We start from the raw sequence: 115,343 nt of genomic DNA on the forward strand, positions 1-115,343 counted from the left end.
TCTACACGGACGGCGAGAAGATGGCGAGCGACGCGACCATCCCGCGTGAGCGCACGGCGACGCCCGTCGAGGTCGATCAGCTGTATGCCAGCGTGACCGAGCTGTCCGAGGCGCTCGGCCCCAACGGCGCCGACAAGGACGGCGCGCTGTCGAATCTGGTGGACACTGCGGCCGCCAACCTGGACGGCAACGGCGACGCGCTGGGCAACACGTTCACGCAGCTGTCGGCGGCGGCGCGCACGCTCTCCGACTCGCGCACCGACATCTTCGACACCGTCAAGAACTTGCAGGTGTTCGTGAGTGCGCTCGCCGCCAACGACACCCAGGTCCGCCAGTTCAACACGCAACTCGCCGACTTCAGCGGGTACCTGGCGGGGGAGAAGGAGAACCTGGGACTCGCACTCAGCCAACTCTCGCTCGCCCTCGGCGATGTGGCGCGGTTCGTCGAGAACAACCGGGAACTGCTCCAGGGAAACGTCGCAAGTCTGACGACGGTCACCCAGACGATCTCCGACCAGCGGGATTCGCTCGCCGAGGCACTCGTGACGATCCCGCTCGCGGTCAGCAACCTCGTCAACACCCACGACGCCGAATCGGGCACGCTGCAGATGCGAGTCGACCTGCCCGATCTTCAGGACCCGTTCGGTTTGGGCTGCAAGCTGATCGACATCGCCAAGCTCAAGCCCGGCGACCCGGAATTCGAGGCATTGGGCCGTCAGATGAAGCCGCTGGCCGACAACTGCAAGGTGGTGACCGATCAGCTGACCGCGGGCGTCAAGACGCCGACGCTCAACCTGCCCCTCGGCATCCTGAGCGGCGACAACCTGCAGCGCGGTGCCGTGCCGGGAACGGTCCCGGGGACCCCGTCGCCGCGCCTCGGCGGTACGCAACCGCAGGGGGGAACACCGTGAGGCCGATACGGGTGAGGACGGCAGCGATCGCGGCCGGCGTGTGCGTCACCGCGTTGACGATCGGCGCGTGTGGTTCGGAGGGGATCTACGCGATCCCGCTGCCGGGCGGCGCCGACATCGGCAGCGATCCGATACACCTGAAGATCCAGTTCGACGACGTCCTGGACCTGGTGCCGCAGTCGACCGTCAAGGTCGACGGCGTGCCGGTCGGTCGGGTCGCGAACATCGCGGTCGTCGACGACGGCTGGACCGCACAGGTGGAAACGTTGATCAACAACTCGGTGGATCTGCCGGCCAACGCGGTCGCCGAGGTCCAGCAGTCCAACCTGCTCGGCGAGAAGTTCATCGCGATCTCGGCGCCACCGGAGAACCCGTCGACGGCACGACTGGCGAGCGGCGACACGATCCCGGTCGACCGCACCCGCCATGCCACCGACATCGAACAGGTCCTCGGCGCATTGTCGCTGCTCCTCAACGGTGGCGGTGTCGCCCAGTTGCAGCCCATCGTGTCCGAACTGGAGACGGCGCTCGACGGCCGCGAGACCAAGGTGCGCGGACTGCTCGAGCAGGCGAACACGCTGATCGCCGGTCTCGACGAGCAGCGTGACTCGATCACCCGGGCACTCGACGGTCTCGACACGTTGAGCGGGCGGGTGGCGGACCAGACGGGCAAGCTCGAGAAGATCCTCGACGAACTCCCCGAGGGCGTCGAGATCCTGTCCGAGCAGCGCCCGCAGTTGGTGCAGATGCTCGGCCAGGTCGATCGGCTCGGGCAGGTCGGGGCAGACGTCATCAACCGCTCCAAGGACGATCTCATCGCGGACCTGCGTGCGCTGAGGCCGACGCTGCAGGAACTCGGCGCGGCGACGCCCGACATCATCACGTCCGCACCGCTGGTGCCGACGTTCCCGTTCCCGGACTCGATCATCCCGTCCATCCACGGTGGCCAGGCGAATGTGTTCCTGTCGATCGACCTGCAGATCGGGGACACCCTGTCGAACCTGGGCGTGGGCAAGCCCGACCCGGTGTACTACCCGCCGAAGTACGGTCCGCCGGTTCCGGTGAACCCGGACAACCCTTACTACAACGGCAACGGTCCGCGGCCGGGTTGGCCGACAGTGTCGATCCTGCCGATCCCGCCGATCGTGCCCAATCCGGTCCCGGCGCCGGGAACCTCGCAGGTGTCGGCGCCGGCGAATGCTCCGGTCAACCCGTTCGATGCGTTCCTGAAGCAGCTGGGGGTGGGTGAGTAATGGTCTCGCGTCTGGCCAAGTGGCAGTTGGTGGCGTTCATCGTCGTCGCAGTACTGGGGATCGGATACGTCGGTGCCAAGTACGTCCGGCTCGACACGCTGCTGGGGTTCGGTGAGTACCAGGTGGACGCAAAGTTCGCGCACTCCGGTGGCATCTTCACCAACGCGGAGGTCACCTATCGCGGCGTGCCGGTCGGACGGGTCGGCGATCTCGCGCTGACCGAGGACGGCGTGTCCGTGGCGCTCATGATCGACGACGGCGCCCCCAAAATTCCGGCGTCGGCCAAGGCCGTGGTGGCTAACCGGTCCGCGATCGGTGAGCAGTACGTCGACCTGCAGCCCGACACCGACGAGGGGCCCTTCCTCACGGACGGGTCGGTGATCCTCGCGACGAACACGGCGACGCCGATTCCTGTCGAGGACCTCATCGGCAGCGTCGATCGTCTGGCGCGGTCGGTGCCCACGGATTCGCTGCACACGACCGTCGTGGAACTCGGCAAAGCGCTCAGCGGCAAGGGGGGCGACCTGCAGGTCCTCGTCGATTCGCTGGGGCGATTCACCGAGACCGCGAACGAGGCGCTGCCCGAGAAACTGGCGCTGATCAGCGACGGCCGAACGGTGCTCGACACTCAGGCCGAACAGTCGGGCGCGATCCGCACGTTCAGCGACGGACTCGACCAGATCACGGCCCAGTTGAAGGCGAGCGATCCGGACGTGCGACGGCTGATCGGCACCGGTAGGGAGGCGACGGACACCGTCGGCAAGCTTGTTGCGAACAGTGGTGACGACCTCACGACCAACCTGACCAACCTCACCACGACGCTGACGACGATCTCGCCCACGTTCATCGCGCTGCAGCCGTTCTTCCAGTTCCTGCCCGCGCTGTCCGCGGGCGCGTCGGCGGTGGCTCCGGGCGACGGCACGATCCATTTCGGTCTGGTCCTCGAGACCAACAATCCAGTGCCGTGTACGCAGGGTTACGAGGGCACACAGGAGATCCTCGCGCAGATGAAGGCGGAGAACCCGAACTTCGACGACACGGTCGACAACTTCCCGTTCAACACCAACGCGCGGTGCACCGTGGAGCAGGGCAATCCTTCGGGTGTGCGCAGCGCCGAACGCATCATCTACGCCGACCCGGAGACCCCGCAGCCGTGGGACAGCACGCCCAAGACCGACCCGGACAAGCTGAACCTGAACCCCATCGCGACCCAGATCGCAACGCTGATGGGCGTCGTGCCGGTCCGGTAGCGTTCGGCAAGCATTCGTTACCCGAGAGTAAGGTTGCCGTGTGACGGACACCACCAAGAACAACAACACGCTCGTTGCGGCCACGGTTGCGGTGTGTGTGGTCCTCGTCGGCGCGCTCGTGGCGGCGGTGTGGTTCGGCTACGGATGGGCGCACGCCGCTCTGTCGGAGAAGCCGGCGGCCGATGCTCGCGAGTCGGCGCTGGCTGACGCCCGCCAGGCCGCCATCAATCTCAACTCCTTCGACGCGGCGAATCTCGACAAGTCCTTTGCCGACATCGAGTCGTCCATCACCGGTGGTCTGGTCGAGGACCTGAACGCAACACGCGACCAGCTCGCGCAGCAGACTGAGCAGACCGGTGCCCGCAGTGAATCGGAGGTGCTGGGCGCGTCGTTGACCTCCCTCAACACCGATGACGGCAACGCCGACGCCATCGTCGTGCTTGCCACCACGACATCCTGGCCCAATCAGACGTCGCGCAAGGTGCGCGTCACGATGCGCCTCACGATGGAGGAGGGCGACGACGGCGTGTGGCGGGCGTCCAAGTCCGTGAACCTCGGCAACGCGTCGGTGCTCGAGGAGTCGCCCGCGCCCCAGGCGCCGAGCGCACCTGCCCCCGCTCCGGAAGCGCCGGCCGGCGATACCGGCGGCCGGTAGCCGTCCCAGTCTCTCTGCACATCCCGGGCGGTTCCGATTCCAGACCGCCCGCCGGAAGGAGTTCCGCGTCATGCCTCCCATTCGTCGCAGCACCAAGCCCGCCTCGTCCGGTCGGCGCCCCAAGATCGCCGGGGCCGGGACGTCGCAGCAGGGGAGTGACGTTCGGCCGCCCGCGAGCGATGTCCCGTTGCTGGACGCCGACGGTGCGGCGGCCGTCGCTGTCGTGACCGTCGACGAGGGCGGTCCTGCGAAGGGGGACACGCCGGTGCGGCTCGAGAAGGTGGACGAGCCGGCGCCGGTCACGGCGGGCGGCGAACCGGGCCGTAGCGGGGCCCGATTCGGGGGCCCGAACTGGAAGCTCGTGGCCGGCCTGGCCGTCGCGGCGATCGTTCTGGCGGCGTTCGCCGTCGTGGCGGCCTTCAAGCCTGGTGTCGACGTCTCGAACACCGCCTACGTCGACGCCGGCGGTACCGCCGAGGTGACCGAGGCGGCCCGCACGGCGTTGAACACGCTCTACAGCTACAGCCCCGACACGATCGACGAGTATCCCGGCAAGGCCCGCGCCGTGCTCACCGAGAACATGCGTGGGGAGTTCGACAAGACGATCGATCCCACCGTGGCCGCAGTGAAGCAGGGTGGGACGTCGACAACTGTCCAGGTGACCGACGTCGGCGTGAAGGTCCTGGACGGCGACCGTGCCGAATTGATCGCCAATGTGACGGTGAGCGCGGAGTCGAACGGGGCCGCGCAGGACAGCGCATCGGGCCCGTTGATCGTTCGGATGGAAAAAGTGGGCGACGTGTGGCTATTGTCTGATATCGCGGATCAGTAGCCCGGCGTCCCACAGATCGGTCAGCGCCTCCTGTGGCCGGCGATTCGCATGCAATGCCTCACGCGTGGTTCGGCATCGAATCGCCGGGACTCAGGCTTGACGCGGCGATGATCTCGCGTCACTCTATCCCTGAACATTCACGCGTCTCACACGCGCGCAGCACCCTGACGGGTGTCCTTTCTGCTGCCCGGCTCGACATCTACTGAGTTTGGGTGTACTTTTGGACGTTGCGCTGGCTGCCTCCTGTCCACCTCTCGACCTCACTGCGGCGAAGTGATCTGCTTCCTGCTCCTGTGGCGAGGATTCGTTCGGGTTGTGACCAGCGAATTCGCCCCACATAAAGAAGCAGATACAGCGGCGGTCGCACCAGCACGAGCGGCCCGCGTGAGGTGCTGGAAGGACGCATCTTGGCAGTCTCTAGCCAGACCAAGGCAGTTGCCGGAATCCCCGGAGCCCCCCGAAGGGTTTCGTTCGCGAAGATTCGCGAACCCCTCGAGGTCCCAGGGCTCCTCGATCTACAGACCGATTCGTTCGAATGGTTGGTGGGCTCGCCGAGTTGGCGCGAGCGCGCGGCCGCACGGCGCGACGGAGCGGTAACCGGTGGTCTCGAAGAGATCCTGGCCGAGCTTTCGCCCATTGAGGATTTCTCGGGGTCCATGTCCCTGTCCTTCTCGGACCCGCGCTTCGACGAGGTCAAGGCCTCGACCGATGAGTGCAAAGACAAGGACATGACCTACGCGGCGCCTCTCTTCGTCACCGCGGAGTTCATCAACAACAACACCGGTGAGATCAAGAGCCAGACGGTCTTCATGGGTGATTTCCCGATGATGACGCCGAAGGGCACGTTCATCATCAACGGCACCGAGCGTGTCGTCGTGTCGCAGCTGGTCCGTTCGCCGGGCGTGTACTTCGATGCATCCATCGACAAGAGCACCGAGAAGACCCTGCACAGCGTCAAGGTCATCCCGGGCCGTGGTGCATGGCTCGAGTTCGACGTCGACAAGCGCGACACCGTCGGTGTCCGTATCGATCGCAAGCGCCGCCAGCCGGTCACGACGCTGCTCAAGGCGCTCGGTATGACCGACGAGGAGATCCGCGAGCGGTTCGGTTTCTCGGAGATCATGATGGCCACCCTGGACAAGGATCCGGCCAAGAACACCGACGAGGCCCTGCTCGACATCTACCGCAAGCTGCGTCCGGGCGAGCCCCCGACGAAGGAGAGCGCGCAGACGCTCCTGGAGAACCTGTTCTTCAAGGACAAGCGCTACGACCTCGCTCGCGTGGGCCGCTACAAGGTCAACAAGAAGCTGGGCCTCAACAGCGGTCTGCCGATCGAGGCGTCGACCCTCACCGAGGACGACATCATCACCACGATCGAGTACCTCGTGCATCTGCACGCGGGTGACACCGTGATGACCGCCCCGGGTGGTGTCGAGGTTCCCGTCGAGGTCGACGACATCGACCACTTCGGTAACCGTCGTCTGCGCACCGTCGGTGAGCTCATCCAGAACCAGATCCGCGTGGGCCTGTCCCGCATGGAGCGCGTCGTGCGTGAGCGGATGACGACTCAGGACGTCGAGGCGATCACGCCGCAGACCCTGATCAACATCCGACCTGTCGTGGCCGCGATCAAGGAGTTCTTCGGAACCTCCCAGCTGTCGCAGTTCATGGACCAGAACAACCCGCTGTCGGGCCTGACCCACAAGCGTCGTCTGTCGGCGCTGGGCCCCGGTGGTCTGTCCCGTGAGCGCGCCGGCCTCGAGGTGCGCGACGTCCACCCGTCGCACTACGGCCGTATGTGCCCGATCGAGACCCCGGAAGGCCCGAACATCGGCCTGATCGGCTCGCTCTCGGTGTACGCGCGGGTCAACCCGTTCGGCTTCATCGAGACGCCGTACCGCAAGGTCGACAACGGCCAGGTCACCGACCATGTCGACTACCTGACCGCGGACGAGGAGGACCGCCACGTCGTGGCGCAGGCCAACTCGCCCGTCGACACGTCGGGTCGCTTCACCGACGAGCGTGTCCTCGTTCGTCGTAAGGGCGGAGAGGTCGAGTTCGTCTCGTCCTCCGATGTCGACTACATGGACGTTTCGCCGCGCCAGATGGTCTCCGTCGCGACCGCGATGATTCCGTTCCTCGAGCACGACGACGCCAACCGTGCCCTCATGGGCGCGAACATGCAGCGTCAGGCCGTGCCGCTGGTCCGCAGCGAGTCCCCGCTGGTCGGTACCGGCATGGAGCTGCGTGCTGCGGTCGACGCCGGCGACGTCATCATCACCGAGAAGACCGGTGTCGTCGAGGAGGTCTCCTCCGACTACGTCACCGTGATGGCCGACGACGGTAGCCGCACCACCTACCGCCTGCGCAAGTTCGCGCGCTCGAACCAGGGCACGTGTGCCAACCAGCGTCCGATCGTGGACGAGGGTCAGCGTGTCGAGTCGGGCCAGGTCCTGGCCGACGGTCCGTGCACCCAGAACGGTGAGATGGCGCTCGGCAAGAACCTGCTCGTCGCGATCATGCCGTGGGAGGGCCACAACTACGAGGACGCGATCATCCTGTCGCAGCGCCTCGTGGAGGAGGACGTCCTCACCTCGATCCACATCGAGGAGCACGAGATCGATGCTCGTGACACCAAGCTCGGTGCCGAGGAGATCACCCGGGATATCCCGAACGTCTCGGACGAGGTTCTCGCCGACCTCGACGAGCGCGGCATCATCCGTATCGGTGCCGAGGTTCGTGACGGCGATGTGCTGGTCGGCAAGGTCACACCCAAGGGTGAGACCGAGCTGACCCCGGAGGAGCGCCTGCTCCGTGCGATCTTCGGTGAGAAGGCGCGCGAGGTCCGCGACACGTCCCTCAAGGTGCCGCACGGTGAGTCCGGCAAGGTCATCGGCATCCGCGTGTTCTCGCGCGAGGACGACGACGATCTGCCTCCGGGCGTCAACGAGCTGGTTCGCGTCTACGTTGCCCAGAAGCGCAAGATCCAGGACGGCGACAAGCTCGCCGGCCGCCACGGCAACAAGGGCGTCATCGGCAAGATCCTCCCGCAGGAGGACATGCCGTTCCTGTCCGACGGCACCCCGGTCGACATCATCCTGAACACCCACGGTGTTCCGCGTCGTATGAACATCGGTCAGGTCCTCGAGACGCACCTCGGCTGGATCGGCAAGACCGGCTGGAACGTCCAGATCGCCGGCGACGGTTCTCGTCCGGACTGGGCGGAGACCCTGCCCGAGGAGATGCTGGCGGCTCCGGCCGACTCCAACATCGCCACCCCGGTGTTCGACGGTGCCAAGGAGGACGAGCTCACCGGTCTGCTCGCTTCGACGCTGCCCAACCGTGACGGTGAGCGGATGGTCGGACCGGACGGCAAGGCGACGCTGTTCGACGGTCGCTCCGGCGAGCCGTTCCCGTACCCGGTGTCGGTCGGCTACATGTACATCATCAAGCTGCACCACTTGGTCGACGACAAGATCCACGCGCGTTCGACCGGTCCGTACTCGATGATCACCCAGCAGCCGCTCGGCGGTAAGGCCCAGTTCGGTGGCCAGCGCTTCGGTGAGATGGAGTGCTGGGCGATGCAGGCGTACGGCGCTGCCTACACCCTGCAGGAGCTGCTCACCATCAAGTCGGACGACGTCGTCGGCCGCGTGAAGGTGTACGAGGCCATCGTCAAGGGCGAGAACATCCCCGAGCCGGGCATTCCCGAGTCCTTCAAGGTTCTCCTCAAGGAGCTCCAGTCGCTCTGCCTCAACGTGGAGGTGCTGTCCTCGGACGGCGCAGCCATCGCAATGGCCGACGGCGATGACGAGGACCTCGAGCGTGCCGCCGCGAACCTGGGCATCAACCTGTCCCGGAACGAGGCCGCGACCGTGGACGATCTCGCGAATTAGTTTTCGGTCCCCGGGCTGTGTGTGAGCGCAGCCCGGGGGCGCTAGAGCACATTTGAATTGGCAGTCAGGAAAAGCGGATCTCACCCGCTGATCCACAATCCCTCTGGGGAAAGGAAGTTACGTGCTCGACGTCAACTTCTTCGATGAACTCCGCATCGGTCTCGCGACCGCGGAGGACATCCGCAACTGGTCTTACGGCGAGGTCAAGAAGCCGGAGACCATCAACTACCGCACGCTCAAGCCCGAGAAGGACGGCCTCTTCTGCGAGAAGATCTTCGGCCCCACTCGGGACTGGGAGTGCTACTGCGGTAAGTACAAGCGCGTCCGCTTCAAGGGCATCATCTGTGAGCGCTGCGGCGTCGAGGTGACCCGTGCGAAGGTGCGTCGTGAGCGCATGGGCCACATTGAGCTCGCCGCTCCGGTCACCCACATCTGGTACTTCAAGGGTGTGCCGAGCCGCCTCGGTTACCTGCTGGACCTGGCTCCGAAGGATCTCGAGAAGATCATCTACTTCGCTGCCTACGTCATCGTCGGTGTCGACGAGGAGCTGCGTCACAACGAGCTCTCCACGCTCGAGGCCGAGATGCAGGTCGAGAAGAAGACCGTCGCCGATCAGCGTGACGCCGACCTCGAAGCCCGCGCCCAGAAGCTCGAAGCGGACATCGCCGAGCTCGAGGCGGAGGGCGCCAAGTCCGACGTCCGCCGCAAGGTCAAGGACGGCGGCGAGCGCGAGATGCGTCAGCTCCGTGACCGCGCGCAGCGCGAGCTGGACCGCCTCGACGAGATCTGGACCACGTTCACCAAGCTGAGCGTCAAGCAGCTCATCGTGGACGAGGGCCTGTACCGCGAGCTGGTCGACCGCTACGGCGAGTACTTCACCGGTGCGATGGGCGCAGAGTCCATTCAGATCCTGATGCGCAACTTCGACATCCAGGCCGAGGCGGAGTCTCTGCGCGAGACCATCCGCAGCGGCAAGGGCCAGAAGAAGCTGCGTGCGCTCAAGCGACTCAAGGTCGTGGCGGCGTTCCAGATGTCCGGCAACTCGCCGATGGGCATGGTGCTCGACGCTGTCCCGGTGATCCCGCCGGAGCTGCGTCCGATGGTTCAGCTCGACGGTGGCCGTTTCGCGACGTCCGACCTCAACGACCTGTACCGCCGCGTCATCAACCGCAACAACCGCCTCAAGCGACTGATCGACCTCGGTGCTCCCGAGATCATCGTCAACAACGAGAAGCGGATGCTGCAGGAGTCTGTGGACGCGCTGTTCGACAACGGTCGTCGTGGCCGGCCCGTCACGGGTCCGGGTAACCGTCCGCTGAAGTCGCTGTCCGATCTGCTCAAGGGCAAGCAGGGTCGCTTCCGTCAGAACCTGCTCGGCAAGCGCGTCGACTACTCGGGCCGTTCGGTCATCGTGGTCGGTCCGCAGCTCAAGCTGCACCAGTGCGGTCTGCCGAAGCTGATGGCGCTCGAGCTGTTCAAGCCGTTCGTCATGAAGCGTCTGGTGGATCTCAACCACGCGCAGAACATCAAGTCCGCGAAGCGCATGGTCGAGCGTCAGCGTCCGCAGGTGTGGGACGTCCTCGAAGAGGTCATCAACGAGCACCCCGTGCTGCTGAACCGTGCACCTACGCTGCACCGTCTCGGCATCCAGGCGTTCGAGCCGCAGCTCGTCGAGGGCAAGGCCATCCAGCTGCACCCGCTCGTCTGTGAGGCGTTCAACGCCGACTTCGACGGTGACCAGATGGCCGTGCACCTGCCGCTGTCGGCAGAGGCTCAGGCCGAGGCTCGCATCCTGATGCTGTCGTCGAACAACATCCTGTCGCCGGCGTCGGGTCGCCCCCTCGCCATGCCGCGTCTGGACATGGTTACGGGTCTGTTCCACCTGACCCGCGAGGTCGAGGATGCGATCGGCACTTACGCGCCGGCCACCGACGACCAGCCGGAGCAGGGCGTCTACAGCTCGCCCGCCGAGGCTCAGATGGCCGTCGACCGTGGCGTGCTGTCGGTGCAGGCGGGCATCAAGATGCGTCTGACGCATCAGCGTCCGCCGCGTGAGGTCGAGGCGGAGCTGTTCCCCGAGGGCTGGCGCTACGGCGATGCCTGGACCACGGAGACGACTCTCGGCCGTGTCATGTTCAATGACCTGCTCCCGGCGGACTACCCGTTCATCAACGAGCAGATGCCGAAGAAGCGTCAGGCGACGATCATCAATGATCTGGCCGAGCGTTACCCGATGATCGTGGTTGCGCAGACGGTCGACAAGCTGAAGGACACCGGCTTCTACTGGGCCACCCGGTCCGGCGTGACGGTCTCGATCTCCGACGTCCTCGTGCCGCCGGAGAAGCCGCAGATCATGGAGAAGTTCGAGGCGCAGGCCGATCAGATCGAGAAGAAGTACCAGCGCGGTGCTCTCAACCACACCGAGCGCAACAGCGCCCTGGTGAAGATCTGGTCCGAGGCCACCGACGAGGTCGGTAAGGCCATGGAGGCCCACTTCCCCGACGACAACCCGATCCCGATGATCGTGAAGTCCGGCGCAGCCGGCAACATGACTCAGGTTCGCTCGCTCGCCGGTATGAAGGGCCTGGTGACGAACCCGAAGGGTGAGTTCATCCCGCGTCCGATCAAGTCCTCCTTCAAGGAGGGCCTGACGGTTCTCGAGTACTTCATCAACACGCACGGTGCTCGTAAGGGTCTGGCCGATACCGCTCTCCGCACCGCCGACTCGGGTTACCTGACCCGTCGTCTGGTGGACGTGTCGCAGGACGTCATCGTCCGCGAGGTCGACTGTGGCACCGAGCGCGGCATCCTCACCACGATCGCGGAGAAGGCAGCCGACGGCACGATGATCCGCGATGCGCACGTCGAGACCTCGACGTACGCACGCACCCTGGCTGCGGACGCGGTCGACGAGAACGGCAACGTCATCGTCGAGCGTGGACACGACCTGGGCGATCCCGCCATCGACGCGTTGCTCGCGGCCGGCGTCACGCAGGTCAAGGTCCGTTCGGTCCTCACCTGCACCACCGCCACGGGTGTCTGCGCAACCTGCTACGGCCGCTCGATGGCGACCGGCAAGCTCGTCGACATCGGCGAGGCCGTCGGTATCGTCGCCGCTCAGTCGATCGGTGAGCCCGGTACCCAGCTGACGATGCGTACCTTCCACCAGGGTGGTGCGGCCGGCGCGGCCGACATCACCGGTGGTCTGCCGCGTGTCCAGGAGCTGTTCGAGGCTCGTGTCCCCAAGGGCAAGGCCCCGATCACCGAGGTCTCCGGCCGGGTGCAGCTCGACGACGACGACCGCTTCTACAAGATCACGGTCGTCCCGGACGACGGTGGTGAGGAAATCGTCTACGACAAGCTGTCGAAGCGTCAGCGTCTGCGCGTGTTCAAGCATGACGACGGCTCCGAGCGACTGCTGTCGGACGGCGACCACGTGGATGTCGGTCAGCAGCTGCTCGAGGGCGCTGCTGACCCGCACGACGTGCTGCGTGTCATGGGCCCGCGTCAGGTGCAGATCCACCTCGTCAACGAGGTCCAGGAGGTGTACCGGAGCCAGGGTGTGTCGATCCACGACAAGCACATCGAGGTCATCGTGCGCCAGATGCTGCGTCGCGTCACGATCATCGATTCGGGTTCGACGGAGTTCCTGCCCGGTTCGCTGGTCGAGCGTGCGGAGTTCGAGGCGTCCAACCGTCGCGTCGTCGCCGAGGGTGGCGAGCCCGCGGCCGGACGTCCGGTGCTGATGGGTATCACGAAGGCGTCGCTGGCGACCGACTCGTGGCTGTCGGCGGCCTCGTTCCAGGAGACCACTCGCGTGTTGACCGATGCGGCCATCAACTGCCGCTCGGACAAGCTGATCGGTCTCAAGGAGAACGTGATCATCGGCAAGCTGATCCCGGCAGGCACCGGCATCAACCGGTACCGGAACATCCAGGTTCAGCCCACCGAGGAGGCGCGTGCCGCTGCGTACGCCGTCCCGTCGTACGACGACCAGTACTACAGCCCCGAGGGCTTCGGTACCGGTACCGGTGCTGCGGTTCCGCTGGACGACTACGGCTTCGGTAGCGACTACCGCTAACCCGTAGGAAAGTTCGATCCGAAAGTCCCGTCCCCACCAGGGGGCGGGACTTTCGGGCATTCTGGGGACAAGAAGAATGACGCTGGAACCGGACGATCGGACAATCCGGGCAAACGATCGGAGACCAGATGGCCGGCAAGAAGATCGATCGGGTGAAGGCAGAGTCGGCGCTCGAGGTGGTCAGGGAGAGTCCCGCAATCGCGATGATCGTCGCGGCGCCGGCCCTGGTCGTCTTCGGTGTGCTGTGGTGGCTCACCGGATTCGGAACTGCGCTGCTGGTGACGCTGCTGATCGCCGGCATCGCCCTGGTTGTGAAGAAGGTCCTCTAGCTACAGCCGACCGACCCGGGCAACTGCGCGGACCTCGCCTTCGACGAGGAACCACACGGAGAGCGACGAGTCGTCGGTCTCGGCGTGGAGGCGGACGTGGTCGCGCGCGAAGATCGGGCTCAGGTGTTCGACGACGGCCCGGTACGGCGCCGCGATCAGGTCGGGCCGATCCGCGAGGCATTCCTCGACTGCGTGCCAGTAGGTCGTGTTGTTGACGTGGTTGAACGGATCGATGTCGGTGGCCCTCAGATGGAACGCGCGTTCGCGATCCTCCCGATCGTCCGCATCGGGCGGGCCGGCCGGTAGCCACGGTTTCCATCGGAGACGATGTTCGTCGGTGCTGCGCCCCAGGCTCTCGAGGAGGCCGTCGCTGATCCGGGCGGGCATCCCGCTGTCGGCGCCGATGTTGATCCAGAAGCCCTCGGTTTCTATGAGGGCGTCCTCCTCGGTCGTCAATTGCACGCGCATTGCCGACCAGCGTGTGGAGTGGGCGGTGCACCAGCGGCGCAGGTGGATTCGATCGGGCCAGATCGCCGGGCGATGGACGTCGATCACCGTCCGTCGGACGATCCACAGTGGGTCGGTCTTGTCGAAGCCGTGCGCGGTGAGGTTGTCGGCTCCGATGTCCTGCAGGTAGCGGGCGATGCCGTCGAGGCGGAGCCGGTATTCGGCATCGACGTCTCCGGTCCGGATGGGCCGCGAGGACTCGAAATATCGCGTGGACGGCGGCGCGGGCGCGAGGACGTGTGTCGTGGAGACGGTCTGCGTTGCGGGGGCGATCTGCTCGGAAGCCACGGTGTTCCCTCGGTTCGGCGGTACTCGCCAGCGATTCTGACAGTTGGCGGCCCTGTAGTCAGCGGATTCGTTCGAGTGTGCTTGTTCGATCGTGCAGCGCCGCGTACAGTCCCGTAACTGTAACTCTTCGTCACATGAAGGCGGTCACACGAGTGGCGGCGGCGGGCGTGCATCACGTCTGGTGTGGCGCACAAGACGGGATATCGAACATGGCCTACGTCATCACCCAGGCGTGCTGCAACGATGCGAGTTGTGTCTCGGCCTGCCCGGTGAACTGCATTCATCCCACTCCCGAGGAAGCGGAGTTCGCGACCACGGAGATGCTCTACATCGAACCCGAGGCGTGCATCGACTGCGGCGCGTGTGTCGATGCGTGCCCGGTGAACGCGATCTTCCCGGAGGATCAACTGACCGAATCGCTGGAGCGGTACCGCGAGATCAACGCCGACTACTACACGCGGCACCCGCTGCAGCCGGACTGGATTCCGTTGACACCCGCGACGCTACCCGTCCGGGATCTCGGCACGCTGCGGGTCGCGATCGTCGGGGCGGGTCCTGCTGCCTGCTACGCGGCCGAAGAATTGCTCAAGCGTTCGGACGTCGAGGTCGAGATGTTCGAGAAGTTGCCGACGCCGTGGGGCCTCGTCCGCGCGGGTGTCGCACCCGACCATCCGGGCACCAAGGCCGTCACCGAGATGTTCGACTGGTCCCTCGACCGCGACGCGTTCCAGTTCCACCTCAACGTCGAGGTCGGCCGGCACGTCAGCCATGCCGACCTGCTGGCTCACCATCACGCGGTGATCTACGCGGTCGGCGCGTCGAGCGACCGCGCCCTCGGTGTTCCCGGCGAGGACCTGCCTGGCAGCCACGCCGCTACCGAGTTCGTGGCCTGGTACAACGGTCATCCCGACTACGCGGATCGCGCGTTCGACCTGTCGGGGGAGCGGGCGGTGATCGTCGGCAACGGAAATGTGGCGCTCGATGTCGCCCGGATCCTCACGATGAATCCGGACGATCTCGCCAAGACCGACATCGCCGATCACGCCCTCGAGGCTCTGCGGCGCAGCAACATTCGTGAGGTGGTGCTGCTGGGCCGACGTGGTCCCGCGCAGGCGGCGTACACCAACCCCGAGTTCCTCGCCCTCGGCGACCTGCCCGGCGTCGATGTCGTCATCGACCCGGCAGAGGTGATACTCGATCCCCGCTCGCAGGCACTGATCGACGGCGACGCCGCGGAGCCCACCATCGCGATGAAGGTGCGCCTCGCGCAGGAGTTCTCGCAGCGCACCCCGACGCCCGGCAACAAGCGGATCGTGTTTCGGTACCTGACGTCTCCCTCCGCGATCGTGGGCGACGGCCGAGCCGAGGGGGTGGCCGTTGTAGTGAACGAACTCGTCGAGGACGCCGCAGGAGGCCTGGCGGCGCATCCGACGCAGGTCACCGAGCGGATCGATGCCGCCCTGGTCCTGCGGTCGATCGGCTACCGGGGGCGTCCGCTGCCGGGTGTCCCGTTCGACGAACGACGTGGCGTGATTCCCAACGATCGTGGGCGCGTCGTCGTGGGTGCGGGGGAGACCGTCGACGGCGTGTACGTGACCGGGTGGATCAAGCGGGGCCCGAGCGGAGTGATCGGGACCAACAAGACCTGCGCAAAGGAGACGGTCGCCCGGATCGTGGAGGACTTCGAGGCCCGGCGCCTGGCCGATCCCACCGGTGGACGGAAGGAACTCGGAAAGCTCCTCGCACGTCGACAGCCCGAGCAGATCTCGCGGCGTGGCTGGGAAGCGATCGACCAGGCGGAGCGGAGTCGGGGTCTGCCCGGCGGACGGCCGCGGGTGAAGATGACCGACACCGGCGAGATGGTGGCGGTGGGGCACCGGCGTCGCGGACTGTTCGGCGGTTAGCTGCGGGGTAGCGTCACGGGCAGGGCGCAGCGTCCATCAGAGATGCCGGCCCGGGGGATTCGGAGGTGGAAAGTGCGCGCAGTCGTGATCACGGACCTGGCAGGGCCGTCGGCGATCGTGGTTCAGGACGTGGCCGAGCCGGACGCGTCGGGGCTCGTCCTCATCGACGTCAAGGCCAGCGGCGTGTGCTTCCCCGATCTGCTGATCAGCTACGGCAAGTATCAGATCCGGCCCGAGCCGCCGTTCGTGCCCGGAACCGAGGTCGCGGGTGTCGTGCTCAGCGCTCCGGAATCCAGTGGATTCGAGCCCGGACAGCGGGTGCTCGCGGTGTCGAGCCTCGGCGGCTATGCGGAGCGGGTCGCCGTCCACCCGAATCTGGTGTTGCCGATTCCGGACGAGTTGTCGTTCGAGGAGGCCGCCTCACTGATCATCAACTATCAGACGATGGAGTTCGCGCTGGCGCGGCGGGCCCGGCTGCAGCCGGGCGAGACCGTCGCGATCCTGGGTGCGGCCGGCGGGGTCGGGACGTCGGCGATCCAACTGGCCAAGGCGCACGGGGCGAGGGTGATCGCGGTGGTGCGCCGCGACGGGGCCGACGACTTCCTGCGCGAGATCGGCGCCGACGAGGTCGTCCGACTGGACGAGGGCTGGGACGGGCGAGTGCGTGAGCTCACCGGTGGCCGTGGCGTCGACGTCGTCGTCGATCCGGTCGGCGGCGATGCGTTCGACGACGCGGTGCGATCGCTTGCGCCCGAGGGGCGCCTGGTCGTCATCGGTTTCGCCGGCGGGGGTATTCCGTCGGTCAAGGTCAATCGCGTCCTGTTCCGCAACATCAGCATCGTGGGTGCGGCGTGGGGCGAGTTCCTGCGGCACGAGCCGTCGGCCCTCGCCGAAACGCATGCGGCGCTTGTGAAGCACGTCCGCGCGGGGCTGCGTCCGATCGTGAAGGCGCGGTATCCACTGGCGTCCGCGGCCGAGGCTCTCGTCGACCTCGAGGCCGGTCGAGTGCTCGGAAAGGCCGTCCTCGTCCAGGACTGATTGTGTTTCTGCTCACGTAGGGCCCGTGTCCAGCGAAAATCTGTTGCCGCTGGTAGGGGCGACGTGGTGTCGTGGATGGGTGCGGATCGGGGACTGCCGCCGGGAAGATTGCGTTTCCGCAATAGTTGCGACATCGCTACTATTCGACCCCGTGGCAGAAGTGACTCCAGACGAGGTCTACACGGTGCTCGAGGATTTCATCGTGCGCCTCATGGGCATGGGTGAGTCCGAGTCGATGGACACTCTCGTCGCGATGGACCTGTCGTTCTCGCAGGTTCGCGCGCTCTTCGTGCTGGCGCAGCACGGAGAGCCGATTGCGATCCACGAGGTCGCCGAGTGTCTTCGGATGTCGGTGGCGTCGACCGGTCGCAACATCGACCAGTTGGTGTGTCAGGAACTGGTGCTGCGCCGTGAGGACCCGGGTGATCGTCGGATCAAACGGGTCTCGCTGACGGAGTCCGGGCGAACGCTGGTCTCCCGTCATCTCGAGGACAAGCGTGACGAGCTCCGGGCGTTCGCAGGCCGGCTGGACCAGTCGGATCGCGAACGGTTGCTCGAGGCCCTTCAACCCATACTCGCGGGCGACGCCCTGCGGGCCCGAAGTCAGGAATTGTGTACATGACGACGCCCAACACGACGGCCGGACCCCCTTCCGGGGCGCCGAAGTCCGACAAGATCGACGGCGCGGTCCTCAAGATCGCCTCCGTGGTGGTGCTCGGCGCCATCATGTCCATTCTCGATGTCACCGTGGTCAGCGTCGCGCTGCCGACGTTCGCCAAGGACTTCGAGACCAGCTACGCAGTGGTCGCGTGGACCATGACGGCGTACACGCTGGCACTGGCCACGGTCATCCCGGTCACGGGTTGGGCGGCCGACCGGTTCGGCACCAAGCGGCTGTACATGTGGGCGCTGGTGCTGTTCGTCATCGGCTCGGTGGCCTGCGCCTTCGCGTGGGACATCACGTCGCTCATCGGTTTCCGCGTTCTGCAGGGACTGGGCGGCGGCATGCTGATGCCGCTCGGTATGACGATCATGACCCGGGCCGCGGGCCCCGAGCGCATCGGCCGCGTCATGGCAGTCCTCGGTATCCCGATGCTGCTCGGTCCGATCGCCGGCCCGATCCTCGGTGGCTGGCTGATCGACGCCGCGAGCTGGCACTGGATCTTCCTGATCAACCTGCCCGTCGGCATCGTCGCGCTCGTCGCGGCCGTCAAGCTGTTGCCGAAGGATGCGCCGAGCCCGTCGCAGACCTTCGACTTCGTCGGCATGCTGCTGCTCTCGCCCGGTCTCGCGCTGTTCCTGTTCGGTGTGTCCTCGATTCCCGAGACGGGCACCGTCGCGTCGGCGCGGGTTCTGGTCTCCTCCGGCGTCGGCCTGGCACTGATCATCGGCTTCGTGTTCCACGCACTGCGCAAGGATCACCCGCTGATCGATCTGTACCTGTTCAAGAACCGCCAGCTGACGTTCGCGGTGCTCACCACCACGCTGTTCATCGTCGCGTTCATGGGTGCGGGTCTGTTGTTCCCGAGCTACTTCATCCAGGTGCGGGGTGAGAGCACGCTCGCCGCGGGTCTGCTGCTTGCGCCGCAGGGTATCGGCGCCATGGTCACGATGCCGATCGCGGGCCGTCTGGTCGACAAGCTCGGTCCCGGCAAGATCGTGCTGACGGGTCTTCCGCTGATCGCGCTCGGCATGTTCACCTTCACCCAGCTGTCGGACACGACCTCGTACGGGTTGCTGCTCGGTTCGCTGTTCGTGATGGGTCTCGGCATGGGCTGCACCATGATGCCGCTGATGACCGCCGCGATGGTCACCCTCAAGCACGACATGATCGCGCGCGGTTCGACGCTGATGAACATCGTGCAGCAGACCGCCGGCTCGGTCGGAACCGCGATCATGTCGGTGGTGCTCACCAACCAGCTGTTGTCGCGGGACCTGAACAACGAGAAGGTCGCGATGGCGCATGTCCCCGAGCTCACGGGGCAGGACCCGTCGCTGGCCGAGAAGGTCCTTTCGGATGCCGCCGGCGCCTTCGGCAACACCTTCATGGTGGCGTTCGTCCTCGTGCTGCTCACGCTGATTCCGGCGTTCTTCCTGCCGCGTCGTCGTGTCGCCGCGACGACCGAGGATGTCCAGCCCGTCATGATGCACTGACATCTCGCACTCTGGAGAGCCCCCGAGCGACTACCTCGCTCGGGGGCTCTTCTGCGCGTTGTCCGAGTTCACGTCGGCGCGCCGCCCGGGACCTGTCGGGGGTCGGTTCTATCGTCACGACAGGAGCCTCGAGTAGGGAAGGGGCGCATCATGGCTGAAGAGCCTGGCGTCGCAGACAACCCGGACGGTACTTCGCACTGGCATTACTTCGCGGTGGTGGGCACCACCATCGGTGGCGGTCACACGCTTGCCGAGTTCGGCCCACACCGGACTGCGCTCGCGGCGCTGCAGACCGCCGTTCTCGCGGTCAATCACACCGCATTCTCACTTTTCGAGCAGGGTGTCAGAGGCAACATGCTCGCCGAGTCGGCGATGGTGGAGCGCCTGCCGATCACCAACTTCGCGGTCGAGCGGCACCATCCGGTGACGCGCTTGCCCGACGAGCGATGGTCCTTGCACGGCCGTCGGCGAGTCTGGGGCAGCGCGATCGATCTGACCGCCTGAACTGCAGCGACAGCCACTCCAGGGCGCGTCACCGGCCATAAACAATCATTCATGCTTGATTTTTAACTCTCCCGATGTGATGCTGATCTCAGCATCCGAGGAGGGTATGTGGCTGACCTGAACAAGATCGTCGACGACCTGTGTGCGGAGGGTGCGGCGCTCGATGCGCTCATTGCCGGCCTCCCCGACGACCGGTGGGCACGTCCCACGCCGGCTGCCGGGTGGACCGTCGCGCACCAGATCGGCCACCTCGCGTGGACCGACCGGGCGGCGCTCATGGCCGCCACCGACGAGAACGCCTTCGCAGCGCAACTCGCCGAGGCATGGAAGAACCCGTTCGGTTTCGTCGACGAGGGCGCGGCGGTCGAGGCACAGCGACCGCCCCGGGACCTGCTGGCCGACTGGCGGGACACCCGGGAGAAGCTCGCGGCGGTGCTGCGTGACGTTCCGGGCGGCACCAAACTGCCGTGGTACGGGCCGCCGATGAGTGCGGCCTCGATGGCCACCGCGCGACTGATGGAGACGTGGGCGCACGGTCGCGACGTCGCCGAGGCGCTCGACGTGGCGACGGAGACGACGGCGCGCCTCGAGCACATCGCGCGACTGGGAGTGCGGACCCGGGACTTCGCGTACAGCGTCAACGAGATCGCGCCCCCCGCCGACGAGTTCCGGGTGGAACTCGCGGCACCCGACGGCGGAATCTGGGCATGGGGTCCCGCGGACGCGACCCAGCGGGTGACGGGTCCGGCCGAGGACTTCTGCCTGCTCGTCACGCAGCGCGTGCACCGCCGCGACACCGCGCTGCGGGCGATCGGCATCGACGCCGAACGGTGGCTCGGGATCGCGCAGGCGTTCGCGGGTCCGCCCGGCGCGGGACGGGATTCGAATCAGACGGAGGCGGCCCGATGACCCACCTTCCGATCGCCCGCGAGCCGGTGCGCATCGGCAACTGTTCGGGCTTCTACGGCGACCGCATTTCGGCGATGCGAGAGATGCTCGAGGGTGGCGACCTCGACTACCTCACCGGCGACTATCTGGCCGAGTTGACGATGCTCATCCTCGGGCGGGATCGGATGAAGGATCCGTCGCGTGGATACGCCAAGACGTTTCTGCGCCAGGCCGAGGATTGTCTGGGTCTCGCGCTCGATCGTGGCGTGAGGATCGTGGCCAACGCCGGCGGCCTCAACCCGAGCGGACTCGCCGACGCCCTGCGTGAGGTGAACGACCGGCTGGGGTTGAACGCGACGATCGCGCACGTCGAGGGCGACGACCTGATCGCGCGGGCCGCCGAACTGGGGCTCGACAGCGAGACCGCACCGCTCACCGCGAACGCCTACCTCGGCGCCTGGGGCATCGTGGAGTGCCTGAACGCCGGTGCCGACGTCGTCGTCACCGGGCGCGTCACCGACGCATCGGTGATCGTCGGACCCGCCGCCGCGCACTTCGGCTGGGCGCGTGACGATTTCGACAAGCTCGCCGGTGCGGTGGTCGCCGGTCACGTGATCGAGTGTGGGACGCAGGCCACCGGCGGCAACTACTCGTGGTTCACCGAGATTCCCGACCTTTCCCGTCCGGGCTTCCCGATCGCCGAGATCGCGGGCGACGGGTCGTCGGTCATCACGAAGCACGCGGGCACCGGGGGAGCGGTGACCGTGGACACGGTCACCGCGCAGTTGCTGTACGAGATCACCGGCGGCCGGTACGCCAACCCCGACGTCACCGCGCGGATGGACTCGGTCGTACTGTCCGACGGCGGCCCCGATCGCGTCCGCATCTCCGGTGCCACGGGGGAGGCTCCGCCGCCGCAGTACAAGGTGTCGCTCAACGCGCTCGCCGGATTCCGGAACGAGGCGACGTTCGTGCTCACCGGCCTCGACATCGAAGCCAAGGCGAAACTGGTTCGGCAGCAACTGGAGTCGTGGTTGCAGGCCAAGCCTCAGGAGCTCGAGTGGACGCTCGCTCGCACCGATCACCCCGACGCCGACACCGAGGAGACTGCGAGTGCGCTGCTTCGGTGCACTGTGCGCGACACGGATCCGAACGTCGTCGGACGGGCGTTCTCGTCGGTGGCGGTCGAACTCGCACTCGCCAGCTATCCGGGCTTCACGCTCACGGCGCCGCCGTCGCACGGGCAACCGTACGCGGTGTTCACGCCCGCCTTCGTCGATGCCGGTCAGGTGCCGCACGTCGCGGTGCTGCCCGACGGTGTCCGCGTCGACATCGCGCCGAGCGCACAGACCCGGGCGCTCGAGGACGTTCCGGACCCTCCGCTGCCCGATCCGCGGGACTGGGACGACACGGTCACCGTGCCTCTCGGCGCGGTCGCGGCCGCACGTAGCGGCGACAAGGGCGGCAACGCGAACGTCGGGGTCTGGGTGCGCACCGACGAGCAGTGGCGCTGGCTCGTGCACGCGCTCACGGTCGACGAGCTCGAGCGGATGCTGCCGGAGGTGAAGGGGCTCAACGTCACTCGGCACGTGCTACCGCACCTGCGGGCCGTCAACTTTGTGATCGAGGGCATCCTCGGTCGCGGTGTCGCGTCGCAGGCCCGCTTCGATCCGCAGGCCAAAGGCCTCGGCGAGTGGCTACGTTCCCGCCATATCGAGATCCCGGTGGCACTCGTACCCAGGCAGCGTCCTCGGGTCGCTCCGCAGGCTCCGCTCTCGACCGACGAACTTCAGGAAGGGCACGCATGAGTGTGTGGGACACCCCCGAACGGCAGCAGCTGCGCAAGACCGTTCGCGGCTTCGTAGAGCAGGAGATCCTGCCGTATCTGGGCGATTGGGAGCGTGACGGCGAGATTCCGCGCGAGTTGCACCGTAAAGCCGCGGCGCTGGGACTGCTCGGCGCCGGGTTCCCGGAGGAGGTCGGCGGCGACGGCGGCGACCTGGTCGACGCGGTCGTTATCTGCGAGGAGATGCACCAGGCGGGTGCGTCCGGCGGGCTGTTCGCGTCGCTGTTCACGTGCGGGATCGCGTTGCCGCACCTCGTCGAGGCGGGTGATCCGAGCCAGATCGACCGCTGGGTCCGGCCCACTCTGGCGGGGGAGGCGATCGGCTCGCTCGCGATCACCGAGCCGGGCGGCGGCTCCGACGTCGGACATCTGCGTACGACCGCGGTGCGCGACGGTGACCACTACATCGTCAACGGTGCCAAGACGTTCATCACCTCCGCGGTCCGCGCAGACTTCGTCGTCACCGCGGTGCGCACCGGCGGCCCGGGTGCCGGCGGGGTGTCGCTGCTCGTGATCGAGCAGGGCACGCCGGGATTCGAGGTGGCTCGCAAGCTCGACAAGATGGGCTGGCGTGCGTCGGACACGGCAGAGTTGTCGTTCGTCGATGCCCGGGTCCCGGTGGAAAATTTGGTAGGTCGAGAGAATTCAGGCTTCGCGCAGATCGCGCGGGCTTTCCTCACCGAACGGATCGCGCTGGCCGCGCAGGCGTACGCGAGCGCACAGCGCTGCCTCGACCTGACGCTGCGGTGGTGCCGCGACCGCGAGACGTTCGGGCGCCCGCTGATCTCGCGTCAGGCCGTGCAGAACACGGTCACCGAGATGACGCGGCGCACCGACGTCGCCCGCGTCTACACCCGCACGCTCGTCGAGCGTTCGCTCACGTCGAGCGAGGACTTCGTCGCCGAGGTGTGCTTCGCGAAGAACACCGCTGTCGAGGCCGGTGAGTGGGTGGCGAATCAGGCCGTGCAGTTGTTCGGCGGCATGGGCTACATGGCGGAAAGCGAAGTGGAGAGGCAGTACCGGGACATGCGCATTCTGGGTATCGGGGGCGGGACCACGGAGATCCTGACCTCGTTGGCGGCCAAGCGATTGGGGTATCAGTCGTGACGATTCTGAAGTCGGTACTGGACACGAACTCGCCCGAGTACGCGTCGGCGTCCCAGTCGATGACGGCGAAGCTCGCCGAACTCGAGGTCGAGCACGCGAAGGCGCTCGCCGGGGGCGGCGAGAAGTACGTCGAGCGGCACCACAAGCGGGGCAAACTGCTGGCCCGTGAGCGCATCGAGTTGCTGCTCGACCCGGATTCGCCGTTCCTCGAACTGTCCCCGCTCGCGGCTTGGGGCACCGAGTTCCCGGTGGGCGCGTCGACGATCGTGGGCATCGGCGTGGTCAGCGGAGTCGAGTGCCTCATCGTCGCGAACGATCCGACGGTCCGCGGTGGCACCAGTAACCCGTGGACGTTGCGGAAGGGATTCCGCGCCAACGACATCGCGGTTCAGAACCGGCTTCCCGTCATCTCCCTGGTGGAGTCCGGCGGCGCCGACCTGCCCACGCAGAAGGAGGTCTTCATCCCGGGTGGACGGATGTTCCGCGACTTGACCAAGCTGTCGGCCTCCGGCATTCCGACGATCGCGCTGGTGTTCGGCAACTCCACCGCGGGCGGTGCCTACATTCCCGGCATGTCCGATCACGTCGTGATGATCAAGGAACGGTCCAAGGTGTTCCTGGCCGGCCCGCCGCTGGTGAAGATGGCGACCGGTGAGGAATCCGACGACGAGTCGCTGGGCGGTGCGGAGATGCATGCGCGGACCTCGGGTCTGGCCGACTACTTCGCCCTCGACGAGCAGGACGCGATCCGGATCGGACGGAGCATCGTCCGGCGGCTCAACTGGAAGAAGCAGGGGCCGGCGCCGCGGGCCGAGGTGATCGCACCGCTCGAGAATCCCGAGGAACTGGTCGGCATCGTGCCGGCGGATCTGAAGATCCCGTTCGATCCGCGCGAGGTGATCGCCCGGATCGTGGACGGCTCCGACTTCGACGAGTTCAAGCCGATGTACGGTTCGTCGCTCGTGACGGGCTGGGCCGAACTGCACGGGTACCCGATCGGGATCCTCGCGAATGCGCGCGGCGTCCTGTTCAGCGAGGAGTCCCAGAAGGCCACCCAGTTCATCCAGCTCGCGAATCGGTCGAACACACCACTTCTGTTCCTGCACAACACTACCGGTTACATGGTGGGCAGGGAGTACGAGGAGGGCGGCATGATCAAGCACGGATCGATGATGATCAACGCGGTCGCCAACTCGACGGTCCCGCACATCTCGATCCTGCTGGGGGCGTCGTACGGCGCCGGCCACTACGGCATGTGCGGACGAGCGTTCGATCCCCGATTCCTGTTCGCGTGGCCCAGTTCCAAGTCCGCGGTCATGGGCGGAGCCCAACTCGCCGGGGTCATCTCGATCGTCGGCCGTGCGGCGGCCGAAGCCCGCGGACAGGTGTTCGACGAGGAGGGCGACGCCGGGATGCGCGCCATGATCGAGAACCAGATCGAGGCCGAGTCGTTGCCGATGTTCCTGTCCGGACGCCTCTACGACGACGGCGTCATCGACCCCCGCGACACCCGCACGGTGGTGGGGATGTGCCTGTCGGCCATCGCCACCGCCCCGATCGAGGGCACCGACAACTTCGGTGTCTTCCGGATGTGAGGCCGACAGTGAGTACTTCCGACATCACGTCCGTGCTCGTCGCCAACCGCGGCGAGATCGCCCGTCGAGTGTTCGCGACCTGCCGCCGCGCGGGCGTCGGCACCGTCGCTGTCTTCTCGGATCCCGACGCCGCAAGCCCGCACGTCGCCGAGGCCGACGCTGCGGTGCGGTTGCCGGGCGCGACGCCGGCGGAGACGTACCTGCGCGCGGACGCGTTGATCGCCGCGGCGCGGGCCGCGGGCGCCGACGCGATCCACCCCGGTTACGGATTCCTTTCGGAGAACGCTGATTTCGCGCAGTCCGTCGAGGCTGCCGGGCTCACGTGGATCGGACCGCCCGCCAAGGCCATCGAGCTGATGGGCTCCAAGGTCGAGTCGAAGCGGATCATGGCCGAGGCCGGAGTCCCCGTACTCGCCGAACTGGATCCCGCCGCGGTCACCGAGGCCGATCTTCCGGTGCTCGTCAAGGCCTCCGCCGGTGGCGGTGGGCGCGGCATGCGCGTCGTGCGTGAGCTGTCGGCGCTGCCCCGCGAAATCGAGGCGGCTGCGCGCGAGGCGCAGTCGGCATTCGGTGATTCGACGGTGTTCTGCGAGCGCTACCTCGAGACCGGACGCCATATCGAGGTGCAGGTCATGGCGGACCGGCACGGCACCGTGTGGGCGGTGGGGGAACGTGAATGCTCGATCCAGCGCCGACACCAGAAGGTGGTGGAGGAGGCGCCGTCGCCGCTCGTCGAGCGCATTCCCCCCATGCGGGCCAGGCTGTTCGATGCTGCCCGGCTCGCGGCGAACGCGATCGGGTACGAGGGCGCGGGCACCGTCGAGTTCCTCGCCGACGAAGAGGGCGAGTTCTTCTTCCTCGAGATGAACACGCGTCTGCAGGTGGAGCACCCGGTCACCGAATGCACCACCGGACTCGACCTCGTCGAACTGCAGTTGCAGGTGGCATCCGGCGCGGAGCTGCCCGCCGAACCGCCGACCATCCGGGGCCACTCGATCGAGGTCCGGCTGTACGCCGAGGACCCCACGCACAACTGGCGGCCGCAGAGCGGCACCGTCGAGCGAATCGAGATTCCCGGAGCAACAGTCGAATTCGATCTCCTCGACCGGACCGGGGTCCGACTGGACTCGGGTGTCGTGGACGGTTCGGTGGTGAGCGTCTTCTACGATCCGATGCTCGCCAAGGTCATCTCCTTCGCACCCACCCGCGCGCAGGCCGCGCAGGTGCTCGCGTCGGCGCTGGCCCGCACCCGACTACACGGACTGCAGACGAACCGCGATCTCCTCGTGAACGTCCTGCGTCATCCCGCGTTCTCGGCGGGCGACACCGACACCGCGTTCTTCGACACGCACGGCCTCGACGTGCTGGCGCGACCGCTCGCCGACGAGAGGGTCGAGTCACTGTCCGCCTTGGCCGCAGCCCTCGCCGACGCCGCCGAGAACCGCGCCGCCGCATCCGTGGTCGGCGGACTGCCGAGCGGGTGGCGGAACCTGCCGTCGCAGCCGCAGTCCAAGCGGTACAGCGGGATACACGGGGAGTGCGATGTCCGCTATCTGCTCACCAGGTCGGGGTTGCGCGCCGAAGGCTTCGACGAGGTGTCGCTGGTGTCGTCGGCACCCGACCACGTCGTGCTCGACGTCGCCGGTCTGCAGCGCCGGTTCGACGTCGCCCGTTACGGCGATGCGGTGTGCATCGACTCGCCGCTCGGGCCGGTGACGCTCACGGTGGTCCCGCGTTTCGTCGATCCGTCGACGGTCGTCGCAGAGGGCTCGTTGCTCGCGCCGATGCCGGGCGCGGTCATCCGACTCGGGGCTGCCGAGGGCGATCACGTGGAGGCCGGCCAGCCGATCCTGTGGCTCGAGGCCATGAAGATGGAGCACACCGTCAAGGCGCCCATGTCCGGCGTGCTCACCGAACTTCCCGTCGTCGTCGGCCAGCAGGTCGATGTCGGATCCGTCCTGGCAATCGTGGAAGCACCGGCGTCGAACGAGGCTGGGGCAGAAGGAGAGAGCGCATGAGCAGCTTCATCGAGACGGACGAGCAGAAGGAGCTGCGGGCGGCGGTGTCCAAGCTCGCGAAGCGCTTCAACTACGTCGACTACGTGCTGCCGAAGGCGCGCAAGGGCGAACCTCTCACCGAGCTGTGGACCGAGGCGGGCAAGCTCGGTTTCCTCGGGGTGAACCTGCCGGAGGAATACGGCGGCGGGGGAGCGGGCATCTACGAACTCGCCCTCGTGCAGGAGGAACTCGCCGCGCAGGGTGCCGGGCTGCTGCTCGTCGTGGTCTCGCCCGCAATCTGCGGCACCATCATCGGCAAGTACGGCACCGACGCCCAGAAGCAGGAGTGGCTCACGGCGCTCGCCGACGGCTCCAAGATCATGGCGTTCGGCATCACCGAGCCCGACGCCGGTTCCAACTCGCACCAGATCACGACGACCGCTCGACGTGACGGTGAAGACTGGATCCTGCGCGGAAACAAGGTATATATCTCCGGCGTGGACCAGGCCGACGCGGTGCTCATCGTTGCGCGGACCGAGGACCACAAGACGGGCAAGCTCAAACCGGCGCTGTTCATCGTTCCCACCGACACCGAGAACTTCGTCGCGCAGCCGATAGAGATGGACATCATCGAGCCCGATCACCAATTCACTCTGTTCCTCGACGATGTCCGGCTTCCTGGGGACGCCCTCGTCGGCTCCGAGGACGCGGCGCTCATGCAGTTGTTCGCGGGGCTCAACCCCGAGCGCATCCTGGGTGCGGCGATGGCGATCGGGATGGGGCGCTGGGCACTCGAGGCGGGCGTGAAGTTCGCGAAGGAGCGCACGGTCTGGAAGACGCCGATCGGCGCGCACCAGGGCCTCGCCCATCCGTTGGCGCAGTGCAAGATCGAACTCGAACTGGCGAAGCTGATGATGCAGAAGGCCGCGGTGCTGTACGACGGTGGCGACGACTTCGGCGCGGCCGAGGCGGCCAACATGGCCAAGTACGCGGCGGCCGAGGCTGCGATCAAGACCCTCGACCAGGCGATCCAGACCCACGGCGGCGGCGGACTGACGAAGGAGTACGGACTGTCCGCGATGCTCGGCGCCGCTCGCATCGGACGGGTGGCCCCGGTGAGCCGCGAGATGATCCTCAACTTCGTCGCTCAGCACTCGCTGGGCCTGCCCAAGTCCTACTAGGGGTAGCGAAGATGACAGATCGTCAAGTTCGCCACGAAGTCGCTGATGGTGTCGCAACGCTGACGCTCGACTCGCCGCACAACCGCAACGCGATTTCGAGCAGGCTGGTCGCGCAGTTGCGGCAAGGATTGACCGACGCCGCAGCCGACAATCAGGTGCGCACTGTGGTTCTGGCCCATACCGGCGGGACGTTCTGTGCGGGCGCGGACCTGTCCGAGGCGAGCGCCGCGGGTGCCGACGTGAGCCCCTCGGAGCTCGCTGCGGAGCGGACTGGGCAGATGACCGCACTCCTTCAGGCAATCCTTCAGCTACCGAAGCCGGTGATTGCGCGCGTCGACGGGCACGTGCGTGCGGGTGGGATGGGGCTGGTGGGGGCGTGCGACATCGTGGTCGCCGGTCCCGACAGTACGTTCGCTCTCACGGAAGCGCGGCTGGGCTTGGCCGCGTCGATCATCTCGCTGACCGTGATCCCCAGGCTCACCTCGCGTGCCGCGAGCCGCTACTTCCTGACCGGCGAGAAGTTCGGTCCGCACGAGGCCGAGGCGATCGGGTTGATCAGCGAGGCCGTTCCGGACACGGAGGAGGCTGTGCGGGGTTTGATCGAGACGCTGCGGAAGTGTTCGCCGCAAGGACTGGCGGAGTCCAAGAAGCTCACCACCGCGAAGATGCTCGCCGACTTCGATGCCTGTGGGAAAACGCTTGCGGCGCAGTCCGCTCGACTGTTCGGCAGTCCGGAGGCGATCGAGGGGGTGACGGCGTTCCTGCAGAAGCGGCCGCCGTCGTGGGCGGCCGGGGGCTGACATGCAGACGGGGCCCGTTCCGTGGTCGGAACAGGCCCCGTCGTACGTCGGGCTGGGATCAGCCTCAGGCCGGGAGAATGCCCGAAACGGTCTCGAGCGAGCCCGCGAAGAAGCTCAGAGCGGCGAACAGGTCGCCCGCGGCGTCGGCGAAATCGGTCACGAACTCGAAGAAGCTGATGAACTCGGCAGATCCCATGAGGGCACTCCTGTGAATTGATGCGATGTGTAGGGAAGGTAACCCTTCCTTGCGAGAATTTGTAACGTGCCCGAGTCCATTTCGCAATGCGGATGTGATGAAGGTTACCCTAATTTGCGCAGTGTTTACTTGGAGGCCGCGATGAAGCCGCTCACGAGGCGGCCGACAGCGGTGGACAGCATGGACCGGAACACCGGAGAGGACGCCACGGGTATGGGCGCACCACAACAGGATCGAAGTCGCCTCACGCGGCACCGGCTACTGGAGGCCACGGTCGACTGCCTGGCAGAGTTCGGCTGGTCGGCCACCACGGTCGCGGTCGTAGCGCAACGCGCGGGGGTCTCGCGCGGAGCGGCGCAGCACCACTTCCCGACCCGGGAGGACCTCATCACCGCCGCTCTCGAGTTCATGTTCGACAGCCGGATGGAGCAGGCGCGCCGCGAGGTCACCGAGTTGCCGTCGCGGGAGGGCCGCACCGAGGCGGTGGTCTCCAGGCTCGTCGACTACTACACCGGCACGCTCTTCAAAGCCGCTCTCCAGGTGTGGACCGCGGCAGCCGCGGACCCGGAACTGAGGTCTCGGGTGCTGCCGCTCGAAGAGCGGTTCGGGCGCATCGCCCACCGCACGGCGGTCGAGAGTCTCGGCGTGGACGACTCCGACCCCGCCGTCCGTCGACTGGTGCAGGCGACCCTCGATCTCGCGCGCGGGCTCGGTCTGGCCGATGTGCTCACCGACGACTCGCGTCGGCGCGCCGACATCGTGCGCAGTTGGGCCGGCCAGCTCGATGCGGCGCTCGCACCTCTCGGGGCGGTCGATCCCGCGCTGTGAGATCCGTTCCGGGCGGGTTCGTGCCCGGTACAGTTCCGCGGCATGGCGGTGAGAAGGCGGGCACTCCCGATTGCGGCAGTCGTGGCGATCGCGCTGCTCGGCGCCGGCTGCGGCCGTGACGATTCCGGTGACCGCTCCGCTGCGCCGGAATCCGCTGCGGCAGAGGCGGGACCCTTCTTCGGTGAATGCGGTTCGGTGACCGACGCGGAGGTCGCCGAGGCGGTCGGGGTTCCGGGCTTCGCGGGCGTCGTCCGGAACTCGGTGGGCTGCGAGTGGCAGACGTCGCCGGTGCAGGACAAGAACGCGCCGCACTTCTCCTTCTCCTGGTACCGGGGCAGTCCGATCGGGCGCGAGCGGGCCGGCAGCGAACTGATCGGACGTCCCGCCGCCGACATCGAGATCGGTGGTCGTTCGGGGTTCGAGTCGGCGCTGTCGAGCCGACTGTGCGAGCTGGGGGTGCAGTTCGGTGACGACTTCGTGCACTGGTCGATCGCCTATGGCAAGTCCGACCCCACCGCGGACCCGTGCGCCGCGGCGCGGCATCTCGCCGAGTTGACCGTGGCAAGGGGGGAGTGAGATGTCGATGCGAGGGCGAGCCGCCCGGTTTTCCGGCGTCGGACTCGCTGCCGTACTCGTGCTGGGTGGATGCGGCACATCGGTGACCGGTACGGCTGTTCCGCAGGGATTCGGGGCGGGAGACACGGCGAACTACGCATCCCTGCTCACCGAGTGCGACGTCGTCGCTCCCGAGCGGATCGCCGAGATCGTCGGCGGGGATTCGATCGAACGCGGCTTTCTCGGCGCGATCTGCCGGTGGACCGTCGGCGGGGCTGCCGGTCCCGCCCGTGTCACCTTCAACTGGTTCGAGACCGGCGCCCTCGAGGTGGAGAGGTCGACGTCGGAGCGGCTCGGCTACGACGTCGAGGAGGTTGCTGTCGACGGCAGGCGTGCCGTGCTTTCGCGGCCCCCGGCTGATCCGGGCAGCTGCGGAGTCACGGCAGGGTTCCCGGCGGGGGGTGTCGTCGGTTGGTGGGTCCAGTACCGGGCCGGCAGTGGGGCCGATCCGTGCGCGGCGGCGTCGTCGCTGGTCGCGTCGACGCTGGACCTCGCGGCATAGCACGTTCGACCCGCTTTGACCTCTAACGGCGCCGCCGGGTATCGTTGGGGGTCGTGTCCGACATGATCGGGCCGATCTGTGTGCCTATGCGGGGCGTTGCCGTGCACGCACTTCTGCGGTTTCTGCAGGTGCGAGCATCCGGCTGCCTGTGTGGGGGTACGCGACACGCCCGACCTCGTGTGCACGAGGATGGGTGCGGGACAGTTGCTTTCTTGTCCCAACCGATGGATCCCTAATTTCAGAACAGCCAGGATTGCTCGACTGAGCAGACTGGAACCGAAGAAGAAAGCCGGTACATGCCAACCATCAACCAGCTGGTCCGCAAGGGCCGCCGCGACAAGACCGCGAAGGTCAAGACCGCGGCCCTGAAGGGCAGCCCGCAGCGCCGTGGCGTGTGCACTCGCGTGTACACCACCACCCCGAAGAAGCCGAACTCCGCGCTGCGAAAGGTCGCCCGCGTGCGCCTGACCAGCTCCGTCGAGGTCACCGCTTACATCCCGGGTGAGGGCCACAACCTGCAGGAGCACTCGATGGTGCTCGTCCGCGGCGGTCGTGTGAAGGACCTCCCGGGTGTGCGCTACAAGATCATCCGCGGCTCGCTCGACACCCAGGGTGTCAAGAACCGCAAGCAGGCCCGCAGCCGCTACGGCGCCAAGAAGGAGAAGAGCTAATGCCACGTAAGGGCCCCGCTCCCAAGCGTCCGCTTGTCGCCGATCCTGTCTACGGTTCGCCGCTCGTCACGCAGCTCGTCAACAAGATCCTGATGGACGGCAAGAAGTCCACCGCCGAGCGCATCGTCTACGGTGCCCTCGAGCAGGCTCGCGAGAAGACCGGCACCGATCCGGTCGTCACCCTCAAGCGCGCGCTCGACAACGTCAAGCCCGCCCTCGAGGTCCGCAGCCGTCGCGTCGGTGGCGCCACCTACCAGGTTCCGGTCGAGGTTCGTCCGGGTCGTTCCACCACGCTGGCCCTGCGCTGGCTGGTGACCTTCTCGCGTGCACGTCGTGAGAAGACGATGGTCGAGCGTCTCGCCAACGAGCTCATGGATGCGAGCAACGGCCTCGGTGCCGCTGTGAAGCGTCGCGAGGACACCCACAAGATGGCTGAAGCCAACAAGGCGTTCGCGCACTACCGCTGGTGATACCACGCCAGGCCGAGGGAGCCTTCGGGCACCGAATCCCTCGGCCTGGCGTTATCACTACTGTGTCGGCTCCGTCACCGGGCCGGCTGACAAGAAAAAGAGACGTGGCCCCAGAAGGGCCGACACGATCAACGAGCGGGGAAGAATCCTGTGGCACAGGAAGTGCTGACCGACCTGAACAAGGTCCGCAACATCGGCATCATGGCGCACATCGATGCCGGCAAGACCACCACCACCGAGCGCATCCTCTTCTACACCGGTGTGAACTACAAGATCGGTGAGACCCACGACGGTGCGTCGACGACCGACTGGATGGAGCAGGAGAAGGAGCGTGGTATCACCATCACCTCCGCTGCTGTCACCTGTTTCTGGAACAACAACCAGATCAACATCATCGACACCCCCGGCCACGTCGACTTCACGGTCGAGGTCGAGCGGTCGCTGCGCGTGCTCGATGGCGCCGTTGCCGTGTTCGACGGCAAGGAGGGCGTCGAGCCCCAGTCCGAGCAGGTCTGGCGTCAGGCTGCCAAGTACGACGTTCCGCGCATCTGCTTCGTCAACAAGATGGACAAGATGGGCGCGGATTTCTACTTCACCGTGCAGACCATCATCGACCGTCTCGGCGCGAAGCCGCTCGTCATCCAGCTGCCGATCGGCGCTGAGGACGACTTCGACGGTGTTGTCGACCTCGTCGAGATGAAGGCCATCACCTGGCGCGGCGTCGTGCCGACCGGTACCGAGCCGACCATCGAGGAGATCCCCGCGGATCTCGCCGACAAGGCTGCCGAGTACCGCGAGAAGCTGCTCGAGACCGTTGCCGAGTCCGACGAAGCTCTCATGGAGAAGTACTTCGGCGGCGAAGAGCTCACGGTCGAGGAGATCAAGGGCGCCATCCGCAAGATGACGGTCGCCTCCGAGCTGTACCCGGTGCTGTGTGGCTCCGCGTTCAAGAACAAGGGCGTTCAGCCCATGCTCGACGCGGTCATCGACTACCTCCCGAACCCGCTGGACATCGGTGAGGTCGAGGGCCACAAGCTGAACGACGAGGAGACCATCCTCACGCGTAAGCCGAGCAAGGAAGAGCCGTTCTCGGCTCTGGCCTTCAAGATCGCTGCGCACCCGTTCTTCGGCAAGCTCACCTTCGTGCGCGTCTACTCGGGTCGTATCGATCCGGGTGCCCAGGTCCTCAACGCGACCAAGGGTAAGAAGGAGCGCATCGGCAAGCTCTTCCAGATGCACGCCAACAAGGAGAACCCGGTCGACGAGGCCGTCGCGGGCCACATCTACGCGATGATCGGCCTGAAGGACACCACGACCGGTGACACCCTGTGCGCGCAGGACAACCCGATCGTCCTCGAGTCGATGACGTTCCCGGACCCGGTCATCCAGGTCTCGATCGAGCCCAAGACGAAGTCCGACCAGGAGAAGCTGGGCACCGCGATCCAGAAGCTCGCCGAAGAGGATCCGACCTTCTCGGTCGAGCTCGACGAGGAGACCGGCCAGACCGTCATCGGCGGCATGGGCGAGCTCCACCTCGACATCCTCGTCGACCGTATGCGTCGCGAGTTCAAGGTCGAGGCCAACGTCGGCAAGCCGCAGGTTGCGTACCGTGAGACCATCACCAAGAAGGTCGAGAAGCACGAGTTCACGCACAAGAAGCAGACCGGTGGCTCCGGCCAGTTCGCGAAGGTCATCATCGCCCTCGAGCCGTTCATCGGCGAGGACGGCGCGAGCTACCAGTTCGAGAACAAGGTCTCCGGCGGCCGCGTTCCGCGCGAGTACATCCCCTCCGTGGACCACGGCGCCCAGGACGCGATGCAGTACGGTGTTCTCGCCGGCTACCCGCTCGTGAACCTGAAGCTGACCCTGCTCGACGGCGCTTACCATGACGTCGACTCCTCGGAAATGGCCTTCAAGGTTGCCGGTTCGCAGGCGCTGAAGGAAGCCGCCCGCAAGGCCGGCCCGGTCATTCTCGAGCCCCTCATGGCTGTCGAGGTCACCACGCCCGAGGATTACATGGGTGAAGTGATCGGCGACCTCAACTCCCGCCGTGGCCAGATCCAGGCCATGGAGGAACGCAGTGGTGCCCGTGTCGTGAAGGCGCTGGTTCCGCTCTCGGAGATGTTCGGTTACATCGGTGACCTGCGGTCGAAGACCCAGGGTCGCGCGAACTTCTCCATGGTGTTCGATTCCTACGCAGAGGTTCCCTCGAACGTCTCGAAGGAAATCATCGCCAAGGCGACCGGCGAGTAACCTCGGTTTCGCCGGCCGAAGCACGACCAACGTAATAACCAACCGCACTGCTGCATACCGCAAGCACAATCAGTCCAGGAGGACATCCAGTGGCGAAGGCGAAGTTCGAGCGGACCAAGCCGCACGTGAACATCGGCACCATCGGTCACGTCGACCACGGCAAGACGACGACGACCGCGGCCATCACCAAGGTGCTCGCTGACAAGTACCCGACCCTCAACGAGAGCTTCGCGTTCGACCAGATCGACAAGGCTCCCGAAGAGAAGGCTCGTGGTATCACGATCAACATCTCGCATGTTGAGTACCAGACGGAGAAGCGTCACTACGCTCACGTCGATGCCCCCGGTCACGCCGACTACATCAAGAACATGATCACCGGCGCGGCTCAGATGGACGGCGCGATCCTGGTCGTGGCGGCCACCGACGGCCCGATGCCCCAGACGCGTGAGCACGTGCTGCTCGCTCGCCAGGTCGGCGTGCCCTACATCCTCGTCGCGCTGAACAAGGCCGACATGGTCGACGACGAGGAAATCCTCGAGCTCGTCGAGATGGAGGTCCGCGAACTGCTGGCCGGCCAGGAGTTCGACGAGGACGCACCGGTCATCCCGATCTCGGCGCTGAAGGCACTCGAGGGCGACGCCAAGTGGGTCAAGTCCATCGAGGACCTGATGGACGCTGTGGACGAGTCCATCCCGGAGCCGGTTCGTGAGACCGAGAAGCCCTTCCTCATGCCCGTCGAGGACGTCTTCACGATCACCGGTCGTGGCACCGTCGTCACCGGTCGTATCGAGCGTGGCGTGGTCAACGTGAACGAAGAGGTCGAGATCGTCGGCATCCGCCCGACCTCGACCAAGACCACGGTCACCGGCATCGAGATGTTCCGCAAGCTGCTCGACCAGGGCCAGGCCGGCGACAACGTCGGTCTGCTGGTTCGTGGCATCAAGCGCGAAGATGTCGAGCGCGGCCAGGTTGTCGTCAAGCCGGGCACCACGACTCCCCACACGGAGTTCGAGGGCCAGGCGTACATCCTGTCGAAGGACGAGGGCGGCCGCCACACCCCGTTCTTCAACAACTACCGCCCGCAGTTCTACTTCCGTACCACGGACGTTACGGGCGTCGTGACCCTTCCCGAGGGCACCGAGATGGTCATGCCCGGTGACAACACCGAGATGTCCGTCGTGCTGATCCAGCCGGTCGCCATGGACGAGGGCCTGCGCTTCGCGATCCGTGAGGGTGGCCGCACCGTCGGTGCCGGTCGCGTCACCAAGATCAACAAGTGAGCTAGCTCTCTCTGACGCCGATGGCGTCCACTCCTTCGGGAGTGGGCGCCATCGCGCGTTTTCGGGGCTGGAATTGGATGCGGGGTCGCCCCTAGGCTGGTTGGCACCCGGGACCGGAGACAAGCGCCGGCGTCCGCCGTCGGACCAGGAGCTGCGATGCCCTCTCGCGAATCCCTCACGGGACACGACACCGAGGTGCTGGTGGTCGGCGGAGGGCCGACCGGGATGACCGTCGCGGGCGATCTCGCTCGTGCCGGCCGTCAGGTCGTGGTTCTCGAACGCTGGCCGTCGATCAATCCGTCCAGCCGGGCTTTCGTCACCATGCCCCGCACCCTCGAGGTGCTGGACAGCCGCGGTCTGGCCGATGAGTTGCAGGCGGATGCCGGTACGGCGTCGCGAATCAATCTGTTCGCGGGCGCGGCACTCGATCTGCGCGGCCTGCCCTCGCGGTACCGATTCGTGTTGATCACTCCGCAGTACAACGTCGACCGAGCCCTCGAGCGCTACGCCGAAGCACAGGGGGCGATGGTGCTGCGCAACATGGAGGTGTCTGCTCTGGAGCAGGACCGGAGCGGCGTGACGGTCACCGCTCGTCCGAAAGACGGCGCCGACAGCGACGTGTGGAGAGCCGAGTACGTCGTGGGTGCGGACGGCGCGCACAGCACGGTCCGCCGACTCCTCGGGGTCGACTTTCCCGGAAAGACGGTGCTGTCGTCGGTTGCTCTGGCCGATGTCCGGCTGAGCGCGGGGCCCACCGGCGCAGGTCTCACACTCGGCACCACCCGCGATTGCTTCGGCTTCCTGGCGCCCTACGGCAACACACGCCCCGGATGGTTCAGGTCGATGACCTGGGACCGGGCGCGCGCTCTTCCCGACACCGACCCGGTGGAGCAGGACGAGGTGGTCACCGTTCTCGGCCGCGCGATGGGGCGGGACGTCGGGGTGGAGGAATTCTCGTGGTCGTCTCGCTTCCACTGCGACGAGCGGCAGGTGGCCGACTACCGGCACGGACGCGTGTTCCTGGCCGGCGACGCCGCGCACGTGCACTCTCCGATGGGCGGCCAGGGAATGAACACCGGCATCCAGGACGCCGCCAACCTGGGCTGGAAGCTCGATGCCGTGCTGTCGGGCGCGGAGCCCGGTGTCCTGAGTTCCTACCACCGGGAACGGCACCCGGTAGGGAAGCGGGTCCTCCTGCAGAGCGGCCTCATGATGCGAGCCGCCACCATGGGCGCCGCACCCGCGCGTGCCCTGCGTGACATCGTCGCGCCGATGATCTCGCGATTCGCGCCGGCGCGGGACATGATCGCGGGCAGCTTCTCCGGCGTGACACTCCGCTATCCCCGAGGCAGAGGTCAACACCGGCTGGTCGGCACGCGAGCTACCGAAGTACCCCTGCACGAGGGACGGCTGACCGCGGTCCAGAGGGAACACCCGGGCTTCGTCCTGGCCTGCGAGAACGACGCGGCCCCCGTGTCTTCCCATGGGTCCGGCCACCTCGTGCAGACCCGGCGCGCCGACAGTGGGCCGGCACTGCTCGTCCGGCCGGACGGATACATCGCGTGGGCCGGTCCGAGTGTGCAGGACCGGGGTCCGTCGGGCTGGGCTACCGCATACCGTGCCTGGACAGGGAGCCCGTGACGTCGAACCCTGCGGCGTCGGCGTCCAGGGGCGATGTCACGAGGGGACACCGTGCTCTCGGGGCCGGCCGACCGCGCCGAGCTGCTCCAGGAAGGAAAGTTCGTCCGCAAGTGCCCATACCTCGGTGATCCTGCCGTCGTGCACTCTCATGATCAGGACCTCGTCGAATTCGATCCTGCGGCCGGTTGCGGGAAGGCCGAGGAACTCGCCGGTGTGCGTGGCCACGAAGGTGGCTCGGGTGACCACGACTTCCCCCGCGGCAACCTGGGTGCCCACCACGAGCCTGAAGTCGGGGAAGGCCGCGTCCAGGATCGCTGCCATGTAGTCGAATCCGGTTTCGGACCCCTCCGGGACAGCGTCCGGGTCGCCTTCACCGGCTGCCAGCAAGTGCCGGACGGCTCCCTGAACGCCCATCCTGCGGATGGTCATCTCCGGATGGAACACGGTAGCCGCCAGATCGTGGCGCCGGTTGTTGACGATCTGCTCGAACTGGAAGTCGACCACGTCTTCGGGGTCCGCAGAAGCGGGGACGTCCGCCATGGATCTGCTCCTCACCAGGGGGTGCAAGCCACCCTCTCACGATACGGCGAGCGGGCGTCAGCGTGCCGGTGCTGCGCTGCGGTCCCCGAACGCGCGCCGGGTGTGCACCAGGAGTTCACGCAGCGCGGGCGAGGGTTGCTGCTTCCATACCAGTGCCAGCACGGCGTCGACGGTCACGTCGGAGACGACTATCGGGACCAGCCCGGGATATGCACCGGCCATCGACTCGCTCAGGACTGCAACGCCCAGTCCGCGCAGCGCGAGGTCGGCCACGGCGTCCGGTGCACTCGCCTGCAACGCGAGTTCCGGTGTGCAGTCGAGGGCGCGGCACGCCTGGTCGAGTACCGTCCTGATTCCCGTTCCGGGTGGCAACGAGACCAGTGGGTGTGCGCAGATGTCGGCCAGCGTGATCGGGCCCGACCGGGTCAGCGGATGGCCGTCGGGAACCGCCGCGACCAGGCGTTCGCGCACCACCGTGATCGATTCGAGGTCCGAGGGCGTGCCACCCGCGATCCCGACGAGAGCCAGGTCCAGCGTGCCACCGCGAACTCCGTCGACGAGACGGTCAGAATTCGCCTCGGTGAGGCTCGCCGCGACGCCGGGGTGCGCGCGATGGAAGGCGGAGAGCGCGTCGAACAGTGGCGTGACCGTGCACGCCGTCACCATGCCGACCTCGATGCGTCCGCGGACCACGCGGTTCACGGCGTCGACCGATTCGCGGACCGCCCGTGCCGAGGCCAAGGCATCCCGGGCGTGCACGAGGGCGGCCTCGCCCGCTGCGGTGAGCGTGGCGACGCGCGTGGAGCGATCGAAGAGCGGTGCGCCGAGTTCGTTCTCGAGCTGACGGATCTGTGCGCTGATCCCGGACTGGCTGACGTGGACACGGGCGGCGGCGCGGGTGAAGTTCGCTTCCTCGGCGACCGCGACGAAGTATTCGAGCTGACGCAGTTCCATAACTGAGAATTCTAGTTTTGATCAGAACTATCTGTTGGACTTCTGCTCTGTCGGGACGGACGCTGGGTCCTGTCGGTTTCCGCTCACGAGAGGACACATCAATGACGAAGGTTCAGCTCGAGAAGGCCATGACCCCGGAGGACCTCACCCGGCTGTTCGTCGAACGGTCGAACGCGGGCGATGCCGACGGTGTCGCTGCGCTGTACGAGGAGGAGGCGGTGATGGCCTACCCGCCGGGAGCGTTCACGGTGGGCCGCACTGCGATCCGGAACCTGTGGGCGCAGGTGCTCGAGCACTCCCCGCGGTTCGCACCGGAACCGCCGCTGCCGACGCTCGTCAGCGGCGATCTGGCGCTCACGTCGACCCCGCCACGCGACGGGGCCGGGGCGCGAGCCCAGGTGGTGCGCCGGCAAGCGGACGGTAGTTGGCTTCGAGTGCTCGATCAGCCGGAGTTCGTCCGGCCGACGTACAGCTAGTGTCCGGACACTCGTAGCCCCTGCGCCGCCGCGTAGCTCACGGCCTGGTGCATCTCGATGCGGGCGCCGGTGAGCCGCGCCGACGTCCACAGTGCGGCGTCCACGCGGGCGCCCTCGAGGTCGGCGTCGTCGAGGCGGAGGTCCCCGGTGCGCGCCCCGGTCAGGTCCGCGTCGCGCAGGATCGCCTTGCGGAGGTCGGCCTTGACGAGATTCGCTTCTCGAAGTCGGCAACCCGACAGGTCGACGCCGCGCAGATCGATCTCGCCGAGTGAGGCGAGCGTGAAGTCCACCTCCTCGAGCGTGAGCGGACGGATTCGCGAATCCCGGATGACCGATCCCAGGAAAGACGAGTGGCGGAATGTGCTGTCCCACATACGGGTGTACTCGAAGTGGCAGTTCCGGAACGCCGATCCGTTGTGTTCGGAGCCGGTGAGATCGGCGCCGGTGAAGTCGCAGTCGGTGAACGTCACCGACTCGGTGATCAGGCCCGACAGGTCGGCGTCGCGGAAAAGGCAACCGGTGTAGGAGCGTTCCCGCCAGGTCTCGCCGGCAAAGCATGCGTCGGAGAAATCGTCGCCCTCGAAGTCGGTGGTGGCGTTCGAGAGATCGGCATCCGTGTCGCGCATGTTGTCAGTCTCCTCCACCCTCGGGAGCGGGCTGCGATTGCGGTGCCGGTGCGGACGGTTGATCGGTGCGGTCGAGGTGGAGCAGGACGCGGACAGCGACGTCGGTGACCGACGTCCCGCCCAGTGCCGCGGTCGTCGTCGCGGCCACTCGCTCCGACGCGTGGGTCAGTGCCCCGATGTCGGTGTGCGGGTCGGCGTCGAGGGTGACCTGGACGGTGGCCAGGCCACGATCGGACAGTGCCCGCCCCCGCGCCCGCCGAACACCGGGCAGGCGGCTCATCTCCGCGGCGACGCCCTGCGCGATCGGCCCCAGATCGATCGATACGGCGGTGTCGGTGCTGGCTTCGAGCATGCCGGTGGGGGCGGTCCTGCGACGGCTGAGATCGACGGCCAGGACGACGACACCGAGCACGACGCAAACTCCGATGGTGGCGCCGAGAGCCCAGTGCCACCACGTCTGTTCGGGGACGGCGCTCACGCGATCACGGTCGAAGCGGCCGACCGCGTCGCGGACGGCCGGGACACCGCGGTCCCACGCGAGCGCCGTCGCACCGGCAGTGGCCAGAACGAGTCCGATCACGAGGACGAGGAGGCGGTTCAGCGCCGCTGGTCCGCGTTTCACGAACGCCGCCGTTCGCGACGGGTGCGGGCCTTCACTCGGAGTTTCAACGGGCGGTCGAGGAGCTCGAGACTCGGGCGGACGGAGTCGGTGACCGCTCGCTCGAGGTTTCGCAGGTCCTCCGGCCCGGTGATCGTATCGTCCGTGACCACGTGGACAGTCGCCCGTCGCCGATCCACCGTCGTGTGGGCGACGGACACCCGGGGGATCGTGCCGGCGCGGGCACTGCACATGCGTGCGATGTCGACCGGCCGCATCCAGGCGGTCGGGACGCCAGACGAGGTGCGGACGGCGACATGGGTGCGCGTGCGGGGCGCGAGCGCCAGTAGAACGCAGAGGACGCCCACCGCCAGGGCGGCGATCGCGGCCGGCACCAGCCACTCCTGCCAGTGCAGGCGGCCGACCCACTCGAACGTGTTCCGCAGCCATGGGGCGCCCGAGATCGTGCCACGCGAGATCAGCAGTTCCCGCGCCGCCACCGCGGCCAGTCCGAGCAGTCCGATCGAGATGACGACCGCGGCGGGGACCGCTGCGGGCGCGGCGGTGGGGGGACGTGGCGGTGTCACGGTGGCGGCGGGTGACGGCGTGGGGCAGGCGACGACGTCGGTCTCGTCCGGGCCGTGGGACCGGGTGCCGGCGACGAGGACCTCGAGCCTGTGCAGCGGCATGCCGGTCAGATTCTCGACCTGCTTGCCGACCTCGCTGTGGACCTGCCGGGTCAGTTCTGCGACGTCGCACGGCCACTGCACGCCGAGATAGAGGTTCACGGCGACAGCCCGGTCGCCGGTCGAGATGTCGGCGCGGGGGAGATCGCGCCCGGTGAATCGGGTGAGCCCGCCGCCCTGTGCGACGACGCCGGGCACCTGGAGCGCGGCGGTGGTCGCGATCTTCTCGTAAGCGCGGTCCTTGATGACGAGTCGTCCGCGCGTGCCGGGCTCGTCGGTGGTGCTCTCAGCCACGGCCGCGGGACCGGAGGATGGCGCCGAGGTCGAGATGTCCGTCGCGGTGTGCGCCGATCGCCATACCGACCGCGCCGAGCAGGACCGCGAACACGAATCCGCTGAATCCGCCGAGGATTCCGGCGAGGGCGAGGAGTAGTCCCGCGATCAGTCCCATGCTGGTGCTGCTCATGTTCGTGGTCCTGTCTCGTGGTGGGGGAGTTCGTCGGTGAGGTCCTCGATCGTCACGTCGACGGGGACGTCGACGACGGCGCGGACGGCGTCGCGTACGTGATCGGCGGTTGCGAGGAGGTCGGCCGGGTAGTGCAGGGTCACGTGGACCGCGCACGAGTCGTCGCGGAGGCTGACCCCGGTGACCCGCTTTCCGGGTAGGTACGTCGCGACGGTGCCGAATTCTCCGCCGTGCAGTCCGGACACCCCAGGCACCGAGAGCGCCGCCGCGGCGGCGAGTTCCGCAGTCGACGGCGGCTGTGCGGGGGCCTCGGTCACTGGACCCTCGGCTTGGCGTCTGCCTCGGTCCCGGGGTCGTTCTCGTCGAACAGGACGACGTCGAAGACGGTGATGTTGACCTCGGTGACCTCGAGTCCGGTCATGTTCTCGACGGCCGCGATGACGTTGCGGCGGATGCCGACGGCCAGTTCGTGCAGCGCGACGCCGTACTCGGCGACGATGCCGATGTCGATGGCCGCCTGCTTCTCGCCGACCTCGACGGCGACGCCCTGTCCGTGGTTGACCCGTGCGCCGGGGATGCGGTCGCGGAGCGCGCCGACGACCCGCGCGGTCCCGCCGCCGACGTCGTAGACACCGCTGATCTCGCGCGTCGCTATGCCCGCGATCTTCGCGACCACGGCGTCCGCGATGATCGTCCGCCCCTGCGAACTGATCAGGTCGGACGACGGCCCGGCCCCGAACTGCACCGGGGCACGGCCCGTACTCGAACTGCCTGAACCCGGATCAGTGGTCATCGTTGCTCCTCTTCCGGCGCCCTTTCCGAATCGGGGCCGGTTCGACGTCAACTCTAGTGACTGGAGGTGGGGCGCCGCCGAAGATGGCGACAGCCGGCGACGGGGTGTCGCACACCTCGGCAATTTGGTAGAACATGTTCTAGTTGAGTTCGAAGTGGCGAAGTGGCGAAGTGGCGAAGTGTCGGAGGGGATGGCAGGGATGAGCAGTACCGAGAACGTCGTCGGTCCTATCGTGATCGTCGGGGCCGGGCTGGCCGCTGTCCGCGCGGCAGAGGAACTGCGCCAGTCCGGGTACGACGGCGACCTGGTCGTCGTTGGCGACGAGGCGCACCTGCCGTACGACCGGCCTCCGCTGTCGAAGGACGTCGTCCGCGGTGAGAACGACGACACCACGCTGCGGCCGCAGGAGTTCTTCGACGAGCAGCGGATCGAATTGCGTCTCGGGTCCGCCGCGACCCGACTCGACCGTGAGGCGCGTCGGCTGAGCCTGGCCGACGGCAGTGAGATCGCGTACGGCGAGTTGATCGTCGCGACGGGCCTGACTCCGCGCCGCATCCCCGGGCTCCCGGATCTCGCGGGCGTGCACGTGCTGCGTTCGATCGACGAAAGCCGTGCTCTGCGAGCCGAACTCGGTGCGGGCAAGCGTGCGCTGGTGGTCGGGGCCGGGTTCATCGGCTGCGAGTTGGCGGCCAGCATGCGGGGGCTCGGACTCGAGGTGGTCCTGGTGGAGCCGCAGTCGGCGCCGCTCGCGTCGGTCCTCGGCGAACAGGTGGGCGCGCTCGTGGGCCGGATGCACGTCGAGGCAGGCGTCGACCTCCGCGCGGGTGTCGGGCTGGCGTCGCTCACCGGTGAGGGACGCGTGACCGGTGCCGTGCTGTCCGACGGCACCGAACTCGAGGTCGACGTCGTCGCGATCGGAATCGGCTCGGTGCCGGTCACCGAGTGGCTCGACGACTCCGGAATCGAACTGGACAACGGGGTGGTGTGCGACGAGGTGGGCCGTACCGGGGATCCGCACGTCTGGGCCATCGGCGACGTCGCGTCCTGGCGTCACGCGGCGGGCGGGCACAAGCGCGTCGAGCACTGGAGCAATGCCGGTGACCAGGCGAAGATCCTTGCCGGCGCGCTCACCGGTACGGGGGATTCGAACGCTCCCACTCAGGTCCCCTACTTCTGGAGCGACCAGTACGACCTCAAGATTCAGGCTCTCGGCACGGTGTCGGCCACCGACGACGTCCACGTGATCAAGGACGACGGCCGCAAGTTCGTCGTGTACTACTCGCGCGGCGGCGCGCTCACCGCCGTGGTCGGCGCGGGATCGGCCGGTGCGGTCATGAAGATGCGCGCCAAGATCGCGGCCGGTGCGCCCATCGGGGAACTGCTCGAGTCCGCCCCTGCCTGAGCGGGCTAGATTTGTCGGGTGATCGTTGCGCTCATCGACTCGGGTCTGGGACTGCTGCCGACGTCTGCCTGGCTGCGTCGCCTGCGTCCGGACCTCGATCTGATGCTGTCGCTCGATCCGGACGGCGCACCGTGGGGTCCGCGTGACGAACGGTGGGTGATCGACCGGGTCGTCGGCACCGCCCGCCGGGCGGTGGACCGTGGGGCCGAGGTCGTGGTGCTGCCGTGCAACACGGCGAGCGTCACGGCGCTCGACCACGTGCGTGCGGAACTCGGTGACGGGATCCCCGTGATCGGCACGGTGCCCGCGATCAAGCCGGCCGCGGCGGCGTGCGATTCGGTGGCCATCTGGGCCACGGCGGCGACCACGGCGAGCGACTACCAGGCCAATCTCGTCGAGCAGTTCGCGAACGGCAGTTCGGTGGTGGGCGTCGCGTGTCACGGACTGGCGGACGCGATCGACCTCGGCGACGTCGAAGCGGCACGGGCGGCGATCGCGGCAGCGGCCGCCCACACCCCGAGCGACGTCACCGGCGTCGTGCTCGGCTGTACGCACTACCCGCTCGTGGCCGACGAGATCGCTGCACATCTGCCGGAGGGTGTGGTGTTGTTCGACAGCGCGGAGGCCGTGGCAGCCCAGACCCTGCGGCGTATCGACGCGCTCGGACGCGACACGACCGGGCAGGGGACCGTCGAGGTCCTACTGAGTGGGACTCGCGGAAAACTGCCGATCAGTGCCGCGAGTTTCGACGCCGGACGACTGCTCCTCGCCGCGCCGTCACGCTGACGACCGACTACCGGGCGCGTCAGCCCAGTTGCACCATTCCCGCGGCAACGACCTCGGCCACGGGGTCGAGTTCGTCCCGGTGATGTCGGGGGATGTCGTCGAGGTCGCGCATCCGATCGTTGCTCGCCGCCGAGAACATCGCCGCGACCCATGCGTTCGCGCACGCACGCAGAGTTCCGGGACGTACCGGCGCTGCGGCGCTGGCCTCGAGGATCCGCACCGTCGCGTCGTGCAGGTACGACCGGAACCGGCGGAGCGAGTCGCGGACGTCGGGGTGGGATTCGGCCTCGCGCCAGATGATCACCCGCATCACCGACGAATGGTGGTCGCGCAGGTTGAGAGCGTTGTCGAGGTTCACCAGGCTGGTGGCGGGATCGCCGGGTGCGACGAGGTGGGTGAGGTCGTCGAGCGGTTCGGTGGGCAGTCGCTCGTCGAGCAGAGCGGTGAGGATGTCGGCCTTGGTGGGGAAGTAGTAGAAGATCAGGCCCTTCGGCACGCCGGCGGCCTGCGCGACGGCGGCCGTGGACGTCGCGTCGAACCCGCGGGCAGCGATGAGCGTTTCCGCCGCGTCGAGGATCGCCTCGCGAGCGTCCCCGTCGATCTTGGCGCTGCGCCGGCGGTGCGGCATGGGGTCCTCCGGTCGGACGGCGATGGGGCGAGGACACTCGGTCCCCGTCCCACCACGAAACGGGAAAGGGTCAGTGGGCCGCCACCCCTCCGTGCCCGTGCATCCGGGCGCTCATCGCCGGCATGCCGACGACGGAGACCACCACGGCGAGCGCGCCGACCACCCAGGCGGTCCAGGATGCCCCGGCCATGCCGTGGAAGTTCATCACCCATGGGGAGATGAACATCAGCACGCCGAGGACGCCCATCGCGTAGTCGGCGGCGACCATCTCGGGCCGGGCCATGTGAGCCAAGCCGGCCAGCGCGACGAGCACGCCGAGAACGATCAGCGACCACCGAGCACCGGTGTTGGTGTCGAGCCACAGTGGCGAGAGGGCTGCGTAGGCGCCGATGATGACGGCCGCGTAGTCCTGCCAACGAGTTGATGCCTTCATGTCCGGCCTCCTCAGGGAAAGGGTTGTGTCCTCCCCTTCAGTGTCACGCTGACTGACCGGCCGATCAATGCTGTCCGGATTGCACTCGTATCACGGGTTCGCGCAGTTCGGGCCACGTTTTTGTGGCCGAATGTCACATCCGTCCAGTCCAACTGGACCGGGGTGACATTCGGCCGGAGAAGGTGGGGCAACGCAAAGGGCCCGACCCCACCGGACGGTGGAATCGGGCCCTTCTAGGAACGGGTGCCGAGTACGGGTGCCGAGTACGGGTGCCGAGTACAGGTGCCGAGTATCAGAACTCGATTTTCAAGTGATCGCTCACCGGCTTGGCCTGGCAGCCCAGGATGTAGCCGTTGTCGATGTCCTCCTGGTCGAGCACGCCGGCGTGCTCCATGGAGACCTCACCCTCGAGGACGGTGCAGGCGCATGAGCCGCACTCGCCTTCCTGGCAGGAGTAGGGCACGTCCAGGCCCTTCGACAGCATGACGTCGACGAGGGTCTGCTTGCGCGGCCACGGGAAGCTGTGCGATTCGCCGTCGAGTTCGATCTCGACAGTGGCGGCGTCGGCGGCCTCCTCGTCGGTGACCTCCTCGAGCTCGACATCCTTGAAGGGATCGCCGGCGAGCGAGTTGAACACCTCGGCATGGACCTGTGCGCGCGGCATGCCTGCCTGAGCCAGTGCCTCGTGGACGGTGTCCATGAAGGGGCCGGGGCCACACATGAACGCCTCGTGCGAGGTGAAGGGCGCCGCGAGGGTCGCGATCTGGGCGGCGGTGGGCAGGCCCTGGATGCTCTCGACCCAGTGGAGGATCGTGAGGCGATCGCTGTGCTTGGTGGCCAGCTCGCGCAGTTCGGCCGCGAAGATCACGGACTTCTCGTCGCGGTTGGCGTAGACGAGGACGACCTTGCCCTTGCCCTCGGTCAGCGCCGACTTGAGGATCGACATGACCGGGGTGATGCCGCTACCCGCGCCGAAGAGCAGGAAGTCGTGGTCGAACGACTTGGGGGTGAAGACGCCGGAGGGGGGCAGCACCTCGAGCTGGTCGCCCACGGAGACGTGGTCGCACAGCCAATTGGAGCCGTAGCCGTCGGCGGTCCGCTTGACGGTGACCTTGGGGGCGTCGTCGGTGAACGGCGAGCTCGCGAGGGAGTAGCAGCGGGCGACCGAGCCGGTCTGATCGCTCGGGATGCGCAGCGTCAGGAACTGTCCGGGCTTGTACTGGAACTTGCTCTTCATGTCCGCGGGGACGTCGAAGACCAGCGACCGCGAGTCGGGGGTTTCCTCGATAACCCCGGACACGGTGAGTACCGCGGATCGAGAGCTGTGCGGCACGTCGATAGTGGTCATGCGAACTCTGGTCCTCTCGTGGATCAGGTTAGAACGTTTAGAACGTGTTCTAGTTTCAGCGTATCAGCGTAGCGACGCTACCGGGGGGATGGTAATTCTCCTCTTCCGGCTCCCGCTGATCGGGAGCATCCTCGAGAGTGGGAACCGCCTCTCGAGCGCTCAGGCCTCGAGGACGAGCCAGCCGCCGTGGTGCTCGAAGACCTCGAACGGGCGTCCCGTCGACATGCCGATTTCCTGCAGCTTACGTGCGTCGAAGGTGCGGACGTGCCCGTGGCAGGCGGTGGCCTCGTCCTCGTACGGCACCGCGATGACGACGCGTTCGCGCGCGATCCGCAGGGCCTCCGCGACGACGTCGGCGCCGGTCTCGGGGTCGACGTGCTCGAGGAGGTGGACCGCGGTCACGGTATCGGCGCTGTCGTCGGGCACCGGGACGCTCGCGGCGTCGCACACGAGCGTGTCGATCGGGACGCCGAGGCGGGGTGCGACGGCTTCGAGCAGCGTCATCGTGCCCGGCAGGATGTCGGTGGCCGTGACCGGAACGCCGGCGCGGGCCAGGCGCAGCGGCAGGAACCCGAAACACGAGCCCAGGTCGAGTACCGAGCCCCGGACCAGTTCGGCGGCCTTGTCGTGGATGGGGGCGAAGTCCGCGGTGCCGTTCTGGAGTTCTTCGAGCGAGTTCCGGTAGTAGACCGTCCAGGACTCGAGGGCGTCCGGCACCGTCGACCGGACCAGCCCGACCATCGTGAGTTCGAACTCGGCCTGGCCGAAGCTCGCATCCCCGATCGAGGAAGTGACCTCGGCGACCAGCCGCTCGCTGAGAGCGTCGGGACCCAGCGAGTGCCGCACATGCAACGAATCGCCTGTCCTGGTGAGCGTGATCGGCCCGCTCGGGATGCGTTCGACGGTGACGTGGTCGTGCGACCACCGCCCGGGGGCGCAGGGTGCCAGCGAGTCAAGCGTCATGGTGAGCGGGTCCCGTTCAGTAGTGGCTCGTGTAGTTCGGACAGCCCGGTGTAGAGCATGCGACTGCCCTTCGCGAGCAGGTCGATCAGGTCGAGTGAGTCGTCGGTCAGCCACGTCTCGTACGCGCCGAGCGCGACGCCGAGCATCATGTAGCCGACTGTTCGGGGCAGTTGGTCGGTGGGCTCGAGTCCGAGTCGGCGGGCGACGTACTCGGCGATCACCTTGCGCCAACCGTCGTACATCACCACCGAGTACGCCTGTAGTGCCGGAACGACGAAGATCAGTTCCATCCGCCGGCGATGGCCCTCGGCGACCTCGGGCGGGAAGGTGTTGAACGCCATCACCGCCGAGACGAGGGTGTCGAGGATCGACACGTCCTCGGGCATCTCCGCGAGCAGGGTGCGCATCTCCGACATGTGGGCGTCGAAGTCGCCCCACGGAACCGCGTTCTTGGACGGGAAGTACCGGAAGAACGTGCGACGCGCGATTCCCGCGGCCTCGGCGATGTCGTCGACGCTCGTTTCCTCGAACCCGCGGGCAGCGAACAGGTCGATGCCGACCGCGGCGATGCGGTCACGTGTCGTGGTCGGTCTCCTACCGATCCGCGACGACGGGTTCCTGCGAGTTCGCACGTGTGTGTCCTCCTTCACTAGTCATTGTGCACCCGATGCCATTACAGTGGTGAGTCGAGTCACAGTGAAGAAGTCACTATGACCGCAGATCCCGCTGTTGGGGTCCGATTTGGAGGAGGAATCGATGTCCGATCGCGACAACGTCACCGAGAGCCAGCTCGTCGAGGAGTCCCTCGTGGAAGAGGTTTCCATCGACGGCATGTGCGGCGTGTACTGATCGTGTCCGAACAGGCCCTCGGCTCCGGCTCGTCGGCCGGCACGATCGATCTCGACGCGGCGTGGAAGCTTCATCCGCAGGTGGCGCTGCGCCCCGAGCCATTCGGGGCGCTGCTCTACCACTTCGGGACGCGCAAGCTGTCGTTCCTGAAGAACCGGACCATCGTCGAGATCGTCGAATCTCTGCCCGAGCACCCGGACGTCCGGGCAGCTCTGCGGGCCCACGGCATCGAGGAGGATGCGGCACGGCCGTATCTGCGCGCCCTCGGCACCCTGGCCGACTCGCACATGATCGTGCCGTCCTGAACCCAGCCTCTTCTTCACGTTCTGTACCCAACCAGACATTTCAGATTTGAGGACACAGCCCATGACCTCAGTTCTCGAGCCGCCCGCGACTGCCTCGAGTGCCGTCGCTCCGCTCGTCCCGAAGGTCGGTCGTCTCGTAGACCAGTTCGAACTCGGTCTCGACGCCCCGATCTGCCTCACGTGGGAGCTCACCTACGCGTGCAACCTGTCCTGCGTGCACTGCCTGTCGTCCTCGGGGCGACGGGATCCACGCGAACTCAGCACCGAGCAGTGCAAGTCGATCATCGACGAGCTGCAGCGCATGCAGGTCTTCTACGTCAACATCGGCGGCGGTGAGCCGACCGTCCGCTCGGACTTCTGGGAGCTCGTCGACTACGCGACCGAGCACCAGGTCGGCGTCAAGTTCTCCACCAACGGCGTCAAGATCGACAAGAAAGTCGCCCAACGCCTCGCAGCGAGCGACTACGTCGACGTCCAGATCTCGCTCGACGGTGCCACCGCCGAGGTGAACGATGCCGTGCGTGGCCCGGGTTCGTTCGCGATGGCCGTGCGTGCGCTCGAGAACCTCGCGGAGGCGGGATTCAAGGACGCCAAGATCTCCGTCGTCGTCACCCGCGAGAACGTCAGCCAGTTGGACGAGTTCAAGGCGCTCGCCGACCGCTTCGGTGCGACGCTGCGCATCACGCGTCTGCGTCCCTCAGGTCGCGGTGCCGACGTCTGGGACGAGCTGCATCCCACGCAGGAACAGCAGCGCGAGCTGTACAGCTGGCTGGTCGCCAACGGTGACGGTGTGCTGACGGGCGACTCGTTCTTCCACCTGTCCGCGTACGGCGACGCACTGCCGGGCCTCAATCTCTGTGGCGCAGGTCGTGTGGTGTGCCTGATCGACCCGATCGGCGACGTCTACGCGTGCCCGTTCGCGATCCACGACCAGTTCCTCGCCGGAAATATCGTCTCCGACGGTGGGTTCCAGCAGGTGTGGCAGCACTCGGAGCTGTTCCAGGATCTGCGCTCGCCGCAGACCGGGGGCGCGTGCGCCAAGTGCGACCACTACGACTCGTGCCGCGGCGGCTGCATGGCCGCCAAGTTCTTCACGGGTCTGCCGATGGACGGCCCGGACCCCGAATGTGTCCAGGGCTACGGCGAATCCGCGCTCGCGGCGGATCGCAGCGTGCCGAAGTCCAGCCAGGACCATTCGCGAACCGGTAAGCGCGCCGAGCGTCGCACGCCGCAGGCGCCCGTCCCGCTTACCCTGCTCACCCGTCCGCCGGCCAAGATCTGCGACGAAAATCCGCTTGCCGGAATGGAATAGACGAACAGTTTCTACTGCAGTACGAGAGGTTTGACATGGCCAAGAGTGCCTGGTTCGAGACGGTCGCGGAGGCGCAGCGGCGGGCGAAGAAGCGCCTGCCCAAGTCGGTGTACGCCGCGCTGGTCGCCGGATCCGAGAAGGGTCTGACCGTCGACGACAACATTGCGGCCTTCACGGAACTCGGGTTCGCGCCGCACGTCGCCGGCCTCGCCGGGGAACGCGATCTCTCGACCACCGTGATGGGGCAGCCCATCTCGATGCCCGTGATGATCTCGCCCACTGGTGTGCAGGCTGTGCACCCGGACGGCGAGGTCGCGGTCGCCCGTGCCGCCGCCGCCCGTGGCACCGCGGTCGGGCTCAGTTCGTTCGCGAGCAAGTCCATCGAGGAGGTCGCGGCCGCCAACCCGCAGACGTTCTTCCAGATGTACTGGGTGGGCGATCGTGACACGCTGATCCAGCGCATGGAGCGGGCCCGCGCCGCAGGGGCAACCGGCCTGATCATCACGCTCGACTGGTCCTTCTCCAACGGCCGCGACTGGGGCAGCCCGTCGATCCCGGAGAAGATGGACCTCAAGGCGATGTTCCAGTTCGCGCCCGAGGGCATCACGCGCCCGAAGTGGCTGTGGGAGTTCGCCAAGACGGGCAAGGTGCCGGATCTGACGACGCCGAACCTGGCGGCACCGGGCCAGGCACCGCCCACCTTCTTCGGGGCGTACGGCCAGTGGATGGGCACGCCGCTCCCGACGTGGGAGGACGTCGCCTGGCTGCGTGAGCAGTGGGGTGGACCGTTCATGCTCAAGGGCGTCATGCGTGTCGACGACGCCAAGCGCGCACTCGACGCCGGTTGCTCCGCGATCTCGGTGTCCAACCACGGCGGCAACAACCTCGACGGCACTCCCGCACCGATCCGCGCGCTGCCGGCGATCGCCGAGGCCGTGGGCGATCAGATCGAGGTCGTGCTCGACGGTGGCATCCGGCGCGGTAGCGACGTCGTCAAGGCTCTCGCGCTCGGTGCCCGCGCCGTCATGATCGGCCGCGCGTACCTGTGGGGCCTCTCGGCCAACGGTCAGGCCGGTGTCGAGAACGTCCTCGACATCCTGCGTGGCGGTATCGACTCCGCGATCCTGGGTCTGGGCCACAAGTCGATTCACGACCTGAGCCCGAACGATCTGGTGATCCCGGACGGCTTCCGCCGCGACCTCGGCGTCGGCTAGAACGCCCGCGCCGGCGGATGCGCGGCAGTCTCACCGAGCAGTTCACCCTGGCCGGGCGCACCGCCCAGTCCAGGGTGCTGTTCGGTCCGCACGAGACCAACCTGGGGGACGGCCGCGCGCTATCGCCCCGGCACGTCGCGTACTACGCACGGCGTGCTCGCGGCGGTGCCGGGGTGATCGTCACCGAGACCGCGTCGGTTCACCCGAGCGACTGGCCGTACGAACGGGCCCCGCTCGCTGCCGATTGTGAAACCGGTTGGCGGCGTGTCGTGGACGCCTGCCGACCGTTCGGGACTCTCGTGCTCGCGGGTCTCGGTCACACCGGGCTGCAGGGGTCGAGCGCGTGGTCGCAGTCGGCGTTGTGGGCGCCGTCCCGCTTCCCCGATCCGGTGTCGCGTGAGCTGCCTATGGAGATGGAGTCGCGCGAGATCGACTCGCTTGTCGAGAGTTTCGCGAACGCCGCGCGGATCGCGGTGTCGGCGGACGTCGACGGCGTCGAACTCGACGTCGGCCCCTCCTCTCTTCTGCGTCAGTTCCACTCAGGTCTGACGAATCGTCGCTCGGACGGATACGGAGTCGACCGACTCCGGCTCACCCGTGAGGTGATTGCCGCGGTGCGCGTCGCGTTGGGTGATCGACTCCTGTCGGTGCGTCTCAGTTGTGACGAGCAGGCGCCGTGGGCGGGTGTGACACCCGACGAGGCGGCCGACCAGATCCGTGTGCTGGCGGATTCGGTGGACCTTCTGACCGTGGTGCGCGGTGGTCCGTTCACCACCGCCGGTTACCGGCCCGGCGGGCACACCGTGCCCGGATTCAACGTCGACCTGTGCCGATCGATGCGCGCCGCGGCGGATGGCCGAGTGCCGGTCGTGCTGCAGGGCAGCATCGTCGACGCGAGTGCGGCGCAGCGGGCGCTCGACGACGGAGTTGCAGACCTCGTGGAGATGACGCGCGCGCAAGTCGCCGACCCAGACCTGGTGACACGGGTACGTGACGGCGAGGCGCCGCGGCCGTGCGTGCTGTGCAACCAGACCTGCCTGGTCCGAGATCCCCGGAACCCGATCGTGACGTGCATCGGGAACCCGTCCGCCGGATTCGAGACCGTCGACCCGGAACCGGTCGAGGTCACCGGCCCGGCCTCCGCGCTGGTGGTGGGCGGCGGACCCGCCGGACTCGAGGCCGCCCGCCTGCTTGCTGTGCGCGGCTTCCGGGTGACGTTGGCGGAGCGCACTACTCGCCTCGGTGGAATGCTTCGCACCGCTGCCGTCGGTGTGGGCCGCGGACGCCTGGCGATGCTGGCGGACTGGCTCGAGGCGGAGTGCCGACGACTCGGGGTGGACGTTCGGACGGACACCGAGATCGGTGCAGCCGATGTGGAGCAGGCACACCGCGCCGGCGAAGCGGTTGTCGTTGCGGTCGGAAGTATCGCCCGTCCCGCGCCGTGTCCGGTCGACGGTGTGCAGGTGGTCACCGCCGCCGAGGTGTTGGCCGGCACGTCGCTCGACCCCGGCCCGGTGCTGGTGTTCGACCCGGTCGGCGGACCGGCCGCGGTGTCGGTGGCGTCGTGGCTCGCGGAACGTGGCCGGCATGTCACGATCGCCACGCCCGACCAGTTGATCGGATCGAGACTCGGTCCGACGGGTGATCTGGTGGGCGCGAACCAGCGCCTGCGACGGGCCGGTGTGGCGTCGTGTCTCGCGGTTCTCCCGGTGGCCGGGACAGATGGAGAAGTGTTGCTGCAGAACCGCTTCACCGGTGATCGTTTCGGCGTACCGTGCTCGGTACTGGTGGACTGCTCGCCTGCGCTGGCCAACGAACAGTTGATCGCAAACACGTCGAGGATCGGTGACTGCGTCGCACCACGGTCCGTTCTCGAGGCCGTCCGCGAGGGACGTTTCGCGGCAAGCTCGACGGTGCCGCGGCACCGGTCCACACCAGCCAACGAGGTTGTCACGGAATAGGAGATCACTGTGGGACAGTTCGACGGCAAGGTCGCCTTCATCACTGGCGCGGCACGCGGTCAGGGCCGCACGCACGCTGTGCGGTTGGCGCGGGAGGGCGCGACGATCATCGCGGTCGACGTGTGCAAGAGCGTCACAGACGACAACACGTACGACGCCGCGACGTCCGAGGACTTCGCGGAGACGGTGCGACTGGTCGAGGCCGAGGGCGCGAAGATCTACGCCCGTGAGGCGGATGTCCGTGACAGCGCTGCGCTGAGGGCAGTCGTCGATGCGGGCGTCGAGCAGTTCGGCCGCCTCGACATCGTCATCGCGAACGCCGGCATCTGCAACTGGAACCGCTTCTGGGAGATGTCCGACGAGCAGTGGGAGACGCTCATCGACATCAACCTCACCGGCGCGTTCAAGACGCTCAAGGCAGCGGTTCCGGCGATGATCGCTGCGGGTAACGGTGGCTCCATCATCGTCGTCAGTTCGGTGGCGGGCATGAAGGCCCTTCCGGGACAGGCACACTATGCGGCGTCGAAGTTCGGTCTCGTCGGCCTGACGCAGGCTGCCGCGAAGGAACTCGGCGAGTACAAGATTCGCGTCAACTCGATCCACCCGTACGGCGTCAACACTCATATGGGCACCGACCAGGGCAGCCTGGTGATCCTGCAGCAGTACCCGCACTACGGGCCGAATTTCGCGCCGATCCTCACCGAGAAGCCCATCGCCGATCCCGACGACATCTCGGATGCGGTGCTGTGGCTGGCCGGTGACGGTGCCAAGACGGTGACGGCCAGCCAGGTTGCGCTGGACCAGGGCAACACCAAGGTCTGACGCAGGCCCTGTCCATGCTGTATCCACGGTTGTCGTCCCCGCTCCGCGTCGGCGGTCGGACCCTGCGCAATCGGGTCGTGTTCACCGCACACCTGACGAACTACGCGCACGCGGGTCTGCCCACCGGGCAGCACGCCGCGTACTACGCGGCCCGTGCTGCCGGCGGGGCGGGGATGATCATCACCGAGGAGCAGTGTGTCCACCCGTCGGACTGGCCGTACGAGAAAGTGATTCACGGCTACCGGCCGGAGGTGGTGGACGGCTACCGCGGGATCACCGACGCCGTGCACCGGCACGGCGCGGTGATCCTCGCGCAGCTCAACCACAACGGTGGCCAGGGCTCGGGCCTGTACTCGCGCCGGCCGCTGTGGGCGCCGAGTCCTGTCCCGGACCCGCTGTTCCGGGAGGTGCCCAAGGCACTCGACGCGTCGGAGATCGCCGAACTTGTCGAGGCCTACGCCGTTGTCGCCGGGCGTTGCCGTGACGGCGGATTCGACGGCGTCGAACTGCAGGCGTCGCAGTCGTCGCTCATTCGGGGGTTCCTCTCGTCGGCAACGAACCATCGCGAGGATTCCTACGGAGGTTCGGTCGAGAGTCGAGCGCGGTTCCTCGTCGAGGTGATCGGCGCGGTACGTCGTGCGATCGGACCGGATCTGATTCTGGGGGTGCGACTCTCCGGCGACGAGCAGGTCCCCGGAGGCATCGTGCTCGACGAGGCGGTGACGGTTGCACGGATCGTGGAGGCGTCGGTCGCGGTCGACTACATCAACACCACGATGGGCGTCGCGACCGAGACGTTGCACCTGGTGGAGCCCTCGATGGCGACTCCCCGCGGTTACGCGCTGCACATCTCGGAGGCGATCCGGCGTGAGGTGAACCTGCCGGTGATCGGTGTCGGCAGGATCAAGGAACCTGCGGATGCGGAACGCGCCCTCGTCGACGGCCGCTGCGACCTGGTCGGTGTCGCGCGGGGACAGATCGCCGACCCCGACTTCGCGGCGAAGGCACTGCGCGGTGCCGACGATGAGATTCGCACGTGTCTGTCCTGCAATCAGGAGTGCGTCGGACGGATGGGCCTGGGACGGTGGCTGGGCTGCGTCGAGAACCCTCGTGCAGGAAAGGAATCGGTGGCGCTGCCGGATCCGCGATTGCCGGGTAGACGCGTCGTGGTCGTGGGCGGCGGTCCGGCCGGGTTGTCGGCGGCGGCGACGGCTGCGGAGCGCGGACATAGGGTGACGCTGTTCGAACGCTCGCCCGTCGTGGGCGGCCAGATCCGGATTGCAGCCTCGGCGGCGGGTCGCGGCGAGTTGGGTGATCTGGTGCGGAATCTCGAGCGCGAGTGTGTGCGTCGCGGTGTGCGGATCGAGACGGGCGTCGAGGTGACCGCGGAACGTCTGTGGGCCGAGGCTCCGGATGTCGTGGTGGTGGCGACGGGTGCGAGTCCGGTGCGTCCGTGGTGGGCGGGGGACTGTGCGCGCGTCGTGCATGCCCGGGACGTCCTCGAGGGACGCGCTCATCCCGTCGGCCGCGTTCTGATGGTCGACGAGCTGGGATTCCAGCAGGGCCCGTCGACGGCCGAGACGTTGGCTGTGCGCGGATGTGCCGTCACGATCTGCACTCCCGGGATGATCGTGGGACAGGATTTGGGAGTCACCCTCGACATGGAGCGGTGGCAGCAGCGTGCACATCGCGCGGGTATCGAGCAGTGGACCGATGTGACGGTCGGCGGTGTGGCAGTGAGCGAAGCGACGGGCGTTGCCGACCGGCTGCGGGTCACGCTGGACAACCACCTGAGCGGCGCGGCGAGGACCGAGGTGTTCGACTGGGTGGTATGCGCCACTCACCAGGAGCCCCGCGACGGGTTGTGGAAGGCGTTGACACACAGCACTTCCACGTCGTTCGAGGTGTACAGGGTCGGCGACGCAGTGACGCCCCGCCGCTCGCATGCCGCAGTGCTCGAGGGGCATCGGGTGGCGGTGTCTTTGTAGGCATGCGTCGACCGGGCCCACGGTCCTATGCCGCGCGCGTGGTCCGGCGCGGTTGTGTGCGGGGATCGGTTTCCGGTACGGGTCCAACGAGCCTGGCGGTGTGAACCACGGGTGATGGTCACGTCCGATGGCTATTTCCCAGTGGGAATGGTGGAGTAGTCGGTGGTGGTAGCGGCAGAGCAGGACGAGGTTGTCGAGGTCGGTGGGTCCGCCGTCGGCCCAATGCTTCACGTGGTGGCCTTCGCAGTGGGCGGGTGGTGTGCCGCAGCCGGGGAAGGCGCAGCCGTGGTCGCGGGCCACGAGTGCGCGGCGCTGTTTCTTGGGGACTGTTCGGCTGCTGAGTCCGAGATTGAGCGGCACTCCGTCGTCCATGACGATGGGGGTGAGGTGGCAGTCGCAGGCGAGGCGTCGTGGGGTGGCGATCGAGAGTGGCCCCATCCATGGCGTGTGGGCGATGTGAGCCATCAGGGGTCAGGACCGGCAAAGCTGCATGCGTCGCTCCGTCGAGTGGTGTCGGCTCCGTGTCGCCGAGTGCGTCCTGGGAGCACCTCGGCTCAGCGTCTTCCGGAGAAGCGATTGACCGAAAGACTGCGGTAGACGATCACGACAACTGTTGCGACACATACACTCGCGCTCATCGGCGTGAGAATGCCCCACGAAAACACGACTGGCAGGTCCCGGTCGCCGTTCGAGGCAGCGTTGGAAGCTAGTCCCACGGACGCGGCAAGGGTAGCCAGAACGATGTGGAATCGCAGCGACCTCCGGCGGAGCAGGATGCTGATCGACGTCACCACGAAGGTCGGCACAGCGGGTTTCGGGGGAGGTTCGGACAACTGGTGAATCGGGTATGGCGACTCCCGCCATGCGTGAAAACTCGCCGTCTGCTCAGCCCGGGGCGGCAGTGTTCGATCAGGCGCTCAGCACCCGCAGAACGATTGCCGCGACGGCGAGGAGACCGAGAAGGCCGGCTCCGCCGATGTTTCGATCTCCCGCGCGCAGGTGCATCACCGTGGCGCCCACGAAGTAGAGCGTGACGCCGATCGCCGCGGCGACTCCGATCCAGGGCACCCACAGTCCGACGACGAGTCCGATGGCGCCCAACGCCTTCAGTGCGGCGAGCTTCGGGAACCAGGAGTCGGGGACGCCGGCGTTGCGCATGCTCGAAGTCACCTGCTCGTTGCGGGTTGCCGTCATGACAGCGGAACCGGTGAGGGCGAGTGCAAGCAGGATGGCGACGACGGCGTAGGCGACGAACATGAGGAGCTCCACTTCGTTGGATTGATTGAATCGTTGAACAGTAACAATGATTCAACCGTTATAACAATAGGTGGACTGATACGGTGGCAGGATGACGTCGACGCGCGCAGCGGCAGGTCCCACCGAACGGCTGGGCTTTCTGCTCGCGATCCGGGGGGAACTCGTGGGTGGCCGGTTGCGGACGGCACTCGCCATCACCGGGCTGCGGCCGCGCCACGCAATGACGCTGCTGCATCTCGGGCACGGTTCGATCGGGCAGCGCCCGCTGGCCGAGGCGGTGGGTGTCGATCCGAGTCAGTTGGTCGCGATACTCAACGACCTCGAGTCGTCCGGGTTGGCTGAGCGCCGACGCGATCCCGCGGACCGGCGTCGACACATCGTCGAGATCACCGCCGAGGGGTCGAGGGCCGTCGCGCGCATCGATCAGGCCCTCGCCGGCGCGGAGAACGAACTCTTCGCGGACCTGTCGGAGAAGGAATCAGCCAAGCTGCAGGCTCTGCTCGAACGCGTCCGGGTGGATGTCAACGGACTCGAATGCACCGAGGACTGATGGACGGGTCGACGCGTCTGGCCTCCACCCCATGGCCCGAGGTCGCGCGTGACGAACTCGTCGTTGCGGTTCCGGTCGGCTCGTTCGAGCAGCACGGCCCGCACCTGCCGTTGGATACCGATACCCGCATCGCGTCGGCAGTGGCCCGAGCGATCACCGGTGTCGTTGCGGCGCCGGCGATCGCCTACGGGGCAAGTGGCGAGCACGAGGGTTTTCCCGGCACCATCTCCATCGGTTCGGACGTGCTCGAGACCGTGCTCGTCGAGTACGGCCGATCGGCGTGTCGGTGGGCGCGGCGTGTCGTGTTCGTCAACGGCCACGGCGGGAACGGGCCGGCGCTGGTGAAAGCCGTCGAACTCCTCCGATACGAGGGTAGGGACGCTGCCTGGCTGCCGTGCGCCGTGCCGGGAGCCGACGCGCATGCGGGCCGCACGGAAACATCCCTGCTGCTGCACCTTTCACCCGACGACGTCGCGATGGATCGTGCCGAGCCCGGTAACACCGCGCCCATCGTCGAACTGATGCCGCAACTGCGGTCGGGCGGGATGCTCGCGGCCACGCCCAACGGCATCCTCGGAGACCCCACCGGGGCCTCCGAGGAGGAGGGTGAGCGACTGTTCGCGGACCTCGTTCGCAGGGCCGACAAGGCGGTCGAGAACTGGGCGCCACGGCCCGACGGGAGGCTGGTGTGACAGGTGTGGCGGTTTGTCCCGGTTTTTCGTGGCAAGTTCGGCCCGCCGCAGCGCCGACCCTTACGATCGTCTGATGCGCAATGCTCGACTACCCGACGGGTTCGGAGTCCGCCTCGATCCCAAGGTGCGCGCCTACTCCGGGGGCCGAGTCCTCATCGGTGGGTCGCCCATGCGGATGCTCAAGTTGGCTCCCGCGGCAGCCGAGATGATCGGGGACGGATACCTCGAGGTCGTCGACTCCTCGACCGCCGTCGTGGCGAGGCGCCTGCTGGACTCCGGTGTCGGAAACCCCCGTCCCATGAGTACGCCGTCTCCCAGCGATGTGACCGTGGTGGTGCCACTGCGCGACAACGTCGAGGGAATCGCGCGCCTCGTTCCGGCGCTGCGGGGTCTCAACGTCATCGTCGTCGACGATGGTTCGGCGACGCCGCTCGAACTCCCAGACCTCTCCGGCTGCACCGCACACGTGACACTCCTGCGACACGAGTCCTCGCGCGGGCCCGCTGCGGCCCGCAACACTGGATTGCGTTCGGCCGAAACGCCGTTCGTCGCCTTCCTGGATTCGGACGTGATGCCGAGGACCGGATGGCTCGAACGTATGCTGGGGCACTTCAGCGATCCCGCCGTCGCCTTGGTGGCGCCCCGCATCGTCGCACTCGAACCGGAAGGGTCGATGCTGGCGCGGTACGAGCATGCGCGCTCGTCGCTCGACCTGGGGCGCAAGGAGGCTGCGATCCGCTCCGGCAGTCCGGTGTCCTATGTACCGAGCGCGGCGATGCTCGTCCGCCGCGACGTGCTGGTGGAGGCGGGCGGTTTCGACGAGACGATGCATGTCGCCGAGGACGTCGACCTGTGCTGGCGCCTGCAGGAGGCAGGATGGCGGCTGCGCTACGAACCGGTCTCCCAGGTGGCGCACGACCACCGTGTCACGTTCCGGAAGTGGTTCGCGCGCAAGCTCTTCTACGGCACCGGAGCCGCCCCCCTCGCGTCGCGACACGAGGGCATGGTGCCACCTGTCGCGATGTCGAAGTGGACCTTGTTCTCGCTGCTCGCGGCGGCGACATGCACGCGGATCGGTCTGCTCGGCAGTCTCGTGTCCCTGCTCGTGACGATGGCTCGGTTGCGGCGCACGTTCAGCGAACTGGATCAGCCGACGCGTATCTCGGCGATCCTCGCGGCCCGTGGCTTCGCGGGCGGCGCGTGGCAACTCGCGTCCGCGATGTGCCGCCACTACTGGCCGGTGACCCTGCTGGCGGTGCTGTGCTCGCGGCGAATTCGTCGGCTTGCGCTGATCGTGGCGGTCACCGAGGGAGTCGTCGACTGGGCAAAGTATCGGGAGCCTGGTGGGCTGGATCCTTTGCGGCACACAGCTTTCAAGAGATTCGACGATGTCGCTTACGGTGCGGGTCTGTGGCAAGGTGCCGTTCGGGCTCGTGATCTGCGGGCGCTGGCTCCACGTATCGGCAACTGATCATGGCTGTGGGCGACCCGCCGATTCCTGAGTCTGCCGATGTCGTGGTCGTCGGAGGGGGTTCGTGCGGAAGCGTTCTCGCAGGACGGCTCAGTGAGGACCCGAGTCGCCGGGTGATACTCGTCGAATCCGGTCCGGGACATCGCATTCCCTCGGAGTTTCCGCCCGAACTCGTCGACGCGGGTGTCCTGCCGGTCGGCCCCGACAGTCAGTGGGTGTGGCCGTATCCGGTGGAGTTGACCAGTGGCCGGTCGGGATGGATCGCGCGCGGCAGGGTGCTCGGCGGGTCCGGGGCGGTCAACGGCGGTTACTTCGTGCGGGCGCAGGTGGACGACTTCGCGCACTGGCCGGCGTCGTGGTCGTTCGACGACGTGCTGCCGTTCTTCACGAGAATCGAATCCGACGCGGACTTCTCGGGTCCGTGGCACGGGACCGACGGGCCGATCCCGGTGCACCGCGAACCCCGGGACCGCTGGCACCCGATCAGTGCCGCCTTCTCCGATGTCGCCCGCGCTGCAGGGCATCCCGAGGATCCGGACAAGAATGCGCCCGGATCCCACGGTGTCGGGCCGGTCCCGCTCAACATCCGCGACGGCGTCCGTGTGGGTCCGGCGTCGGCCTACCTGCTGCCGAATTTGGATCGGCCGAATCTCACTGTTCGTTCCGGTGCGACGGTGACGCGGGTGATCTTCTCCGGCGATCGTGTGGTGGGCGTCGAGGTCGCGACGGATTCCGGCCTGCGCACCATTCGTTCGTCCACCGTCGTTCTCACCGCAGGCGCGGTGGCGACGCCGCACCTTCTCATGCTGTCGGGGCTCGGCGATTCCCGGCACCTGGAGGGTCTGGAGATCCCCGTCGTCGCGGACCTACCCGCGGTGGGCTCGGAGTTCAGCGACCATCCCGAGGTGGTGCTGCCGTACCGCTACCGTCGGGCGGTCTCGCGGACCACACAGACGCCGGCGCTGCAGGTGACCCTCAACACCGACGACATCGAAATGCGGCCCTACACAGCATCCTTCGGAGATCTGATTCCCGGTTCGGGGATCGGTCAGCCCTGTCTTGGGGTGGTCCTGATGAAGCCGCGCAGCCGCGGTGAGATCCGCCTCGTCTCGGCCGATCCGGGAGACGCCCCGTCCGTGTCGTACCGCTACCTCGAGGCCGGCCAAGACCGGGAAGCGCTGCGGTCGGCGGTAACCCACGCGTCCGATCTGATGCGCAGCGGCGCGATGGCAGAACTACTGGAACCAGAGGAGATCGACACGTCGGACGCGTGGCTGTCCGATCATCTCGGCACGTCGCTGCACCTGTCGGGCAGTTGCCGAATGGGCTCGGACGCGACGACGTCGGTGGTGGACGAGCGGTGCCGGGTCCACGGTGTCGACGGCCTCTTCATCGTCGACACGTCGATCTTCCCCGCGCTACCGAGTCGCGGCCCGCACGCGACGGCGGTGATGGTCGCGGAGCGCGCGAGCACCTTCTTCTGAGCCGGGGCCCGGTGCCGAGCACGTGCGGCCGGGCATCCCCGGCCGCACGTGCTCGCGTGATCGGGCTAGCTCGACGCCGCGACGTCGGTGGCCCACCGGTAGTCGGCCTTGCCGGCCGGGGTCCGCTTGACCTCGTCCACGACGACGACGGCGCGCGGCACCTTGTATCCGGCGAGCGTCTTGCGGCAGTGCTCCTGGACGCCGTCGAGCGTGAGTTCCTGCGCGTCCGGGTACACCGCGATGACGGCCGCGACCCGCTGGCCCATCCGCTCGTCGGGCACGGGCACGACGAGGGCGTCGGAGATCGACGGATGCGCGTGCAGTGCCGCCTCGACCTCCTCCGCGAAGACCTTCTCGCCGCCGGTGTTGATGCACTGCGATCCGCGGCCGAGGAAGACGATGGTGCCGTCCGCGTCGATCGTGCCCATGTCGCCGAGTACCGAGATGCGCGTGCCGTCGGCGCGGGTGGGGAAGGTGCGGGCGGTCTTCTCCTCGTCCCGGTAGTAGCCGAGCGGGACGTTGCCGATCCGCGCGATGTAGCCGATCTCGTCGGAGCCCGCGGGAATCTGCTCGAGCCGCTCGTCGACCAGGATCAGGTTGGGCGACGGGGGCATGCGCAGGTTGCCGTTCTCGTCGATCGTGAACGCGCCGTCGTTGCCGGACTCCGATGCGCCGAAGTTGTCGCGCAGCAACAGTTCCGGCTTGACCGCGAGCATCCGCTCGCGCACGCTCAGCGACCAGATCGCGCCGCCCGACGTGATCGAGAACAGCGAGCTGAGGTCCACCTCTCCCTTGCGGCGTTCCATCTCGTCGACCAGCGGCAGGCCCATGCCGTCGCCGACGATGAGGATCACCTGGAGCTTCTCCTTCTCGATGCCCTCGACCACCTTCACCGGATCGAAGTCGCGCATGACCACGAGGCGGGCGCCGAGCGTGAAGAAGGTGAACAGCGAGTACGACGCGGCCCCGTGCATCAGCGGCGCCGCGATCAGGAACGTCATGTCGGGGAATTCCTTGGCCGCGGCCGCGACCTCCGCAAGATCCTTGCGGGCTTCCTCGCCGTAGGGGTTGCCGCCGGAGAGGGGCTTGCGGAAGAAGTCGTCGTGGCGCCACATGACGCCCTTGGGGTAGCCGGTGGTGCCCCCGGTGTAGAGCACGTACAGGTCGTCACCCGACCGGGCGGGGAAATCGGTGGCATCCGAGTGGGCCTGGGAATCGGCGAACGGCAGTACGGTCACCGACCGTGCTTGTGCCGCGGTCAGCAGCTCCTGCTCCGGTTCGCCGACGACGATCACTGTCCGGACCAGCGGGCAGTTGTCGAGGAGGCCGGCCAGGGTGCGCTGATGCTCGGGCAGTTCGACCACCACGGCGACCGAGTCCGAGTTGGTGAAGATGTACTCGAGTTCGGAGGGGGTGTATCGGTAGTTCACGTTGATCGGGACCGCGCGGATCTTGAGGATCCCCAGGAGCGACGTCACGTGCTCGACGCTGTTCTTCAGGAAAAGCGCCACGTGCTCTCCCGGCGCCACCCCGGCCTCGGAGAGGAAGTGCGCAACCTTGTTCGCTTCCGCGTTCAGGTTCGCATACGACAGGTGCTGTCCCTCGTACGTCAGCGCGATGCGGTCGGGCACGGCTCCCGCGACGGTCTCGAAGATATCGGCCAGGTTGAACTGCATCGACATTCCTTCCAGAGCAACGACTCATCCGGTGGAACACGTTCCACCTCTGATCCGCACCCTAGCCAGTCGAATGCCGGTTTCGGGACGAATTCGGACATCCGCCGAACTGGGGGACGGGTGCGTCGTCGCCCAGTTGTGACCACTTCGGCCCCGCAATCGCAACGTTCGCCTGTTTACGTCCTGTGTCACACCCCGAACGCGGTATTTCCCTCACCGACAGGAGTCTCCGATGAGCGTGTACGCCCGCCCCGGTTCGCCCGACGCCCTGATGTCCTTCGAATCGCGCTACGACAACTGGATTGGCGGGGAGTGGGTGGCTCCGGTCAAGGGACAGTACTTCGAGAACCCGACGCCGATCACCGGGCAACCGTTCTGCGAGGTCGCGCGGTCGACGGGCGAGGACATCGAACTCGCGCTCGACGCCGCCCACGCCGCGGCGCCGGCGTGGGGCACGACGCCGGTCGCGGAGCGCGCGCTGATCCTGAACAGGATCGCCGACCGGATCGAGGCGAACCTCGAGCAGATCGCGCTCGCCGAGTCCTGGGACAACGGCAAGCCGATCCGCGAGACGTCGAACGCGGATATCCCACTCGCGGTCGACCATTTCCGCTACTTCGCGGGGGCGATCCGCGCGCAGGAGGGCTCGCTGTCCGAGATCAACTCCGACACGGTCGCCTACCACTTCCACGAGCCGCTCGGCGTCGTCGGACAGATCATCCCGTGGAACTTCCCGATCCTGATGGCGACGTGGAAGCTCGCGCCCGCGCTGGCCGCCGGCAACGCCGTCGTACTCAAGCCTGCCGAGCAGACCCCGGCGTCGATCCTGTTCCTGTTCTCGCTCATCGGTGATCTGTTGCCGCCGGGCGTGGTCAACATCGTCAACGGGTTCGGCACGGAGGCGGGCAAGCCGCTCGCGTCGAGCCCGCGGATCAAGAAGATCGCGTTCACGGGTGAGACCACCACCGGCCGGCTGATCATGCAGTACGCGTCGCAGAACCTGATCCCGGTCACGCTGGAGTTGGGTGGCAAGAGCCCCAACGTCTTCTTCTCCGACGTTCTCGCTGCGAACGACGACTTCCAGGACAAGGCGCTCGAGGGTTTCACGATGTTCGCGCTCAACCAGGGCGAAGTGTGCACGTGCCCGTCGCGTGCGCTGATCCAGCGAGACATCTTCGACGACTTCCTGGCCCTCGCAGCGGTGCGGACCAAGGCCGTTCGGCAGGGTGATCCACTCGACACCGACACGATGATCGGCGCGCAGGCGTCGAACGATCAGCTCGAGAAGATCCTGTCGTACATCGAGATCGGGAAGAACGAGGGTGCACGGGTCATCACGGGCGGCCAGCGGGCCGAACTCGGCGGTGACCTGTCCGAGGGGTACTTCGTTCAGCCGACGATCTTCACGGGTACCAACGACATGAGGATCTTCCAGGAGGAGATCTTCGGTCCGGTTGTCTCCGTGACGTCCTTCGCCGACTACGACGAGGCCATCGCGATCGCGAACGACACCCTCTACGGGCTCGGGGCCGGGGTCTGGTCCCGCGACGGCAGCGTCGCCTACCGGGCCGGACGCGACATTCAGGCCGGCCGGGTGTGGACCAATACGTACCACCAGTACCCGGCGCACGCGGCGTTCGGCGGCTACAAGCAGTCCGGCATCGGCCGCGAGAACCACCACATGATGCTCGACCACTACCAGCAGACGAAGAACCTGCTCGTCAGCTACGCGCCCAAGGCCCAGGGCTTCTTCTGATCGCCCCCCGAAGTGGAGGTTCGTATGACCGAGACGATGAAGGCTGCGGTTGTCCGCGAGTTCGGCAAGCCCCTCTCCATCGAGGACGTGCCCATTCCGAGACCGGGCCGCGATCAGGCGCTCGTGAAGGTGCGCTCGAGCGGTGTCTGCCACACGGATCTGCATGCGGCCAAGGGGGATTGGCCCGTCAAGCCGACGCCCCCGTTCATCCCCGGACACGAGGGCTTCGGCGAGGTGGTCCAGGTAGGGGAGGGCGTCACCGAACTCGCGCTGGGCGACCTCGTGGGCAACGCATGGCTGTGGTCGGCGTGTCTCGAATGCCGGTACTGCCGCACCGGATGGGAGACGCTGTGCGAGAAGCAGATCAACGGCGGCTACAGCGTCGACGGCTCGTTCGCCGAGTACATGCTCGTCGATTCCCGGTTCGCCGCCCGGGTTCCGAAGGGCGCCGATCCGATCGAGGTCGCGCCCGTCCTGTGCGCCGGGATCACCGTCTACAAGGGCCTGAAGGTCAGTGACGTCACCCCGGGGCAGTGGGTGACGATCTCGGGCATCGGTGGGCTCGGCCACGTCGCGGTGCAGTACGCCACCGCGATGGGACTGCGCGTCGCCGCGGTCGACGTCGCCGACTCCAAACTCGCGCTTGCAGCCCGTTACGGCGCCGAACTCCTCGTCAACGCCTACGAGGAGGATCCGGTCGAGAAGATCAGGCAGGCGACCGGGGGCACCGACGCGGTGCTGGTGACCGCGGTCAATCCGGCGGCGTTCGGGCAGGCGATCGGCATGGTCCGACGCGGCGGCACCGTCACGTTCATGGGCCTGCCGCCCGGAGAGTTCCCGACGCCGATCTTCGAGACTGTCCTGAACGGGTTGACCCTGCGTGGGTCGATCGTCGGAACCCGTCAGGACATGGTCGAGGCACTCGACTTCTACGCGCGCGGCACGATCCACCCGACCGTCCACACGCGCCGCCTGGAGGACATCAACGACATCTTCGACGAGCTCGAGCGCGGCATGATCGACGGCCGTGTCGTTCTGGACTTCGCATGAGCGCCGCCCCGCCGCGGGCGGTGGTCACGGCACTCGCGGCGTCGCTGCTCCGGCACCTCGCCGACGTCCACGGACCGCTCATGCTGCACCAGTCGGGTGGCTGCTGCGACGGCTCCGCCCCGATGTGCTTTCCGTTGGGGGAGTTCGTCGTCGGCGATCGTGATGTCCTGCTCGGCGTGTTCGATCTCAGTTTGGGTGTGGGGGAGGTCGGCGTCTCGCAGCCACAGGACGACGACGCCGTGCCGCTGTGGATCTCCGGCCCGCAGTTCGACGCGTGGAAGCACACGCAACTGGTGCTCGACGTGGTTCCCGGCCGCGGGGCGGGGTTCAGTCTCGAAGCACCCGAGGGTGTGCGACTGCTCAGTCGCGGCCGGGTGTTCGACGCCGCCGAACTCGCGACACTCGAGGGTGAGGTGCCGGTCCTCGGTGGAGACTGGGAGCGAGGTGTCCGCCCGGCACCGGCCGCGCTCCCTCGCGTCGTGGCGGAAGCCGCCGACGCCTGCCCGACGCCCGGCCCCAGGCCGTGACCCGGCCATGACCCGGCACGGTTCCTCGAGCGGTAGGTTTCCTGTCGGACCTATCGCACACATGAGGAGAACACGATGGCCTTCGCGGGCAACGTCGACGAATTGGCACTGCTGCAGACGATCCGGTTGAAGGGGCAGGTGACGGCCGGCGTCCTCGCCGCGCAACTCGGGGTATCCGCAGCATCCGCGGAGGCGGCGCGCGACGCGCTGCTCGCGCAGGGCAAGGCCGCGGAGACCGGCGACGGGGCGTTCGCGCTGACCGCTGCCGGTGTCGCCGAGCTCGGTGACCAGCTCGACGCCGAGCGCGTGTCGATCGACGAGGACTCGATCGCCGAGATCCACGAGCGCTTCCTCGAGCTCGACGGGCCGTTGCGTGAACTGGTTGCGGCCGAGGCCGATGTCGAGGCGCTCGCGGCCCTCGACACCAAGGCGCAGGACGTCCTCGACGACGTGTCCGCGTTCGTCCCGCGCCTGTCGCGTTACCAGGATCTGTTCGCGGAGGCGCTGCGGAAGGCGCGGTCCGGGGAGCGCGAGTGGATCGCGGCCCCGGAGATCGCCTCGTACGCGACGGTGTGGGGCGAGATCGCGCTCGAACTGCGCGGCGCCTGCGGCCTCGACGAGAACGCGGCTGCCTGACCGTTCGACCGAGGACCGAACCCACCCGGGCAGTGCCCGGGTGGGTTTATCGTCTGAGGTGTGGTCGTCCACTACCCCCGGGGCGTGCTCGTCGTTGCGGTGTTTCTTTCCGGCCTGGCCGGATTCGTGGACGCAATGGGCTTCATCACGCTCGGGGGCTTCTTCGTCTCCTTCATGAGCGGTAACTCCACCAAGCTGGCCGTTTCTGCCGCCGACGGCCTGGTGACGACGGCACTGACGGGTGCTGGGGTCGTCGCGCTTTTCGTCGTCGGCGTCATGATCGGATCGGTGACCGGCCGTCGATTCGGCGACCGACACCGCCCCGCCGTCCTGACGCTCGTGACGTCGCTGTTGGTTCTCGCCGCGCTCGCACACCTCCTCGGATGGACCCCGGTGGCGATCTCGCTGATGGTCACCGCGATGGGTGCCGAGAACACCACGTTCGAGCGCGAGGGCGAGGTGAGCATCAGCCTCACCTACATGACCGGGACCCTGGTCAAGATGGGTCAACGCCTGGTCACCGCACTGTCGGGCGGCGAGCGGTGGGGCTGGATCCGGCATTTCCTGCTGTGGGTGGCGATGCTCGTCGGGGCGTTCCTCGGAGCGACCGCGTATCGCTTCGTCGGTCTGGATGCGCTGTGGTTCGCGGCCTTGTGGGGATTCGCGCTCACGCTCGCGATCGCGCAGATGCCGCCCGCCACCACCCACCGGCTCCCGTAAAGGCGGTCGAACTCCGAACAGTTGTCGCGAGCCTCGATCGTCGACTATGTCCTACATCACACTCGAGCGAGTACGTTGGGTTCGCTTGCACCGCCGGGCTTCCCCCGTGCGTGTCGAGTCGGCGACCGGAGAGGAAACGCGATGCCCACAACTTCACTGCCGGAATCCCTGCCGAGCTACGCGTCGGGCGCGGCGGACGCGCCCATGCTCGGCGACACGATCGGCGACAACTTCGACCGCACCGTCGCCGCACACGGTGACCGCCTCGCACTGGTCGACCGAGGGTCCGGGCGACGACGGACGTATACCGAACTGGCCGCAGACGTGAACACGCTCGCCGCCGGGTTGTTCGGGGCCGGGATCGCGAAGGGCGACCGCGTCGGGATCTGGGCGCCCAACTGTGCCGAGTGGACGGTGGTGCAGTACGCCACCGCGAAGGTGGGCGCGATCCTCGTCAACATCAACCCGGCCTACCGTTCTCACGAACTGCGGTACGTGCTGAACCAGGCGGGCATCGGCACGCTGATCGCCGCGCCGTCGTTCCGGGCGTCCGACTACGCGGCGATGATCGACCAGGTGCTGCCGGAGTGCGCGACGCTCGAACGGGTGGTGCTGCTGGGGTCACCCGAATGGAACCGACTGCTCGCCGACGGGCGGGCCGCCCTCGCAGAGGATCAGGACGTGCTGGTGCGGGCACAGGCAGCGCTTTCCGCGGACGACCCGATCAACATCCAGTACACGTCCGGGACAACAGGATTCCCGAAGGGTGCGACGCTCAGTCACCACAACATCCTCAACAACGGATACTTCGTCGGTGAACTGTGCGGATACTCCGAGCAGGACCGGGTGTGCATCCCGGTGCCCTTTTACCACTGCTTCGGCATGGTGATGGGCAACCTCGCGTGCACCAGCCACGGCGCCGCGATGGTCATCCCAGGACCGGCGTTCGAGCCCGGAGCGACCCTGGCGGCAGTGGAGGCCGAGAAGTGCACGTCGCTGTACGGGGTGCCGACGATGTTCATCGCCGAACTCGCCGACCCGGACTTCGAGAGTTACGACCTGTCGAGCCTGCGGACCGGCATCATGGCCGGCTCGCCGTGTCCGGTCGAGGTGATGAAGCAGGTCATCGAGCGGATGGGCATGACGGAGGTGTCGATCTGCTACGGCATGACGGAGACGTCGCCGGTGTCGTTGCAGACCCGCCGCAACGACAGCGTCGACCATCGGGTCGCCACGGTGGGCCGCGTCGGACCGCACCTCGAGGTGAAGATCGTCGACCCCGCGACGGGGCTGACGGTGCCACGCGGCGAACCGGGTGAGCTCTGCACGCGGGGGTACTCGGTGATGTTGGGGTACTGGGACGGTTCCGAGAAGACGGCAGGAGCGGAGCCCGCGGAGCGACCGTACAAGCTGGAGACGATCGATGCCGCGCGGTGGATGCACACCGGCGACATCGGGGTGATGGACGCGAACGGCTACGTCGCGATCACGGGCCGGATCAAGGACGTGGTGATCCGTGGCGGCGAGAATGTCTACCCGCGGGAGATCGAGGAGTTCCTCTACACCCATCCGGATATCCTCGACGCTCAGGTGATCGGTGTTCCCGATCCGAAATACGGCGAGGAACTCATGGTGTGGATCCGGATGCGTGAGGGGGCAGGGCCGCTCGACGCGGACAAGGTGCGGGAGTTCTGTGCCGGTCGGCTCGCGCACTACAAGATTCCGCGGTACGTGCACGTCGTCGACGAGTTTCCGATGACGGTCACCGGGAAGGTTCGCAAGGTCGAGATGCGCGAGAGGTCGCTCGAGCTGATCGAGCACGCCTGATCGAGTACGCCTGATCGAAGGAGGCAGTAGTGGAGTACGGTCTGCGGCCGGAGATCGAGCTGTCCTGGAAGCGTTCTCAGCTCAGCGGAATCGACCCGGCGCGGGTGCCCGAACCGATGCTGATCGATCCGTCCGACGCGGCGGGACGTCTGCTGCGCGCGGCCGGTCCGGTTCTCGACGAGCTCAGCGTGCAGTTGTCGGGAACGGGTTGCGGAATCCTGCTCGTGGACAGGGACTGTCGTGTCGTGTCCCGCGTGTTCGACTCTCGTCCGCTGAGACTCGCGATGGAGGGTGTCGGTGTGCTGCCCGGGGTCGCCCTCAGTGAGGAGAACTACGGTACGAACGCATTGGGCACGCCGCTCGAGGTGCGCCAGGGTCTCGTCGTCCACCGCGACGAGCACTTCCTCGAATCGTTCCAGCAGTTCAGTTGCTACGGCCACCCCATCGTGCATCCGGTCACGCGCCGGATCGAGGGCATCCTCGACATCACGGCGACGGAGAAGACAGCGAACCCGCTGTTCGTGCCGTTCCTCGTGCGGGCAGTGCGGGACATCGAAGCTCGGCTCCTCGAGGGGGCGCGGGAATCGGATCGACGCGTGGTGGATGCCTTCCAGATCGCGGCCCGGCAGCGTGGCGTCGCGGTGGCCGCGATGGGGCAGGACATCATGCTCACCAACAAGGCGGCCGTCGAGCTGCTCGAACCGGGTGACCATGTGGCGCTGCGGGCACTCGCGGGCGACGTGCCTCCCGGTGAGTCGCGGACCCTGGACTTCACGCTGTCCGGGGGCGGGCACGCCGGTCTGCGCATTGCGCGGGTGGCCGGCGCCGAGAGCGGTGTCCTGTTTCTGCTCGACGCCGACGGCGCCCGGCAGCCCGTGCGGCGCAGGGTCACCCCGCAGGGCGCGACGTCCCGCCTGCGTGCTCGCCTGAACGAGTTGCGGTCCACCGCGGGTGCCCTCGCGATCGTCGGAGAGTCGGGCAGCGGACGTGCCTGGGCCGCGCGCGAGTACGCGGCGGGGCCGATCGTGACGTTGGACGCCGCGCATGTCGTGGCGGAGGGTGAACGGGACTGGTGTGCCCGCTTGCTCGGGCACGTCGGGACCGCTCCGGAGCACATCCTGGTCGAACACGTGCACCTCGCGCCCGACGCCGTAATCGCCCTGCTCGCGTCGGTGGCTGCGCGTGCCGGCGGGCCACGGCTGGTGTTCACCTCCGATCCGCTCGACACCGTCCGCCCCGCGGTACGCGATCTGCTCGCCCGCTGCGGTGCGCAGGTGGCGGTACCTGCCCTGCGTCAACGAATCCGCGAACTGCCGTCGCTCGTCGCGGCCCTCGCGACCGAGATCGGCAGTGCCGGAATGCGGTTGGGTCCGAGCGCTCTGACGGCACTGTCCGAACACACGTGGCCGGGAAACCTCGTCGAACTGCGCGCGGTCCTCACGGGATTGCCCGACCGAGGCGGATCCGCGATCCGAGTCGAGGACCTGCCCGGCGAGTACCGCGCGTCGGGCCGGGTGGCTCGCCTCGGCGGCCGCGAACGCGCCGAGCGGGACGCGATCATCGAGGCATTGCAGGAGAGTCACGGCAACAAGGTGCATGCCGCGGCGCGGCTCGGTATCAGCCGCACGACCCTCTACAGCCGGATCCGCGCGTTGGACATCACCGTCTGACCGACACCGCTGTTCAAAGTTTGAACAGTTGACAGGCCGCTTCGGGGCGCACGATGGCTGTGTTGCGCTTCAAAGGCTGAACTTCAGGAGGTTCGGGCATGACGGTCGTTGTCGAGCAGATCGTGACACCGCGGGTGCGCGAGTTCCTCGCCGGCACCAAGCAGTTGTACATCGACGGTGAGTTCGTCGACGCGGTGTCCGGGCGCACGTTCGTCACACTCGATCCCGCGACCGGCGAACACCTCGCGGACGTCGCCCACGGCGAGTCGGCCGACATCGACCGCGCAGTCCGGGCCGCGCGCCGTGCCTTCGAGCCGTGGGCTGCGGTGAAGCCGAACGAGCGGGAACGCCTCATCTGGCGGGTCGGTGACCTGCTCACCGAGCGGGCCGCCGAGTTCGGTCAGCTCGAGTCGCTCGACAACGGCAAGTCCGCCGCCGTCGCGTCGTCGGTGGACACGGCCTGGGCCGCGGACGTGTTCCGCTACTACGCGGGCTGGGCCACCAAGATCGAAGGCAGCACCGTCAACGTGTCGATGCCGTTCGCGCCCGTCGGCGAGTTCCACGCCTACACGCTGCGCGAGCCCGTCGGGGTCTGCGGGTTGATCGTGCCGTGGAACTTCCCGCTGCTCATGGCGGCGCGGAAGCTTGCCCCGGCCCTCGCGGCCGGCAACACGGTGATCCTCAAGCCTGCCGAGCAGACACCGCTCACTGCCATCATGCTGGCCGAGGTGTTCGAGGAGGCCGGATTCCCGCCCGGCGTGGTCAACATCGTGCCGGGCTTCGGTGAGGCCGGCGCCGCGCTCGCGGCGCACGACGACGTCGACAAGATCGCGTTCACGGGTTCCGCCGAAGTGGGCAGGAAGATCGTCGACGCGGCCAAGGGCAATCTCAAGAGGGTCAGTCTCGAGCTCGGCGGCAAGAGTCCCAGCATCGTGTTCGCGGACGCCGACTTCGATGCGGCCGTGCAGGGTTCGCTCAATGCATGGCTGTTCAACCACGGTCAGTGCTGTGTCGGCGGCACCCGTCTGTATGTCGAGGACAGCATCTTCGAACGCTTCACCGAGGCCATCGCCGATGCTGCGAGCTACGTCAGACTAGGACCCGGACTCGACCCCACCGCCGAAATCGGCCCGCTGGTGTCGCAGGAACAGCTCGATCGGGTCACCGGTTACCTGGACGACGGCCTGTGCAACGGCGCCCGCGCGCTGACCGGCGGCAAGCGCTGGGGCGAGAGGGGCTACTTCGTCGAGCCGACCGTTCTGGTGGACGTGAAGCCGGAGTTCAGCGTCGTCCGCGAGGAGACCTTCGGACCCGTCGTCGCCGCGATGTCGTTCAACGCGGACGAGGGCATCGTCACCGCTGCCAACGACTCGATCTACGGTCTGGCTGCCGGCATCTGGACCCGGGACATCTCGAAGGCGCACCGCACCGCGCGAAGACTGAAGGCCGGTTCGGTGTGGATCAACCAGTACAACGGCTTCGACACCGCCATGCCGTTCGGTGGCTACAAGCAGTCCGGCTGGGGTCGGGAACTCGGTGCGTCGGGCATCGACGCCTTCACCCAGACGAAGGCCGTCAACGTCGCGCTCTGACCGGTGACGGACTCGCTCGCACAACGATTCGCGCAATCTTCTGCCCCGGCTCGGTCGAGGTCGTACCGTCGAGCCAGGGCGGAATCGTGTTCCGCGCATGGCGGGGGCGTAGGGAAGGAGCCCGTGATGGGCGAGATCATCGGCACGATCATCTTCGGCGCGGTCATCGGCGTCCTCGCCCGGCTGATCATTCCGGGCAAGCAGGCGATGGGCTGGATCATCACCGTCGTGATCGGCATCATCGGTGCCCTGCTCGGTTACTGGATCTGGGGCCTCATCAGCGACAAGGGAGACACGTCCGGAATCGACTGGTGGCGGTGGATCATCAGCATCGCGGCCGCGGCGATCCTGACGCTCGCATACACGTCGATCACCTCCAAGCGGACCTGACCTATCGGGCTCCGGTTGTGAGCGCGGCCAACGTCATTCGCCGCAGAACTTCACGCGTCACGTCCCCGTTCGTCGCCTCGACGGACGGGGACGCTGCGCTGTACGGGGTGGAGTTGATCAGGCCGAACGTCGCGTGTGCGGCGATGCGGGCGCGGGTAGCGTCCACAGCGGGGTCGAGCTGCTGCAGCACGCTCACCCAGATCTCGACGTATCGGCGCTGCGTCTGCCGGACACGGCGCCGGGCGTCGTCGGGGAGCGAGTGAAGGTCGCGATCCTGCACCCGGATCAGGTCGGGCTCGCCGAGCGCGAAGTCGAGGTGGAAGTCGACCAGTTCCTCGAGCGCCCGCTGAGGGTTCGAGACCCGCTCGGCGACGTCGGTGCCGCCCGCGAGCAGACGCTCGCTGATGTCGGTCAGCAACTCGACGAGCAGGGCGTCCTTGTTGGGGAAGTGCCGGTACACGGCCGGACCACTGATGCCGACCGCCGAGCCGAGATCCTCGAGACGGACACCCGGAAAGCCGCGCTCGGCGATCAGTCGCGCGGCGGCGCGGAGCAGGTCGCGGCGGCGGTCCGCCTTCGCCCGACTGCGCCTGCCGGGTGCCGTGCCCACTTCACCATCGACGTCGGTCATCGGTCATATTTTCCCGTTCGTGTGATCTGGACAACTCAGTTAATCACGCATAACCTGATTTCAGTTAGTCGAAATTAACCGAAGCTCATCGTATCCATCGACCTGCGAGGACGGTGACGTGACCACCGCTCGAACCGCATCAGCCACCTCCCATCGGGAGCAGCACATCGCGCTCGTGTCCGAGTTGCACGACAAGTTGGCTTCGGCAGCGCTCGGTGGCAGCGAGCGGTCGCGAGAGCGCCACATCGCTCGCGGCAAGCTGCTGCCGCGCGACCGCGTCGACGCCCTGCTCGATCCGGGAAGTCCGTTCCTCGAACTGGCCCCGCTCGCGGCGAACGGCATGTACGACGACGAGTGCCCCGGCGCCGGGGTGATCGGCGGCATCGGCCGGGTATCCGGCCGGGAGTGTGTGATCGTCGCGAACGACGCGACCGTCAAGGGTGGCACCTACTATCCGATGACGGTGAAGAAGCACCTGCGGGCGCAGGAGATCGCGCTGCAGAACAACCTGCCGTGCCTCTATCTCGTCGACTCCGGTGGGGCGTTCCTGCCGATGCAGGGCGAGGTGTTCCCGGATCGCGAGCACTTCGGGCGCATCTTCTTCAACCAGGCGACCATGAGTGCCAGAGGGATTCCCCAGATTGCGGCCGTCCTCGGGTCGTGCACCGCGGGCGGTGCGTACGTACCGGCGATGAGCGACGAGGCCGTGATCGTGCGCAACCAGGGAACGATCTTCCTCGGCGGCCCGCCACTGGTGAAGGCCGCGACCGGTGAGGTGGTCACGGCCGAGGAACTCGGCGGCGGCGACCTGCACTCCAAGATCTCCGGCGTCACCGACCACCTCGCCGACGACGATCGCGACGCGTTGCGCATCGTGCGGAACATCGTGTCGACGTTCGGTCCGCGGGCGCCGCGCCCGTGGGATGTGGCCGAGACGGTCGCGCCGGTCGCGGACCAGGACGAGCTGTACGACGTCGTCCCCACCGACCCGCGCATCCCGTACGACGTGCGCGAGGTGATCACGCGGATGGTCGACGGGGGCGTCGGCGGTGCCGGCAATGGTTCGAGCTTCCAGGAGTTCAAGGCCGAGTACGGCAAGACCCTCGTCACCGGCTTCGCTCGCATCCACGGCCACCCGGTCGGCATCGTCGCGAACAACGGCGTGTTGTTCGCCGAGTCCGCGATGAAGGGCGCCCACTTCATCGAGTTGTGCGACAAGCGCAGCATCCCGCTGTTGTTCCTGCAGAACATCACCGGCTTCATGGTCGGCCGCGAGTACGAGGCCGGTGGCATCGCCAAGCACGGCGCCAAGATGGTCACCGCGGTGGCGTGCGCGCGGGTGCCGAAGCTGACGGTGGTGATCGGCGGCTCGTACGGCGCGGGCAACTACTCGATGTGTGGGCGGGCGTACTCGCCGCGTTTCCTGTGGATGTGGCCCAACGCCCGCATCTCGGTGATGGGCGGCGAGCAGGCCGCGTCGGTGCTCGGTGCCGTCGGATCCGGTAAGGATTCAGGCCGGGATCCCGACGCGATCCGGGCCCAGTACGAGGCACAGGGCAATCCGTACTACTCGACCGCACGGCTGTGGGACGACGGTGTGATCGACCCTGCCGACACCAGAACCGTTGTCGGACTGGCGTTGTCTGCGTGTGCGAACGCACCACTCGAACCGGTCTCCTACGGCGTGTTCCGGATGTGAGGGCACACATGACGACGCAGTTCCAGACGATCCTGGTGGCCAATCGCGGCGAGATCGCGGTCCGGGTGATCCGTACCCTCCGGGAGATGGGCATCCGCTCGGTCGCGGTCTACAGCGAGGCCGACGCGGGTGCGCGGCACGTGCGTGAGGCCGACACCGCGGTGCTCATCGGACCCGCCGCGGCGCGCGAGAGCTATCTCGACATCGACCGAGTCCTCGACGCTGCGAAGCGCACCGGCGCGCAGGCGATCCATCCCGGGTACGGGTTCCTCTCCGAGAACACCGCTTTCGCGGCCGCGTGTGCGGACGCGTCCATCGTCTTTCTGGGCCCGTCGCCGCGGGCCATCGAGGTGATGGGCGACAAGATCACCGCGAAGAATGCGGTGGCAGCGTTCGGTGTTCCGGTGGTGCCGGGCATCGCGAGGCCCGGACTGTCCGACGCCGATCTGGTCGCGGCCGCCGACGACATCGGCTATCCGGTGCTGGTCAAACCGTCCGCCGGTGGTGGCGGCAAGGGCATGCGCCTCGTCGAGAACGCCGGAGACCTGTCCGCCGCGCTGGTCAGCGCGCGCCGCGAGGCAGCATCGTCGTTCGGCGACGACACGCTGTTCCTCGAGCGATTCGTGCTGCGACCCCGGCACATCGAGGTGCAGATCCTGGCCGATGCGCACGGCAACGTCGTGCATCTCGGCGAGCGGGAGTGCAGCCTGCAGCGCCGGCACCAGAAGGTGATCGAGGAAGCGCCGTCGCCGCTGCTCGACGCCGCGACCCGCGCCCGCATCGGCACCGCCGCCTGCGACACCGCTCGCAGCGTCGACTACACCGGGGCCGGGACGGTGGAGTTCATCGTGTCCGCGGACCGGCCCGACGAGTTCTTCTTCATGGAGATGAACACCCGCCTGCAGGTGGAGCACCCGGTCACCGAGATGGTGACGGGACTCGACCTGGTCGAGTGGCAAGTGCGGACCGCGGCCGGTGAGGTGCTCGGTTTCACGCAGGGCGATGTCACCCTCACCGGGCACGCGATCGAGGCCCGCGTGTATGCGGAGGACCCTGCTCGTGGCTTTCTGCCCACCGGCGGCACCGTGCTCGGTCTGCGTGAGCCGACCGGGACCGGGGTGCGCGTCGACTCCGGTTTGCGGCACGGCACGGTCGTCGGCAGCGACTACGACCCCATGCTCGCAAAGGTGATCGCACACGGCGACGACCGCGACGAGGCGCTGCGCCGGCTCGACCGCGCACTGGCCGACACCGCGGTGCTCGGTGTGGTCACCAACATCGGCTTCCTGCGGTTCCTGCTCACGGACGAGGACGTCCGTGCCGGACGACTCGACACCGGCCTGCTCGACCGCCGGGTCGGTGACTTCCACGCGGCCACCCCGACCGACGACGTCCTCGTCGCGGCGGCGGCGCACCACTGGATCGGGCTGTGGTCGGCGGCAACCTCGGACCCGTGGGACGCGCCCACCGGATGGCGGGCCGGTGGGGCCCGGCCCATCTCGTTCCGGGTGCGCTCGGGCGAGCGCACCGAGCACGTGCTGCTCGCCGGCATGCCCGACGATGGTGCCGTGCATATCGAGGGCGGCGAGAACCGCACGGTCGCAGCGCGACTCGACAACGGCACACTGGAAGTGGTGGTCGACGGCCGCCGCGACACCTACCGCGTCGCGGAGGACGACGGAACCCTGTGGCTGGCAGGGGGAGGCGGCACGTGGATCGTCTCGCAGTTGCGCGAGGCGAGTGTCCGCGACGACGATATCCACGCCGGCGAGGCAGAGCTGACCAGCCCCATGCCCGGCACCGTCATCTCCGTCCACGCCGCAACGGCGGACAGCGTCACCGCCGGTAGCGCCGTGGTGGTCGTCGAGGCCATGAAGATGGAGCACACCCTCACCGCGCCGATCGACGGCGTCGTCGAGATCCTCGTCTCCGTCGGCGATCAGGTCAAGGTCGACCAGCCGCTCGCGCGGGTCGGTCCCGCAACCGAATCCGAACAGTCACCCGAACTCTCGACGGAGGTTGCCGCGTCATGACCGACTACCTGTCCACCGGATCGCTGCCCGACGAGTACCGGCAGCTCGCGAAGACCGTCCAGGACTTCGCCCGGAACGTCGTGGCGCCCGTTTCCGCGGAACACGACGCCAACCACACCTTCCCGTACGAGGTGGTTGCCGGCATGGCCGACATGGGCCTGTTCGGGCTGCCGTTCCCCGAGGAGTACGGCGGCATGGGCGGCGACTATTTCGCGCTGTGCCTCGCCCTCGAGGAACTGGGCAAGATCGACCAGTCCGTCGCAATCACCCTCGAAGCCGGCGTCTCCCTCGGTGCGATGCCGATCTACCGCTTCGGCAACGAGGAGCAGAAGCAGGAGTGGCTGCCTCAGCTCACGAGCGGAAAGGCGCTGGCAGCATTCGGTCTCACCGAACCGGGTGCCGGCAGCGACGCGGGCGGCACCCGCACCACCGCCGAACTCGCCGACGGCGAATGGGTCGTCAACGGCAACAAGCAGTTCATCACCAACTCCGGCACCGATATCACCACGCTCGTCACGGTGACCGCGGTGACGGGCGCGACCGACAACGGCAAGAAGGAAATTTCCACCATCCTCGTGCCGACCTCCACCCGCGGGTTCACCGCCGAACCCGCATACGACAAGGTCGGATGGAATGCCTCCGACACCCATCCGCTGACGCTCCAGGACGTGCGCGTGCCCGAGGCGAATCTGCTCGGCACGCGCGGTCGCGGCTACGCGAACTTCCTCCGCATCCTGGACGAGGGCCGCATCGCGATCGCGGCTCTGTCGGTGGGCGCCGCGCAGGGTTGCGTCGACGAGTCCGTCCGGTACGCGAAGGAACGGGAGGCGTTCGGCCGTCCGATCGGCGCCAACCAGGCGATCGAATTCAAGATCGCGCGCATGGAGGTACGTGCCCACGTCGCGCGAACCGCGTACTACGACGCCGCGGCACTGATGTTGTCGGGCAAGCCGTTCAAGAAGCAGGCGTCGATCGCGAAACTCGTCGCGAGCGAGGCCGCGATGGACAATGCGCGCGATGCCACCCAGATCTTCGGTGGATACGGTTTCATGAACGAGTATCCGGTGGCCCGGCACTATCGCGACAGCAAGATCCTCGAGATCGGGGAGGGCACCACCGAGGTTCAGTTGATGCTCATTGCACGGGAACTGGGGGTCTGACGAGTGGTAGTGCGCAAGATCGTCCAGCGTGGGCTGTGGTTCGAGGAGTTCGAGACCGGCGTCGTGTACGCGCACAGGCCGGGACGCACCATCACCGAGGCCGACAATGTCCTGTTCACCACGCTCACCATGAACACGCAGGCACTGCACCTCGACGCCGCGTTCGCCGCGGAGACGCAGTTCGGTGAGCGCCTGGTCAATTCGATGTTCACGCTGTCCACGCTCGTCGGCCTGTCGGTGGCGCAGTTGACGCAGGGGACCATCGTCGCGAACCTCGGATTTTCCGAGATCGCGTTCCCCAAGCCGTTGTTCCACGGCGACACCTTCTACGCCGAGACCGTGGTGACCGATCTGCGCGAGTCCCGCAGCCGGCCGGGGGAGGGCATCGTGACGTTCGAGCACACCGGTCGCAATCAGCACGGCGACGTCGTGGCGACCGCGATCCGCAAGACGCTCGTGCGGAAGAAGCCGGCATGAGCGGTGGGCGGAGCATCGAGAGCATCTGGGCGGGAGTGATTCCCGGCCCCGCCTGGATGTTCTGCCCGGCCGACCGGCCCGAGCGCTTCGCGAAGGCCGCTTCCGTCGCGGACGTCGTCATTCTCGACCTCGAGGACGGCGTCGCGCCCGCAGACAGGGATGCCGCGCGCCGGGCACTGGTCGACGTCCCACTCGACCCGGATCACACCGTTGTCCGGGTCAACGCGCACGGTACCGACGACCACGCGCTCGACTGTGCCGCGCTGGACCGGACGCCGTACACCGCGGTGATGCTCCCCAAGTGCGAGTCCGTCGATCAGGTCCTCGATCTCGCACCGCTGTCGGTGATCGCGCTCGTCGAGTCGCCGCGCGGGGCGCTCGTGATCGACGAGGCCGCGCAGGCCGAGAACGCCGTCGGAGTCATGTGGGGTGCCGAGGATCTCGTCGCAGCGCTGGGAGGTACGTCGAGCCGGAACGCGACCGGCGCCTATCGGGATGTCGCAAGGCACGTCCGGTCGGCCGCGCTGCTGGCAGCGAAGGCCGCCGGCAGGTTCGCGCTCGACTCGGTGTTCCTCGACATCCCGAACCTGGACGGACTCGCTACCGAGTGCGAGGATGCCGTCGCGGTCGGCTTCGATGCCAAGGTCGCGATCCACCCCAGTCAGATCGGCGTCATCCGGGATGCCTACGCGCCCACAGCCGAGCAGTTGGGTTGGGCCGAAAGGGTTCTCGCGGCGTCGACCCGGGAGCGAGGTGTGTTCGCGTTCGACGGCCGCATGGTGGACGCGCCGGTGCTACGGCACGCGGAAGAGATCGTTCGGCGCTCCGGCATCGGACGGCAGAGGGAGAGGTGACTGCGTGACGGGCGAGCAGACGACCGAGACCCGACCCCAGTGGGTACCGAGCGACGCGGACGTCGACGGTGCCCGGATCACCGACTTCGCGCGCTGGGTCGAGCGGCGTACCGGGTTGACGCTTCCCGACTACCGAGCCCTGTGGGAGTGGTCGGTCGACGACCTCGGAGCCTTCTGGCAGTCGGTGTGGGACTACTTCGACGTCGAGTCCGCGACGGATCCCGGCCCGGCTCTCGCTGTCGACACCATGCCCGGTGCGGTGTGGTTTCCGGATGCGCGCCTCAACTACGTCGAGCAGGTGGTGCGGAACGCGCGCGGCGACAGGCCCGCCGTCGTGTACGAGAACGAGGCCGGCGACCACGAGGCGATCGACTGGGCCGAACTCCTCCGGCAGACGGGTGCTCTCGCCGCGACCTTGCGGTCGTTGGGCGTCGAACCCGGCGATCGCGTCGTCGGCTACCTGCCCAACGTCCCCGAGGCGATCGTCGCGTTCCTCGCGACGGCGAGCCTCGGCGCTGTGTGGGCCGCGTGCGGGCAGGACTATTCCGCCCCCGCGGCACTCGACCGCCTCGGACAACTCGAGCCGACCGTGCTGATCGCCGCCGACGGCTACCGCTTCGGCGGCAGGGAACATCCCCGGACCGACGAGGTCGAGCGGTTGCGCGCCGGGATGCCCACGCTCGCCGCGACCGTTCTGGTCTCGCGACTGCGGAACGACGCCGTCGAGGGTGCACTGGGTTGGTTGCAGGCCACCGCCGGCGACGCCGCCCTCGAACCCGTCCCGGTGCCGTTCGACCACCCGCTGTGGATCGTCTTCTCGTCGGGCACCACGGGCCTTCCGAAGGGCATCGTGCACGGTCACGGCGGAGTCCTGCTCGAGCATCTGAAAGCCGTTGCGCTACAGATGGACATCGGTGCCGAGGACACGTTCTTCTGGTACACCAGTCCGAGTTGGATGATGTGGAACTTCCAGGTAGCCGGACTGCTGGCGGGCGCCACCATCGTCTGTTACGACGGCAGTCCGGCCTATCCGGCGCAGGATCGGTTGTGGGAGTCGGCGGCCCGACTCGGGGTCACCGTGCTCGGTACGAGCCCCGGTTACGTCCTCGCGTGTCAGAAGGCGGGCGTCGTCCCCGTGAAGGATCACGATCTGCGTGCGTTGCGCGCGGTCGGGATCACGGGGTCCACGCTGCCGGCGTCCTCGTCGTGGTGGCTGTCCGAGAACGTGGGCGCGCACGTCCCCGTCGTGTCCATCAGCGGCGGAACCGACGTCGTGTCGGCCTTCGTCGGGGGAGCGCGGATCACCGCGGTGTGGCCGGGGGAGTTGTCGGCGCCGTACCTCGGGGTCGCCCTCGACGCTTTCGACGAGTCGGGGCGCCCGGTCCGCGGTGACGTGGGGGAACTTGTCATCACGCGTCCGATCCCGTCGATGCCCGTCGGGTTCTGGAACGACCCGGACGGCGCCCGCTACCGCGCCAGCTACTTCGACACGTTCCCCGGCGTCTGGCGGCACGGCGACTGGATTTCGATCACGGCGCGAGGTGGGGTGGTGATGCACGGACGCTCGGACTCGACTCTCAACCGCAACGGCATCCGGATGGGGAGTGCGGACATCTACCAGGCGGTCGAGCGGCTACCGGAGATCGCCGAGGCGCTTGTCATAGGCGCCGAAAGAAGTGACGGCGGTTACTGGATGCCGCTGTTCGTGGTTCTCGCCGATGGGTTCGAACTCGACGATGCTCTGCGCGAGCGGATCCGTGCGGCCATCCGTGAGCAGGTGTCTCCGCGGCACGTGCCGGACGAGATCGTCGCTGCTCCGGGGATTCCCCACACCCGCACCGGGAAGAAACTCGAGGTGCCGATCAAACGTCTGTTCCAGGGTGGTGACGCGGGGCGGGTGGTCGACCGGAGTGCTGTCGACGACCCGGGCCTGATCGACTGGTTTGCCCGATTCGGGACGCGGTGACGGGGTGGGGCTACTGATCGGTAGCATTGCTTCCACTCGTCGTTACTGACGGCATCGACCGATTGTGCCGTCGCGAGGGGAAGAAACAATTAAAGCCTTGTACTCTTCATCGGTACCGAGTCCTGGCGTCTGCCAGGACGGGAGCCGAGGAGATGGACAACGTGGCGGTCGGATCGAAGTCGACTGTGGTGCGGGTGCCCAAGGCGGGTGAGCTCGTCGCTGCGAATCTGCGTCGGCGCATCATCACCGGCGAACTCGGCGCGGGTGATCCGCTGCCGAACGAGTCGGTGCTCATGGAGCAGTTCGGTGTCTCGCGTCCCACCCTCCGTGAAGCGTTCCGGATCCTCGAATCCGAGTCGATCATCACGGTGCTCCGCGGCGCACGGGGTGGTGCCCGGGTCATGGCGCCGGACGCGTCCGTGGCCGCTCGCTACACCGGTCTGTTGCTGCAATACCAGGGAACGCCGCTGGTCGACGTCTATCGTGCGCGCGCCTCGCTCGAGGTGTCGGCGGTGGGCGTGCTGGCCGGCCCGGGCCATGCGGAGCAACTCGATCGTCTGGCCACGCTGATCGACGAGGGCGCCGCACTCGTGGACGATGCGGCAGCGTTCGCACACCACGACGTCCAGTTGCACCAGAGCCTGGTCGATCTGGCGGGGAACGAGACCCTCGCAGTGCTCGCGGGCATGCTCGTGCACATCATCGAGGCGCACAACGCACTGTTCATCGCGTCGCACGGGGACAAGCAGGACAAGCCGGCTGCTCGGGCGGCGCACCGCGCCTACACGAAATTGCTGGCCCATCTGCGCAGCGGTGACGCGATTGCGGCACAGGGCTTCTGGCGCAAGCATCTCGACGGGATCGAGAAGTACATGGTGGGCGACTCGGCAACGACTCTGGTCGAAGTCCTTTCCTGAAATGAGCCCGGTGCACTGCCGCCGACCCGCGTACTGTTCGACGGGTGAGCAGTCTGCGTGACAGTTTGCGTGACCCGGATGTGCGGGAGTTCCTGGCGCGGGGAACCCGAACGGGCAAGATCGGCTATCTCTCCGGCGACGGTCGACCGCTCGTCGTCCCGGTCTGGTTCGTACTCGATGGGGACGACGTGGTGTTCAACACGGGGGCGTCCACCGCCAAGGGACGTCACATTGCCCGGGATCCGCGAGTCACACTGTGCGTCGACCTCGAGGAACCGCCGTACGCGTTCGTGCAGATCCAGGGAGACGCCGCTGTGTCCTCCGATCCCGACGAGTTGTTGCGGGTCGCGACCGAGATCGGTCGCCGCTACATGGGGGAGGAGCGGGCGGAGGAGTTCGGGCGCCGCAACGGCGTGCCGGGAGAACTCGTGGTGAGGGTTCGTCCGACCAAGGTGATCGCTGCGCTCGACGTCACGGAGTGAACGTCTGACGAACAGTCCGGAAATGGGTTCTGGCGGGGTGACCCTGTAGATTGACCCGGTGTGCTCAACCCAGGTGAATCGGTGATCGACCGCAATAGGTGACCCCTCGGAAATGATCGGGGTTCGGCGAGTCTGCACGATTGCGATCCACGTGGTTGGCTGTCTCTCCCTGAACTCTGCGCCCGGCGTCGGCCGGCGCCCCCTGCTGTAACGAAGCAGGTCCGATCAGCAGATATATCCCGAGTGTGTGCGTTGTCGGCTGATCGTCCGGTCCCGTGTCGGGTGCGGCTGAACAGGATCATGTGTTGTGGTGTCCGCCTCGGGTCGCTCCGCGACGCGTGGGCGGGGGCGCGTGATGGTGAGAAGAGAGGCTCTGGGTTTGGACTCGCTAGGCGTCGGTGGACTAGAGGGTGACAGCTCGTTCGGCGGGGACGCAGGTCCGTTCCCGCTGTCTCAGGCACAGCTCGGCATGTGGTTCGCGCAACACGTCGATCCGTCCGTTCCTGCCAACATTGCACAGTATGTCGAACTCAGGGGATCGTTCGACATCGCTCGTCTCCACCGGGCCAGTGCCCGGGCAGCGGGGGAAACGGGCTCCGGCTATGTGCGTCTGCTCGAGATCGACGCGCAGCCGAGGCAGCTGGTGGACGCCTCGCTCGACGACACTCCCCAGTACGTCGATCTGCGATCGGAATCCGACCCGCGTGCGGCCGCCCTCGCCTGGATGCGCGCCGACTACAGCGCCCCGGTCGATCTTTTGCGCGACCGACTGGTCGTCGCTGCGGTTCTGCATCTCGAGGACGACCTCTACTACTGGTACAACCGCGCCCACCACGTCGTGCTGGACGGCTTCGGTGCCACCACGTTCGTGAACCGCGTCGCCGAGCTGTACACGGCGGAGACCGACGGCACCGACCCGTCGGCCAACCTTTCGTCGCCGCTGGAGAAGGTCTACGACGCCGACCACGCCTATCGGTCCTCGACGCGGTTCACATCCGACCGCGAATACTGGCTCGAGCGTGTCGCGGACGTCGAGGAGCCCACGAGCCTGGCCGGTCGCGCGGCGCCGCCGGCGGCGCTGAGCCGGATCGACAGTGCCGCCCTGCCGATCGGCACGACGACCCGGATGGACGCATTCCTCGGGCGTGAGGAGACGACGGTCGCGACGGTCGTCATCGCCGCGTTCGCCGCCTACCTGGCACAGATGACGGGCCGCGAGGACGTCGTTCTGAGCCTGCCCGTCACTGCACGCACCACCGCCGTCCTGCGTCGCTCCGGTGGCATGACGTCCAATGTGGTTCCGCTGCGTCTCACGGTCGCCGCCGGTACGACGGTGTCGGACCTGCTGGGCCGCGTCGCGACCGAGGTGTCGGGTGCGCTGCGTCATCAGCGGTACCGGCACGAGGACATTCGCCGCGACGTCACGGGAGTGGCAGGGCAGGCGTCGTTCTTCGGTCCCTGGGTGAACATCATGATGTTCCACACGGAACTGCGATTCGGCGACATGGTCGGCGAGCAACACATCCTGTCGACCGGTCTCATCGAGGATCTCGGCGTCAACGTCTACCAGGGCATCGCGGGCGCCACGACGCACGTCGACTTCGAGTCGAACCCCAACCTGTACGCCGACGACGAGGCTCGGCGCAACCACGAGCGCTTCGTCGAGTTCCTCGACCGCTACGTGGCCGCCGAATCGGATCAGCCGGTGTGGGAGATTCCACTCGGCACCGAACTCGAGCGTCGGACGATCCTGGGGGACTGGGTCCGTACCGGACACGAGATCCGTCGACGCAGCCTGGCCGAGGCGTTCGACGAGCAGGTGGCACGCACGCCGGACGCGACCGCACTCGTGTACGAGGGCGCGGCGCTGACATACGCGGAGTTGGATGCGCGGGCGAACGCGCTCGCTCGCTCCCTCATCGGACTGGGCGTCGGACCCGAATCGCTTGTGGGACTCTCGATCAGGCGTTCACTCGATCTGATCGTGGGGCTGTACGCGATCGTGAAGTCCGGCGGTGCCTGGGTGCCGATCGATCCGGACCATCCGGCCGACCGGACCGCGTACATTCTCGAATCTGCCAGCCCTGCCTGCGTTCTCACCACCGCGCGCGACGCTGTGGATCTGCCGGACGGCACGGTGACGATCGAGATCGACACCCTCGACCTCCCGGCGCTCGACACCAGGCCGGTCACGGATGCCGACAGACTTGCGCCGTTGCGGCCCGAGAGCACTGCGTACGTGATCTACACGTCGGGTTCGACGGGCCGGCCCAAGGGCGTCGCGGTCTCGCATGCAGCGATCGACAACCAGCTCGAGTGGATGTTGCACGAGTATCCGATGGTCGAGTCGGACGTCTACCTGCAGAAGACCGCCACCACGTTCGACGTGTCGTTGTGGGGATTCTTCATGCCATTGCGGGTGGGGGCGTCCATGGTGATCGCCACCCCCGACGGGCATCGCGATCCGGTGTACGTGGCGAACAAGATCGCCGAGCACACCGTTACCGTCACCGACTTCGTGCCGTCCATGCTTACCGTCTTCGTCGCGAATGCGCCTCAGGGAACGTGTGATTCGCTCCGCGACGTCTTCGTCATCGGTGAGGCGCTGCCGCCCGAGACGTCCGCAGAGTTCCGGGAGCTGTGCGCCGCCGGGCTCCACAACCTGTACGGCCCCACCGAGGCCGCCGTGTCGGTGACGTACTACGAGTCCGGTCCGCAGGACGTCACGAGCGTGCCGATCGGCATCGCCGAGTGGAACACCCGGGCGTACGTCCTCGACCATCGCCTCCGTCCTGCCCCGATCGGTCAGCCGGGCGAGCTGTACCTCGCGGGGGATCAGCTGGCACGCGGCTACGTGGGCCGCCCCGACATCACGTCGGATCGGTTCGTTGCCAACCCGTTCGGAGGCGTCGACGGTATCGGCTCCGCCGGTGAGCGTATGTATCGCACCGGCGACCTGGTTCGCTGGCGTGCCGACGGCACGCTGGACTACATCGGCCGCACCGACTTCCAGGTGAAGTTCCGCGGGCAGCGCATCGAGCTGGGCGAGATCGAGACGGTCCTGTTGGCGCACGATGACGTGTCGCAGACGGTCGTGCTCGTCGTGCCGACCGCGACCGGCGACCAGCTCGTCGCGTACGTCGTCTCCGTGCCCGGGCGTTCGATCGTCCCGGCCGAACTCGCCGAGTTCGCGGGCCGTTCGCTGCCCGCGTACATGGTGCCGGCGTCCGTGACGATCCTCGACGGCTTTCCTCTCAACACCAGCGGCAAGCTCGACCGCAAGGCTCTGCCCGAGCCGATGTTCCTGAGCAGCAAGGAATTCCGCGCCCCCCGCTCGGAGGCGGAGAAGACCGTCGCCGCGGTCTACTCCGACGTGCTCGGTGTCGAGAAGGTGGGCATCGACGACGACTTCTTCGACCTGGGTGGAAACTCCCTCGTCGCGACGCAGGTGGTCACCCGTGTCGGCGCGGCGCTGGGCGTCCAGCTCGGCGTACGAGAGCTGTTCGAGGCGTCCACGGTTGCCGCACTCGCAGCGAGGGCGGCCGGAAGCGTCCAGCGCGGGACCGGAGCGCCGGTGCTCGGCTCTGTGCCCCGCCCCGAGCGTCTGCCGCTGTCGCTCGCGCAGCAGCGCATGTGGTTCCTCAACCGATTCGACTCCGAAACCGCGGTGTACAACCTGCCGTTCGCGGTCCGGCTGTCCGGTGCGGTCGACCCCGCAGCGTTCTCCTCGGCGTTCGCCGACGTGGTCGAGCGTCACGAGTCGCTGCGAACGGTCTACCCCGAGGCGGACGGTGTTCCGCAGCAGATGATTCTGCCGGCGAGGGCCGTCGTGGCGGAACTCGAGCCGGTTCCCGTCACACAGAGTGACCTCGACGCCGCACTGCTGCGACTCGCGGGCCGCGGCTTCGACGTGACGACCGAACCCCCGTTCCGGGTGGAACTGCTGAAGCTGTCCGACAACGAGTACGTGGTCGCGATGGTGCTACATCACATCGTGGCGGACGGTTCGTCGTTCGGACCGCTCGCGGGTGACCTCATGATCGCGTACGCGGCGCGTGCCGAGGGCGCGCCGCCGGCGTGGGCGCCGCTGCCCGTGCAGTACGCAGACTACGCAGTGTGGCAGCACGAGATGCTCGGCGCGGAAGGCGACTCGAATTCCGTTGCCGGACAGCAGCTCGAGTACTGGACGCGGGCTTTGTCGGGGCTTCCGGATCAGCTCGATCTTCCGTCGGACCGGCCGCGTCCGGCGGTCGCGTCGAATGCGGGCGCCAAGTTCCGTTTCGACCTCCCGGCCCACACCCACGCGCGACTGCTCGAGATCGCTCGCGAGCAGGGCGCCACGCTGTTCATGGTGGTGCACGCGGCCTACGCGGTACTGCTGTCGCGGCTGAGCGGAACGTCGGACATCGCGATCGGTACCCCGGTCGCAGGGCGCGGCGACGAGGCGCTCGACGGACTGATCGGCATGTTCGTCAACACGCTGGTGTTGCGGACCCGAATCGATGCGTCGGTGTCGTTCGCCGACCTCCTGGCCGACGTCAAGGACTCCGACCTCGAGGCGTACGGGCACGCCGACGTCCCCTTCGAATGGCTGGTGGAGGCACTCGACCCCGCACGGTCGCCGGCCCGCCATCCGTTGTTCCAGGCGATGCTGTCGGCCGAGGTGGCCGGCGTACGTGACCTGAGTTTCGCGGGCGTGCGCGCCACCGCCGCGGAACTGGACGTGCCGATTGCAAAGTTCGATCTGCAACTGCAGATCTCGCAGAACTTCGACGATGCCGGTGCCCCCGCCGCGATCGCCGCGGTCTTCGAATACGCCACCGATCTGTTCGACGAGGCGACCGTCGCCACGTTCGCCGAGCGCTTCGTCCGGATCATCGACGCGATCGTCGCGGATGCCGGCCTCGCCGTGGGAGATGTGTCCCTCCAGAGCGATGCGGAGCGCTCCCTCGTCGTCGAGGGCTGGAACCGGACAGAGCACGCCGTTCCGGCCGTGACGCTGCCCGAGCTGTTCGACCGGCAGGTCGCGCGGACCCCGTCCGCGCGTGCCGTCGTGTTCGCGGACGGCGAGTGGACCTACGAGGAGTTCGCCGGCCGGGTCAATCGGCTCGCTCGATTCCTGGTGGGGCAGGGTGTGGGCCCCGAGACTGTCGTCGCGGTCGCGATGGAGCGCTCGCCGCACCTGCTCACCGCCCTGCACGCCGTTCTCGCGGCCGGTGGCGCCTACGTCCCCGTGGACCCGCAGCAACCCGCGGAACGGAACTCGCACATCCTCACGACGGCGCGTCCGACGTGTGTGCTGACATCCACTGGCGACGACGTGGCTCTGCCCGCGGATCTCGTGCGGATCGAGGTCGACGCCCTCGACCTCGCGGGCTTCTCGGCGGCGCCGCTCGTCGATGGCGAGCGACGAGGTCCCCTGCGGGACGCGAACACCGCGTACGTTCTCTTCACGTCGGGTTCGACGGGCCGACCCAAGGGCGTCGCGGTCTCGCACCGCGCGGTCACCAACCAGCTGCTGTCGATGCAGGACGAATACTGTCTGGGCGCAGACGATTCGGTGCTCCTCAAGACGCCGACCACCTTCGATGCGTCGGTGTGGGAGCTGTTCTGGCCCCTAGAGGTCGGTGCCCGTCTCGTCGTCGCGTCGCCCGATGGGCATCGTGATCCCGCCTACCTCGCTCGGGTGATCGCCGAGCAGTCGATCACGGTGGTGCAGTTCGTGCCCACCGTGCTCGACGCGGTCGCCGACCATCTCGAATCAGAGGGCTGTGTCTCGCTGGCGCACGTGTTCTGTGGCGGTGAAGCGCTCACCGCGGCGGTCGTCGCGCGTGTTCGCCGCATCTGCGGCGCCGCGATCCACAACCTGTACGGCCCCACGGAGACCGCGGTCCAGGTCACTCGTCGCACCGTCGACGAGGGCCGTCCGACGACGGTGCCGATCGGTGCACCTGTCTGGAATACCCGTGCTCGCGTACTCGATTCACGCCTCAATCCGGTTCCGGTGGGCGTCGTGGGAGAGCTGTACGTGTCGGGCCGCCAGCTGGCGACCGGGTACCACGGCCGTCCCGACCTGACGTCCGATCGCTTCGTTGCCGACCCGTGGGCGCCGGGCGAGCGGATGTACCGCACGGGTGACCTCGTGCGCTGGAGCGTCACGCTGACCGGTGCCGCGAGTGAGCCCGCCGGTGAACTCGAGTACGTCGGCCGCAGCGACTTCCAGGTGAAGTTGCGCGGCCTGCGCATCGAGCTCGGCGAGGTCGAAGCGGCCGTACGCGAGCATCGCGGGGTGGCCCAGGCCGTCGTCGTGCTCCATCACGACGCCCGGGCAGGCGATCAGCTCGTCGCCTACGTCGTACCTGCGAGCGGTGCTGTGGGCCCGCTCGATCCGACCGACCTCCGCGAGCACCTCGCGCCTCGACTGCCGTCGTACATGGTGCCGACCATGTTCCTCCCGATCGAAGCCCTGCCTCGGACCACGTCGGGCAAGATCGACCGACGCGCGCTGCCGGCTCCGGTGTTTGCGCTCAAGACGTTCCGCGCCCCGCGGACCCCGGTCGAGGAGATCGTCGCGGACGTCCTCGCCGACGTCCTGGGCGCCGACACCGTCGGACTCGACGACGAGTTCTTCGCCCTCGGCGGCAACTCGCTGATCGCGACGCAGGTGGTCGCGCGACTCGGTGCCGCACTCGACACGACCGTCCCCGTGCGTGTGCTGTTCGAGGCGTCGAGCGTCGAGCAGTTGGCCGTGCGGGTCGAGCAGCACGCGGGCGCGGGCGGACGGGCACCGCTCGTCGCGCGGCCGCGTCCCGAGCGCGTTCCGCTGTCGCTGGCACAGCAGCGGATGTGGTTCCTCAACCGACTCGAGCCCGAGTCCGCCACCTACAACCTGTCTTTCGGTCTTCGGCTGTCGGGCGACCTGGACGTCGTGGCGTTGCAGATCGCGCTCGTCGACATGCTCGATCGGCACGAGTCCCTGCGAACGGTGTTCCCGGATTCGCCGGACGGGCCGCACCAGGTGGTGCTCGACGCCGTCCGTGTCGCTCCGAACCTCATGCCGGTGGACGTACGGGCCCACGAGCTGGATCGGGCAATGACCGATCTGGCTTCGCGTGGCTTCGACGTCACCACGGATGCACCGGTGCGAGCCCGCCTGTTGCGGGTCGGTCCGTTCGAGCACGTGCTCGCCATTGTCGTGCACCACATCAGCGCCGACGGTTGGTCGATGGGCCCGCTCGCGCGCGACGTGATGGCGTCGTACGAGGCACGCATCCGTTGGGGGCAGCCGGTCTGGGGAACGCTGCCGGTGCAGTACGCGGACTACGCGCTGTGGCAGCAGGAAATCCTCGGCTCCGCCGCCGATGAGGCCTCGGTCGTCTCGAGGCAGGCGCGCTACTGGTCCGAGCATCTCGACGGTCTGCCGGACCAGCTCGACCTCCCGACGGACCGCCCGCGCCCGGCGCGCCAGTCGTACCGGGGCGGGGTGCTCGACTTCGCGGTGTCCGCCGACGTGCACCGCGCGTTGATCGCGATGGCGCACGAACGTAACGCATCGCTGTTCATGGTGGTTCATGCCGCGCTGTCGGTGTTGTTGGCGCGCATGGCCGCGACCGACGACATCGCCGTCGGTACCCCGGTGGCAGGGCGTGGTGAGCAGGCGCTCGACGATCTGGTCGGCATGTTCGTCAATACGCTCGTGTTGCGTACCAGCGTGGACCACGGCACGCGTTTCACCGATCTGCTCGCGCACGCTCGTGACGTCGCACTCGGGGCATTCGCGCACTCGGACATTCCCTTCGAGCAACTGGTCGAGATCCTCAATCCGGCCCGCTCGACGGCCCGCCATCCGCTGTTCCAGACCATGCTCTCGTTCGAGAACATGGCGGTCACTCGGCTCGATCTGCCGGATCTGATGATCGACAAGGTCGACATCGGCGCCGGCGTCGCCAAGTTCGATCTGCAGCTCGTGTTCACCGAGTCGATGGACGACGGCGTCGCCTCCGGCATGCGCGTCGAATTCACTTACGCGACGGATCTCTTCGACGAAGCGACGGTTCAGGGGTTCGGTGAACGGTTCTTGCGGATCCTCGACTGGATCGTCGCGGATCCGGACGCGGTGGTCGGCGATATCGATCTTCTCGGCGCCTCGGAGCGGCGAGCACTCACTTCTCCGGTGACGAGGGTTTCCCCCGCGCCTGTGCTGCTTCCGGATCTGCTGGCGGCGGCGGCCGACGCGGACCCCGACGCCGCCGCGGTGGTGTCGGGTGAGCGCGAGACCACCTACCGGGAGCTCGACGAGAGATCCTCGCGGCTGGCGCGTTTGCTCGTGTCGCGGGGTGCAGGTCCGGAGGACACGGTCGCGATCGCCCTGACCCGATCTCTCGAGTCGGTTGTCGCGGTGTGGGCGGTCGCCAAGGCCGGTGCCGCGTTCGTTCCGGTCGATCCGAACTACCCGGCCGACCGGGTGGCGCACATGGTGTCGGATTCCGGCGCGGTCCTGGGCATCACGATCGCCGAGCATGCCTCCGCGCTACCCGAGGGCCTGCCGTGGCTGGTCCTCGACGACACCGCCGTCACGTCGGCGCTGCAGGTGCAGTCGTCGGCGCGACTGCGTGACGAGGATCGGACCGGCTCCCTCACCCCGAGCCATCCTGCCTACGTCATCTACACGTCCGGATCCACGGGCGTGCCGAAGGGTGTCGTGGTCACGCACACCGGTCTGGCGGCGTTCGCCGCCGAGCAGGTGGAGCGGTACGGCGTCGAGTCCGATTCCCGGACCTTGCATTTCGCGTCGCCGAGCTTCGATGCGTCCATTCTCGAACTGCTGATGGCGTTCGGTGCCGGCGCGACGATGGTGATCGCGCCGACGTCGATCTACGGCGGACTCGAGCTGACGGAACTGCTCGCGGACCGAGGTGTGACGCACGCGTTCGTGACGCCTGCCGCCTTGGCGTCGGTCGACCCTGCCGGTCTGGACGCGCTGCGCGTCGTCGTGGTCGGCGGCGAAGCGTGCTCGGACGACCTGATGGCGCGCTGGGCCGTCGCCGGCCGTCGGATGTTCAACGCGTACGGCCCCACCGAGGCCACGGTCGCATCCAACATCTCCGACGCCCTCGTTCCCGGAGAACCCGTCACGATCGGTCGCGCGATCCGCGGGGCCAACACCTATGTGCTCGACCGTCGTCTGCGCCCGGTCCCGGCCGGTGTCGTGGGTGAGCTGTATCTCGAGGGCCCCGGTCTGGCTCGGGGCTACCACGAGCGGACCGGTCTGACCGCGCAGCGCTTCGTCGCCAATCCGTTCGGTGAGCCGGGATCGCGCCTGTATCGCACGGGCGACGTGGTGCGCACGAGTGTCGATCGCGTGATCGAGTACGTCGGGCGCGCGGACGACCAGGTCAAGCTGCGTGGCTTCCGGATCGAACTCGGCGAGATCGAGGCCGTCCTGCACCGGCTGCCGTCGGTCTCGCAGGCCGTGGTCGTCGTCAAGCGCGAGCAACTCGTCGCCTACCTCGTGGGCGCGGAGGGCGCGGCGATCGAGCCGGCCGCCGTCAAGGACGCTGTGGGACAGGCACTTCCGTCGTACATGATTCCCGCTGCGGTCGTCGTGCTCGATGAGCTGCCGATCAGCGGCAGCGGCAAGCTGAACCGCAAGGCGCTGCCGGAACCCGAATTCGAGGCGCGAGAGTTCCGGGCCCCGGAGACGCCGATCGAGGAGATCGTCGCCGGTGTGTTCGCGGAACTGCTCGACGTCGCTCGAGTCGGACGTGACGACGACTTCTTCGAGCTCGGCGGTAACTCGCTCGTCGCGACCCGCGTCGTGGCTCGCGTCGGTGAGAGCCTGGACACCCAGATCCCGGTGCGGGACCTGTTCGAGGCCTCGACCGTGCAGGCATTGGCAGGGCGGATAGAGCAGTCGGCCGGCAGCGGTCGCCGCCGGCTCGTGGCGACGGCACGCCCCGAACGGATCCCGCTGTCCTACGCGCAGCAGCGCATGTGGTTCCTCAACCGATTCGACATCTCGTCGGCCGGCAACAACATTCCGGTCGCCGTGCGACTGTCCGGCCTGCTCGACCGGACCGCGTTGCGCGCGGCCGTCGGTGACGTGATCGTGCGTCACGAATCCCTGCGCACCGTCTACCCCGAGATCGACGGCGTCGGCAGTCAGACGATCCGTCCGGCGTCGCAGGTCGCGATCACGCTGGACCCGATCGCCGTCGGCACGGACGAACTGGCCTCTGCTCTCAGGGATCTCGCGCGTTCGACGTTCGATGTCACGCGCGACGTCCCGCTGCGGGCGGCGCTGTACGAACTGAGTCCCACCGAGCATGTACTGGCCCTCGTGGTCCATCACATCGCGGCGGACGGCTTCTCGATGGGCCCGCTGACGCGGGACATCATGGTCGCGTACACGGCGCGCAGCTCCGAAAGCCTCCCTGCGTGGGAGCCTCTGCGGGTGCAGTATGCCGATTACACGCTGTGGCAGCGGGAGGTTCTCGGCGCCGAGGACGATCCGGATTCGCCGCTCTCGCAGCAGGTTGCGTACTGGATCGAACGTCTCGCGGGCGTGCCGGATCAGCTCGATCTGCCGTCCGATCGGCGCCGCCCCGCGGTTGCGTCCGGACGCGGTGCGACCCACCGATTCGCGGTGGCCGCGCAGACGCATCAGGCGATCATGGACCTCGCGCAGCGAAGCAGTGCGACGCCGTTCATGGTGGTCCACGCGGCATTGTCGGTACTGCTGGCACGTCTCGGAGGAACCTCCGACGTCGCGATCGGCACTCCCGTCGCGGGACGCGGCGAGGCTGCGATCGACGACGTCGTGGGCATGTTCGTCAACACGTTGGTGCTGCGCACCGAGGTCGACAGCGGTGGGTCCTTCGCGGATCTGGTCACGTCCGTTCGCGAGACGGATCTCGCGGCGTTCGCACACTCGGACGTGCCGTTCGAGCGATTGGTCGACGTCCTCGCCCCGGAGCGGTCGCAGGCGCGAAACCCGCTGTTCCAGGTGATGTTGGCTTTCCAGAACCTGGGACGGATGAGTCTCGAGCTGCCCGGCGTCACGGTGTCGGAGGTCGATTTCGACGAGGTGTTCTCGAAGTTCGACATCCAGGTCAGCGTCATGGAATCGATCGACGACTCCGGCGCCGCCGGAGGGCTCACCGTCGAACTGACCTACGCGACGGATCTGTTCGACGCATCGTCGATGCGGGTCTTCGCGGAGCGATTCGTGCGGGTGCTCGAGTCGGTGACGGTTGATCCTGCGGGGGCGGTCGGTGACATCCCGGTGCTGACGGCCGCTGAGCGGGCGCAGGTTCTCGGCGGCTGGAACGGCACCGATCAGGCTGTCGAGTGCTCGACGCTTGCCGAGTTGTTCGAGGCGCAGGTCGCCCGGACCCCGGATGCGCCTGCTGTGCTGTTCGCGGGCGAGGCGCTGACCTACGCGGAGTTTGCTGCGCGGGTGCGTCGTCTGGCGCGATTCCTGGTCGCGCAGGGTGTGGGTCCGGAGTCGCTGGTTGCGGTGGCCATGGGCCGTTCGGTGGAGCAACTGGTCGCGGTGCACGCGGTGCTGGCTGCCGGCGCGGGATACGTTCCGGTGGATCCGGATCAGCCTGCCGAGCGCAACGGCTACATCCTCGATACCGCTGTGCCGACCCTGGCGCTGTCCACGACTCGGGACGGATTCGAGATGGCGGGGGAGAGGTCTGTCCCCGTCGTGAACGTCGACGAGGTCGACGTGTCAGGGTTCTCGGAGGCCCCGATCGTCGATGTGGAGCGGCGTGGACCGCTCCGCGCGGGCAACACCGCCTACGCGGTCTTCACATCGGGTTCGACGGGTCGTCCCAAGGGCGTCGCAGTCTCGCACGGTTCGATCGTGAACCAGTTGCGGTGGATGCAGGACGAGTACCGGCTCGATGCGTCGGATCGTGTGCTGTTGAAGACGGTGTTCACGTTCGATGCTTCGGTGTGGGAGTTGTTCTGGCCGCTGCAGGTCGGCGCGACTGTCGTGGTGGCATCGCGGGATGCTCATCGGGACCCCGTCGAACTGGCTCGGGTGATCGGCGAGGAGTCGGTGACGGTGGCGCAGTTCGTGCCGTCGGTGCTGGAGGCGACGGTCGAGCACCTCGCTGCACGCGCGGGGTCCTTGCGCCGAGTGTTCTGTGGTGGTGAGGCACTGACGGGTGCGCTGGTCGAGCGTCTGCACCGGGTTACCGGTGCGTCGGTGCACAACCTGTACGGGCCGACCGAGGTGACGGTGCAGGCAACGCGCTTCGCTGTCGACGCCGGTGAGTCGGTGTCCGGTGTCGTGCCGATCGGTGCGCCGGTCTGGAACACCCAGGCCTACGTGCTCGACGGTCGACTCGAGCCGGTGCCGGTGGGTGTAGCGGGTGAGCTGTATCTCGCGGGCACCCAGGTGGCACGCGGGTACGTCGGTCGCCCGGATCTGACGGCCGAGCGATTCGTGGCGAATCCGTTCGGCGGCAGTGGCGAGCGCCTGTATCGCACGGGTGACCTCGTGCGGTGGAGTCGTTCGGGCGAGCTCGAGTACCTGGGCCGCACCGACTTCCAGGTGAAGGTGCGAGGTCTGCGGATCGAGCTGGGCGAGATCGAGGCGGCGCTCTCGGCGGTGCTGTCGGTCGCGCAGGCCGTCGTTCTGGTGCGTGGCGGGCAGTTGGTCGCCTACGTCGTGGCCGACGGTTCGTTCCACACGGATTCGGTGAAGGCGACACTCGCGACGACTCTGGCGTCGTACATGGTGCCGCAGGTCTTCGTCGTGCTCGACGAGTTCCCGCTGAATGCTTCGGGCAAGGTGGATCGGAAGGCGCTGCCGGAGCCGGCGTTCGAGGCTCGCGCCTTCCGGGCACCGACGACGCCGACCCAGGAGATCGTCGCGGGAGTGTTCGCGGACGTGCTCGCGGTCGAGCGTGTGGGCCTGGACGACGACTTCTTCGGTTTGGGCGGCAACTCGCTGATCGCGACGCAGGTTGCCTCGCGCCTCGGTGCGGCACTCGACACGCAGGTGCCGGTGCGGCTGCTCTTCGAGGCGTCGACAGTGGAAGCGCTTGCCGTGCAGGTGCAGTCGTTGTCCGGTGGTGGCGCACGGAAGGCGCTCGTAGCGCAGTCGCGTCCGGCGCAGCTTCCGTTGTCGCTGGCGCAGCAGCGGATGTGGTTCCTGAGCCGGTTCGAGCCCGAATCCTCGGTGAACAACATCCCGATGGGGATCCGGCTGTCCGGTGCGCTCGACGTCGAGGCCCTGCACGCCGCGGTGCGCGACGTGATCGCGCGGCACGAACCGCTGCGCACCGTGTTCCCCGACGTCGACGGCGTCGGAACACAGTTGATCCTGGCTGCCGACGAGGTGACGATCGACCTCGCGCCCCAGACGGTGAACGCCTCCGACCTCGGCGGCCGGATCGCGGCGCTGGCGTCGGCCGGCTTCGATCTGTCGACGACCGCCCCCGTGCGCGCCGCACTGCTCCGACTCGCCGACGACGAGTACGTCCTCGTGATCGTGGTCCACCACATCGCGTCGGACGGCTTCTCGATGGGACCGCTCACTCGCGACGTCATGCTCGCCTACACGGCACGTGCGATGGGCGAGGCGCCGACGTGGGCGCCGCTCGCCGTGCAGTACGCGGACTACGCACTGTGGCAGCGTGACGTCCTCGGTTCCGAGGACGATGCCGAGTCGGTGATCTCGCGGCAGGTGTCGTACTGGACCGAGCGTCTTGCGGGATTGCCTGCGCAACTGGATCTTCCCGCCGATCGCCCGCGTCCGCTCGTGGCATCGAATCGGGGTGCCTCGCATCGGTTCTCGATTCATCCCGATCTGTTCGGGGCCATCGAGTCGCTGGCCCGTTCGCAGGGTGCGACGCCGTTCATGGTGGTGCATGCGGCACTGTCGGTGCTGTTGGCGCGGCTCAGTGGCACCTCCGACATCGCGATCGGTACCCCGGTCGCCGGTCGTGGTGAGGCCGCACTCGACGACCTGGTCGGCATGTTCGTCGGCACGCTCGTCCTTCGAACCGAGGTCGACGGCGGACGCTCGTTCTCCGATCTACTGACTCAGGTGCGTTCGTCGGACCTGGCCGCGTTCGAGCACGCCGATCTTCCGTTCGAGCGTCTGGTCGAAATCCTCGATCCGGAACGGTCGCAGGCGCGGCACCCGCTGTTCCAGGTGATGCTGGCGTTCCAGAACCTCGATCGTGCGTCGCTCGAGCTTCCCGGACTGACGGTGTCCGCGGTCGAGTTCGACGCGGCGATCGCGAAGTTCGACCTTCAGGTCACCGTCGAACCGGTGGCATCGGAAGACGGCCTGTCGGTCGAACTGACGTATGCGACGGACCTGTTCGACGAGTCGTCGATAGTGATTTTCGGCGAGCGGTTCGTGCGACTGCTCGAAGCGGTGACCGCAGATCCCACGGGTGCGGTTGGCGACGTCGAGTTGCTGGATGCTCCCGAACGGGCGCTGGTCCTCGGTGGCTGGAGCGCCACCGAGCAGGCCGTCGAGGGCTCCACCCTGGTGGACCTGTTCGAGCGGCAGGTGGTTCGGACGCCGGATGCGACGGCGTTGGTGTTCGACGGCGATTCGCTGACCTACGCCGAGTTCGCCGCCCGGGTGCATCGGACCGCGCGGTTCCTGATCGCGGAGGGTGTCGGCCCGGATTCTTTGGTGGGTCTGGGGATTCGTCGTTCGCTGGACCTGCTGGTGGGCATGTACGCGGTGCTGGCTGCCGGCGGCGGCTATGTCCCGATCGATCCGGATCAGCCGGCGGAGCGCAACGCCTACATACTCGGCACGGTGAATCCGGCTCTGCTGTTGAGCACTTCGCGTGACAGGGCGGATCTGCCTGCCGCCGAGCACATCGTCTCTCTCGACCACATCCCCTCTCTCGACCACATCGACCTGTCGAGCTACTCGGACGCCCCGATCGTCGACACCGAACTGCGAACGCCGTTGCGTCCGGACAATGTCGCGTACGTGATCTTCACGTCGGGTTCGACTGGACGGCCCAAGGGCGTCGCGGTCGGGCACGCGGCGATCGTGAACCAGATCGAATGGCTGTGCGCGGAGTACGCGCTGTCCACCGATGATGTGGTGTTGCAGAAGACGCCGTTCACGTTCGACGTGTCGTTGTGGGAACTGTTCGGCACGCTCGCCGTCGGTGGCCGTCTGGTGATTGCGGCTCCGGATGGGCATCGGGATCCGGCGTATCTGAAGCGGATCGTCGAGGAGCAGGCGGTGACGGCGACGTCGTTCGTACCGTCGATGTTGTCGGCGTTCACGGCGGAGTTGGCTGCGGGAGAATGTGGTTCGCTACGTCTGGTGCAGGTGGCGGGTGAGGCGTTCCCGACCGCTGTGGCGGACGGGTTTGCCGCGGTGAACGATGCGGAGTTGCACAACCTGTACGGGCCGACGGAGTTCGCGGTCCATGCGACCGCGCGTCCCGTGGCGGGGGCCACGAGTGCAAGCGTCCCGATGGGTACGCCGGTGTGGAACAGTCGGGCGTTCGTGCTCGACAGTCGCTTGCGGGCGGTTCCCGCGGGTGTCGCGGGTGAGTTGTATCTGGCCGGAATCCAGTTGGCGCGCGGCTATTTCGGGCGTGCTGATCTGACGGCGGACCGGTTCGTGGCAAACCCGTACTCCGTCAGCGGTGAGCGCATGTATCGCACGGGTGACCTGGTGCGGTGGTCGACTGACGGTGAGTTGGAGTACCTGGGTCGCACGGACTTCCAGGTGAAGTTGCGTGGTCTGCGGATCGAGCTGGGGGAGATCGAGGCCGCCCTGCTGGCGCTGCCGGAGGTTTCGCAGTCCGTGGTGTTGGTGAAGTCCGATCAGTTGGTCGCCTACGTGGTGGCCGACCAGGGACTCGACGTGGGCCGCGTGAAGGCTGAGCTGTCGCGAACGTTGGCGTCGTACATGGTGCCGTCCACGTTCGTGGTGTTGGATGCGTTCCCGTTGAACGCGTCCGGCAAGTTGGATCGCAAGGCGCTGCCGGAGCCCGTGTTCGAGGTCAAGGCGTTCCGGGCTCCGTCGACCCCGACCGAGGAGATCGTCGCCGGCGTGTTCGCGGAGGTCCTCGATGTGGACCGCGTGGGTGTGGATGACGACTTTTTCGCGCTCGGCGGCAATTCGCTGATGGCGACGCAGGTGGTGTCGCGTCTGGGTCGCGCGTTGGATTCGCGGGTTCCGGTGCGGGAGTTGTTCGAGGCGTCGACGGTCGGGGCTCTCGCGGCCAGGCTGGGACAGCATTCCGGGGCTGCCCGTCAGCCGCTGGTGGCAGGGCCGCGTCCGGAGCGGATCCCGTTGTCACTGGCGCAGCAGCGGATGTGGTTCCTCAACCGGTTCGACACCGACTCGAGCGCCTACAACATCCCGATGGCGTTGCGCCTGTCCGGGGATCTCGACGTTGCAGCACTCGAACAGTCCGTGGCGGACGTGACGGCTCGGCACGAGTCGCTGCGCACGGTGTTCCCGTCCACCGACGACGGTCCGGCGCAGGCCATCCTGCCCGTGAGTGATGTCCGGATTGCGCTTCCGGTGATCGAGGTGGCGCCCGAAGACGTGGTCGAACGGCTCCGGGCACTCGCCGCGACCAGGTTCGACGTCACCGCGGACGTGCCCATCCGGGTCGAGTTGTACCGGGTCGGTGCCGGCGAGTTCGTGCTCGGCATGGTCGTCCACCACATCAGTGCGGACGGTGTGTCGCTGGCGCCGCTGACGCGGGACATCGTCACCGCCTATGCCGCGCGTGCCGGTGCGCAGGTGCCCGGCTGGGCGCCGCTCGAGGTGCAGTACGCGGATTACGCACTGTGGCAGCGGGAATCACTCGGCGACGAGGAGAACCCGGAGTCGGTCGCGGCCCGTCAGATCGCCTATTGGTCGGAGACGCTCGCCGACCTGCCCGACCAGTTGAACCTGCCCACCGATCATCCGCGTCCCGCGGTGCAGTCGTTCCGCGGTGGACTGGTCGAGTTCGAGATCGACGCGTCGACCCATCATGGTCTGCGTGACCTCGCGCGCGGGCAGAACGCGACGCTGTTCATGGCGGTGCACTCGGCGTTCGCGGTGCTGCTGTCCCGGCTCTCGGGCACCGACGACATTGCGGTGGGCACCCCGATCGCGGGTCGCGGTGAGGCGGCGCTCGACGATCTGGTCGGCATGTTCGTCAACACGCTCGTGTTCCGGACGCACGTCGACGGCAGAGATTCGTTCGCCGAGATGCTCGCCGGGGTCCGCAACGCGGACCTCGAGGCGTTCGCCAACGCGGATGTTCCGTTCGAGCGCTTGGTCGAGGTGCTCAACCCGACCCGATCGACCGCGCGACATCCGCTGTTCCAGGTGGGCTTCTCGTTCCAGAACCATGACCGTGGCGCTCTCGCCCTCCCGGGTCTCACAGTCGAGGCCGTCGAGGTGGAAACCGGTGTGGCGCAGTTCGATCTGCATCTCATCGTGGAGGACCGCTACGACGAGAGCGGCGACCCGGCCGGGATGAAGGCGTCGCTGACCTACGCGACGGACCTGTTCGAGGAGTCGACCGTCCGCTCCGTCGCAGACCGCTTCGCTCGATTGCTCACAACCGTCGTCGTCAAACCGACGTTGCCGGTCGGAGACGTCGATCTCCTCGGCCTCGACGAGCGTGCCCGGTTGCTGGTCGGGCGGAACGCGACCACCCGCGCCACCGAGCAGGGGACGCTGGTCGACCTGTTCGACGCGCAGGTTGCGGCCACCCCGGACGCGATTGCGCTGGTCAGTGGCGACGACCGAGTCACTTACTCGGAGTTCGACGCTCGGGTGAACCGTCTCGCACGTCGCCTGATCGCGGATGGCGTCGGGCCGGAGTCTCTCGTGGCCCTGGCGATTCGCCGGTCCGTCGACCTGCTGGTGGGCATGTACGCGGTCGCGAAGGCAGGCGGCGCGTATGTGCCGGTGGACCCGGACCAGCCTGCAGAGCGGACCGGCTACATCCTCGACGCGGCGCAGCCGGTGCGCGTCCTCACCACGTCAAGTGACGGATTCACGGCCGCGGGCTGGACGGTACTCGAGATCGACTCGATCGATCTCTCCACGTACTCGGGTGCGCCGATCGCCGATGCCGATCGACTGCGGCCGCTCGATGCCCGGAACACCGCGTACGTGATCTTCACGTCGGGTTCGACGGGGCGGCCGAAGGGCGTCGCCGTGGCGCACGCGGCGATCGTCAACCAGTTGTTGTGGATGCGTGATGAATACGCGCTGGGCGCCTCCGACGCGGCTCTACTCAAGACGGCGGCGACGTTCGACCTGTCGGTCTGGGAGTTCTGGTCGATGACGACATCGGGCGGACGTCTCGTGATCGCGTCGCCCGACGGACACCGTGATCCCGGCTACCTCCTGGACCTCTTGCGCGGGCAGCAGATCACGACACTGCACGTGGTCCCGTCGATGCTGTCGATGCTCATGACGACCGCGGACGGGGCGCTGTCGACGTCGCTGCGCCGCATCTTCGCGATCGGCGAGGCACTACCGGCGGCCACCGCGCAGACGTTCCGTGAACACAACACCGCGGAACTGCACAACCTGTACGGACCCACCGAGGCCGCGGTGTCGGTGACACACCATCGCGTGATCGACGCGGACACCGTCGTCGTCCCGATCGGTGTGCCCGAGTGGAACACCCAGGTGTACGTGCTGGATTCGCGCCTGAACCCGGTGCCTGCCGGTGTGACGGGCGAGTTGTACCTTGCGGGTGCGCAGCTGGCCCGCGGCTACCACGGGCGGCCGGACCTCACGGCCGACCGTTTCGTCGCCGACCCGTGGGCAACCGGCGAGCGCATGTACCGCACCGGCGACATGGTTCGTTGGAACAACTCGGACGAACTCGAGTACGTCGAGCGGGCCGACTTCCAGGTCAAGGTGCGCGGCTTCCGCATCGAACTCGGCGAGATCGAGGCGGCACTGCGGGAGTTGCCCGATGTTCGCGACGCCGCGGTCACGGCGCGCACCGACAGCCGCACCGGTACGCGTCTCGTCGCGTACCTGGTCGCCGACCCCGAGACCGACACCTCCGCGGTGTCCGACGCCCTGTCGCGGAGGTTGCCGTCGTACATGGTGCCTTCGGCGTTCCTGGTGCTGGAGGCGTTGCCGCTCAACACGAACGGCAAGCTCGATCGGAAGGCGTTGCCGGATCCGGTGTTCGAGTCCCGGGACTTCCGGGCCGCGACGACACCGCTCGAGGAGATCGTCGCCGGTGTGTTCGCCGACGTCCTCGGTGCCGAGCGTGTCGGCCTGGACGACGACTTCTTCGAACTCGGCGGCAATTCTCTGGTGGCGACGCAGCTCGTGGCTCGTCTCGGCGCTGCCCTCGACACTCAGGTTCCGGTCCGTGTGGTGTTCGAGGACTCCACCGTCGCCGGAGTCGTCGCCGCGGTCACGCCACTGGTCGGCCAGGGTGGGCGGCCCGCGCTCGCGGCGCGTCCCCGTCCGGCGCACGTCCCGCTCTCGCTTGCCCAGCAGCGCATGTGGACGCTGAACCAGGTCGACCCGGCGTCGGCGGCCTACAACATCCCGGTTGCGGTGCGGCTGTCCGGTGCGCTCGACGTCGCGGTGCTGCGCACTGCGGTGGCCGACGTCATCGCGCGGCACGAGGTGCTGCACACGATGTACCCGGACTCGGCCGACGGCCCGGCACAGGTGCTGGTTCCGGTAGCCGAGGCCGTGCCGGGGTTGACTCCGATCGAGGCCGCCGAGGCCGAGATCGTGGATCGGCTCACCGAGTTCCTCGGACGCGGATTCGACGTCACCACCGAGGTTCCCGTCCGGGCAGCTCTGTTCGCGGTGGGCGAGGGCGAGCACGTGCTCGCGTTCGTCGCTCACCACATCGCAGCAGATGGCTTCTCGATGGGACCGCTCATCCGGGACGTCATGGTTGCGTACGTCGCGCGCGTCGACGGCGGTGTGCCGGCATGGCAGCCGCTGGACGTGCAGTACGCCGACTACACGCTGTGGCAGCGCGAGGTGCTCGGCGACGAATCCGATCCCGAATCGACTGTCGCACGCCAGATCGCGTACTGGGCGGACGAACTGAAGGATGCACCGGAACTGTCAACGTTGCCGACCGACCGTCCGCGCCCGGCCCGTCCCTCGATGGCCGGGTCCATGGTCCCGGTCGAGATCGACGCGGGTCTCGCTGCGCGCGTCGAGAGGACGGCCCGCGAGCAGGGCGCGACGACGTTCATGATGTTCCATGCGGCGCTCGCGGTCCTGCTCTCTCGGCTCGGTGGATCGAACGACGTCACCATCGGCACGCCGGTGGCGGGCCGCGGCGACGCCGCCCTCGACCACCTGATCGGCATGTTCGTCGGCACCCTCGCGCTGCGCACCCGTGTCGAGCCCGGTGCGCCGTTCACGGACCTGCTCGCGCAGGCGCGGACCGCGGATCTCGGGGCGTTCGGCAACGCCGACGTGCCCTTCGAGCACGTGGTCGAGGCGGCGGGCGTACGCCGGTCGAGTGCGTACTCTCCGCTGTTCCAGGTGATGCTCACCTTCCAGAACATGGAGACGGGCACCCTCGCGCTGCCGGGTCTGGAGGTGTCGGCGCTCGACCTGGGTGCCGATCAGGCCAAGTTCGATGTGCAGCTCACCGCCGTGGAGCAGTTCGGCGAGGACGGCGTCCTCACCGGGATCCACGCGACGTTCACGTACGCGACCGAGCTGTTCGACCGGGAGACCGTCGAGGCCTTCGCCGAACGCTTCGTGCGGATCTTGGACGCCGTCACGGAGAACCCGGACGTCGTGCTGCGCGGCATCGACGTCACCACCGACGCCGAGCGGGAGGCCCTCGCGCCGAAGAAGCAGCTCACGGTCGAGGACCTGCCCGAGTTGGTGGCAGGTGCCGCACAGGTCACACCGGACACGGTGGCTATCTCGCACGCCGGTACCGACGTCACGTTCGGGCAGCTGCACGCGAAGGTCGATGCGACGCTCACCGCGATGGGCGGGGCGCTCAAGGCCGAGGCCCTGATGACCGTCGCGCTGTCGGGCCTGCTGCCGGGCATCCTGCCTGCGCTGGGCGCGGAGGGATACCAGTCGGCTGTTGCCGAGATGATCACCGCCGCATCAGCGATCATCGAGAGCGGACACGAGTGATCGCAGTCGGATGATTCGGGGGAGCCGCGCGGTCGGCCCCCCCCGAATCGGACGATCGAAGTTTCAGATGTCGGGAAGGACATAAGTACATGGCGGCCCAGCAGCCCGGAGTCGACGCGTTCACGATCGAGGACCTGCCTCGGCTCCTCGCCGGCGTGGTCGAGGTCGATCCCGAGCGGATCGCCCTGACCTCCGGTGACACCACCGTCACGTACGCGCATCTGAAGCAGGAGATCGAGACCCTCGACGCGGCGATGGGCGGGGTTCTCGGCATCGACGCGCTCGTCCCGGTCGTGTTGTCCACCGTCGCACCGGGTCTGCTGGAGACGCCGGAGACCGGGGGACTGTCCGGACTCCTGAGCGCCCTGTTCGAGGATGCCGCAGCAGTTCTCGGTGACTCGGCCACAGCCGGGCCCTCCGCCGAACCGGCCGCGACGCTGGTCTCGCTGTTCGACGAGCAGGTGGCACGCACTCCCGACGCGGTCGCCCTCGAGTTCGACGGCGTGACCCTCACCTACGCGCAGTTCGACGCCCGGGCCAATCGCCTCGCGCGCCACCTGATCTCGCTCGGCGTGGGACCGGACAGCCTGGTGGGTCTGGGGATCCGCCGTTCGCTGGACCTGCTCGTGGGCATGTATGCGATCGTCAAGGCGGGTGGCGCGTACGTGCCGCTCGACCCGGATCATCCCGCCGATCGTCTCGGCTACGTCCTCGACATCGCCCGCCCTGTCGCGATTCTCACGACGACCCGGGACGGGCTGACGCTCGACACCGGCACCCCGATCCTGAAGATCGACGAGATCGACCTGCAGGGTCACTCGGGTGAACCGATCGTCGACGCGGATAGGCGTGCTCCTCTCTCCGGGGACAACCTCGCGTACGTCATCTTCACCTCCGGTTCCACGGGCCGCCCCAAGGGTGTCGCAGTCGGGCACGGCGCGATCGTCGCCAACCTGCGCTGGCGCCAGCACATGTACCCCATGTCCGGCGCAGACGTGGTGCTGCAGAAGACGCCATTCACCTTCGACGTGTCGGTGTGGGAGTTCTTCTGGCCGCTGCAGGCCGGTGCACGCCTGGTGATCGCGGCACCCGACGGCCACCGGGACCCGGCGTACCTCGCCCGGGTGATGGTCGAACGCGGCGTCACCGTCGCGCATTTCGTGCCGTCGATGCTGTCGGTGTTCGTAACCGAACCGACTGCGGCGACCGTCACGACGCTGCAGAACGTGTTCGCGTCCGGGGAGGCATTGCCGCCGCAGACCGCCGCCCGCTTCCGGGCGATCTCCGGTGCCGCGCTGCACAACCTGTACGGACCCACCGAGGCCGCCGTCGACGTCACTTTCCACGAGGTCACCGCGGACGACGAGGCGACGGTTCCGATCGGTGCCGCGGTCGCCGACACCGACCTGTATGTGCTCGACGAGGGACTTCGCCGCGTCCCCGCCGGCACCGAGGGCGAGCTGTACCTCGCGGGCGTGCAGTTGGCGCGCGGCTACCTGCAACGGCCGGATCTGACGGCCGACCGCTTCGTCGCCGACCCGTACGGCGCCCCCGGCGACCGCATGTACCGGACGGGTGACCTCGTCAAGGTCAGTAGGTCAGGCGAGCTCGAGTACATCGGCCGCACCGACTTCCAGGTGAAGCTGCGCGGTCTGCGCATCGAACTCGGCGAGATCGAGTCGGCCCTTCTGGGGCATCCGGCGGTCTCGCAATCCGTCGTCGTGGTGCACTCCGACGCCGACCTGGGCGACCATCTCGTCGCGTACCTCGTCACCGACGGCGGCGCGGACGTCGACCGCCACGAGTTGGCGGCTGCCGTGAGTGCGCGTCTGCCCGAGTACATGGTGCCGTCGCTGTTCGTCGCGCTGGCCGAGTTCCCTCTCAACGCGAGCGGAAAGCTGGACCGCAAGGCCCTCCCCGCACCGGACTTCTCGTCACTGGCCAGTGAGTACCGCGCTCCCGGCACTCCCACCGAGGAGACACTCGCCGCGACGTTCGCGGACGTCCTCGGCACCGACCGCATCGGTGTCGACGACGACTACTTCGCGCTCGGGGGTAACTCGCTCAGCGCCACCCGCGTGGTCGCGCGCATCAACGCGGACCTCGGCATCCGCATCGACGTGCGCGACTTCTTCGATGCTCCCACCGTCGCGCGGCTCGCCGCCCTGGTGGACGGGGCAGTCGCAGCCGGTGGCGCCACCCGGGCACCGCTGGTGGCGCAGGACCGTCCCGATACCGTTCCACTGTCGATGGCACAGCAGCGGATGTGGTTCCTCAACCGCTTCGACACCGATTCTGCGGCAAACAATATCGTCGTCGCGATCCGGCTCACCGGAGCCCTCGACGTCGACGCCCTCCGCGTCGCCGTGTCGGACGTGATCGAACGCCACGAGTCGCTCCGCACCGTCTTTCCCGAGATCGACGGCACCGCAAGTCAAGTGATCCTGCCGGCCGACCGGGTCGCCGTCGATTTCACCGCCGAGACGGTGAGCGAATCGGAGGTTGCCGGTGCGGTGGCCGAGACGATCTCGCGGGGATTCGACGTCACCGCGGCCGTCCCGTTCCGGATGCGACTCCTCGCGGTCACGCCCACCGAGCACGTGCTGGTGGTGGTCGTGCACCACATCAGCGCCGACGGATTCTCGATGGGCCCGCTCACGCGCGACATCGTCGGGGCGTACGCCGCTCGGTCGGCCGGGGCCGCGCCGACCTGGGCGCCCCTCGCCGTGCAGTACGCCGACTACGCGCTGTGGCAGCGCGACGCCCTGGGTAGCGAGGACGACCCCGAATCGGTTGTCGCACAGCAGGTGGAATTCTGGCGAGAGGCGCTCGCGGATCTGCCCGACCGTCTCGACCTGCCCATGGACCGCCCTCGCCCTGTCGCGGCGACTAATTCCGGTGCATCACATCGCTTCTCGATCGATGCGGACGTATCCTCGCGGATCGATGCGATCGCGCGTGAACATGGCGCCTCGACGTTCATGGTCGTGCACGCGGCACTGGCGGTGGTCCTGGCGCGGCTCAGCGGTACCACCGACATCGCGATCGGCACTCCGGTGGCGGGTCGCGGTGAGGCTGCGCTGGACGACCTCGTCGGGATGTTCGTCAACACGCTCGTACTGCGCGCCGACGTCCGTGCCGATCGTCCGTTCGCCGACCTGCTCGTCGAGGTGCGGAACACCGACCTTGCGGCGTTCGGCAACGCGGACGTGCCGTTCGAGCGACTGGTCGAGGTGCTGAACCCGGCCCGTTCGCAGGCCCGCCACCCGCTGTTCCAGGTGGTCCTGTCGTTCCAGAACATGGACCGGACCGAACTCGCGCTCGGAGACCTCACGGTGTCGGGCGTCGACTTCGATGCGGCGGTCGCGAAGTTCGACCTGGCCGTCACCGTCGCCGAAACGGATTCGGCGACCGGGGGTCTGGACGTGGACCTCACATACGCAACCGACCTGTTCGACGCGTCGACCATGCGTACGTTCGCGGACCGCTTCATCCGCGTGCTGGACGCCGTCACCGCCGATGCCGCCGTCCCGGTCGGCGACATCGATCTGCTCGACGACGCGGAGACGTCCGCGCTGACCGCGAAGGCCGACGACGGAGGCACGGAGTCGCTGCTGCTGCCGCAGATCCTTGCCGCCGCAGCGAACTCGGATCCGGCCAGGACCGCTCTCGTCTCCGGCGACGACACCGTCACCTACCGCGACCTCGACGACCGGTCCTCGCGTCTGGCCCGCGCACTGATCGCGCGCGGCGCCGGGCCGGAGACCGTGGTCGCGGTCGCGCTCACCCGGTCGATCGAATCCGTCACCGCGGTGTGGGCCGTCGCCAAGACGGGTGCCGCGTTCGTGCCGGTGGACCCGAACTACCCGGCCGACCGCGTCGCGCACATGGTCTCGGATTCGCGTGCGCTCCTGGGCATCACCGTCGCCGCGCTTGTCGGCTCCCTGCCCGCGACGCTGCCGTGGATCGTCGTCGACGAGTCCGCGACCGTCGCCGAGGTCTCCGCGCAGTCCGCCGCGCCCGTGGTCGATGCCGATCGTGTCCGGCCGCTGCGTGTCGCCGATTCCGCGTACGTCATCTACACGTCGGGTTCGACGGGTGTCCCGAAGGGCGTCGTCGTGACGCACGCCGGCCTGGCGGCGTTCGCGGCCGAGCAGGTGGAGCGGTACGGCATCGGGTCTGATTCCCGGACCCTGCATTTCGCGTCGCCGAGCTTCGACGCGTCCATTCTCGAGCTGCTGATGGCGTTCGGTGCCGGCGCGACGATGGTGATCGCGCCGACCTCGATCTACGGCGGTCCCGAGCTGGCCGAACTCCTGCGTGCGCAGCAGGTCACCCATGCCTTCGTCACACCGGCCGCACTGGCGTCGGTGGACCCGGCGGGTCTGGACGCGCTGCGTACCGTCGTCGTCGGCGGCGAGGCATGCCCGCCCGAACTCGTCACGCGCTGGGCTCCCGGCCGAAAGATGTTCAACGCGTACGGCCCCACCGAGGCCACCGTCGCGTCCAACATCTCCGACGCCCTCGTTCCCGGGGAACCCGTCACGATCGGCCGCGCCATCCGCGGCGCCGCCGCCTACGTGCTCGATGCTCGCCTGCGTCCCGTTCCCGCCGGCGTGCCGGGGGAGTTGTACCTCGCCGGCGCCGGTGTGGCCCGCGGCTACCTCGGGCGTCCCGCCCTGACCGCGGAACGCTTCGTGGCGAATCCGTTCGGCGAACCGGGATCGTGCCTGTACCGCACGGGCGACGTCGTGCGCACGACGCTCGATCGCGTGCTCGAGTACGTGGGTCGCGCGGACGACCAGGTGAAGCTGCGCGGATTCCGCATCGAACTCGGTGAGATCGAAGCGGTGCTGTCGGCGCACGACACGGTGGCTCAGGTGGCTGCCGTCGTGGTGCGGGACCAGCTCGTTGCGTACGTGGTGGCTGCCGCCGGCCGGTCGATCGACGCGGCCGAGGTCACCGAGTTCGCGGCCCGCTCGCTCACCGCGTACATGGTGCCCGCTGTGGTGATGGTCCTCGATCGTCTGCCGCTCACCGGTAGCGGCAAGCTGGATCGGAAGGCCCTGCCGGAGCCCGAGTTCGAGGCGCGGCAGTTCCGCGCCCCGGCAACTCCGGTCGAGGAAACGGTGGCATCTGTGTTCGCCGATGTTCTCGGTGTCGACCGAGTCGGCCGGGACGACGACTTCTTCGCGCTCGGCGGCAACTCGCTCCTCGCGACCCAGGTCGCGGCTCGCCTCGGCGCAGCCCTCGACACGACCGTTCCTGTGCGCGTTCTGTTCGACGCGTCGACCGTCGAATCGCTCGCCGCACGCGTCTCCGGATCGACGGACGCCGCGACGACACCGCTCGTGGCCGGCCCGCGACCGGACCGGATTCCGCTGTCGCTCGCGCAGCAGCGCATGTGGTTCCTGAACCGCCTCGAGCCCGAGTCCGCGGTGAACAACATTCCGCTGGCCATCCGCCTGTCCGGTGACCTCGACGTCGCATCTCTTTCCGCGGCGATCGGCGACGTCCTGGACCGCCACGAATCGCTGCGCACCGTTTTCCCGGACGTCGACGGGGTGGGCTACCAGTCGATCCGCCCCACTGCGGACGTCGCGACAGCGGTCGCCTCGGAAACAGTCGCGGAGGCCGAGATCGCTTCGCGCATCGAAGATCTGGTGACGGCCGGATTCGACCTCACCGTCGATGTTCCCGTGCGGGTGCGTTTGTTCGCGACCTCCGCGACCGAGCATGTGCTCGTTCTCGTCGTCCACCACATTGCCGCCGACGGCTTCTCGATGGGTCCGCTGATCCGCGACGTCATGGCGGCGTACGCGGCGCGGGTCGACGGTCAGCTTCCGGCGTGGGCCCCGCTCGCGGTGCAGTACGCCGACTACACCCTGTGGCAGCGCGAGGTTCTCGGGTCCGAGGACGATCCGGAATCGGCGATCTCGCGGCAGCTCGGTTACTGGAGGCAGGCGCTCGCGGGTCTCCCGGACCAGCTGGACCTGCCCACCGACCGTCCGCGACCGGCCGTCGCGGGCTATCGCGGCGCCCGCCAAACCGTCGAGGTCCCGGCCGCCCTGCAGTCCGCCGTCGTCGAGCTCGCGCGTGAGCGCGGTGTCACGCCGTTCATGGTGGTGCACGCGGCGCTGTCGGTGTTGTTGGCACGCCTGAGTGGCACGTCGGACATCGCTGTCGGCACCCCGGTCGCAGGTCGCGGTGACGCCGCTCTGGACGACGTCGTCGGGATGTTCGTGAACACCCTCGTCCTGCGGACCGAGGTGGACGCCGGTTCGTCGTTCGACGAGTTGCTGTCGCAGGTGCGCTCGTCGGATCTCGCGGCGTTCGGGCACGCGGACGTGCCGTTCGAGCGGCTGGTCGAGGTCCTCGATCCGGCACGCTCACAGTCCCGTCATCCGCTGTTCCAGGTGATGCTCACGTATCAGAACCTGGGTCTCACCGCGTTCGAGCTCGGCGGGCTCGGGGTCTCGGAGGTCGACTTCGATTCCGCGACCGCGAAGTTCGATCTTCAGGTCACCGTCACCGAGTCCGACTCTGGTGCGCTGTCGATCGATCTGACCTATGCGACGGACCTGTTCGACGCCGATACGATGCGTGTCTTCGGCGACCGCTACCTGCGCATCCTGTCCGCGGTGACGTCCGCGCCGTCGGTGCTCGTCGGCGACATCGAGTTGCTCGACGACGTCGAGCGGTCACGGGTGGTCGAGGAGTGGAACGCGACCTCGCAGCCGGTCCCGGATGCCACGTTGGTGAATCTGTTCGAGCAGCAGGTGGCGCGGACTCCGGACGCGACGGCGTTGGTGTTCGAGGGTGGGGCGCTGAGCTACGGCGAGTTCGCGGCACGGGTGCACCGCACGGCCCGGTTCCTCATCGGGGAGGGCGTCGGCCCCGACTCGCTCGTCGGTCTGGGGATGCGGCGGTCGTTGGATCTGTTGGTGGGCATGTACGCGGTGCTCGAGGCGGGCGGCGCGTATGTTCCGCTCGATCCGGACCAACCGGCCGAGCGCAACGGCTACATCCTCGAGACCGCGAATCCCGCCCTCGTGCTGTCCACGTCGCGGGAGGCGTCCGACCTTCCGGCGGCGGCACGGATTGTCGAACTGGATTCCCTCGACGTGTCGGGGTTCTCGGATTCTCCGGTCGCGGACTCGGATCGTGTTGCTCCGCTGCGTGGTTCGAACGTCGCGTACGTGATTTTCACGTCGGGTTCGACGGGTCGTCCGAAGGGTGTGGCGGTCGAGCATGCGGCGATTGTGAATCGTCTGGTGTGGATGCAGGCCGAGTACGGGCTGACCGCTGGTGATGTGGTGTTGCAGAAGACGCCGTTCACGTTCGATGTGTCGGTGTGGGAGTTCTTCTGGCCGTTGCAGGTCGGTGCGCGTCTGGTGGTGGCGGCTCCGGACGGTCATCGTGATCCGGCGTATCTGGCGAAGGCCATGGTCGATCACGGTGTGACGACCGCGCATTTCGTGCCGTCGATGTTGTCGGTGTTCGTGGCCGAGCCGGCCGTGAAGAGTGTGTCGACGTTGCGGAACGTGTTTGCCTCCGGTGAGGCGTTGCCGGCGCAGACTGCGGATCGGTTCCGGTCGATCTCGGGTGCGGCGCTGCACAATTTGTACGGCCCGACCGAGGCTGCGGTGGATGTGACGTTCCACGAGGTCACGGCTGCCGATACCACGGGTGTGCCGATCGGTGCGCCGGTGTGGAATACGCAGTTGTTCGTGTTGGATGGGCGGCTGTCGCCGGTGCCGGTGGGTGTTCCGGGTGAGTTGTATCTGGCGGGTGTGCAGTTGGCGCGCGGGTACGTCGGCCGGAGTGATCTGACGGCGGACAGGTTCGTGGCGAATCCATTTGCTACGAACGGGTCTCGCATGTATCGCACAGGCGACCTGGTGTCCTGGAACAGTGCGGGCGAGCTCGACTACATCGGCCGCACCGACTTCCAGGTGAAGCTGCGTGGTCTGCGGATCGAGCTGGGGGAGATCGAGACGGCGCTGCTCGATCGGCCTGAGGTCTCGCAGTCGGTGGTGCTGGTCAAGAATGATCAGCTGGTCGCGTATGTGGTGGCGGACGATTCGTTCGACGCGGACGCCACGAAGGCAGCGCTGGCGACGAGTCTGGCGTCGTACATGGTGCCTGGGGTGTTCGTCGTGCTCGATGAGTTCCCGCTGAACGCGTCGGGCAAGTTGGATCGTAAGGCGTTGCCGGAGCCGGTGTTCGAGTCCAAGGCCTTCCGTGCGCCCACGACGCCGACCCAGGAGATCGTCGCGGGTGTGATCGCTGAGGTCCTGGGTCTCGAGCGGGTGGGTCTGGACGACGATTTCTTCGCGTTGGGTGGTAACTCGCTGCTGGGTACGCAGGTGGTGTCGCGTCTGGGTGCGGCGTTGGATGCGCAGGTGCCGGTGCGGGTGTTGTTCGAGGCGTCGACGGTGGAAGCGCTTGCCGCGCTGGTTCAGTCGTCGGCTGGTGGTGGTGCGCGGGCGGCGTTGGTTGCCGGTCCGCGTCCGGAGCGGATTCCGTTGTCGTTGGCGCAGCAGCGTATGTGGTTCCTGAACCGGCTCGATCCCGAGTCCACCAGCTACAACATTCCGCTCGCGATGCAGTTGACGGGATCGCTCGACGTCGGCGCACTGCACGCCGCCCTGCGGGACGTGCTGGTGCGCCACGAGTCGCTGCGCACCTTCTACCCGGAGGACGCGGAGGGGCCCCACCAGGCGATCGTCGCGGCAGACGACGTCGAGTTCGATCTCACCCCCGTCGCGGTGGACGCCTCGGCAGTGCACCGCCAAGTGATGGACCTCGTCGGGCAGGGCTTCGACGTGCGCAGCGCGGTGCCGTTGCGGGCCGGCCTGTTCCGGCTCGACGAGTCCACGCATGTCTTCGCGTTCGTCGTGCACCACATCAGTGCCGACGGCGTCTCGATGGCACCGATGGCACGGGATCTGGTCGCGGCGTACGCGGCACGGGTGCAGGGCGACATGCCGCAGTGGGCGCCACTTCCGGTGCAGTACGCGGACTACGCGCTCTGGCAGCGTGAGGTGCTCGGCTCCACCGATGAGCCGGGAAGCGTCGCGGCCCGTCAGCTCGAACACTGGGTGCGCGCCCTCGCGGGCGCACCGGATCAGCTCGAACTGCCGACCGACCGGGTCCGCCCTGCGGTCGCGTCGATGTGCGGCGCCGAGACCGAGTTCACGATTCCCGCCGAACTCCACACGGCACTCGAATCGTTGGCGCGCGCCGAGGGCTCCTCGCTGTTCATGGTGGCCCACAGTGCGTTGGCGGTCCTCCTCGCGCGACTGAGCGGCACGTGGGACGTCACGGTCGGTACGCCGGTCGCCGGTCGTGGTGACGCGGCGCTCGACGACCTCGTCGGCATGTTCGTCAACACGCTTGCGCTGCGCACCGAACTGGCGTCGTCCATGACGTTCACGGACGTGCTGGCGCGGGCGAAGGAGACGGACCTGTCCGCCTTCGCCAATGCCGACCTGCCGTTCGAGCGCGTGGTCGAGGCCGTCTCGTCGGACCGCTCGTCTGCCCGGCATCCGCTGTTCCAGACGGTGCTGTCGTTCCAGAACCAGCAGCAGGCGAACCTCGCACTGCCCGGCCTGACCGTCAGCAGCGTCCCGGATGCGGAGCGGGCCGCGAAGTTCGACCTGCAGTTGACGCTGATTCCGGCAGATTCGGGCAACCTCGAGGCGATCCTGACGTACGCCACCGACCTGTTCGACGAGGCGACCGTCGTGACGTTGGGACAGCGTTTCGTTCGGATCCTCGAAGCGATCGTCGACGACCGCAAGGCCGTCGTCGGTGACATCGAGATCGTGTCCGAGGATGAACGCGGAGTCCTGCCGGGGTTCTCCGCACCGCAGTCCGCCGCAGCGGATCCTGCGGGGGCGGTCGTACCCAGCACCAGCACCCTTCCGCAGGTACTGGCGACGGTGGTCGAGGCGGATCCGGAGGCCCCGGCGATCTCGGACGACGGAACCGAGATCAGCTACAGCGAACTCGACGAACGGTCGTCGCGGCTGGCGCGCGTTCTCATCGCGGAGGGTGTGGGGCCCGGCTACC

At 67.6% G+C, this 115,343-nt stretch carries 79 protein-coding genes and 1 pseudogene (2 of these 80 cut by a window edge); 61 read left to right on the forward strand and 19 right to left on the reverse strand.

All coding sequences use genetic code 11. From position 1 onward, the window contains the following. From C8K36_RS01765 to C8K36_RS01800, 8 genes are all read left to right on the forward strand, one after another. On the forward strand, positions 1–911 hold the 3' portion of the coding sequence (locus C8K36_RS01765) for an MCE family protein (protein ID WP_107982728.1). 334 nt of this gene lie to the left of the window's left edge; only the last 911 of its 1,245 coding nucleotides appear in the window; its start codon lies beyond the left edge, outside the window; its stop codon occupies positions 909–911. Between the two features lie 11 nt (positions 912–922). After that, positions 923–2,164: an MCE family protein gene (locus C8K36_RS01770; protein WP_258194621.1), complete on the forward strand. Its 1,242-nt coding sequence runs from the start codon at positions 923–925 to the stop codon at positions 2,162–2,164. Next, on the forward strand, positions 2,164–3,414 hold the full coding sequence (locus C8K36_RS01775; RefSeq protein WP_107982730.1) for an MlaD family protein: 1,251 nt from the start codon (positions 2,164–2,166) through the stop codon (positions 3,412–3,414). Before C8K36_RS01770 ends, C8K36_RS01775 begins: the two co-directional genes overlap by 1 nt. Positions 3,415–3,454: 40 nt before the next feature. Next, positions 3,455–4,069, forward strand: a complete 615-nt coding sequence (locus C8K36_RS01780) for a mammalian cell entry protein (protein ID WP_107982731.1) — start codon at positions 3,455–3,457, stop codon at positions 4,067–4,069. 70 nt (positions 4,070–4,139) lie between these two features. Continuing rightward, complete coding sequence (locus C8K36_RS01785; protein ID WP_107982732.1) at positions 4,140–4,901, forward strand: mammalian cell entry protein; 762 nt, start codon at positions 4,140–4,142, stop codon at positions 4,899–4,901. A gap of 389 nt (positions 4,902–5,290) precedes the next feature. Then, a complete protein-coding gene (locus C8K36_RS01790) occupies positions 5,291–8,797 on the forward strand; it encodes a DNA-directed RNA polymerase subunit beta (protein WP_107982733.1) in 3,507 nt (1,168 codons plus the stop codon). Positions 8,798–8,918: 121 nt separating this feature from the next. Then, positions 8,919–12,878 carry a DNA-directed RNA polymerase subunit beta' gene (locus C8K36_RS01795; RefSeq protein WP_107982734.1) on the forward strand — a complete coding sequence of 1,320 codons (3,960 nt, stop codon included), beginning with the start codon at positions 8,919–8,921 and terminating at the stop codon, positions 12,876–12,878. Positions 12,879–13,006: 128 nt separating this feature from the next. Then, a complete protein-coding gene (locus C8K36_RS01800; protein ID WP_107982735.1) occupies positions 13,007–13,207 on the forward strand; it encodes a hypothetical protein in 201 nt (66 codons plus the stop codon). On the opposite strand, the gene C8K36_RS01805 is transcribed toward C8K36_RS01800, so the two are convergent. Next, positions 13,208–14,002: an acyl-[acyl-carrier-protein] thioesterase gene (locus C8K36_RS01805; protein WP_107982736.1), complete on the reverse strand. Its 795-nt coding sequence runs from the start codon at positions 14,000–14,002 to the stop codon at positions 13,208–13,210. Between the two features lie 209 nt (positions 14,003–14,211). Here C8K36_RS01805 and C8K36_RS01810 point away from each other — a divergent pair, with 209 nt between their 5' ends. From C8K36_RS01810 to C8K36_RS01865, 12 genes are all read left to right on the forward strand, one after another. Further along, positions 14,212–15,906 (forward strand): FAD-dependent oxidoreductase, encoded by a 1,695-nt coding sequence (locus tag C8K36_RS01810; RefSeq protein WP_107982737.1) that lies wholly within the window; start codon positions 14,212–14,214, stop codon positions 15,904–15,906. 72 nt (positions 15,907–15,978) lie between these two features. Further along, a complete protein-coding gene (locus C8K36_RS01815) occupies positions 15,979–16,944 on the forward strand; it encodes an NADPH:quinone oxidoreductase family protein (protein WP_107982738.1) in 966 nt (321 codons plus the stop codon). A gap of 151 nt (positions 16,945–17,095) precedes the next feature. After that, on the forward strand, positions 17,096–17,566 hold the full coding sequence (locus C8K36_RS01820) for a MarR family transcriptional regulator (protein WP_258194635.1): 471 nt from the start codon (positions 17,096–17,098) through the stop codon (positions 17,564–17,566). Continuing rightward, a complete protein-coding gene (locus C8K36_RS01825; protein ID WP_107982739.1) occupies positions 17,563–19,098 on the forward strand; it encodes a DHA2 family efflux MFS transporter permease subunit in 1,536 nt (511 codons plus the stop codon). Before C8K36_RS01820 ends, C8K36_RS01825 begins: the two co-directional genes overlap by 4 nt. Before the next feature lie 150 nt (positions 19,099–19,248). Beyond that, a complete protein-coding gene (locus C8K36_RS01830; RefSeq protein ID WP_107982740.1) occupies positions 19,249–19,602 on the forward strand; it encodes a hypothetical protein in 354 nt (117 codons plus the stop codon). Between the two features lie 108 nt (positions 19,603–19,710). Next, on the forward strand, positions 19,711–20,511 hold the full coding sequence (locus C8K36_RS01835; protein WP_107982741.1) for a TIGR03084 family metal-binding protein: 801 nt from the start codon (positions 19,711–19,713) through the stop codon (positions 20,509–20,511). After that, the gene (locus tag C8K36_RS01840; protein WP_258194638.1) at positions 20,508–22,298 is read left to right on the forward strand and encodes an acyclic terpene utilization AtuA family protein; all 1,791 of its coding nucleotides are present in this window, start codon (positions 20,508–20,510) and stop codon (positions 22,296–22,298) included. Before C8K36_RS01835 ends, C8K36_RS01840 begins: the two co-directional genes overlap by 4 nt. Next, positions 22,295–23,443 (forward strand): acyl-CoA dehydrogenase family protein, encoded by a 1,149-nt coding sequence (locus tag C8K36_RS01845; protein WP_107982742.1) that lies wholly within the window; start codon positions 22,295–22,297, stop codon positions 23,441–23,443. Before C8K36_RS01840 ends, C8K36_RS01845 begins: the two co-directional genes overlap by 4 nt. Beyond that, positions 23,440–25,038: an acyl-CoA carboxylase subunit beta gene (locus C8K36_RS01850; RefSeq protein WP_107982743.1), complete on the forward strand. Its 1,599-nt coding sequence runs from the start codon at positions 23,440–23,442 to the stop codon at positions 25,036–25,038. The genes C8K36_RS01845 and C8K36_RS01850 overlap by 4 nt, the downstream gene beginning before the upstream one ends. Positions 25,039–25,046: 8 nt before the next feature. Continuing rightward, positions 25,047–27,056, forward strand: coding sequence for an acetyl/propionyl/methylcrotonyl-CoA carboxylase subunit alpha (locus tag C8K36_RS01855; RefSeq protein WP_107982744.1), 2,010 nt, complete (start codon positions 25,047–25,049; stop codon positions 27,054–27,056). Beyond that, the gene (locus tag C8K36_RS01860) at positions 27,053–28,216 is read left to right on the forward strand and encodes an acyl-CoA dehydrogenase family protein (protein WP_107982745.1); all 1,164 of its coding nucleotides are present in this window, start codon (positions 27,053–27,055) and stop codon (positions 28,214–28,216) included. The genes C8K36_RS01855 and C8K36_RS01860 overlap by 4 nt, the downstream gene beginning before the upstream one ends. An 11-nt stretch (positions 28,217–28,227) precedes the next feature. Then, on the forward strand, positions 28,228–29,016 hold the full coding sequence (locus tag C8K36_RS01865; protein WP_107982746.1) for an enoyl-CoA hydratase family protein: 789 nt from the start codon (positions 28,228–28,230) through the stop codon (positions 29,014–29,016). Positions 29,017–29,080: 64 nt separating this feature from the next. On the opposite strand, the gene C8K36_RS25020 is transcribed toward C8K36_RS01865, so the two are convergent. Next, positions 29,081–29,212: a hypothetical protein gene (locus tag C8K36_RS25020; protein WP_258194645.1), complete on the reverse strand. Its 132-nt coding sequence runs from the start codon at positions 29,210–29,212 to the stop codon at positions 29,081–29,083. A gap of 213 nt (positions 29,213–29,425) precedes the next feature. Between C8K36_RS25020 and C8K36_RS01870 the strand changes: the two genes are divergently transcribed. The 8 genes from C8K36_RS01870 to C8K36_RS01905 all read left to right on the forward strand — a co-directional run bounded on the left by C8K36_RS01870 (position 29,426) and on the right by C8K36_RS01905 (position 37,472). Then, a complete protein-coding gene (locus C8K36_RS01870) occupies positions 29,426–30,040 on the forward strand; it encodes a TetR/AcrR family transcriptional regulator (RefSeq protein WP_107982747.1) in 615 nt (204 codons plus the stop codon). 42 nt (positions 30,041–30,082) lie between these two features. Then, a complete protein-coding gene (locus C8K36_RS01875; protein WP_107982748.1) occupies positions 30,083–30,616 on the forward strand; it encodes a DUF3558 domain-containing protein in 534 nt (177 codons plus the stop codon). A gap of 1 nt (position 30,617) precedes the next feature. Beyond that, on the forward strand, positions 30,618–31,157 hold the full coding sequence (locus C8K36_RS01880) for a DUF3558 domain-containing protein (protein ID WP_107982749.1): 540 nt from the start codon (positions 30,618–30,620) through the stop codon (positions 31,155–31,157). Positions 31,158–31,453: 296 nt separating this feature from the next. Beyond that, a complete protein-coding gene (gene rpsL, locus C8K36_RS01885; RefSeq protein WP_107982750.1) occupies positions 31,454–31,828 on the forward strand; it encodes a 30S ribosomal protein S12 in 375 nt (124 codons plus the stop codon). Next, the gene (gene rpsG / locus C8K36_RS01890; RefSeq protein ID WP_107982751.1) at positions 31,828–32,298 is read left to right on the forward strand and encodes a 30S ribosomal protein S7; all 471 of its coding nucleotides are present in this window, start codon (positions 31,828–31,830) and stop codon (positions 32,296–32,298) included. Before rpsL ends, rpsG begins: the two co-directional genes overlap by 1 nt. A 150-nt stretch (positions 32,299–32,448) precedes the next feature. Next, positions 32,449–34,551: an elongation factor G gene (fusA, locus tag C8K36_RS01895; RefSeq protein WP_107982752.1), complete on the forward strand. Its 2,103-nt coding sequence runs from the start codon at positions 32,449–32,451 to the stop codon at positions 34,549–34,551. 89 nt (positions 34,552–34,640) lie between these two features. Then, positions 34,641–35,831 carry an elongation factor Tu gene (gene tuf / locus C8K36_RS01900; protein WP_107982753.1) on the forward strand — a complete coding sequence of 397 codons (1,191 nt, stop codon included), beginning with the start codon at positions 34,641–34,643 and terminating at the stop codon, positions 35,829–35,831. Positions 35,832–35,987: 156 nt separating this feature from the next. Then, positions 35,988–37,472: an FAD-dependent monooxygenase gene (locus C8K36_RS01905; RefSeq protein WP_107982754.1), complete on the forward strand. Its 1,485-nt coding sequence runs from the start codon at positions 35,988–35,990 to the stop codon at positions 37,470–37,472. A 36-nt stretch (positions 37,473–37,508) separates the two neighbouring features. On the opposite strand, the gene C8K36_RS01910 is transcribed toward C8K36_RS01905, so the two are convergent. Together C8K36_RS01910 and C8K36_RS01915 are read right to left on the reverse strand one after the other, a co-directional pair. After that, entirely contained in the window at positions 37,509–38,012 is a 504-nt protein-coding gene (locus C8K36_RS01910; RefSeq protein WP_146176456.1) for an ester cyclase, read from the reverse strand. Positions 38,013–38,069: 57 nt separating this feature from the next. Then, positions 38,070–38,966, reverse strand: a complete 897-nt coding sequence (locus tag C8K36_RS01915) for a LysR family transcriptional regulator (RefSeq protein WP_107982756.1) — start codon at positions 38,964–38,966, stop codon at positions 38,070–38,072. A 101-nt stretch (positions 38,967–39,067) separates the two neighbouring features. Here C8K36_RS01915 and C8K36_RS01920 point away from each other — a divergent pair, with 101 nt between their 5' ends. Further along, positions 39,068–39,442, forward strand: coding sequence for a YybH family protein (locus tag C8K36_RS01920; RefSeq protein ID WP_107982757.1), 375 nt, complete (start codon positions 39,068–39,070; stop codon positions 39,440–39,442). Here C8K36_RS01920 and C8K36_RS01925 read toward each other — a convergent pair. Genes C8K36_RS01925 through C8K36_RS01950 form a run of 6 tightly spaced genes read right to left on the reverse strand, consistent with a single transcriptional unit; the run spans position 39,439 to position 42,611 of the window. Continuing rightward, positions 39,439–40,068: a pentapeptide repeat-containing protein gene (locus C8K36_RS01925; protein ID WP_107983691.1), complete on the reverse strand. Its 630-nt coding sequence runs from the start codon at positions 40,066–40,068 to the stop codon at positions 39,439–39,441. The two genes, C8K36_RS01920 and C8K36_RS01925, sit on opposite strands and share 4 nt — an antisense overlap. 4 nt (positions 40,069–40,072) lie before the next feature. Continuing rightward, positions 40,073–40,690, reverse strand: coding sequence for a hypothetical protein (locus tag C8K36_RS01930; RefSeq protein WP_107982758.1), 618 nt, complete (start codon positions 40,688–40,690; stop codon positions 40,073–40,075). Continuing rightward, positions 40,687–41,646, reverse strand: a complete 960-nt coding sequence (locus tag C8K36_RS01935; protein WP_107982759.1) for a DUF6286 domain-containing Asp23/Gls24 family envelope stress response protein — start codon at positions 41,644–41,646, stop codon at positions 40,687–40,689. The genes C8K36_RS01930 and C8K36_RS01935 overlap by 4 nt, the downstream gene beginning before the upstream one ends. Beyond that, positions 41,639–41,818 carry a DUF2273 domain-containing protein gene (locus C8K36_RS01940; protein WP_107982760.1) on the reverse strand — a complete coding sequence of 60 codons (180 nt, stop codon included), beginning with the start codon at positions 41,816–41,818 and terminating at the stop codon, positions 41,639–41,641. Before C8K36_RS01940 ends, C8K36_RS01935 begins: the two co-directional genes overlap by 8 nt. Then, positions 41,815–42,135: an Asp23/Gls24 family envelope stress response protein gene (locus tag C8K36_RS01945; protein ID WP_107982761.1), complete on the reverse strand. Its 321-nt coding sequence runs from the start codon at positions 42,133–42,135 to the stop codon at positions 41,815–41,817. The genes C8K36_RS01940 and C8K36_RS01945 overlap by 4 nt, the downstream gene beginning before the upstream one ends. Further along, the gene (locus C8K36_RS01950; protein WP_107982762.1) at positions 42,132–42,611 is read right to left on the reverse strand and encodes an Asp23/Gls24 family envelope stress response protein; all 480 of its coding nucleotides are present in this window, start codon (positions 42,609–42,611) and stop codon (positions 42,132–42,134) included. Before C8K36_RS01950 ends, C8K36_RS01945 begins: the two co-directional genes overlap by 4 nt. A 190-nt stretch (positions 42,612–42,801) precedes the next feature. On the opposite strand from C8K36_RS01950, the gene C8K36_RS01955 reads away from it, so the two are divergent. Both C8K36_RS01955 and C8K36_RS01960 read left to right on the forward strand, forming a co-directional pair. Further along, positions 42,802–44,013 carry an FAD-dependent oxidoreductase gene (locus tag C8K36_RS01955; RefSeq protein WP_107983692.1) on the forward strand — a complete coding sequence of 404 codons (1,212 nt, stop codon included), beginning with the start codon at positions 42,802–42,804 and terminating at the stop codon, positions 44,011–44,013. Positions 44,014–44,031: 18 nt separating this feature from the next. Then, on the forward strand, positions 44,032–44,799 hold the full coding sequence (locus tag C8K36_RS01960; RefSeq protein ID WP_107982763.1) for a glutamate racemase: 768 nt from the start codon (positions 44,032–44,034) through the stop codon (positions 44,797–44,799). Between the two features lie 19 nt (positions 44,800–44,818). Here C8K36_RS01960 and C8K36_RS01965 read toward each other — a convergent pair whose 3' ends face one another. The 5 genes from C8K36_RS01965 to mftR all read right to left on the reverse strand — a co-directional run bounded on the left by C8K36_RS01965 (position 44,819) and on the right by mftR (position 48,803). Beyond that, positions 44,819–45,427, reverse strand: a complete 609-nt coding sequence (locus C8K36_RS01965) for a TetR/AcrR family transcriptional regulator (protein WP_107982764.1) — start codon at positions 45,425–45,427, stop codon at positions 44,819–44,821. Positions 45,428–45,497: 70 nt separating this feature from the next. Continuing rightward, a complete protein-coding gene (locus C8K36_RS01970) occupies positions 45,498–45,860 on the reverse strand; it encodes an SPW repeat protein (protein ID WP_107982765.1) in 363 nt (120 codons plus the stop codon). A 292-nt stretch (positions 45,861–46,152) separates the two neighbouring features. Further along, on the reverse strand, positions 46,153–47,208 hold the full coding sequence (locus tag C8K36_RS01975; protein ID WP_107982766.1) for a ferredoxin--NADP reductase: 1,056 nt from the start codon (positions 47,206–47,208) through the stop codon (positions 46,153–46,155). Positions 47,209–47,367: 159 nt separating this feature from the next. Continuing rightward, the gene (gene mftM / locus C8K36_RS01980; protein ID WP_107982767.1) at positions 47,368–48,171 is read right to left on the reverse strand and encodes a mycofactocin oligosaccharide methyltransferase MftM; all 804 of its coding nucleotides are present in this window, start codon (positions 48,169–48,171) and stop codon (positions 47,368–47,370) included. Continuing rightward, positions 48,168–48,803, reverse strand: coding sequence for a mycofactocin system transcriptional regulator (gene mftR, locus C8K36_RS01985; protein ID WP_107983693.1), 636 nt, complete (start codon positions 48,801–48,803; stop codon positions 48,168–48,170). Before mftR ends, mftM begins: the two co-directional genes overlap by 4 nt. 124 nt (positions 48,804–48,927) lie before the next feature. On the opposite strand from mftR, the gene mftA reads away from it, so the two are divergent. From mftA to C8K36_RS02020, 7 genes are all read left to right on the forward strand, one after another. Beyond that, the gene (mftA, locus tag C8K36_RS01990; RefSeq protein WP_107983694.1) at positions 48,928–49,020 is read left to right on the forward strand and encodes a mycofactocin precursor MftA; all 93 of its coding nucleotides are present in this window, start codon (positions 48,928–48,930) and stop codon (positions 49,018–49,020) included. Further along, positions 49,005–49,325: a mycofactocin biosynthesis chaperone MftB gene (gene mftB / locus C8K36_RS01995; protein ID WP_420910829.1), complete on the forward strand. Its 321-nt coding sequence runs from the start codon at positions 49,005–49,007 to the stop codon at positions 49,323–49,325. The genes mftA and mftB overlap by 16 nt, the downstream gene beginning before the upstream one ends. Positions 49,326–49,386: 61 nt before the next feature. Further along, complete coding sequence (gene mftC / locus C8K36_RS02000; RefSeq protein ID WP_107982769.1) at positions 49,387–50,637, forward strand: mycofactocin radical SAM maturase; 1,251 nt, start codon at positions 49,387–49,389, stop codon at positions 50,635–50,637. A gap of 35 nt (positions 50,638–50,672) precedes the next feature. Next, positions 50,673–51,851, forward strand: a complete 1,179-nt coding sequence (gene mftD, locus C8K36_RS02005; protein WP_107982770.1) for a pre-mycofactocin synthase MftD — start codon at positions 50,673–50,675, stop codon at positions 51,849–51,851. A 17-nt stretch (positions 51,852–51,868) separates the two neighbouring features. After that, complete coding sequence (locus tag C8K36_RS02010) at positions 51,869–53,812, forward strand: mycofactocin system FadH/OYE family oxidoreductase 1 (protein WP_107982771.1); 1,944 nt, start codon at positions 51,869–51,871, stop codon at positions 53,810–53,812. 9 nt (positions 53,813–53,821) lie between these two features. Next, complete coding sequence (locus C8K36_RS02015; RefSeq protein WP_107982772.1) at positions 53,822–54,634, forward strand: mycofactocin-coupled SDR family oxidoreductase; 813 nt, start codon at positions 53,822–53,824, stop codon at positions 54,632–54,634. A 14-nt stretch (positions 54,635–54,648) separates the two neighbouring features. Then, positions 54,649–56,622 (forward strand): mycofactocin system FadH/OYE family oxidoreductase 2, encoded by a 1,974-nt coding sequence (locus C8K36_RS02020; RefSeq protein ID WP_107982773.1) that lies wholly within the window; start codon positions 54,649–54,651, stop codon positions 56,620–56,622. 33 nt (positions 56,623–56,655) lie between these two features. On the opposite strand, the pseudogene C8K36_RS02025 reads toward C8K36_RS02020, so the two are convergent. Next, positions 56,656–57,078 (reverse strand): annotated as a pseudogene (locus tag C8K36_RS02025) (HNH endonuclease); the annotation flags it as partial. A gap of 453 nt (positions 57,079–57,531) precedes the next feature. Continuing rightward, complete coding sequence (locus C8K36_RS02030) at positions 57,532–57,879, reverse strand: DoxX family protein (protein ID WP_107983695.1); 348 nt, start codon at positions 57,877–57,879, stop codon at positions 57,532–57,534. A gap of 91 nt (positions 57,880–57,970) precedes the next feature. On the opposite strand from C8K36_RS02030, the gene C8K36_RS02035 reads away from it, so the two are divergent. The 4 genes from C8K36_RS02035 to mftG all read left to right on the forward strand — a co-directional run bounded on the left by C8K36_RS02035 (position 57,971) and on the right by mftG (position 62,076). After that, the gene (locus tag C8K36_RS02035) at positions 57,971–58,429 is read left to right on the forward strand and encodes a MarR family winged helix-turn-helix transcriptional regulator (protein WP_107982774.1); all 459 of its coding nucleotides are present in this window, start codon (positions 57,971–57,973) and stop codon (positions 58,427–58,429) included. Beyond that, on the forward strand, positions 58,429–59,121 hold the full coding sequence (gene mftE, locus C8K36_RS02040; RefSeq protein WP_107982775.1) for a mycofactocin biosynthesis peptidyl-dipeptidase MftE: 693 nt from the start codon (positions 58,429–58,431) through the stop codon (positions 59,119–59,121). Before C8K36_RS02035 ends, mftE begins: the two co-directional genes overlap by 1 nt. A gap of 73 nt (positions 59,122–59,194) precedes the next feature. Further along, entirely contained in the window at positions 59,195–60,592 is a 1,398-nt protein-coding gene (mftF, locus tag C8K36_RS02045) for a mycofactocin biosynthesis glycosyltransferase MftF (protein ID WP_107982776.1), read from the forward strand. A gap of 2 nt (positions 60,593–60,594) precedes the next feature. Beyond that, a complete protein-coding gene (gene mftG / locus C8K36_RS02050) occupies positions 60,595–62,076 on the forward strand; it encodes a mycofactocin system GMC family oxidoreductase MftG (protein WP_107982777.1) in 1,482 nt (493 codons plus the stop codon). A gap of 65 nt (positions 62,077–62,141) precedes the next feature. On the opposite strand, the gene C8K36_RS02055 is transcribed toward mftG, so the two are convergent. Next, positions 62,142–63,752 carry an AMP-binding protein gene (locus C8K36_RS02055; protein ID WP_181319322.1) on the reverse strand — a complete coding sequence of 537 codons (1,611 nt, stop codon included), beginning with the start codon at positions 63,750–63,752 and terminating at the stop codon, positions 62,142–62,144. A 232-nt stretch (positions 63,753–63,984) separates the two neighbouring features. Between C8K36_RS02055 and adh the strand changes: the two genes are divergently transcribed. The 9 genes from adh (at position 63,985) to C8K36_RS02100 (ending at position 73,920) form a co-directional block, all read left to right on the forward strand. Then, positions 63,985–65,508 carry an aldehyde dehydrogenase gene (gene adh / locus C8K36_RS02060; RefSeq protein WP_107982779.1) on the forward strand — a complete coding sequence of 508 codons (1,524 nt, stop codon included), beginning with the start codon at positions 63,985–63,987 and terminating at the stop codon, positions 65,506–65,508. Between the two features lie 24 nt (positions 65,509–65,532). Then, entirely contained in the window at positions 65,533–66,558 is a 1,026-nt protein-coding gene (gene adhP, locus C8K36_RS02065; protein ID WP_107982780.1) for an alcohol dehydrogenase AdhP, read from the forward strand. Continuing rightward, on the forward strand, positions 66,555–67,085 hold the full coding sequence (locus C8K36_RS02070) for a DUF779 domain-containing protein (protein ID WP_107982781.1): 531 nt from the start codon (positions 66,555–66,557) through the stop codon (positions 67,083–67,085). The genes adhP and C8K36_RS02070 overlap by 4 nt, the downstream gene beginning before the upstream one ends. Before the next feature lie 75 nt (positions 67,086–67,160). Beyond that, a complete protein-coding gene (locus C8K36_RS02075; RefSeq protein WP_107982782.1) occupies positions 67,161–67,721 on the forward strand; it encodes a hypothetical protein in 561 nt (186 codons plus the stop codon). A gap of 60 nt (positions 67,722–67,781) precedes the next feature. Then, positions 67,782–68,441, forward strand: a complete 660-nt coding sequence (locus C8K36_RS02080; protein ID WP_107982783.1) for a YoaK family protein — start codon at positions 67,782–67,784, stop codon at positions 68,439–68,441. Positions 68,442–68,582: 141 nt separating this feature from the next. Further along, positions 68,583–70,268 carry an AMP-binding protein gene (locus C8K36_RS02085; protein WP_107982784.1) on the forward strand — a complete coding sequence of 562 codons (1,686 nt, stop codon included), beginning with the start codon at positions 68,583–68,585 and terminating at the stop codon, positions 70,266–70,268. A gap of 29 nt (positions 70,269–70,297) precedes the next feature. Next, complete coding sequence (locus C8K36_RS02090) at positions 70,298–71,938, forward strand: sigma-54-dependent Fis family transcriptional regulator (protein ID WP_258194686.1); 1,641 nt, start codon at positions 70,298–70,300, stop codon at positions 71,936–71,938. A 98-nt stretch (positions 71,939–72,036) separates the two neighbouring features. Beyond that, positions 72,037–73,530 (forward strand): aldehyde dehydrogenase family protein, encoded by a 1,494-nt coding sequence (locus C8K36_RS02095; protein WP_107982785.1) that lies wholly within the window; start codon positions 72,037–72,039, stop codon positions 73,528–73,530. 126 nt (positions 73,531–73,656) lie between these two features. Beyond that, positions 73,657–73,920 (forward strand): GlsB/YeaQ/YmgE family stress response membrane protein, encoded by a 264-nt coding sequence (locus tag C8K36_RS02100; protein WP_107983697.1) that lies wholly within the window; start codon positions 73,657–73,659, stop codon positions 73,918–73,920. 1 nt (position 73,921) lies between these two features. On the opposite strand, the gene C8K36_RS02105 is transcribed toward C8K36_RS02100, so the two are convergent. Beyond that, positions 73,922–74,551 carry a TetR/AcrR family transcriptional regulator gene (locus tag C8K36_RS02105; RefSeq protein WP_107982786.1) on the reverse strand — a complete coding sequence of 210 codons (630 nt, stop codon included), beginning with the start codon at positions 74,549–74,551 and terminating at the stop codon, positions 73,922–73,924. Positions 74,552–74,669: 118 nt separating this feature from the next. On the opposite strand from C8K36_RS02105, the gene C8K36_RS02110 reads away from it, so the two are divergent. From C8K36_RS02110 to C8K36_RS02155, 10 genes are all read left to right on the forward strand, one after another. Then, on the forward strand, positions 74,670–76,250 hold the full coding sequence (locus C8K36_RS02110; RefSeq protein ID WP_107982787.1) for a carboxyl transferase domain-containing protein: 1,581 nt from the start codon (positions 74,670–74,672) through the stop codon (positions 76,248–76,250). A gap of 8 nt (positions 76,251–76,258) precedes the next feature. Further along, on the forward strand, positions 76,259–78,283 hold the full coding sequence (locus C8K36_RS02115) for an acetyl-CoA carboxylase biotin carboxylase subunit (protein WP_107982788.1): 2,025 nt from the start codon (positions 76,259–76,261) through the stop codon (positions 78,281–78,283). Further along, a complete protein-coding gene (locus C8K36_RS02120; protein WP_107982789.1) occupies positions 78,280–79,443 on the forward strand; it encodes an acyl-CoA dehydrogenase family protein in 1,164 nt (387 codons plus the stop codon). Before C8K36_RS02115 ends, C8K36_RS02120 begins: the two co-directional genes overlap by 4 nt. Positions 79,444–79,446: 3 nt before the next feature. Beyond that, entirely contained in the window at positions 79,447–79,920 is a 474-nt protein-coding gene (locus C8K36_RS02125; RefSeq protein WP_107982790.1) for a MaoC family dehydratase, read from the forward strand. Beyond that, positions 79,917–80,774, forward strand: a complete 858-nt coding sequence (locus C8K36_RS02130) for an HpcH/HpaI aldolase/citrate lyase family protein (RefSeq protein WP_107982791.1) — start codon at positions 79,917–79,919, stop codon at positions 80,772–80,774. Before C8K36_RS02125 ends, C8K36_RS02130 begins: the two co-directional genes overlap by 4 nt. 4 nt (positions 80,775–80,778) lie before the next feature. Continuing rightward, positions 80,779–82,740, forward strand: a complete 1,962-nt coding sequence (locus C8K36_RS02135) for an acetoacetate--CoA ligase (RefSeq protein WP_107982792.1) — start codon at positions 80,779–80,781, stop codon at positions 82,738–82,740. A 161-nt stretch (positions 82,741–82,901) separates the two neighbouring features. After that, the gene (locus C8K36_RS02140; RefSeq protein WP_107983698.1) at positions 82,902–83,657 is read left to right on the forward strand and encodes a FadR/GntR family transcriptional regulator; all 756 of its coding nucleotides are present in this window, start codon (positions 82,902–82,904) and stop codon (positions 83,655–83,657) included. 65 nt (positions 83,658–83,722) lie between these two features. Further along, positions 83,723–84,139 (forward strand): PPOX class F420-dependent oxidoreductase, encoded by a 417-nt coding sequence (locus tag C8K36_RS02145; protein WP_107983699.1) that lies wholly within the window; start codon positions 83,723–83,725, stop codon positions 84,137–84,139. A gap of 355 nt (positions 84,140–84,494) precedes the next feature. Next, positions 84,495–105,266, forward strand: coding sequence for a non-ribosomal peptide synthetase (locus C8K36_RS02150; protein WP_107982793.1), 20,772 nt, complete (start codon positions 84,495–84,497; stop codon positions 105,264–105,266). A gap of 89 nt (positions 105,267–105,355) precedes the next feature. Beyond that, a protein-coding gene (locus tag C8K36_RS02155; RefSeq protein ID WP_107982794.1) for a non-ribosomal peptide synthetase crosses the window boundary here: on the forward strand, positions 105,356–115,343 show its 5' portion. It continues 680 nt past the right edge of the window; only the first 9,988 of its 10,668 coding nucleotides appear in the window; it begins with the start codon at positions 105,356–105,358; the stop codon falls past the right edge of the window.

The sequence above is a fragment of the Rhodococcus sp. OK519 genome (genome assembly GCF_003051005.1).
Taxonomy (GTDB): Bacteria; Actinomycetota; Actinomycetes; order Mycobacteriales; family Mycobacteriaceae; genus Prescottella.

What these genes read in the sequence shown, in the direction of transcription:
- C8K36_RS01775 (WP_107982730.1), top strand. Translation starts at nt 2,164, where the DNA reads ATGGTCTCGCGTCTGGCCAAGTGGCAGTTGGTGGCGTTCATCGTCGTC.
- C8K36_RS01785 (WP_107982732.1), top strand. Translation starts at nt 4,140, where the DNA reads ATGCCTCCCATTCGTCGCAGCACCAAGCCCGCCTCGTCCGGTCGGCGC.
- C8K36_RS01800 (WP_107982735.1), top strand. Translation starts at nt 13,007, where the DNA reads ATGGCCGGCAAGAAGATCGATCGGGTGAAGGCAGAGTCGGCGCTCGAG.
- C8K36_RS01810 (WP_107982737.1), top strand. Translation starts at nt 14,212, where the DNA reads ATGGCCTACGTCATCACCCAGGCGTGCTGCAACGATGCGAGTTGTGTC.
- C8K36_RS01825 (WP_107982739.1), top strand. Translation starts at nt 17,563, where the DNA reads ATGACGACGCCCAACACGACGGCCGGACCCCCTTCCGGGGCGCCGAAG.
- C8K36_RS01830 (WP_107982740.1), top strand. Translation starts at nt 19,249, where the DNA reads ATGGCTGAAGAGCCTGGCGTCGCAGACAACCCGGACGGTACTTCGCAC.
- C8K36_RS01840 (WP_258194638.1), top strand. Translation starts at nt 20,508, where the DNA reads ATGACCCACCTTCCGATCGCCCGCGAGCCGGTGCGCATCGGCAACTGT.
- C8K36_RS01845 (WP_107982742.1), top strand. Translation starts at nt 22,295, where the DNA reads ATGAGTGTGTGGGACACCCCCGAACGGCAGCAGCTGCGCAAGACCGTT.
- C8K36_RS01860 (WP_107982745.1), top strand. Translation starts at nt 27,053, where the DNA reads ATGAGCAGCTTCATCGAGACGGACGAGCAGAAGGAGCTGCGGGCGGCG.
- C8K36_RS01865 (WP_107982746.1), top strand. Translation starts at nt 28,228, where the DNA reads ATGACAGATCGTCAAGTTCGCCACGAAGTCGCTGATGGTGTCGCAACG.
- C8K36_RS25020 (WP_258194645.1), bottom strand. Translation starts at nt 29,212, where the DNA reads ATGGGATCTGCCGAGTTCATCAGCTTCTTCGAGTTCGTGACCGATTTC.
- C8K36_RS01870 (WP_107982747.1), top strand. Translation starts at nt 29,426, where the DNA reads ATGGGCGCACCACAACAGGATCGAAGTCGCCTCACGCGGCACCGGCTA.
- C8K36_RS01875 (WP_107982748.1), top strand. Translation starts at nt 30,083, where the DNA reads ATGGCGGTGAGAAGGCGGGCACTCCCGATTGCGGCAGTCGTGGCGATC.
- C8K36_RS01880 (WP_107982749.1), top strand. Translation starts at nt 30,618, where the DNA reads ATGTCGATGCGAGGGCGAGCCGCCCGGTTTTCCGGCGTCGGACTCGCT.
- rpsL (WP_107982750.1), top strand. Translation starts at nt 31,454, where the DNA reads ATGCCAACCATCAACCAGCTGGTCCGCAAGGGCCGCCGCGACAAGACC.
- rpsG (WP_107982751.1), top strand. Translation starts at nt 31,828, where the DNA reads ATGCCACGTAAGGGCCCCGCTCCCAAGCGTCCGCTTGTCGCCGATCCT.
- C8K36_RS01905 (WP_107982754.1), top strand. Translation starts at nt 35,988, where the DNA reads ATGCCCTCTCGCGAATCCCTCACGGGACACGACACCGAGGTGCTGGTG.
- C8K36_RS01910 (WP_146176456.1), bottom strand. Translation starts at nt 38,012, where the DNA reads ATGGCGGACGTCCCCGCTTCTGCGGACCCCGAAGACGTGGTCGACTTC.
- C8K36_RS01915 (WP_107982756.1), bottom strand. Translation starts at nt 38,966, where the DNA reads ATGGAACTGCGTCAGCTCGAATACTTCGTCGCGGTCGCCGAGGAAGCG.
- C8K36_RS01920 (WP_107982757.1), top strand. Translation starts at nt 39,068, where the DNA reads ATGACGAAGGTTCAGCTCGAGAAGGCCATGACCCCGGAGGACCTCACC.
- C8K36_RS01925 (WP_107983691.1), bottom strand. Translation starts at nt 40,068, where the DNA reads ATGCGCGACACGGATGCCGATCTCTCGAACGCCACCACCGACTTCGAG.
- C8K36_RS01940 (WP_107982760.1), bottom strand. Translation starts at nt 41,818, where the DNA reads ATGAGCAGCACCAGCATGGGACTGATCGCGGGACTACTCCTCGCCCTC.
- C8K36_RS01950 (WP_107982762.1), bottom strand. Translation starts at nt 42,611, where the DNA reads ATGACCACTGATCCGGGTTCAGGCAGTTCGAGTACGGGCCGTGCCCCG.
- C8K36_RS01955 (WP_107983692.1), top strand. Translation starts at nt 42,802, where the DNA reads ATGGCAGGGATGAGCAGTACCGAGAACGTCGTCGGTCCTATCGTGATC.
- C8K36_RS01965 (WP_107982764.1), bottom strand. Translation starts at nt 45,427, where the DNA reads ATGCCGCACCGCCGGCGCAGCGCCAAGATCGACGGGGACGCTCGCGAG.
- C8K36_RS01970 (WP_107982765.1), bottom strand. Translation starts at nt 45,860, where the DNA reads ATGAAGGCATCAACTCGTTGGCAGGACTACGCGGCCGTCATCATCGGC.
- C8K36_RS01975 (WP_107982766.1), bottom strand. Translation starts at nt 47,208, where the DNA reads ATGACCACTATCGACGTGCCGCACAGCTCTCGATCCGCGGTACTCACC.
- mftM (WP_107982767.1), bottom strand. Translation starts at nt 48,171, where the DNA reads ATGACGCTTGACTCGCTGGCACCCTGCGCCCCCGGGCGGTGGTCGCAC.
- mftA (WP_107983694.1), top strand. Translation starts at nt 48,928, where the DNA reads ATGTCCGATCGCGACAACGTCACCGAGAGCCAGCTCGTCGAGGAGTCC.
- mftC (WP_107982769.1), top strand. Translation starts at nt 49,387, where the DNA reads ATGACCTCAGTTCTCGAGCCGCCCGCGACTGCCTCGAGTGCCGTCGCT.
- mftD (WP_107982770.1), top strand. Translation starts at nt 50,673, where the DNA reads ATGGCCAAGAGTGCCTGGTTCGAGACGGTCGCGGAGGCGCAGCGGCGG.
- C8K36_RS02010 (WP_107982771.1), top strand. Translation starts at nt 51,869, where the DNA reads ATGCGCGGCAGTCTCACCGAGCAGTTCACCCTGGCCGGGCGCACCGCC.
- C8K36_RS02020 (WP_107982773.1), top strand. Translation starts at nt 54,649, where the DNA reads ATGCTGTATCCACGGTTGTCGTCCCCGCTCCGCGTCGGCGGTCGGACC.
- C8K36_RS02030 (WP_107983695.1), bottom strand. Translation starts at nt 57,879, where the DNA reads ATGTTCGTCGCCTACGCCGTCGTCGCCATCCTGCTTGCACTCGCCCTC.
- C8K36_RS02035 (WP_107982774.1), top strand. Translation starts at nt 57,971, where the DNA reads ATGACGTCGACGCGCGCAGCGGCAGGTCCCACCGAACGGCTGGGCTTT.
- mftE (WP_107982775.1), top strand. Translation starts at nt 58,429, where the DNA reads ATGGACGGGTCGACGCGTCTGGCCTCCACCCCATGGCCCGAGGTCGCG.
- mftF (WP_107982776.1), top strand. Translation starts at nt 59,195, where the DNA reads ATGCGCAATGCTCGACTACCCGACGGGTTCGGAGTCCGCCTCGATCCC.
- mftG (WP_107982777.1), top strand. Translation starts at nt 60,595, where the DNA reads ATGGCTGTGGGCGACCCGCCGATTCCTGAGTCTGCCGATGTCGTGGTC.
- C8K36_RS02055 (WP_181319322.1), bottom strand. Translation starts at nt 63,752, where the DNA reads ATGCAGTTCAACCTGGCCGATATCTTCGAGACCGTCGCGGGAGCCGTG.
- adh (WP_107982779.1), top strand. Translation starts at nt 63,985, where the DNA reads ATGAGCGTGTACGCCCGCCCCGGTTCGCCCGACGCCCTGATGTCCTTC.
- adhP (WP_107982780.1), top strand. Translation starts at nt 65,533, where the DNA reads ATGACCGAGACGATGAAGGCTGCGGTTGTCCGCGAGTTCGGCAAGCCC.
- C8K36_RS02070 (WP_107982781.1), top strand. Translation starts at nt 66,555, where the DNA reads ATGAGCGCCGCCCCGCCGCGGGCGGTGGTCACGGCACTCGCGGCGTCG.
- C8K36_RS02075 (WP_107982782.1), top strand. Translation starts at nt 67,161, where the DNA reads ATGGCCTTCGCGGGCAACGTCGACGAATTGGCACTGCTGCAGACGATC.
- C8K36_RS02085 (WP_107982784.1), top strand. Translation starts at nt 68,583, where the DNA reads ATGCCCACAACTTCACTGCCGGAATCCCTGCCGAGCTACGCGTCGGGC.
- C8K36_RS02095 (WP_107982785.1), top strand. Translation starts at nt 72,037, where the DNA reads ATGACGGTCGTTGTCGAGCAGATCGTGACACCGCGGGTGCGCGAGTTC.
- C8K36_RS02100 (WP_107983697.1), top strand. Translation starts at nt 73,657, where the DNA reads ATGGGCGAGATCATCGGCACGATCATCTTCGGCGCGGTCATCGGCGTC.
- C8K36_RS02105 (WP_107982786.1), bottom strand. Translation starts at nt 74,551, where the DNA reads ATGACCGACGTCGATGGTGAAGTGGGCACGGCACCCGGCAGGCGCAGT.
- C8K36_RS02115 (WP_107982788.1), top strand. Translation starts at nt 76,259, where the DNA reads ATGACGACGCAGTTCCAGACGATCCTGGTGGCCAATCGCGGCGAGATC.
- C8K36_RS02120 (WP_107982789.1), top strand. Translation starts at nt 78,280, where the DNA reads ATGACCGACTACCTGTCCACCGGATCGCTGCCCGACGAGTACCGGCAG.
- C8K36_RS02130 (WP_107982791.1), top strand. Translation starts at nt 79,917, where the DNA reads ATGAGCGGTGGGCGGAGCATCGAGAGCATCTGGGCGGGAGTGATTCCC.
- C8K36_RS02150 (WP_107982793.1), top strand. Translation starts at nt 84,495, where the DNA reads ATGGTGAGAAGAGAGGCTCTGGGTTTGGACTCGCTAGGCGTCGGTGGA.